Origin of the sequence: Streptomyces sediminimaris, from assembly GCF_047049295.1 — a bacterium.
Taxonomy (GTDB): domain Bacteria; phylum Actinomycetota; class Actinomycetes; order Streptomycetales; family Streptomycetaceae; genus Streptomyces; species Streptomyces sediminimaris.
Genome location: NZ_JBJWOT010000001.1, coordinates 7,823,850 through 7,936,806, shown reverse-complemented (window position 1 = coordinate 7,936,806; position 112,957 = coordinate 7,823,850). Strand labels below are relative to the sequence as shown.

At 72.1% G+C, this 112,957-nt stretch carries 101 protein-coding genes and 3 pseudogenes (2 of these 104 only partly in view); 48 read left to right on the top strand and 56 right to left on the bottom strand.

From position 1 onward, the window contains the following. The 4 genes from ACJ9NR_RS36360 to ACJ9NR_RS36345 form a co-directional block, all read right to left on the bottom strand. Window positions 1-30, bottom strand: partial view of a BN159_2729 family protein gene (locus ACJ9NR_RS36360; protein ID WP_412492554.1) — the 5' portion only. The gene continues 816 nt to the left of window position 1, outside the view; only the first 30 of its 846 coding nucleotides appear in the window; it begins with the start codon at window positions 28-30; the stop codon falls past the left edge of the window. 439 nt (window positions 31-469) lie between these two features. After that, complete coding sequence (locus ACJ9NR_RS36355) at window positions 470-1,618, bottom strand: BN159_2729 family protein (protein ID WP_412492553.1); 1,149 nt, start codon at window positions 1,616-1,618, stop codon at window positions 470-472. Then, window positions 1,615-2,160 carry an RNA polymerase sigma factor gene (locus tag ACJ9NR_RS36350; RefSeq protein WP_412492963.1) on the bottom strand — a complete coding sequence of 182 codons (546 nt, stop codon included), beginning with the start codon at window positions 2,158-2,160 and terminating at the stop codon, window positions 1,615-1,617. The genes ACJ9NR_RS36355 and ACJ9NR_RS36350 overlap by 4 nt, the downstream gene beginning before the upstream one ends. 273 nt (window positions 2,161-2,433) lie before the next feature. Next, the gene (locus ACJ9NR_RS36345) at window positions 2,434-2,829 is read right to left on the bottom strand and encodes a hypothetical protein (RefSeq protein ID WP_412492552.1); all 396 of its coding nucleotides are present in this window, start codon (window positions 2,827-2,829) and stop codon (window positions 2,434-2,436) included. 350 nt (window positions 2,830-3,179) lie between these two features. Between ACJ9NR_RS36345 and ACJ9NR_RS36340 the strand changes: the two genes are divergently transcribed. Together ACJ9NR_RS36340 and ACJ9NR_RS36335 are read left to right on the top strand one after the other, a co-directional pair. Then, a complete protein-coding gene (locus tag ACJ9NR_RS36340; protein ID WP_412492551.1) occupies window positions 3,180-4,370 on the top strand; it encodes a hypothetical protein in 1,191 nt (396 codons plus the stop codon). Further along, entirely contained in the window at window positions 4,357-4,698 is a 342-nt protein-coding gene (locus ACJ9NR_RS36335) for a hypothetical protein (RefSeq protein ID WP_412492550.1), read from the top strand. Before ACJ9NR_RS36340 ends, ACJ9NR_RS36335 begins: the two co-directional genes overlap by 14 nt. A 70-nt stretch (window positions 4,699-4,768) precedes the next feature. On the opposite strand, the gene ACJ9NR_RS36330 is transcribed toward ACJ9NR_RS36335, so the two are convergent. Next, window positions 4,769-4,999, bottom strand: a complete 231-nt coding sequence (locus tag ACJ9NR_RS36330; protein ID WP_412492549.1) for a hypothetical protein — start codon at window positions 4,997-4,999, stop codon at window positions 4,769-4,771. Window positions 5,000-5,541: 542 nt separating this feature from the next. Here ACJ9NR_RS36330 and ACJ9NR_RS36325 point away from each other — a divergent pair. The 7 genes from ACJ9NR_RS36325 (at window position 5,542) to ACJ9NR_RS36295 (ending at window position 11,551) form a co-directional block, all read left to right on the top strand. Then, window positions 5,542-5,667, top strand: a complete 126-nt coding sequence (locus ACJ9NR_RS36325) for a hypothetical protein (protein ID WP_412492548.1) — start codon at window positions 5,542-5,544, stop codon at window positions 5,665-5,667. A 619-nt stretch (window positions 5,668-6,286) separates the two neighbouring features. Further along, window positions 6,287-7,489: a hypothetical protein gene (locus ACJ9NR_RS36320; protein WP_412492547.1), complete on the top strand. Its 1,203-nt coding sequence runs from the start codon at window positions 6,287-6,289 to the stop codon at window positions 7,487-7,489. A gap of 1 nt (window position 7,490) precedes the next feature. Next, on the top strand, window positions 7,491-8,060 hold the full coding sequence (locus ACJ9NR_RS36315) for a hemerythrin domain-containing protein (protein WP_412492546.1): 570 nt from the start codon (window positions 7,491-7,493) through the stop codon (window positions 8,058-8,060). A 275-nt stretch (window positions 8,061-8,335) separates the two neighbouring features. Further along, window positions 8,336-9,760 carry a glutamate decarboxylase gene (gene gad / locus ACJ9NR_RS36310; protein ID WP_412492545.1) on the top strand — a complete coding sequence of 475 codons (1,425 nt, stop codon included), beginning with the start codon at window positions 8,336-8,338 and terminating at the stop codon, window positions 9,758-9,760. A gap of 68 nt (window positions 9,761-9,828) precedes the next feature. Next, window positions 9,829-10,698, top strand: a complete 870-nt coding sequence (locus tag ACJ9NR_RS36305; protein ID WP_412492544.1) for a class II glutamine amidotransferase — start codon at window positions 9,829-9,831, stop codon at window positions 10,696-10,698. A 206-nt stretch (window positions 10,699-10,904) separates the two neighbouring features. After that, entirely contained in the window at window positions 10,905-11,099 is a 195-nt protein-coding gene (locus ACJ9NR_RS36300) for a DUF2795 domain-containing protein (protein WP_412492543.1), read from the top strand. 101 nt (window positions 11,100-11,200) lie between these two features. Beyond that, entirely contained in the window at window positions 11,201-11,551 is a 351-nt protein-coding gene (locus tag ACJ9NR_RS36295) for a hypothetical protein (protein WP_412492962.1), read from the top strand. A gap of 122 nt (window positions 11,552-11,673) precedes the next feature. Here the strand turns inward: ACJ9NR_RS36295 and ACJ9NR_RS36290 are convergent, their stop codons facing one another. Beyond that, window positions 11,674-12,633 (bottom strand): polysaccharide pyruvyl transferase family protein, encoded by a 960-nt coding sequence (locus tag ACJ9NR_RS36290; RefSeq protein ID WP_412492542.1) that lies wholly within the window; start codon window positions 12,631-12,633, stop codon window positions 11,674-11,676. A gap of 238 nt (window positions 12,634-12,871) precedes the next feature. Then, window positions 12,872-13,873: an SDR family oxidoreductase gene (locus ACJ9NR_RS36285; protein ID WP_412492541.1), complete on the bottom strand. Its 1,002-nt coding sequence runs from the start codon at window positions 13,871-13,873 to the stop codon at window positions 12,872-12,874. A 211-nt stretch (window positions 13,874-14,084) separates the two neighbouring features. Here ACJ9NR_RS36285 and ACJ9NR_RS36280 point away from each other — a divergent pair, with 211 nt between their 5' ends. Continuing rightward, window positions 14,085-15,953 carry a glycoside hydrolase family 15 protein gene (locus ACJ9NR_RS36280; RefSeq protein WP_412492540.1) on the top strand — a complete coding sequence of 623 codons (1,869 nt, stop codon included), beginning with the start codon at window positions 14,085-14,087 and terminating at the stop codon, window positions 15,951-15,953. A gap of 51 nt (window positions 15,954-16,004) precedes the next feature. Here the strand turns inward: ACJ9NR_RS36280 and ACJ9NR_RS36275 are convergent, their stop codons facing one another. From ACJ9NR_RS36275 to ACJ9NR_RS36265, 3 genes are all read right to left on the bottom strand, one after another. Further along, window positions 16,005-16,541, bottom strand: a complete 537-nt coding sequence (locus ACJ9NR_RS36275; RefSeq protein ID WP_412492539.1) for a DUF4142 domain-containing protein — start codon at window positions 16,539-16,541, stop codon at window positions 16,005-16,007. A gap of 194 nt (window positions 16,542-16,735) precedes the next feature. Further along, window positions 16,736-18,130: a sugar porter family MFS transporter gene (locus ACJ9NR_RS36270; RefSeq protein ID WP_412492538.1), complete on the bottom strand. Its 1,395-nt coding sequence runs from the start codon at window positions 18,128-18,130 to the stop codon at window positions 16,736-16,738. A gap of 181 nt (window positions 18,131-18,311) precedes the next feature. Then, window positions 18,312-18,764 carry a YbhB/YbcL family Raf kinase inhibitor-like protein gene (locus ACJ9NR_RS36265; protein WP_412492537.1) on the bottom strand — a complete coding sequence of 151 codons (453 nt, stop codon included), beginning with the start codon at window positions 18,762-18,764 and terminating at the stop codon, window positions 18,312-18,314. A gap of 53 nt (window positions 18,765-18,817) precedes the next feature. Between ACJ9NR_RS36265 and ACJ9NR_RS36260 the strand changes: the two genes are divergently transcribed. After that, window positions 18,818-19,078: a hypothetical protein gene (locus tag ACJ9NR_RS36260; protein WP_412492536.1), complete on the top strand. Its 261-nt coding sequence runs from the start codon at window positions 18,818-18,820 to the stop codon at window positions 19,076-19,078. Between the two features lie 322 nt (window positions 19,079-19,400). Here the strand turns inward: ACJ9NR_RS36260 and ACJ9NR_RS36255 are convergent, their stop codons facing one another. Then, on the bottom strand, window positions 19,401-21,062 hold the full coding sequence (locus tag ACJ9NR_RS36255; protein WP_412492535.1) for a hypothetical protein: 1,662 nt from the start codon (window positions 21,060-21,062) through the stop codon (window positions 19,401-19,403). A 562-nt stretch (window positions 21,063-21,624) separates the two neighbouring features. On the opposite strand from ACJ9NR_RS36255, the gene ACJ9NR_RS36250 reads away from it, so the two are divergent. The 6 genes from ACJ9NR_RS36250 (at window position 21,625) to ACJ9NR_RS36225 (ending at window position 28,316) form a co-directional block, all read left to right on the top strand. After that, window positions 21,625-22,854, top strand: a complete 1,230-nt coding sequence (locus ACJ9NR_RS36250) for a cytochrome P450 family protein (RefSeq protein WP_412492534.1) — start codon at window positions 21,625-21,627, stop codon at window positions 22,852-22,854. Between the two features lie 237 nt (window positions 22,855-23,091). After that, window positions 23,092-24,486 carry an APC family permease gene (locus tag ACJ9NR_RS36245; protein ID WP_412492533.1) on the top strand — a complete coding sequence of 465 codons (1,395 nt, stop codon included), beginning with the start codon at window positions 23,092-23,094 and terminating at the stop codon, window positions 24,484-24,486. Window positions 24,487-24,703: 217 nt separating this feature from the next. Continuing rightward, window positions 24,704-25,084, top strand: coding sequence for an NUDIX domain-containing protein (locus ACJ9NR_RS36240; protein WP_412492532.1), 381 nt, complete (start codon window positions 24,704-24,706; stop codon window positions 25,082-25,084). A 55-nt stretch (window positions 25,085-25,139) separates the two neighbouring features. Next, the gene (locus tag ACJ9NR_RS36235) at window positions 25,140-25,298 is read left to right on the top strand and encodes a hypothetical protein (protein ID WP_412492531.1); all 159 of its coding nucleotides are present in this window, start codon (window positions 25,140-25,142) and stop codon (window positions 25,296-25,298) included. Between the two features lie 62 nt (window positions 25,299-25,360). Beyond that, entirely contained in the window at window positions 25,361-25,861 is a 501-nt protein-coding gene (locus tag ACJ9NR_RS36230; protein ID WP_412492530.1) for a GNAT family N-acetyltransferase, read from the top strand. A 277-nt stretch (window positions 25,862-26,138) separates the two neighbouring features. After that, entirely contained in the window at window positions 26,139-28,316 is a 2,178-nt protein-coding gene (locus tag ACJ9NR_RS36225; RefSeq protein ID WP_412492529.1) for a SpoIIE family protein phosphatase, read from the top strand. Window positions 28,317-28,375: 59 nt separating this feature from the next. Here the strand turns inward: ACJ9NR_RS36225 and ACJ9NR_RS36220 are convergent, their stop codons facing one another. Beyond that, window positions 28,376-29,560 carry a beta-ketoacyl-[acyl-carrier-protein] synthase family protein gene (locus ACJ9NR_RS36220; protein ID WP_412492528.1) on the bottom strand — a complete coding sequence of 395 codons (1,185 nt, stop codon included), beginning with the start codon at window positions 29,558-29,560 and terminating at the stop codon, window positions 28,376-28,378. Window positions 29,561-29,820: 260 nt separating this feature from the next. Between ACJ9NR_RS36220 and ACJ9NR_RS36215 the strand changes: the two genes are divergently transcribed. Beyond that, a complete protein-coding gene (locus tag ACJ9NR_RS36215) occupies window positions 29,821-30,123 on the top strand; it encodes a hypothetical protein (RefSeq protein ID WP_412492527.1) in 303 nt (100 codons plus the stop codon). A gap of 124 nt (window positions 30,124-30,247) precedes the next feature. Here the strand turns inward: ACJ9NR_RS36215 and ACJ9NR_RS36210 are convergent, their stop codons facing one another. From ACJ9NR_RS36210 to ACJ9NR_RS36200, 3 genes are all read right to left on the bottom strand, one after another. After that, on the bottom strand, window positions 30,248-31,288 hold the full coding sequence (locus tag ACJ9NR_RS36210; RefSeq protein WP_412492526.1) for a LacI family DNA-binding transcriptional regulator: 1,041 nt from the start codon (window positions 31,286-31,288) through the stop codon (window positions 30,248-30,250). Between the two features lie 72 nt (window positions 31,289-31,360). Beyond that, window positions 31,361-33,115, bottom strand: a complete 1,755-nt coding sequence (locus tag ACJ9NR_RS36205) for a discoidin domain-containing protein (protein WP_412492525.1) — start codon at window positions 33,113-33,115, stop codon at window positions 31,361-31,363. Between the two features lie 12 nt (window positions 33,116-33,127). Beyond that, window positions 33,128-34,222, bottom strand: coding sequence for a DUF1996 domain-containing protein (locus tag ACJ9NR_RS36200; protein WP_412492524.1), 1,095 nt, complete (start codon window positions 34,220-34,222; stop codon window positions 33,128-33,130). Between the two features lie 364 nt (window positions 34,223-34,586). On the opposite strand from ACJ9NR_RS36200, the gene ACJ9NR_RS36195 reads away from it, so the two are divergent. After that, window positions 34,587-37,127 carry a pectate lyase-like domain-containing protein gene (locus ACJ9NR_RS36195; protein WP_412492523.1) on the top strand — a complete coding sequence of 847 codons (2,541 nt, stop codon included), beginning with the start codon at window positions 34,587-34,589 and terminating at the stop codon, window positions 37,125-37,127. A gap of 123 nt (window positions 37,128-37,250) precedes the next feature. On the opposite strand, the gene ACJ9NR_RS36190 is transcribed toward ACJ9NR_RS36195, so the two are convergent. Continuing rightward, window positions 37,251-38,204, bottom strand: coding sequence for a hypothetical protein (locus ACJ9NR_RS36190; RefSeq protein ID WP_412492522.1), 954 nt, complete (start codon window positions 38,202-38,204; stop codon window positions 37,251-37,253). A 118-nt stretch (window positions 38,205-38,322) separates the two neighbouring features. Here ACJ9NR_RS36190 and ACJ9NR_RS36185 point away from each other — a divergent pair, with 118 nt between their 5' ends. Next, a complete protein-coding gene (locus tag ACJ9NR_RS36185) occupies window positions 38,323-38,907 on the top strand; it encodes an ABC transporter substrate-binding protein (protein WP_412492521.1) in 585 nt (194 codons plus the stop codon). Between the two features lie 49 nt (window positions 38,908-38,956). Here ACJ9NR_RS36185 and ACJ9NR_RS36180 read toward each other — a convergent pair whose 3' ends face one another. Together ACJ9NR_RS36180 and ACJ9NR_RS36175 are read right to left on the bottom strand one after the other, a co-directional pair. Then, window positions 38,957-40,846 carry an arabinofuranosidase catalytic domain-containing protein gene (locus tag ACJ9NR_RS36180; RefSeq protein ID WP_412492520.1) on the bottom strand — a complete coding sequence of 630 codons (1,890 nt, stop codon included), beginning with the start codon at window positions 40,844-40,846 and terminating at the stop codon, window positions 38,957-38,959. 168 nt (window positions 40,847-41,014) lie between these two features. After that, window positions 41,015-41,665 (bottom strand): TetR/AcrR family transcriptional regulator, encoded by a 651-nt coding sequence (locus tag ACJ9NR_RS36175; RefSeq protein ID WP_412492519.1) that lies wholly within the window; start codon window positions 41,663-41,665, stop codon window positions 41,015-41,017. Between the two features lie 94 nt (window positions 41,666-41,759). Between ACJ9NR_RS36175 and ACJ9NR_RS36170 the strand changes: the two genes are divergently transcribed. Beyond that, entirely contained in the window at window positions 41,760-42,500 is a 741-nt protein-coding gene (locus tag ACJ9NR_RS36170) for an SDR family oxidoreductase (RefSeq protein WP_412492518.1), read from the top strand. A gap of 74 nt (window positions 42,501-42,574) precedes the next feature. Here ACJ9NR_RS36170 and ACJ9NR_RS36165 read toward each other — a convergent pair whose 3' ends face one another. The 11 genes from ACJ9NR_RS36165 to ACJ9NR_RS36115 all read right to left on the bottom strand — a co-directional run bounded on the left by ACJ9NR_RS36165 (window position 42,575) and on the right by ACJ9NR_RS36115 (window position 50,096). Further along, complete coding sequence (locus ACJ9NR_RS36165) at window positions 42,575-42,898, bottom strand: WhiB family transcriptional regulator (protein WP_412492517.1); 324 nt, start codon at window positions 42,896-42,898, stop codon at window positions 42,575-42,577. Between the two features lie 202 nt (window positions 42,899-43,100). Then, the gene (locus ACJ9NR_RS36160) at window positions 43,101-43,271 is read right to left on the bottom strand and encodes a hypothetical protein (RefSeq protein ID WP_412492516.1); all 171 of its coding nucleotides are present in this window, start codon (window positions 43,269-43,271) and stop codon (window positions 43,101-43,103) included. 483 nt (window positions 43,272-43,754) lie between these two features. Beyond that, window positions 43,755-44,045 (bottom strand): SHOCT domain-containing protein, encoded by a 291-nt coding sequence (locus tag ACJ9NR_RS36155; RefSeq protein WP_412492515.1) that lies wholly within the window; start codon window positions 44,043-44,045, stop codon window positions 43,755-43,757. A 61-nt stretch (window positions 44,046-44,106) separates the two neighbouring features. Further along, complete coding sequence (locus ACJ9NR_RS36150) at window positions 44,107-44,577, bottom strand: DUF6325 family protein (RefSeq protein ID WP_412492514.1); 471 nt, start codon at window positions 44,575-44,577, stop codon at window positions 44,107-44,109. A gap of 79 nt (window positions 44,578-44,656) precedes the next feature. Further along, on the bottom strand, window positions 44,657-44,992 hold the full coding sequence (locus ACJ9NR_RS36145) for a carboxymuconolactone decarboxylase family protein (RefSeq protein ID WP_412492513.1): 336 nt from the start codon (window positions 44,990-44,992) through the stop codon (window positions 44,657-44,659). A gap of 168 nt (window positions 44,993-45,160) precedes the next feature. Further along, window positions 45,161-45,376, bottom strand: a complete 216-nt coding sequence (locus tag ACJ9NR_RS36140) for a PLD nuclease N-terminal domain-containing protein (protein WP_412492512.1) — start codon at window positions 45,374-45,376, stop codon at window positions 45,161-45,163. A 24-nt stretch (window positions 45,377-45,400) separates the two neighbouring features. Further along, entirely contained in the window at window positions 45,401-46,027 is a 627-nt protein-coding gene (locus tag ACJ9NR_RS36135) for a DUF3887 domain-containing protein (protein WP_412492511.1), read from the bottom strand. Between the two features lie 112 nt (window positions 46,028-46,139). Further along, window positions 46,140-46,787: a dihydrofolate reductase family protein gene (locus ACJ9NR_RS36130; protein WP_412492510.1), complete on the bottom strand. Its 648-nt coding sequence runs from the start codon at window positions 46,785-46,787 to the stop codon at window positions 46,140-46,142. Between the two features lie 258 nt (window positions 46,788-47,045). Further along, on the bottom strand, window positions 47,046-48,278 hold the full coding sequence (locus ACJ9NR_RS36125; RefSeq protein WP_412492509.1) for an MFS transporter: 1,233 nt from the start codon (window positions 48,276-48,278) through the stop codon (window positions 47,046-47,048). 211 nt (window positions 48,279-48,489) lie between these two features. Continuing rightward, complete coding sequence (locus tag ACJ9NR_RS36120; RefSeq protein ID WP_412492508.1) at window positions 48,490-49,479, bottom strand: aldo/keto reductase; 990 nt, start codon at window positions 49,477-49,479, stop codon at window positions 48,490-48,492. 218 nt (window positions 49,480-49,697) lie between these two features. Continuing rightward, complete coding sequence (locus tag ACJ9NR_RS36115; RefSeq protein ID WP_412492961.1) at window positions 49,698-50,096, bottom strand: hypothetical protein; 399 nt, start codon at window positions 50,094-50,096, stop codon at window positions 49,698-49,700. A 183-nt stretch (window positions 50,097-50,279) separates the two neighbouring features. On the opposite strand from ACJ9NR_RS36115, the gene ACJ9NR_RS36110 reads away from it, so the two are divergent. Next, a complete protein-coding gene (locus tag ACJ9NR_RS36110) occupies window positions 50,280-51,524 on the top strand; it encodes a cytochrome P450 family protein (protein ID WP_412492507.1) in 1,245 nt (414 codons plus the stop codon). On the opposite strand, the gene ACJ9NR_RS36105 is transcribed toward ACJ9NR_RS36110, so the two are convergent. The 5 genes from ACJ9NR_RS36105 to ACJ9NR_RS36085 are packed head-to-tail and all read right to left on the bottom strand — an operon-like array spanning window position 51,525 to window position 55,674. Continuing rightward, window positions 51,525-52,880: a cytochrome P450 gene (locus ACJ9NR_RS36105; protein WP_412492506.1), complete on the bottom strand. Its 1,356-nt coding sequence runs from the start codon at window positions 52,878-52,880 to the stop codon at window positions 51,525-51,527. It lies immediately after the preceding gene. Further along, a complete protein-coding gene (locus ACJ9NR_RS36100; RefSeq protein ID WP_412492505.1) occupies window positions 52,877-53,515 on the bottom strand; it encodes a GTP-binding protein in 639 nt (212 codons plus the stop codon). Before ACJ9NR_RS36100 ends, ACJ9NR_RS36105 begins: the two co-directional genes overlap by 4 nt. Further along, window positions 53,493-53,849, bottom strand: a complete 357-nt coding sequence (locus tag ACJ9NR_RS36095; RefSeq protein WP_412492504.1) for a DUF742 domain-containing protein — start codon at window positions 53,847-53,849, stop codon at window positions 53,493-53,495. The genes ACJ9NR_RS36100 and ACJ9NR_RS36095 overlap by 23 nt, the downstream gene beginning before the upstream one ends. Next, on the bottom strand, window positions 53,846-54,259 hold the full coding sequence (locus ACJ9NR_RS36090) for a roadblock/LC7 domain-containing protein (protein WP_412492503.1): 414 nt from the start codon (window positions 54,257-54,259) through the stop codon (window positions 53,846-53,848). Before ACJ9NR_RS36090 ends, ACJ9NR_RS36095 begins: the two co-directional genes overlap by 4 nt. After that, window positions 54,256-55,674: an ATP-binding protein gene (locus ACJ9NR_RS36085; protein WP_412492502.1), complete on the bottom strand. Its 1,419-nt coding sequence runs from the start codon at window positions 55,672-55,674 to the stop codon at window positions 54,256-54,258. Before ACJ9NR_RS36085 ends, ACJ9NR_RS36090 begins: the two co-directional genes overlap by 4 nt. A gap of 277 nt (window positions 55,675-55,951) precedes the next feature. Here ACJ9NR_RS36085 and ACJ9NR_RS36080 point away from each other — a divergent pair, with 277 nt between their 5' ends. Beyond that, window positions 55,952-56,908 carry an AraC family transcriptional regulator gene (locus ACJ9NR_RS36080; RefSeq protein WP_412492501.1) on the top strand — a complete coding sequence of 319 codons (957 nt, stop codon included), beginning with the start codon at window positions 55,952-55,954 and terminating at the stop codon, window positions 56,906-56,908. Between the two features lie 396 nt (window positions 56,909-57,304). Here the strand turns inward: ACJ9NR_RS36080 and ACJ9NR_RS36075 are convergent, their stop codons facing one another. Then, a complete protein-coding gene (locus ACJ9NR_RS36075) occupies window positions 57,305-58,333 on the bottom strand; it encodes an Lrp/AsnC family transcriptional regulator (RefSeq protein WP_412492500.1) in 1,029 nt (342 codons plus the stop codon). Window positions 58,334-58,553: 220 nt separating this feature from the next. Between ACJ9NR_RS36075 and ACJ9NR_RS36070 the strand changes: the two genes are divergently transcribed. Beyond that, entirely contained in the window at window positions 58,554-59,270 is a 717-nt protein-coding gene (locus ACJ9NR_RS36070; protein ID WP_412492499.1) for an SDR family NAD(P)-dependent oxidoreductase, read from the top strand. Between the two features lie 243 nt (window positions 59,271-59,513). Next, a complete protein-coding gene (locus ACJ9NR_RS36065) occupies window positions 59,514-60,662 on the top strand; it encodes a S1C family serine protease (RefSeq protein WP_412492498.1) in 1,149 nt (382 codons plus the stop codon). 92 nt (window positions 60,663-60,754) lie between these two features. Here ACJ9NR_RS36065 and ACJ9NR_RS36060 read toward each other — a convergent pair whose 3' ends face one another. Further along, window positions 60,755-61,021, bottom strand: a complete 267-nt coding sequence (locus tag ACJ9NR_RS36060) for a YrhK family protein (protein ID WP_412492497.1) — start codon at window positions 61,019-61,021, stop codon at window positions 60,755-60,757. Between the two features lie 276 nt (window positions 61,022-61,297). On the opposite strand from ACJ9NR_RS36060, the gene ACJ9NR_RS36055 reads away from it, so the two are divergent. Then, complete coding sequence (locus ACJ9NR_RS36055; RefSeq protein WP_412492960.1) at window positions 61,298-61,702, top strand: SPW repeat protein; 405 nt, start codon at window positions 61,298-61,300, stop codon at window positions 61,700-61,702. A gap of 407 nt (window positions 61,703-62,109) precedes the next feature. Here ACJ9NR_RS36055 and ACJ9NR_RS36050 read toward each other — a convergent pair whose 3' ends face one another. Together ACJ9NR_RS36050 and ACJ9NR_RS36045 are read right to left on the bottom strand one after the other, a co-directional pair. After that, window positions 62,110-63,621, bottom strand: coding sequence for an MFS transporter (locus tag ACJ9NR_RS36050; protein WP_412492496.1), 1,512 nt, complete (start codon window positions 63,619-63,621; stop codon window positions 62,110-62,112). 40 nt (window positions 63,622-63,661) lie between these two features. Then, window positions 63,662-65,170, bottom strand: coding sequence for an MFS transporter (locus ACJ9NR_RS36045; protein WP_412492495.1), 1,509 nt, complete (start codon window positions 65,168-65,170; stop codon window positions 63,662-63,664). Between the two features lie 539 nt (window positions 65,171-65,709). Here ACJ9NR_RS36045 and ACJ9NR_RS36040 point away from each other — a divergent pair. Continuing rightward, window positions 65,710-67,044, top strand: coding sequence for an alpha/beta fold hydrolase (locus tag ACJ9NR_RS36040; protein WP_412492494.1), 1,335 nt, complete (start codon window positions 65,710-65,712; stop codon window positions 67,042-67,044). 59 nt (window positions 67,045-67,103) lie between these two features. Here the strand turns inward: ACJ9NR_RS36040 and ACJ9NR_RS36035 are convergent, their stop codons facing one another. Beyond that, window positions 67,104-67,349 carry a DUF5133 domain-containing protein gene (locus ACJ9NR_RS36035; protein WP_412492493.1) on the bottom strand — a complete coding sequence of 82 codons (246 nt, stop codon included), beginning with the start codon at window positions 67,347-67,349 and terminating at the stop codon, window positions 67,104-67,106. Window positions 67,350-67,694: 345 nt separating this feature from the next. Between ACJ9NR_RS36035 and ACJ9NR_RS36030 the strand changes: the two genes are divergently transcribed. Further along, a complete protein-coding gene (locus ACJ9NR_RS36030; protein WP_412492492.1) occupies window positions 67,695-68,048 on the top strand; it encodes a VOC family protein in 354 nt (117 codons plus the stop codon). Between the two features lie 67 nt (window positions 68,049-68,115). On the opposite strand, the gene ACJ9NR_RS36025 is transcribed toward ACJ9NR_RS36030, so the two are convergent. From ACJ9NR_RS36025 to ACJ9NR_RS36015, 3 genes are all read right to left on the bottom strand, one after another. After that, a complete protein-coding gene (locus ACJ9NR_RS36025; protein ID WP_412492491.1) occupies window positions 68,116-69,099 on the bottom strand; it encodes a L,D-transpeptidase in 984 nt (327 codons plus the stop codon). A gap of 137 nt (window positions 69,100-69,236) precedes the next feature. After that, window positions 69,237-69,479, bottom strand: a complete 243-nt coding sequence (locus ACJ9NR_RS36020; RefSeq protein ID WP_412492490.1) for a hypothetical protein — start codon at window positions 69,477-69,479, stop codon at window positions 69,237-69,239. A 126-nt stretch (window positions 69,480-69,605) separates the two neighbouring features. Beyond that, window positions 69,606-70,343, bottom strand: coding sequence for a TetR/AcrR family transcriptional regulator (locus ACJ9NR_RS36015; protein WP_412492489.1), 738 nt, complete (start codon window positions 70,341-70,343; stop codon window positions 69,606-69,608). Between the two features lie 95 nt (window positions 70,344-70,438). Between ACJ9NR_RS36015 and ACJ9NR_RS36010 the strand changes: the two genes are divergently transcribed. Further along, on the top strand, window positions 70,439-71,884 hold the full coding sequence (locus tag ACJ9NR_RS36010) for an MFS transporter (RefSeq protein ID WP_412492488.1): 1,446 nt from the start codon (window positions 70,439-70,441) through the stop codon (window positions 71,882-71,884). Between the two features lie 214 nt (window positions 71,885-72,098). Then, entirely contained in the window at window positions 72,099-72,797 is a 699-nt protein-coding gene (locus ACJ9NR_RS36005; RefSeq protein WP_412492487.1) for an NAD(P)-dependent oxidoreductase, read from the top strand. Window positions 72,798-72,878: 81 nt separating this feature from the next. Here ACJ9NR_RS36005 and ACJ9NR_RS36000 read toward each other — a convergent pair whose 3' ends face one another. From ACJ9NR_RS36000 to ACJ9NR_RS35985, 4 genes are all read right to left on the bottom strand, one after another. Beyond that, window positions 72,879-73,532 carry a fasciclin domain-containing protein gene (locus ACJ9NR_RS36000; RefSeq protein WP_412492486.1) on the bottom strand — a complete coding sequence of 218 codons (654 nt, stop codon included), beginning with the start codon at window positions 73,530-73,532 and terminating at the stop codon, window positions 72,879-72,881. Between the two features lie 62 nt (window positions 73,533-73,594). Beyond that, window positions 73,595-75,187 (bottom strand): molybdopterin-dependent oxidoreductase, encoded by a 1,593-nt coding sequence (locus ACJ9NR_RS35995; protein WP_412492485.1) that lies wholly within the window; start codon window positions 75,185-75,187, stop codon window positions 73,595-73,597. 179 nt (window positions 75,188-75,366) lie between these two features. Next, window positions 75,367-76,119, bottom strand: a complete 753-nt coding sequence (locus tag ACJ9NR_RS35990; RefSeq protein WP_412492484.1) for an anti-sigma factor — start codon at window positions 76,117-76,119, stop codon at window positions 75,367-75,369. Continuing rightward, the gene (locus ACJ9NR_RS35985; protein WP_412492483.1) at window positions 76,116-76,700 is read right to left on the bottom strand and encodes a sigma-70 family RNA polymerase sigma factor; all 585 of its coding nucleotides are present in this window, start codon (window positions 76,698-76,700) and stop codon (window positions 76,116-76,118) included. Before ACJ9NR_RS35985 ends, ACJ9NR_RS35990 begins: the two co-directional genes overlap by 4 nt. A gap of 438 nt (window positions 76,701-77,138) precedes the next feature. Between ACJ9NR_RS35985 and ACJ9NR_RS35980 the strand changes: the two are divergent. Both ACJ9NR_RS35980 and ACJ9NR_RS35975 read left to right on the top strand, forming a co-directional pair. Next, window positions 77,139-77,503, top strand: a pseudogene (locus ACJ9NR_RS35980) (PhzF family phenazine biosynthesis protein); the annotation flags it as partial. Further along, window positions 77,500-77,631, top strand: coding sequence for a hypothetical protein (locus tag ACJ9NR_RS35975; RefSeq protein WP_412492482.1), 132 nt, complete (start codon window positions 77,500-77,502; stop codon window positions 77,629-77,631). The pseudogene ACJ9NR_RS35980 and the gene ACJ9NR_RS35975, both read left to right, overlap by 4 nt. A gap of 20 nt (window positions 77,632-77,651) precedes the next feature. Here ACJ9NR_RS35975 and ACJ9NR_RS35970 read toward each other — a convergent pair whose 3' ends face one another. After that, complete coding sequence (locus ACJ9NR_RS35970) at window positions 77,652-77,867, bottom strand: hypothetical protein (RefSeq protein ID WP_412492959.1); 216 nt, start codon at window positions 77,865-77,867, stop codon at window positions 77,652-77,654. Window positions 77,868-78,096: 229 nt separating this feature from the next. Between ACJ9NR_RS35970 and ACJ9NR_RS35965 the strand changes: the two genes are divergently transcribed. Both ACJ9NR_RS35965 and ACJ9NR_RS35960 read left to right on the top strand, forming a co-directional pair. Continuing rightward, window positions 78,097-78,543 carry an SRPBCC family protein gene (locus ACJ9NR_RS35965; RefSeq protein WP_412492481.1) on the top strand — a complete coding sequence of 149 codons (447 nt, stop codon included), beginning with the start codon at window positions 78,097-78,099 and terminating at the stop codon, window positions 78,541-78,543. A 263-nt stretch (window positions 78,544-78,806) separates the two neighbouring features. Continuing rightward, on the top strand, window positions 78,807-80,264 hold the full coding sequence (locus ACJ9NR_RS35960) for an MFS transporter (RefSeq protein ID WP_412492958.1): 1,458 nt from the start codon (window positions 78,807-78,809) through the stop codon (window positions 80,262-80,264). Window positions 80,265-80,771: 507 nt separating this feature from the next. Here ACJ9NR_RS35960 and ACJ9NR_RS35955 read toward each other — a convergent pair. Further along, window positions 80,772-83,414, bottom strand: a complete 2,643-nt coding sequence (locus ACJ9NR_RS35955; protein WP_412492480.1) for an alpha-L-rhamnosidase-related protein — start codon at window positions 83,412-83,414, stop codon at window positions 80,772-80,774. A 240-nt stretch (window positions 83,415-83,654) separates the two neighbouring features. Then, window positions 83,655-85,220 carry a cellulose binding domain-containing protein gene (locus ACJ9NR_RS35950; RefSeq protein ID WP_412492479.1) on the bottom strand — a complete coding sequence of 522 codons (1,566 nt, stop codon included), beginning with the start codon at window positions 85,218-85,220 and terminating at the stop codon, window positions 83,655-83,657. A 736-nt stretch (window positions 85,221-85,956) separates the two neighbouring features. Between ACJ9NR_RS35950 and ACJ9NR_RS35945 the strand changes: the two genes are divergently transcribed. From ACJ9NR_RS35945 to ACJ9NR_RS35935, 3 genes are all read left to right on the top strand, one after another. Beyond that, window positions 85,957-86,871 carry a LysR family transcriptional regulator gene (locus ACJ9NR_RS35945; RefSeq protein ID WP_412492478.1) on the top strand — a complete coding sequence of 305 codons (915 nt, stop codon included), beginning with the start codon at window positions 85,957-85,959 and terminating at the stop codon, window positions 86,869-86,871. Window positions 86,872-87,581: 710 nt separating this feature from the next. Next, complete coding sequence (locus tag ACJ9NR_RS35940) at window positions 87,582-89,942, top strand: arylsulfatase (protein ID WP_412492477.1); 2,361 nt, start codon at window positions 87,582-87,584, stop codon at window positions 89,940-89,942. Then, window positions 89,939-90,832 carry a formylglycine-generating enzyme family protein gene (locus ACJ9NR_RS35935; protein ID WP_491074828.1) on the top strand — a complete coding sequence of 298 codons (894 nt, stop codon included), beginning with the start codon at window positions 89,939-89,941 and terminating at the stop codon, window positions 90,830-90,832. The genes ACJ9NR_RS35940 and ACJ9NR_RS35935 overlap by 4 nt, the downstream gene beginning before the upstream one ends. A 34-nt stretch (window positions 90,833-90,866) precedes the next feature. Here the strand turns inward: ACJ9NR_RS35935 and ACJ9NR_RS35930 are convergent, their stop codons facing one another. Further along, a complete protein-coding gene (locus ACJ9NR_RS35930) occupies window positions 90,867-91,841 on the bottom strand; it encodes an ABC transporter substrate-binding protein (RefSeq protein ID WP_412492476.1) in 975 nt (324 codons plus the stop codon). Between the two features lie 281 nt (window positions 91,842-92,122). Between ACJ9NR_RS35930 and ACJ9NR_RS35925 the strand changes: the two genes are divergently transcribed. After that, window positions 92,123-92,632, top strand: a complete 510-nt coding sequence (locus ACJ9NR_RS35925; RefSeq protein ID WP_412492475.1) for a hypothetical protein — start codon at window positions 92,123-92,125, stop codon at window positions 92,630-92,632. 5 nt (window positions 92,633-92,637) lie between these two features. On the opposite strand, the gene ACJ9NR_RS35920 is transcribed toward ACJ9NR_RS35925, so the two are convergent. After that, the gene (locus ACJ9NR_RS35920; protein WP_412492474.1) at window positions 92,638-93,573 is read right to left on the bottom strand and encodes a LysR family transcriptional regulator; all 936 of its coding nucleotides are present in this window, start codon (window positions 93,571-93,573) and stop codon (window positions 92,638-92,640) included. A gap of 93 nt (window positions 93,574-93,666) precedes the next feature. Here ACJ9NR_RS35920 and mdlC point away from each other — a divergent pair, with 93 nt between their 5' ends. The 5 genes and pseudogenes from mdlC (at window position 93,667) to ACJ9NR_RS35895 (ending at window position 99,034) form a co-directional block, all read left to right on the top strand. After that, entirely contained in the window at window positions 93,667-95,247 is a 1,581-nt protein-coding gene (gene mdlC, locus ACJ9NR_RS35915) for a benzoylformate decarboxylase (protein WP_412492473.1), read from the top strand. An 80-nt stretch (window positions 95,248-95,327) separates the two neighbouring features. After that, window positions 95,328-96,125 (top strand): annotated as a pseudogene (locus ACJ9NR_RS35910) (aldehyde dehydrogenase family protein); the annotation flags it as partial. 322 nt (window positions 96,126-96,447) lie between these two features. Further along, window positions 96,448-97,299: a DMT family transporter gene (locus tag ACJ9NR_RS35905; RefSeq protein WP_412492472.1), complete on the top strand. Its 852-nt coding sequence runs from the start codon at window positions 96,448-96,450 to the stop codon at window positions 97,297-97,299. Between the two features lie 130 nt (window positions 97,300-97,429). Then, on the top strand, window positions 97,430-97,990 hold the full coding sequence (locus tag ACJ9NR_RS35900) for a Dps family protein (protein ID WP_412492471.1): 561 nt from the start codon (window positions 97,430-97,432) through the stop codon (window positions 97,988-97,990). A gap of 147 nt (window positions 97,991-98,137) precedes the next feature. Beyond that, the gene (locus ACJ9NR_RS35895) at window positions 98,138-99,034 is read left to right on the top strand and encodes an oxygenase MpaB family protein (RefSeq protein WP_412492470.1); all 897 of its coding nucleotides are present in this window, start codon (window positions 98,138-98,140) and stop codon (window positions 99,032-99,034) included. Between the two features lie 341 nt (window positions 99,035-99,375). Here the strand turns inward: ACJ9NR_RS35895 and ACJ9NR_RS35890 are convergent, their stop codons facing one another. Continuing rightward, window positions 99,376-99,819 carry an ATP-binding protein gene (locus tag ACJ9NR_RS35890; RefSeq protein WP_412492469.1) on the bottom strand — a complete coding sequence of 148 codons (444 nt, stop codon included), beginning with the start codon at window positions 99,817-99,819 and terminating at the stop codon, window positions 99,376-99,378. A 269-nt stretch (window positions 99,820-100,088) separates the two neighbouring features. Here ACJ9NR_RS35890 and ACJ9NR_RS35885 point away from each other — a divergent pair, with 269 nt between their 5' ends. The 5 genes and pseudogenes from ACJ9NR_RS35885 to ACJ9NR_RS35865 all read left to right on the top strand — a co-directional run. Further along, complete coding sequence (locus tag ACJ9NR_RS35885; RefSeq protein ID WP_412492468.1) at window positions 100,089-100,412, top strand: STAS domain-containing protein; 324 nt, start codon at window positions 100,089-100,091, stop codon at window positions 100,410-100,412. A 271-nt stretch (window positions 100,413-100,683) separates the two neighbouring features. Next, a complete protein-coding gene (locus ACJ9NR_RS35880; RefSeq protein WP_412492467.1) occupies window positions 100,684-104,949 on the top strand; it encodes a HAMP domain-containing protein in 4,266 nt (1,421 codons plus the stop codon). Between the two features lie 75 nt (window positions 104,950-105,024). Next, a complete protein-coding gene (locus tag ACJ9NR_RS35875) occupies window positions 105,025-107,469 on the top strand; it encodes a SpoIIE family protein phosphatase (RefSeq protein WP_412492466.1) in 2,445 nt (814 codons plus the stop codon). Between the two features lie 96 nt (window positions 107,470-107,565). Beyond that, window positions 107,566-109,281 carry a SpoIIE family protein phosphatase gene (locus ACJ9NR_RS35870; RefSeq protein ID WP_412492465.1) on the top strand — a complete coding sequence of 572 codons (1,716 nt, stop codon included), beginning with the start codon at window positions 107,566-107,568 and terminating at the stop codon, window positions 109,279-109,281. A gap of 46 nt (window positions 109,282-109,327) precedes the next feature. Further along, a pseudogene (locus ACJ9NR_RS35865) lies at window positions 109,328-109,600 on the top strand (MBL fold metallo-hydrolase); the annotation flags it as partial. 155 nt (window positions 109,601-109,755) lie between these two features. Here the strand turns inward: ACJ9NR_RS35865 and ACJ9NR_RS35860 are convergent. The 4 genes from ACJ9NR_RS35860 to ACJ9NR_RS35845 form a co-directional block, all read right to left on the bottom strand. After that, window positions 109,756-110,619, bottom strand: coding sequence for an LLM class flavin-dependent oxidoreductase (locus ACJ9NR_RS35860; protein ID WP_412492464.1), 864 nt, complete (start codon window positions 110,617-110,619; stop codon window positions 109,756-109,758). A 115-nt stretch (window positions 110,620-110,734) separates the two neighbouring features. Next, window positions 110,735-111,790: an NAD(+)/NADH kinase gene (locus ACJ9NR_RS35855; protein ID WP_412492463.1), complete on the bottom strand. Its 1,056-nt coding sequence runs from the start codon at window positions 111,788-111,790 to the stop codon at window positions 110,735-110,737. 566 nt (window positions 111,791-112,356) lie between these two features. Beyond that, complete coding sequence (locus tag ACJ9NR_RS35850; RefSeq protein ID WP_412492462.1) at window positions 112,357-112,836, bottom strand: DUF1360 domain-containing protein; 480 nt, start codon at window positions 112,834-112,836, stop codon at window positions 112,357-112,359. A 107-nt stretch (window positions 112,837-112,943) separates the two neighbouring features. Next, window positions 112,944-112,957 carry the 3' portion of a glutaredoxin domain-containing protein gene (locus ACJ9NR_RS35845; protein ID WP_412492461.1) on the bottom strand. 424 nt of this gene lie beyond the right edge of the window, so only the last 14 of its 438 coding nucleotides appear in the window; its start codon lies off the right edge, out of view; the stop codon is at window positions 112,944-112,946.

Genomic DNA, 112,957 nt, shown 5'->3' with positions numbered 1-112,957 from the left:
CATGCCGCCGCTCTGATCGTTCGTCACCACGAGCCTGGACCTTTCATTTGCTTCAATCGCGGAAGAGAGGAGTGTGTCCACGATGATGGACAAAGGTAGCCGGGAGACACGCCCGATGTCCACATTCATGGACAAGCGTCCCGTGCGGTTCCGCTCGGACGCGGTACGGCGCGGGGAGCGGGAGGGCCGAGTCCCGTTCCCGCCCGGCATCACCTGCGCGCCCCTCCGGACACGCCTCCTTGTTTGCCGATCAAGGGACGGATATGCGCCGTTCACCACAACGAGGAGCGGCGCCACCTTTTGGCACGTTTCCGCGTGCCCTGTACGGCGGCGGGACGTTGCGGCCCGGCCGACCGGACACGCACATGCCTCCGCCCCCGGGTCACCGCGGACCCGGGGGCGGAGCAGACGTGTGCGCCGAGGAGGGATGGACAGGGGGAGACGACGGGCGCGGCGGGATCGACCCGCGTCACACTCCCGTTCCACTCACCGGACGCGGCGCCGCCTCGGCGACCGGCCGGCACAGCGGGCGCGGACGATCCGGCGGGGGTGGACGATCCGGCGAGGGCAATCGGTCCCCGGGCGGTCGGCCGTCCGGCTGCGGCCGGCACTCCGGCGGATGATCATCCGGCCGCGGACGGCCCTCCGGCGGACGGTCCGCCGTACGGTCATCCGGCCGCGGTCCCTCCTCCGGCCGCTCCCCGCGCGAGTCCCCTCCCGCCCGGGCGCGCACCCCAGCGAGGGACGTCACGGTGCCGCGCGGCACGGCGCGCAGCGGTCCGGCACCGCGGACGAGGACCGTCATCCGGTGTTCCCACCCGTCTGCGAGCCGACGCATCATGGGCACACCGTCCGGCGTCTGCCGCCCCTGGTACTCCCAGACCTGGCCGTCACGATCCTCCTGGAGCTGCGCGAGGTCGTACACCTGGTCCCACAGCCGGTACGACAGGCGCGCCGCCTCCTCCTTCGCGTCCAGCAGCCCGGGCACGCCCCGGCCCACCAGCCGTACCGGCGTACCGTCCGCCCATCCACGGCCGACGCACGCCTCTTCGTGCACCGCCACGGTGTCGGGCCGGACGGCGAGGGCCGTCCTGCGCACGTACCAGGCCTCCAGATCGGAGAAGCGGACGATCATGACCACCTCGTCCCCCTGGGCGGTCACCGACAGCACGTCCGCGTGCCCGCCGTGGGCGGCCGCCAGGGCGGACGCGGTGCGGCGGGCCCGGGCACAGGCGAGGTTCCAGCGCAACGTCCGTTGCGCCAGGCCGGGGTCGGGGCCGCGGTGCCGCTCGAAGGCGTCGCGGGCCACCCGCCGACGGGGCAGACCAGGCGCGCCGGTACCGGCGCCGGCCACGGTGGCACCCGCAGGCGGCCGTCCGCCGACCTCCTCGCGGGGCGCCGAGGCCGCCGCACTCGCCGGCCGGGTCCCCTGCGGGCCGGACGCCCCGCGCGCGAGGGGTGCCTGCCCGGGGTCCGGCGCGGCGCCGCCGCCGGACGTCTTCCGCTCGCCCCCGTCGGTGAGACCCCACGCACGGAGCATCCGGATGACGTGACGGGGGCGGCCGACGGGCTCGGAGGGCGCCGCGTGCCTGCGCCGTGGCGTCTGGTTGGCCTTCACGCCCGGGACACCTCCCTGTCCTCGTGCGCACGGAACGCACGGCGCAGGTCCTGGGTGGCCCGGCGCTGCAGCGCCTTGACGGCGCCCACCGAGTTCCCCGTCATCCACGCCACCTGCCGCCCCGGCATGTCGTACCAGAACCTCATGGTGATCACTTCTTGCTGGCGCGTCGTGAGGCACACGACAGCCTCACGCAGCAGCGCGTGGTCGAACTCCCGCAGAACCTCGTCCTCGACGCTCACGCACGAGCGGCCCCGCGGCTCCGGAACCGCGGACACCGGAACCTCGCTGCGGGTCCGGGCGGCTCGGTAGTGGTCCGTCACGAGGTTGCGAGCGATGGTCGTCAGCCACGCCCTCACACCACCACGTTCCCAGCGGAAGCGGCCGACGCTCGCCAGCGCCCGTACGAAGGTCTCACTCACGATGTCCTCCACGACCTGCGGGTCGCTCACGCGCCGCCACACGCAACGCTCCACGTCTCTCCTGTGCCGGGCATAGAGCAACGAGAACGCCTCCCGGTCACCCCGGCCGGCCCTGGCCACGAGCGCCACATCGCTTCCCCGGCACCCGGGCCCGGCTTCGAGTGCATACCGCACGCCCACACCCTCTCCTTGTTCGGCTTCGCCCGGCTCCGCAGGTCCTTCCGCGGCCGGGCCTCCACCTGTCCACGAACATGGACAACTTTAGGCATCTGATCGGGCACTTGTCCACTATCATGGACAACGGAAGGCCCGGACGGCGCAGGGAAGACCGTCCGGGCCCACGGGGCACGATCGCCGGGTCGCACCCCTCCTTCCGGGGGTGACGTCGTCCGTCTAGTGACCGCCGCCCGTCCCGGAGCCGGAGGCGCCACCGGCGCCTCCGGCCATGGCCCCGCCACCGAAGCCGGTGTCGATCGCGTTCAGGCTGGAACCGTCGGGACCGGCCACCGCCCGGTACAGGCGGTAGTACGGCCCCCAGGTGCCGCCGGTGCTCCCGCCGTTACCACCGCCGGCACCGCCACCGACGCCGCCGCCGACTCCGATGCCCGTGACGATCGCGCCGATCCGGGCGCCGTCGGGCCCGGCGGTCGCCTTGACGGCGCCGTAGGAGGGGCCGCCGTTGCCGCCGCCACCCGTGCCTCCGGTCGCCGCCGACGCCGTGCCGGCGGCTCCCAGGGCCAGCGGTAGCGCCATCAGTGCGGCGGCGACACCTCCGATAAGGGTTCGCATCGTTTTCTCCTTCAATTTCCGTTCCGATGTCCACGCCTTCGATGGAAGGCGGGGCCCTTCGGTGAGCCCGGACAGGTAGTTGCCAGCGAGCAGGCCGGTATGCCCGGAATCGGCAATCTTTTATTTTTCGGCACACTGCCTTCTTTCACGTCTCCGTTGCGCGCGAGGAACGTTGCACGGCGCTGAGAGTCGTCTCTGAACTGGGCCTCAGCGATTGAAGTGGGCCTCAGCGGTTTCCCTGCAGTGCACGCACCGGGAATGTTTGAACCGCCGTGATCCGGCAACCCACGGGCTCGCCACGGGAAAAAGCGAACGGAAGAAACGGGTCTCGGAATATGTCGTTCAATCCTTTGGAACACCCAGGAATTCCGCTCGACCGGCAGACGCACAGGTATATCGCCGGCGCGGCCTGCCAGGACCTCGCCGACGACCGGGACCCGTTCACCCGTTGCCGCGTCATGGCGATGAGCGCCATCGAGACGGACGCCGCTCTTTTCGACGACCGTCTCGTGCGCCGCTGCGCGGACCCGGAGACCGCCCGCGTCCTGTCGCAGCTGTACGACGTGGAGCGCCGGCAGCAGCAGACCCTCAGGGGGCTCACCCCGAAATCCGGCCCGCCGCTGGAGGCGGCCATCGCCCATGAGCAGGTCGCCGTCGACCTCACGGCCTGGGTGGCCCGCATGGAGCCCGATCCCGCGCTGCAATCAACCTTCGGGCAGGCGCTCCTGGAGGACTTCGACCACCTCTACCGGCTCGCCAACCTCTACGAGACGAGCCGACGGCAACCCACCGGGCACGGCGCGGAGGACCTCGCCGCCGCACTGCCCCGGCACCGCGCCCCCGCCCGCCGTCCGGCGCTGGACGGCATGCCCGTCTCCCGTCACAGGCCCGCAGTCGCCCTCTCCGGACTCCATACGCTCACCCTCCGGGTGCTGGAGGTGCAGATCACCCACTTCTACGTACACGTCGGCCTGCAGCACCTCAATCCGCGCCCGCGCTGGTTCGACGAGGAGCTCGGCTTCATCACGGAGGACCACCTCGTCCGGCAGGACGCGGCGCCGCACTCCGCTCGCAGCTGGCGGGAGCAGCTGGTGCTGCGCGAGTACAACGAGTGCTACCTCTACCACTGCTTCGCCGAGCAGGAGACCCAGCCGCGGCTCAGGGCCCTCTGGGAGTTCTGCCTCGGCCTGGAGCTCGGACATCTGCACGCCGCCTGCGACCTGATGCGCCGTCAGGAACGACGGGATCCGCGGGGCATCCTGCCACCGCGGCTGCCGGAACCACTGGACTTCGCGGGCAACCGGGACTACCTGCTCACCCTTCTGGACGCCGATTCCGGCTGTCCGGGTGCCGACGCCGGCCTCGTCCGCACGGTCGGCCGGCGGTTCGAGAAGATGCGGCGACAGGTCGGCGCGGGTGGTACGCCACCCGCCGCGCAGGTGGCGGCCGACGGGCACGTACTGTTCGGCTCCTCGCGTCTGTTCCAGGAGAGCGAGCGGCCCACGCCCGGGAAACGGGGTGCCCCGCGTGCCCGCACGTGACAACGAGCAGGCGGTCACTGCTGCCACCGTCGCCGAGCGCTTTCTGTGGTGGTACACGGAAGTACGCGAAGCCACCCTGGACGCGCGGCAGTTCGCCGACCAGCTGCCCGGACTCGACGCTGCCCAGCGACGCGCCGTCGCGCGGCTCTACGCGGTGGAGCGGATCGCCGTCTGCCACCGCAGTCTCGCCGAGATCGACCGGCGCCACGCGGAACTCGCCGACCAGTACATGGCGGCACACCGCCGCCTGCAGACCTGGCTCGTCGCACAACTGGTCCTGGTGGCGACGCTCGCGGGCGGCCTCTGGCTCCTCTGCACCCGCCTCTGACCCGCCTGCTCCCCCGTCGACGTCCCGCCCTTCCCGTACGGCCATCCGGTGACACCTCCGGTCCGATGTGTCACCGGATGGTCTCCGCCGTACACGACCCGGCCACTCGCCGGTGCAGCATGTGCCTGATCACCCGCACGTCCCCCACGAGCCGGGGCAGCCTCAGGCAGAGGAGGGCCAGCGTGGCCTCCTCGGTGATCTGCCCGGGGTCGAAAGCAACGCGCACTACACGACCGTCGTCCCGGTACACCAGCGGTGTACCGGGATCCAGGCGGGCCCTCTCGATGCGAATGTCGGTCACCGCGTCCCTCTCCTCCGACCGGCAAGTGCCCGTCGCGCGTGACTACAGCACGCCACGGGCTGACTGCTGCGCGCCACAGTGCCCACACGCGTATCCGTGAATCACAGGCCGCTCGACAGAAAGGAAAAGCTTTGGTGAAGATCACGCGCGTTCCTCATTTCCCGAGGTGCCGCCGGTGCCGCACGCGCGGTCGACACGCCACCCGGCGTCCGCGGGGGAACGCCTTTGCGAAAGGGCGGCCCGCGGACGGACCGCCGGAACGGGACCGCGTCGCCGGCGCGCCGAGAACGTTGCACACCCGGCGGGCATGAAAGCCACCCCGCGGGACACATCAGGTGCACCCCCGACCGAGCCGGGCCGCAGGGGCGGAGCAGGAGGTGGAGCCGGCGGCCCGGCTCGTGGGGAACACCCCCGACCGACGACCAGAGACTCGAACTGCCATGCATCAGGCACAGGAACCCCCCTCCCGCACCCACGCCGCCTGCCGACCCGCTCGGCCGCGCCCCCTCGCCTCCGTGATGGCGCGGCACTTGGAGAACGAGATGGCCACGGCCATCCTCCAGGTGCGCACGGAACTCGGCCGGCTCACCGACCTGGCCACGAAGCGTTCCGTCCTCTCCCGCAGGCGCCGCCCGGCGCCCCGGCCGGACACCCCCCGTCAGGCCTGACGGGCACGGGGCGCTGCGGGCGACGACGGCCCGCGTCCCGTGCGGCTCCGCCCGCCGGTCGGCCACCGCCGTGCGGACGACGGGACCGGCCGCGGCACAGGCCGGCGACAGGGGGCAGAACGTCCTCACCGCCTTGCGCCGTGCCGTCCCCGCGTCCCGCCACCGCAGTTCCCAGGGCGCGCCACCCGCGGCACCCGTGGCACCCGTGGCGCCCGGGTCATCACGAGGGCGAGCGACCGGACCGCCGGGCCCGGGCAGGACCTCACAGGGGTGCGACGCCGTGCGATGCGGCCACCTCCGCCCGGGCCGTCGAGCGCGAACGAGCACGTACCCGGGTCCCTCGCCCCGACACGTCGCCTCCGCCCCGAGCGGGCCGCGGTCCGCCCCCACGCGCGGCGTCCTCCCGCGGGGCCTCCGCGGCCAGGCGCGCGGGCGTCCGCACGACCCGGCCGGTCCGCGGCGCCCGCAGCGTGTACGCGGCACCGCGCAGACCGGCCGGAAACCCGCCACGGCCTGAGCCTTCCGCCCCGATTGTTCCTGATCGTCCGTTTGCCGACGGGGCGCGCGGTTACTTCGACCGTCACCTGCTCGTCGCCTTCAGCCCAAGGAGACAGACCGTATGGGTTTCAACCCTCTCGAACACCAGGGCATCCCGCTCGACCGCCAGCTGCGCAACTGGCGCGAGCTCGACGTCGAACCGGTCGATCCCGACCGCGGTGACCCGTACACCAAGTGCCGGATCATCACGATGAACGGCATCGAGGTCGAGGCCATCCTCTTCAACCACCAGTTCGCCCGCCACTGCCCCGACATGGACACCAAGCGGCAGCTGGCCGAGGTCCGCTACATCGAGGCCCAGCAGCAGAAGGCGGTCAACTGGCTGCTGCCCGGCCTCGCCTCCGTCCTGGAGACCACCATCGCCTACGAACAGGTCGCCGTGGACCTGACCGGCTGGGTCGCCCGGCACGAACCCGATCCCTACCTGAGGCAGGCCTACGAGTTCGGCGTCCTGGAGGACTTCGACCACCTCTACCGCTACGCCAACCTCTACGAGATGATCGAGCACCGCAAGGCGGAGGCGATCGTCGACGGCCTCACCGAGGTCATGCCCGGCAGGCCCACCAAGTTCCACCACCGGCATCCCGCCGACAACGTGCGCGATCCCTACGACCGTGCCACCGTGAACCCTCTGTCCAAGCTGCACGCCCTGACGATCATGTCGGCCGAGCAGCAGACCATGAACTACTACATGAACGTCGGCCCGCAGTACATGGAACCGATCGCCCGCCGGCTCTACCAGGAGGTCGGGCTGATCGAGGAGGAGCACGTCACCCACTACGAATCGCTCGTCGACCCGGGCGAGACCTGGTGGGAACAGCTCGTCAACCACGAGTACAACGAGTGCTACCTGTACCACTCCTTCATGGAGCAGGAATCCGATCCCAAGGTGAGGAACATCTGGGAACTGCACCTCAACATGGAGCTGGAGCACCTGCGCATCGCCTGCGACCTGATGCGCCGCAACGACGGCCGCGACCCGCAGGAGATCCTCGCCCCGGAACTGCCGAACGTCCTCACCTTCGAGGAGAACAAGCAGTTCCTGCGCGGCCTGCTGGACACCCAGATCGACCTGACCACGCTCGGCGCCGGATACGTCCGCGACGCGCACGAGCGTTTCGAGAGGCTCCAGGAGCACATCCACGGCGGCGAGGAGCCGCCCAGCGAGCGGGTCATGGCCCAGCACCGGGAGCTGCTCGGCGGCGAGTACCGCCACGAGACCGAGGGCCCCCACCCCGACGTCGCCTCCCGGGAGAGGGACTGACATGGCCGGCATCACCGCCTCCGACGCCGACGTGGTCGCCCTGCTCATGCGCCAGCACGGCGACATCCGCAACCTCTTCGACGAGGTCGAGAAGTCCACCGGAGACGCCCGCAGCACCGCCTTCCACCGGCTGATCCGGCTGCTCGCCGTGCACGAGACGGCGGAGGAGGAGGTCGTCCACCCCTTCACACGCCGCTCCGTACCCCACGGTGAGAAGGTCGTCGAGGAGCGTCTGCACGAGGAGAACCAGGCCAAACAGGCGCTGTCCCGCCTGGACGGCATGGACACCGACGACCCGGCGTTCCACACCGAACTCGACGCACTGCGGCTGGAGGTGATGACCCACGCCCGTTCCGAGGAGCGCTACGAGTTCACCCACATCCGCCGCCACGCCGACCCGGCACGTCTGTCCTCCATGGCCACGGCGCTGCGAGCGGCGGAGGCCATGGCCCCCACCCGCCCCCACCCCGGCACCGAGACGGCGGCGCGGAACCTCACCCTCGGGCCCCTCGCCGCCCTCATCGACCGCACCCGGGACACCGTCCGCGAGGCCATGGACAACAACGGCTGACCGGACCGCCGGACCCCCCTCAAGGCCGCGTCCCCACCGGCGGCGAGTCCGGCCGACCCGGTCATGGGCCGCGGGCCCCGGTGTGGAGGCGCGGCCGGCCGTCCAGTGCGGGGAAGGTGAGGGTCGCCCCTGATCGGCACCGTCACGTTCCCGCGGTGCGATCAGCCTGCCTCTCCCGTCCGGCTCAACGCCGGTCGCCCACCTGATTCGTGACCGGGTCCACGGGGCAGTTGCGACAAAGGTGTGCCCATCCCCCGTAGAGAGGTCGAACACGCATGACGGTGCAGCACGATGCCCGCGGCGAGAGCCGTGACCTGGAGATCAACCCGGTGTTCAGCCGCGAGCCCGTCCGGGTGCCCCGGTACGAGCTGCCGTCCGGGGAGATGGAGCCGGACACCGCCTACCAGGTGGTGCACGACGAGCTGATGCTCGACGGGAACGCCCGGCAGAACCTGGCGACGTTCGTCTCCACCTGGGCCGAGCCGCAGGTCCGGCGCCTGATGGACGAGTGCGCCGAGAAGAACATGATCGACAAGGACGAGTATCCGCAGACCGCCCAACTCGAGACCCGGTGCGTGCACATGCTCGCCCGGCTCTGGCACGCCGAGGACCCCCGGCAGGCGATGGGCTGCTCGACGACCGGTTCGAGCGAGGCGGCCATGCTGGGCGGGCTGGCGCTCAAGCGCCGCTGGCAGCACCGGCGCCGGGCCGAGGGCAAGCCCACCGACCGGCCCAACATGGTCATGGGCATCAACGTGCAGATCTGCTGGGAGAAGTTCGCCGACTACTTCGAGGTCGAGCCCCGCTACGTCCCCATGGAGGGCGATCGCTACCACCTCACGCCCGACCGGGCCGCCGAACTGTGCGACGAGAACACCATCGGTGTCGTGGCCGTGCTCGGCTCCACCTTCGACGGCAGCTACGAGCCCGTGGCCGGCATCGCCGCGGCCCTGGACGACCTGCAGTCCCGCACCGGTCTGGACATCCCCATCCACGTCGACGGCGCGTCCGGAGCGATGATCGCCCCCTTCCTCGACCCGGAACTCGAATGGGACTTCCGGCTGCCGCGGGTCGCCTCGATCAACACCTCGGGCCACAAGTACGGCCTGGTCATGCCCGGTGTCGGCTGGGCGCTGTGGCGGGACAAGGACGCCCTGCCCGAGGACCTCGTCTTCCACGTCAACTACCTCGGCGGCGACATGCCGACCTTCGCGCTCAACTTCTCCCGGCCCGGCGCCCAGGTCGTCGCCCAGTACTACAACTTCCTGCGGCTCGGCTTCGACGGCTATCAGCGCGTGCAGCAGACCTGCCGCGACGTCGCCACCCGGCTGGCCCGCGAGATCGCGAGGCTCGGCCCGTTCGAACTGGTCACCGACGGCAGCGAGCTTCCCGTCTTCGCCGTACGGGTACGGGAGGGCATCGACCACTTCAGCGTCTTCGACGTCTCCGCCGCACTGCGCGAGCGCGGCTGGCAGGTGCCCGCCTACACCTTCCCGAAGAACCGGACCGATCTCGCCGTCCTGCGCGTCGTGGTCCGCAACGGTTTCAGCCACGACCTGGCCGATCTGCTCCTCGAAGACCTGCGCCGCGTGCTGCCCCGGCTGGACAAGCAGGGGGAGCCGCACCGCGACGCGGAGGACGCCGGCGGCTTCGCCCACGGCGCGGAGACCAAGAACCCCCGCCGCCCCGGACGTGACTGACCACCGACCGCGACCCGCCGGCCGCTCGGCGAACCGCCGAACGGCCGGCCCGGCATGGAGGAGAACCCGTGTGCCGCCTGTTCGGCCTCAGCCACGCCCCGCTACGTGCGCGCGCCACCTTCTGGCTCCTCGACGCCCCCGACAGCCTCAGCAGGCAGAGCCATCGCGACCCCGACGGCACCGGCCTCGGCCACTTCACCGCCGACGGCACCCCGCACGTCGACAAGGCGCCCATCGCCGCCTACCGCGACCGCGCCTTCGCCGAGGAGGCCCGGCAGGAGGAGTCGGAGACCTTCATCGCCCACGTGCGTTTCGCCTCCACCGGCAGCCTCGACGTGCGCAACACCCATCCCTTCGAACAGGAGGGCCGGCTGTTCGCGCACAACGGGGTCGTCGAGGGCCTGGACCGGCTCGACCACCACCTCGGCGAGGACCGGTCGCTGGTGAAGGGCGACACCGACTCCGAACGCTTCTTCGCCCTCATCACCCGCGAGACGCGGCGACTTGACGGCGACGTCAGCGCGGGCATCCGCCGGGCCGCCCGCTGGATCGCCGCACACCTGCCCGTCTACGCCATGAACCTGATCCTCATCACCCCGCAGGAGATGTGGGCGCTGCGCTACCCGGACACCCACGACCTGTACGTCCTCCAGCGCCGGGCCGGCGGCCGGCACGGCACCCGGCATCTCGACCACAGCGGCAGCCACGGCCGCATGCGCGTCCACTCCTCCCACCTCGCCGATCATCCCGCCGTCGTGGTCGCGAGCGAGCGCATGGACGACAACCCCGACTGGCGCGCGATGGAGCCCGGCGAGCTGCTCCACGTCGGCCCCGACCTCCGCCTCACCCGCGAGGTCGTCCTGCCCGGCCCTCCGGCACACCGGCTGACCCTCGACGACCTGCGCCCCGACGCGGCCGCGTCCCAGCAGGCCACCTAGCCGTACTGCCCTGTCAGGTGGTGGGCCGGCGCTCCTCGCCCGGCCCGACGAGAGACAGGGGCACCCCCGTGTCCGTGCCGGATCCCGGCTGCCAGGGGGTCGTCGGACGCCGCCGGGTGATCGGGCCCCTGACGGTTCACCCGTCGGCCGGACGGGTACTCCCGGAGGTCCACGGCTCCCTGACGAACCCCGAGAAGGTGGCTTTCATGGCAAGCATCAGCCCCATCGACCTGCAGAAGGCCCTCAAGGGCGCCAATTACCCCGCCAGCCGTGACGATCTCGTCAACCTGGCGCAGGAAAACGGCGCGGAGGGAACGATCGTCGAGAAGATCTCCCATTCCGACGCGGCTGAATTCGGCGGACCCGACGACGTCCAGAAAGCCGTGTTCGACGACGAGTAGGTCTCCGAGCCGGGATGTCCCGGACGTGTCCGGCGGTTTGGCCGACGGCACGTTCCCCCGGCGAACCGGCAAAGGGGATTCGTGAAAGGACCGAAGGCATGATGCTCTCCCATGCGCTCGAGCATGGCGTCCTCGTCATCACCGTGCGCCGTGATCCCGGCATCGGAGGACGTGCCCTGCTCGCGAGGGAGATCGGCGGCCTGGTCCGTGCTCACCGGCCGAGGCCGGTCGTCGTCGTGCTGGACGAGCCGGCCACGAGCGGCCCGGCGGTGAGCGCGATCCTGCGTGTCCATCGCATCTGCAGGAGCCTCGGCGTCCTGCTGTCGGTGGCTTCGCACAGCGCCCCCACACGGCGGCTGCTGGAGGCGAAGGCGGACACCGGCGGTACCCGGCTGGTCATTCACGCTCGAACCGACACCGCGATCGCCGCGGCGTTCACCGCGGCGGCCTGACGCCGCCCCGGCGCCGACGGCACAGCCTCTCGGCGGTGCGGACCACGCGAACCGTACGACCGGGGAAGCAGCCCCGGGCCGATGAAATGGCCTCGGTCCAGCCCCGTCACACGGCTGTGGTTCTAGCGGATCCTGCCCCGCTGCGGCGGGTGGTCGGCCCGCTCGTCGCCACACGCCCACAGCGCTTCCACGAGACGGTCGGCGCCGTCCTGGACGAGGCCGTCGCGGAACTCCACGGCGATCCGCCGGGCGTCCGCCCGTCCGTCGTTCAGGCACCAGTCCCACCAGCGTTCCAGTTCCTTCCGGTCCAGCTGCTCGGCGGGCACCAGTGCGGGCCACTCGCAGGCGCGCGCCTGGGCGGTCACCTTCGCTCCGCCCTCCACGGGGTCGACGGCCAGCGCGGGAACGCCCGCGCGCAGCGCCAGGACCAAGCCGTGCAACCGGTCGGTGACGACGAGATCGAGCCGGCTGAGCAGGGACTCCAGCTGGGCGGGCGTCGCGCACAGGCGCCAGTCCCGTGTGTCGAGCCGCGTGTCGAGTTCCAGGCGGGCGCAGTCCTTGCCGAGCAGCCAGTCTCCGAGCCGCTCGGCGACCTGCTCGTGCCGCCGCTTGCGCCCGTACTCCTGCTGACCGTGCGTGAGTACGGTCCCGACCACCGGGGTCAGCTGGAGAGCGGGGGCCCTGGCCGCCAGATCCCGGCCGGGCTCGAGGCCGGCGGCGTCCCGGGCCAGCACCCGGTGGAACCCGGTCACCGCGGGGCTGTCGGGGTCGACGACCGATGTTCCCACCGCGATGCGCACGCAGTGCGGGAACCGCTCGTGCAGTTCCTCCACCTGCCGCCCGTGCACCGGACCGCACACGAAGACCACGTGGGAGTAGTCCTCGGGCCGCAGGTCCGCCAGGTGCAGGGCCCCGGGCCGGAACCCGGGGCTCCAGGCGACGTCGTGGGCGATGCCCGCACGCCCCAGCACGTCCCGGACCCGGTCCAGGGCCAGTACGTCCCCGGCGGTCACCTCTCCGTGCCGGAAGGTGAACCACCCGGTCAGCAGCAGTCTGCCGCGCGGTTCTGGGAATGCTTCCACCCGTTGTCCGTACACAGCAGCCCGGGTTCCCGGCGCGAGGGTGACCAATCAGGCCGTGGACCGATCAGACGTGGACCGATCAGGTGTGGACCGATCAGGTGTGGACGATCAGGTGTGGACGATCAGGTGTGGACGATCAGGTGTGGACCGATCGGTCGTGAAGGGGGGAGGGTCGCAGGGGTCCGCGCCGGGGCCCGGGCAGGCGCTCGCACCGCGCCCGGGCCCCGCCGTGTCCCGGTCAGCCGCGGATCGCCAGACCGCCGATCGCCGCGGCGGCCGCGGCGCCGACCCCGGTCAGGATGGCGCGGCGGTGCTGCGACATCCACAGCACCGGGTCGGATCCGTGCGCCATGTTGTCGAAGGCGCCGTGTGCGCCACGGTCGGCGTCGGCGTCGGCGGGCTTGTCGAGGTTCGGCTCGTACCGCGGGGCGTCCTTCCCGGTCTGCTGGCTCTTGACGCCGGTGCGCCCCAGGTACAGGTCGACGAGTTTGGGAGCGAACCGCTCGGCCAGGACGGTGGCGGCCGTGGAGAAGCCGACCCACATGTTCCGCCGCGGGTGCTCGGCCAGGAACACGATTCCGCGGGCGGCCAGTTCGGGCTGGAAGACGGGGGGCACCGGCATCGGGTGCTCGGGCATCTTGTTGAGGTTCCAGTCGAACTGGGGCGTGTTGAGGCCGGGCAGCTGGATCATGCAGACCTTCACGTCGCTCTTCTCGTGGATGAGCTCCGTCATGACGGACTCGGTGAAGCCCTTGATCGCGTGCTTGGCCCCGCAGTAGGCGGACTGCAGGGGAATGGACCGGTAGGCCATGGCGGAGCCCACGTTCACGACCACTCCCCGGTTCCGCGGCCGCATCCGCTCCAGGGCCGCCCGGGTCCCGTTGACCTGGCCCATGTAGGTGACATCGGTCATCCTGCGGTATTCCTGCGGTGAGGTGTCCCAGAAGAAGGACAGCGCCCCGGCGAACGCGACGTTGACCCAGACGTCGATCTCGCCGAGTTCGCGTTCGACCTGCTCGGCCGCCTGCTGCACGGCGTCGTGGAACGCCACGTCGGTGGGGATGCCGACAGCCCGGCCGCCGGCCTCCTCCACCTCGCGGACAGCCGCGTCGAGGCCCTCCCTGCCGCGGGCGAGCACCGCCACGTCATAACCCCGCGCGGCGAACTCCCGGACCGTGGCCCGTCCGACCCCCGCGGTGCCCCCGGTCACCACGGCCACCCTGCGTTCCTTCTCGGCCATCTCCACCGACTCCTCTCCGTCGCAACCGCCGCTACGTGCGCTGTCGGCTTGACGGGTACCAAGCTGTGTGGGCCAGGAAACGGGTACGGCGCGGCACGACAGGCGAGCACGGGTCCGGCGGGTCCGGCCGACCGGGTGGATCCGCACCCCGATCTCACGACGGGCGCGCGCTTCGAGACTGGCTGCGCCTTCCGGCGGGTACCGGTGAGCAGTGATTTCCCACCGCACCGATGGAACCGATGGATTCTCCCGACGCACCGACGGATTCCTGCCCCTTCGCGACTACGCCCTGATCGGCGACGCGCGTGGCACCGCGCTGGTGGCCGGCGACGGCTGTGTCGACTGGTTCGCGGCACCGGCCATGGACGCCGCCCCGCTGTGTGCGGCCCTCCTCGACCCGGGCACCGGCGGATCGATCACCCTGGCGCCCACCGTGCCGTACCGGGTCAGCCGCCGCTATCTGCCGGAGACCGTGGTGCTGGAGACGACGTACACCACGGAAGGCGGCACGGTCCGCGTCACCGACGCCCTCAACCTGGGTTCGCTGGGGCTGCTGCCGTGGACGGAGCTGGCGCGGCTGGTGACCGTGGAGGACGGGGAGGTTCCGATGGCCTGGTCCGTGCAGCCGGGCCACCGCCTCACCGCCGGCGGGCGGCCCTGGGTGCGCGGTGACGGCGGCGGACCCGTGCTCGTCGCGGGCGACCAGTACCTCACCGTGGTGGCCGACGGCGTCGGAGAGCCCTCCCCGGGCGAACGCGGAATCTGCGGCCGGGCCACCGTCCGGCAGGGCCGGCCCGCGCTGCTCGCCGTACTCGCCACGCAGGGAAAGCCGCTGCACACACCGGCCGCGGAGCAGATCCGGGACCGGGTCGAGCAGACGGCCGCGACCTGGCGGCGGTGGGCCCGGGGGATCCGGTACGAGGGGCCGTGGCGCGACAGTGTGCTGCGCAGCGCGCTGACACTGAAGGCGCTGACCTTCCAGCCCACCGGGGGGATCGCCGGAGCGGCCACCACCTCGCTTCCCGAGAGGATCGGCGGGAAGCGGAACTTCGACTACCGGTTCTCCTGGATCCGCGACAGTTCCTACGCCCTGGACGCCATGGCCCGGCTCGGCCTGTCCGAGGAACTGCACGCCGGGATGGCGTGGATGCTCGACTCAGCGGCCGGGACCGCCCCCGAACTGCACCCCTTCTACACCCTGAGAGGCGAGCCGGCGACCGCCCGGATGGAGTCGGCGCGGGGCGTGCCCGGCTACCGGCGGTCGCAGCCGGTCCACGTCGGCAACGCGGCTGCCGACCAGCTGCAGATCGGGTCCTACGGCGACCTGCTCGACGCACTGTGGCGCTACACCCTCAGCCACGGCCGGCTGGACCCGGCCACCGGCCGACTGGTGGAGACCCTGGCCGACCGGGTCTGCGACGTGTGGCGGACCCCCGACGCCGGGTTCTGGGAACTTCCGGACCGCCGGCACTACACCAATTCCAAGATCGGCTGCTGGATGGCGCTGGACCGGGCCGTAGGGCTTGCCGAAGCCGGGCAGCTGAACAGCGCCGGCGTGCCCCGCTGGCGACTGGAACGCTCGGACCTGCGCTCCTGGATCAACGAGCACTGCTGGGACCCCGCCCGGCAGTGCTACACCTTCCACGCCGGCAGCACCGACCTGGACGCCGCCACCCTGCTCGCCGCCCGCACCGGGTTCTGCCGGGGCGACGACCCCCGCCTGCACACCACCATCGACGCCGTCCGCGCCGGGCTCGGTGCCCAGGGGCCGCTGCTGTACCGCTACACCGGCCAGCGGGGACAGGAGGGCGCGTTCCTCGTCTGTTCCTTCTGGCTCGTCGAAGCCCTCACCCACGCCGGCCGCACCGACGAGGCCGTGGCGCAGATGGACGACCTCATCGGCCTGGCCAACGACGTCGGTCTCTACACCGAGCAGATCGACCCGGCCAACGCCGAACTGCTGGGCAACCTTCCCCAGGCCCTCACCCACCTCGGTGTCATCAGCGCGGCCGACACGCTCGCCGAGGCCACGGCAGAGCGGCGGGGCGGTGCCGACCGATGGTCACCGGGCCGCTCCTGAGCTCCTGAACACGTCGCGTCCCTGCGCCGCGCGCGCCGGGACGCGTACCCGTCACCGCCCGATGCGGGACTGTGTCTGCTCCGCCAGCCGCAGGTGAGCCCGCAGGACGGGCAGGTCCCGGCGTGCCTCCTCGACGATCTCCGTGTTGCCGTGGGCGGCGATCTCCTTCCTGGCAGCGGAGATGGCCTTCTTGTGGTGGCTGATCTCCGTCTTCAGGTACTCCTTGTCGAACGCCGTGCCGTGCAGCAGGGCCAGCCGGGAGAGTTCGGCACTGTCCTTCGGGTCAGGTTCTGTCGGGAGGTGGACGTCCATCAGTGCGGCGAACCTCAGCAGGTCGGACGCGGACTTGATGTGATCCGCCGCCAGCCGGGCGCCGAGTGCCTTGACCGCCGTACTGTGCGCATGGGTCTCGGCTGTCTGCGCGCCCTCGATCTCGAACAGGTCTCCCGCGGCCGTCGATGTCAGCCAGACGACGTCGTGCGGGGCCGGGGCGGAGTCCGCCCGAGCGGTCCCCGGCCACAACGCCACCGCCGCCACCGCGACTCCCGCGGCTCCTGCGGCGACGGCGGGTGCTGTCCTCCTGAGCATGAGCGCCTCCCTGGCGTGGCAATGGCCCGGGCACCGCGCAGGCCGTCCGTGCGGCGGCGCCGCCGGGCCGCTGATGTACACCTCGACCGGGTTTCCCGCACGCCCGCCGTCGAGCGAGGCGGAGAGTAAAACCTCTGTGCGGGACCGACCGGTGCCCTGCACGCGGCGTCGCACCTCGCGCCGGACGGGATCGGTCAGGCGGCCTTCGGCTCTCGCTCCGCCTCGGTGTCGGCGCCCAGTTCCTCCTGGATGTCCTCAAGGGACTTGCCCCGGGTCTCGGGAACGCGGCGGCTGAAGAAGATCCAGGCGACGACGCCCAGCGCGGTGTAGATCCAGAACACTCCGGAGCGGGAGATCCAGCCCGCCAGGGAGAGGAACGAGGCCGAGATGGCGAAGTTGGCCCCCCAGTTGACAGCCGTGCACACGCTCATGGCCGTGCCGCGCAGTGTCTGCGGGAAGATCTCGCTGATCATCAGCCAGAACACCGGCCCAAGACCGATCGCGAAGGCCGCGATGTAGAGCACCAGGGCGACCAGCGCCATCCACGGTGCGGAGTCCCGCAGCGCCGGTACGGCGAAGTACACGCCGAGCCCGGCCAGGGCGACGGTGAGCAGCGCGGTACCGGTCAGCAGCAGCGGCCTGCGGCCGACCTTGTCCAGCAGCAGCACCGCGACGACGGTGAACACGACGTTGGTGATGCCCACGCTCAGCGCCTGCGAGACGGCGCTGTCGGCCGAGAGCCCGGTCTGCTGGAGGATGGTGGGAGCGTAGTAGATGATCGTGTTCACGCCGACGAACTGCTGGAAGAAGGCAAGTCCCACCCCGACGATCAGCAGCGGGCGAGCCCGGCCGGTCAGCAGGTCGCGAGCGCGGGCCGAGCGGCTGGACTCCACGCTCCGCCGGACCGCGTCCAGTTCGCGGTCCACGTCGTCGTCGGCCGAGCCCCGGCGCAGTTTGCGCAGCACGTCGCGGGCGTCGTCGTCACGCCGTTGTTCCACCAGCCAGCGGGGTGTCTTGGGGACACTGAACATGCCGATGGCGAGGGCCGCGCCGGGTACCGCGGCCACGCCGAGCATCCACCGCCAGTTCTCGGCGAAGTCCTTGAAGAGGTAGTTGATCAGGTAGGCCACGAGGATGCCGCTGGTGGTGGCGAGCTGATTGAAGGAGGTCAGACCACCGCGGATGCGGGGCGGGCTGACCTCGGAGATGTACAGCGGGCTGACGAAGGACGCGGTGCCCACGGCCAGCCCGAGCAGGGCACGGAACCCGATGAGCATCCCGGTGTTCATGGACAGCGCGCAGCCGAGGGCCGCGACCAGGTAGACCGTACCTGAAATGATCTTGGTGTTGCGGCGGCTGATGCGGTCCGCCAGGTATCCGCTCAGCAGCGCGCCGCCCACGGCACCGAGCAGGAGGGAGGAGACGATGAACTCCTGGGCCGCGGAGCCGGCGTGGAAGTCCTTCTTGATGTAGAGCAGGGCACCGGAGATGATCCCGGTGTCGTAGCCGAAGAGGAATCCCCCGATCGCTGCGATCACCGCTGTTCTGGCGACGAGCGCGTTCGCCTTCAGCTCTTTGAGGAACTCCACTCTGGCTCCTTCGGTCGAGGCGTCGGCGCCGTCCGCCCGGGTGTGACGGGCACGCCGACTCGGCTGTGACGGGCGCGCGGATCAGGCTCCGCCGGGGAGCCAGGGAGGGAAGACAGGGGTGTATCCCGGTCCGCGGCCGGTGAAACGGGAACGGCCGGGCGCGCGGTCGCGCCGGAAGGCGTCAGCGTCGGTAGAGGCCGACGAGCGTGCCGCAGGCGATCTGCTGACGGTCCAGCACGCGGTGGGCGTCCTCAGCCGTGGCACCGTCCGGGAGGGACACGGGCGCCGGGAGGGCGTAGAGAGTGAAGACGTAGCGGTGCGCCTCGTCGCCCACCGGTGGCCGGGGGCCGCCCCAGCCTTCGTCGCCGTAGCCGTTGCGGTGCAGGTGGCTGCCCGGATGCACCGCCCCGCTCTCCAGGCCCTCGCGGCGCGGGTCGATACCCGTGACCAGCCAGTGCACGAAAGTCCCCGACGGGGCGTCCGGGTCCTCGCACAGGAGGGCCAGTTCGGCGGCCGCGTCGGGCACACCGGTCCACGTCAGGGGCGGAGAGACGTCCTCGCCGTCCTTGGCGTGACGGTGGGGGATCATGTCGTGATCGCCGAATGCCGCGCTGCGGAGTTCGATGTCAGCCATGTGTGCTGGAGTTCCTCGGAACAGATCAATGACACATATCGGTGCCTCCCGTGATGCCGGCGCCTCTCGTGCGCGATCTGGCCAAGACCGCCTCCCTCACCGACGCCGCGGCGACGGCACTGCGCCGACGTGGTGTCGCCGACCGGCTCGCGGGCCTGGCCGCACGGACCGGATGGGCCGCCTTTCACGAGGCGGCCCAAGCCTGGATCGACGACCCCGCGCAGAGCCTGGACGCCCATTTCCTGCAAGCCTTCGAGGACCTGCGCGGCCTTTCCGCGAGCGGCCTGCCCGCACCGGCACGGCCCGGAACCTGATACCGCGCCGCACGGCTCCTCGGTGCCGGTGGCCGGTGGCCGGTGGTCAGCGGTCCGGCCGTCGCCGGACGGCCCGGTCCGCCGGCGGGCGAGCGGGGGCAGTCAGCGCCGTGAAGGCGTCTCCCCGCGGCGCTCGCCCGCCCCGGGACCGCCGGCGGTGTTCCCGGCACCGGCGGGCGGCCGCCCGGATCGTCTCGCCCGGCGAGGCCGCCGGAAACGCGCCACCTCACCCGGACGGTCTCCCCCGGCCCCTGCCGGCCACGGCGGCGTGGGCCGTCGTCGCCGGCCGGGGCATGCTGCGCGAAGGGCAGCGCGGCGCCGGTCAGTTGGTGTAGCCGGTCGCCGACGGCGAGGAGGACGGTGACGGCGGCTCGGTCGTCGTCGACGGAGTGGGCGCGGCGGAACTCGGGTCGGCCGGGCCGCCGTTCGCGTCCGACGGTGAGGAACTCGGTGCCTGCGTGCCCGCCGTGGCCGAGGGGTCGGCCGCCGGGGGCGTCGAGGCGCTCTGGGTCGCGGACGGGGACGCGCCGTTGGTGGGCCCGCCGGACGCGGGCGGCGTCTGGCCGAGCCGGGTGAGCACCGCGTCCACGACCAGGCCGTTGCCGTCCGTCGTGAGCATGACGGGGTCACCGACGCCGAGGAGGCGATCGCAGCCGAGGTTGGTGAACGTCTGGTTCGCGCGCGCGGCCAGGAAGCCGAAGAGGTCGGGTGCCGTCCCCGGATCCGGCGAGGGCGCGGCCCTGAAAAGCTCCTTGTCCTTGAAGACCCGCTGGATTCCGGCTGCGTCACCGAAGAGGGTCGTGCAGAACGCCGCCCCGTTCCCGTCGCTGCCCGCACCGACCGGGGGCATGCCGACACCCGCGCGGTAGGCGTTGGTCTTGCGGACGCTGGTGCGGCCGTCGACGAGTGTCATCGGGTCGTTCTGCGGGACCAGCGCGATCGGGGCCCGCTGGCGCGCCGCGGCGGACAACTCGTCCAGCGGCAGGGCCGAGGAGGCCCGGTTGTCGCTGGACTGGTTGGGCACCATGAACGGCTTGCAGCCCAGGGCCGGGTCGATGAACTGGGTCAGCAGCAGGTTGTCGCTGCCGTTGGTCAGCTCCTTGGGCTGCGCGCCGGCCGGCGACCCGGCCCTGCCGCCGCGCCCGTGGTGACGGTGGTGACGGTAGCGGGGGGCGTCCACGCGCACGCCCTTGTGCAGGGCCGCCCTGTTCGCGGCGTTGTCCTGGGCGATACGGCCGTGCGCGTCGGCGAGATACCGGGTGACCACGTTGTCGCTTCCGTCCTGGTCCACGACGGAGAAGTCACGGGTGGTGGGACAGGGCAAGCCGTCCTTGGCCGTTCCCAGTGCGGGGATCTTCAGGTGCTTCGCGGCGGTCCGGGTCTTGGCGGCACGGAAGAAGGCGGGTGCGTTGCAGTACGCGAACTGGCCGAAGACCGATCCCGGCACACCGTTGACACACCTGCCCTGGGCCAGGCTGTCGGAGCGGCCGCTCGACTTCAGCCTGAGCTCGGCGCTGTTGAAGCCGAACCATATGGCGACGGTGGAACCCCTCGGCACTCTGGGCCGGACGGTACGGGCGGCCGGTCTCGTCCCCCTGTCGATCACCAGCGGGTCGTAGACGCTGAGGCTGCCGTCCTTGGTCAGGATGGCCGCTTCGACGAAGGCCGCCTGATCGGTATTGGCCTCGTGACAGGGCCCCTTCGCGGGGTCGGTGGCGACGAGCCTGTACGGCGTGGCCAGTCCCCGGGCGGAGAGCGGGTGCTGGGGAACCACCAACGTGCAGTTCGGGTCGGGCGTGGCCGCTTCGCCCCCGTTCGCCTGTCCGCGACCGTGATGCCGGCCGCCCGCCGCGAACACCGTTCCGGCGACGACGGCCAGGATCACCGGCCCGCCGATCACGGCGAGCGACCACTTCGACCGCTTGCGGCGGACATGATCTCCCCGTCCACCGTGCGGTGCCTGCGTCGAGTTCTTCCGGGGCACTGGTTTGCTCCTCACTGTGCTTCCCTCCCGGTGGGGCGGCCCACGTTGGGCCGGACACGCGTTGGTCAGCGCGATACTCAGCCCGCTCACCGGTCGGGTACATCCCCGCCCCACCCGGCACGGTGGGCCCACGCGCCCCACGGACCGGATTCGGCGTCCAGCGACGTTAACAGCGGGCACCTGGACACCACACAGCGCTTTGCCAACGAAATGACAAAGCGGCGCAGCGGCAAAGGAGCAACCGGCGGCGCAGGGAAACAGCTGAGCACCAAGGCTGATGTGGTCCGGCGAGAGCCGGTAGCCGACGAGCGAGCCTGAACGAGATGTGAAATTTGCTGGTGCGACGTTGAAGGGTCACGGAATGGTCAAGGCCGTGCGGAGGAGCACGGGGAGATCCGGCACCCCGCACCCCGCACGTCGGCGAGCCGACGTGGCGTCAACTGGCCCTGTTCGCAAGGTCGACGGCAGGCCAGGATGGGCGTGGCGCCCCGACACCGGACGGTGCACCGGCATCGCGGACGCCACCGCCCGGCAACCCGGCGACGAGGACAAAGGCAGGCGAATGACTCAGGCGGACACCATGCACGGCGCGCCCACCGCGCCCACTCCGATCGATCTCGCCGCCCTGGGCGAGGACTTCACCCGCGATCCGTACCCCGTCTACGCGCAGCTGCGATCCCGCGGCCCGGTGCACCGGATCCGGATGCCCGGAGGGGCCGAAGGGTGGCTGGTCGTCGGCTACGAGGCCGCGCGGGCGGCCCTGGCCGATCCCCGGCTGTCCAAGGACTGGGACAGGGCCTCGCCCGCGCTGGGCATGACCACGGTCGCCGCGGGCCGGCACATGCTCTCGTCCGACCCGCCCCACCACACCCGGCTGCGCAGGCTGGTCGCCAAGGAGTTCACCCCTCGCCGGGTGCAGGACCTGGAGCCATGGGTGCGCCGGATCACCCACCGGCTGCTGGACGCCATGCTGGCCGCCCCGGCCGGCAGGGCCGACCTGGTGGACGCGCTGTCGTTCCCGCTGCCGATGTCGGTGATCTGCGAACTCATCGGAGTGCCGGCGCTGGACCGCGAGGACTTCGCGGCGGCGTCGAACACCGCCCTGTCCTCCTCCGACCCCGCCGAGCAGCGCGAGGCGGCGGGGACGACGTCCCGCTTCATCGGCCAACTGCTGGCGGACAAGAAGCGGAGTCCGGGCGACGACCTGCTCAGCGCGCTGATCCGCGCCTCGGACGAGGAGGGCGACCGCCTCACCGCCGACGAACTGACCGGCACCGTCTGGCTGCTGATGGTGGCCGGATTCGAGACCACCGTGAACCTCATCTCGAACGGCGTGCTCGCGCTGCTGAGCCATCCGGACCAGCTGGCCGTGCTCCGGGCCGACCCGTCCCTGATGGAGAACGCCGTCGAGGAGATGCTCCGCTACGACGGCCCGGTCGAGACGCCGACGTACCGGTTCACCACCGAACCCGTCGACATCGCCGGTACCACCATCCCCGGTGGCGGGCAGCTCGTCCTGGCGGCCATCGCCGACGCCGACCGCGATCCGGCGCGCTTCCCCGAGCCGGACCGCTTCGACATCCGCAGGACCGCCCGCGGGCACGTCGCCTTCGGCCACGGCATCCACTACTGCCTGGGGGCCCCACTGGCCCGCCTGGAGGCACGCGTCGCGATCGGCGCCCTGCTCGAACGCTGCCCCGACCTCGCGCTCGACGCCCACCCGGCGGCGCTGGCCTGGCGGGGCGGCGTGCTCATCCGGGGCCCACTGCACCTGCCCGTGCGGTTCGGCTGAACCTGCCCGTGCGCTTGGGCCGGCGCCCGGTTCCCCACCCGTCGGGTTCCGGTCCGCCGGCGCCGGAGAACGGATCGGCCGCCCGTACCGGGTCACCTCACCCAGCAGCTTTGACGTTTCCTTGACGGCTTGCTGATCGTCTCCTGTCACCTTCTTGACGTACCGTTGTCGCCGGTGTGCCGGGAAGCCTGGTCGGCGAAGTTCTTTCAGCGTCTTCATTTCCGGAAAGGTCTTCGCGTGCCTGCAAGCAACCAGGTCGCCCCCACAGCGGCCGACATCGAGCTGCGCGGACGTACACCGCGCCGCTCCATCCTCTTCTTCGCGTTCGCCTTCGCGGTGATCGCGGACCCGGTGTCCTCCGTCGCGTACGCGATCGAGGCGGCGCTGCGGGCTCTGCACGGAGACCTGGCACTGCTGCTGCCCACCATGAGCCTGGTGATCGGGCTCGTCGTCGTGGTCACCGCCAACTACTGGCAGCTCGTGCGCCGTTTCCCCAAGGGCGGGGGCGCGGCCGCGGCGGCCGCACGGGCCTTCGGGCCGCGCTGGACCTTCCTTCCCATCGGCGCGCTGGTGGTGGACTTCGTGCTGACGATCGGCATCTCCATCGCCGCCGCGGCGAGCGCGGTGATCGCCCTCTTCCCGGGGCTGGCCCCGGTCCGTATCCCGCTGGCACTGGTCCTGCTGCTCGTGGTGGCCGGACTGACCTGGTTCGGGCACGGCGGACGGCTGCTGTTCGCCGTGATGACCGTGGCGTTCGTGGTGATCTCCGTCGCCGTCGTGGTCCTCGGCTTCACCGCGCCCCACGCCGCCGGGCACGCGGCGCCGACCACCGACCCGGGCCATGGCGCCGTGATCGCGGTGGTCCTCGCCTTCCCCGTGGCGATGGCGCTGGCCACCGGCGTCGAAGCGCCGTCGACGGCGATCGCCCAGCTCGGCCAGCTCGACGACACCCACCGCCGCCGCTTCGGCCGCGGCACGCTCGCGCTGCTCGTGGTCATCGTCGGCGGCCTCACGCTGGCCCTGACCGCCCTCGCCGTCCGCCTGCACATCGGCATCCCCGGCGCCGACTCGACCCAGATCGCCGACATCGCGCACGCCGCCGCCGGGCCCGGCTGGCTCTACGGCGCCTTCCAGCTGACCAGCTCGCTGCTGCTGCTCGCCGCCGCCAGCTCCTCCTTCCAGGCCGGTCCCGGCCTGCTCAAGGCCCTGTCCGGCACTCCCGAGCGGCCCGGGGTTCTGCCGCCGCTGCTCGGCCGGACCAACCGGCACCACACCCCGTACTGGTCCGTCGTGGTCTATCTGGCGGCGGCCGCCCTCATCATCGTCGCCGCGGCCGGCCAGGAGCAGGAACTGGTCCTCTTCTACGCCGTCGCCGTCTTCGTCAGCTTCCTGGTGGGCCTGCTCTCCATGACCCGCTTCGCCCGCAGCGAGGGCAAGACCGCGCTGGCCTGGGTCAACGGTCTCGCCGCGGTCGCCGTGGCCTTCACCCTCCTGGTCAACCTGCTGCGCGGCTGGCCGCTGCTGTCGATGGCGGGCACGCTCGTCATCGCCGCCGGGCTGTACGTCCGCTGGAACCGCGCGGGACGCCCCAGCGGCATCGAGGACGTCGAGGCGCAGGCAGAGGCGGCCTGACCCCTGGCGGGGCGAGGGCTGCCGACCTGGGGTTGCCGCTGGGGCCGCCGCCCGAAGGCCACCACCTGGGGCTTCTCGAGCGGGCGGTCCCCACGGGCACTGCCGACGGCCACCGAGCCACCGCGCCGCGTGAACCGGTGGACGCCGGGTAGGAAACGAGGGATTCGGGGCACGGGGCAGGCCGACCCGCGGACGAACAGGAAGGGATGGCTGGTCCATGACCGTGGAACAGGCTGCCGAAGCCGGGGTGGACGCGGTCGTCGAGTACGACGGCCGGGTGCTGCTGGTGAAGGCGCAGGGCGCCTGGAAGCTGCCCTCGGGCGATCCCGAACCCGCCGAACCGGCGCAGGCCACGGCGGCGCGCGCGGTGTACGAACTCACCGGTTACCTCGTCGACGGCACGACGCTTCTGCGACCGGCGAAGGCCGCCCCGGGGGACGCACGCCGGACCGTGGTGTGCCAGCTGCTGAGCGAAGCGCCCTCGGGCGACGCGCGGCTCTCTTCGGAGGAATTCCGCTGGGCTCCGATCGCGGAGGCCGTCGATGCCGGGATCCCGGAAACCGCACGTGTCTATCTGGAGGGCCACACTCCTGTGTAGTACCACCGCCCGGACCCGGGTTTCCGTCACAAGGACGAGCAGGAGGATGCCCACCATGCCGACCGAGAGCACCGAGAGCACCGGAAGCACCGGGAGCAGAGGAAAGACCGCCGCTTGGGCGAAGGTCCTGGCAGCGGTCGTGCTGCTGGTCCTTCTCCCCCTGGTGCTCTGGTTCCTGGTGTCCCTGTCCCACGCGCCCGGCATCCCGTGGTGACGGGTCACCGGCCCCGTGGGCGGCCCGGCAGCCGGACCGGGTGTTGCGGCTAAGGTTGGACGGTGCCCGAGCTGAAACGACTGGATGCAGGTCACGCCCCTGCGGTACTGGCCTTCGAACTGGCGAACCGCGCCTACTTCGCCGCGTCGGTCTCCGACCGCGGTGACGCGTACTTCGACCACTTCGCCGACCGCCACAGTGCCCTGCTGGCCGAGCAGGAGGCCGGCGACTGCGCCTTCTACGTGCTCGTCGACGAGGACGGCTCGGTTCTGGGGCGGTTCAATCTGTACGACATCGAGAACGGAACCGCGGACCTCGGCTACCGGGTGGCGCAGCACGTCGCAGGCCACGGGGTGGCGACGGCGACCGTCCGGGAGATGTGCCGGATCGCGCCGCGGCGGCACGGGCTGCACACGCTGAGGGCGGCCACCGCCCGTGGCAACGTCGCCTCCCAGAGGGTGCTGGCCAAGGCCGGTTTCGTGCCGGTCGGTCCGGCCGAGCCGTCCGACCTCGGCGGCAAGCCGGGCACCTGGTATCAGCGCGACCTGGCACTCCGTCCGTAGGCCGTGACCCCGCCGGCGGGCCGCCGGGACGCGGGTGGAACCACCGCCGACCACCGTCCCCGGCCGGGCGACACCCGCCGCCGGAACACCGCCGCGGGAGCCGGCGGCACCGCCGCCGAACGCACGCGTTCCGACTTTGCCATCCCTTTACCTCTACGGTGAAGGCGACGTTTGTGCTATCCAGGAGTGGTGCGGTCAGGGATCTCGGGGCTCCGTCGCACGTACTCGGGAATGGCTCTCCGGCGTGCGCCGGAGTCAGCGAACTGGGTGAGCTGCGATGGACCCCACACCCTCCTCTTCGTCCTCCTCACCGTTCGACATGGTCAGCGGCGCCCTGGCGAACTACATCCCCCGGGGCGGAGCCGCGGAGGACTCGGGCGCTGCCGCCGCACAGGGCGAGAACCGCGCCCAGGGGCCCGAGGGCGAGAACCGCCAGGGCGGCGGGCAGGAACAGATCCTCGGCGTGGTCAGTCTCGACCCGGATCTGAGGATCACCAGCAGCAATCTGGCCGCCGCTGCGTTCGCGGGGGTGAGGGCCGCGACGGGGGCCGCCTTCGCCGAGCTGCTGCCCCCCGGGGATGTACCGACGGTCACCCAGCGGTTGCGCAACGTCCTCGAGACGCGGGAGGCACACGTCGCCCGCGTCCAGCGCCTGCGGCGGGACGACGGCACGGAGCTGGTGGTCTCGATGAGCATCCTGCCGGCCGCGACACCGCAGGGAGGTCTGACGGTGTCCCTGATCGCCATGGCCAAGCGGCTGCACCTGTACGCCTCGGCGGCCGCGATCGGGACGTCGTTGGACATCGGGGAGACCGCGCAGTCGCTGGCCCAGTCCCTGCTGGCCTGGGGGGACGTGGCAGCCGTGGACCTCGATTTCGCCGTGTGGACGGGCGAGGCCGTCACCGAACAGACGCACGAGCGCATCCGGCTGCGGCGGGCGGCGCTGGTTCCGGACCGGGCCTGGCCCGCGGGCTATCTGACGTGCGGGGACAACCTCCCCCTCGAGGCGAGCCGCCTGCTGGTCGGTGCGGTCACGCGCGACGACATGCCCCGGGCCACCGTCATTCCCGACCGTGCGGCGATCGAGCGGGTGCTCGGCGATCCGCTGCTGGTGCGCGCGCTGGTACCCGGCAGCAGGCCGGCGACCGTGGCATGCGTACCGCTGGTCGTGGAGGGACCGGAGGGCGCGCCCGGCCCCATCGTGCTGGGCGTGACGGAGGTCTGGCGGCGACCGGAGCGCCCCTTCCGCGACAGCGAGCTGCTCGATCTGCAGGAACTCGTGGCCAAGACCGCCCGTCACGTGGACCTGGCCCGTCAGCATCAGCGTGAGCACGCCCAGGTCCTGGCGTTGCAGCGCCGGCTGCTGCCGCGGGCCGGCAGCGACACCATCGAGGTCGCCAGCGTCTACCTGCCCACCACCCCGGACAGTGCGGGCGTCGGCGGCGACTGGGTGAACAGTTTTCCGCTGCCGGGTGACCGCACCGCGCTGGTGGTCGGCGACGTCGTAGGACACGGCCTGGGGGCCGCGGCGGCCATGGGACAGCTGAGCATGGAGGCGCGGGCCCTGCTGTCGGCGGGGCTGGGCCCCGGGGAGGTGCTGGAGCGACTGGACGAGACGGTCACGCTCCTGGACGACACGGACGCGGGCCTGGCGGCCGGCTACAGCGCGCTGGGCTCGACGTGCTGCATCGCGGTCTACGATCCGGTCGACCACCGGGTCGTGATGTCCAACGCGGGCCATCTGCCCCCGGTCCTCGTCCGCCCCGACGGGTCCGCCACGGCCGTCACGGCACAGCTGCACCCGGGCCTGGGAGCCGAGTTCGCCGTGCGGGAGCCGTTCGACGTACAGGAGTTCGCCGCGCCACCGGGCTCGGTCCTCGCCCTGTACACCGATGGCCTCGTGGAGGATCCGGAGACCTCCATCGACGACGGCATCAGCAGGCTGACGGACGTGGTGCGTCAGGTGCATCCCTGGGACGATCTGCAGAGCACCGCACGCCGCGTGGTCGCCGAGCTGGCCCCGCAGGGTCGCCTGCGCGACGACGTGACCCTGCTGCTCGCCCGGATGACCGGCCGCCGCGGCCGGGACGCCGCGAGGTGGGAGCTGCCCGCCCGCGAAGACGCCGCCGCCCGCGCCCGCGCGCTGGTCTCTTCCGTCCTGCGGCGGTGGCACACCGGTGACCAGGCGCGGGACAGTGCGCTGCTGGTGATCAGCGAACTCGTCACCAACGCCGTCCTCTTCGGCGCCGAGCCCGTCACCGTGCGGCTGGTCAGGGCCGGAGGCCGTCTGACATGCGAGGTCGCCGACACCGGCAACGGCCGCCCGCGCCTGCGCCGCGCCGAGTTGCTCGACGACCACGGCCGTGGCCTGCACGTCATCCACAAGCTCACCACCCGCTGGGGGGTGCGGTGGACCAGTACCGGCAAGGCCGTCTGGGCGGAGCTGGAGCTATAGGGCCCCTGCGGGCGGCAAGGGCGGCGGACTCGAGCCGCCGGCGGCCGAGGCAGCGGCCGTCACAGCCACTCCCCCTCGACGGCGGTGGCCGTCAGCCCGGGAGCGGCCGCATACAGCACGGTACGGCTGCCCGTCTTCTGGCCCGCGTCGTACGCGCGCCGCAGGATGTCGAGCACGGCCGCGCCGCCGCGGTTGCCGGTGGTGTAGCTGTCCCGGCTGTGGTCCAGGAGCCCTGCCGGCCACCCGTCGGGCATCGTCTGTTCCATGTACTCCATCACCCGGGTCCCACCGGGATGGGCGAGCAGCAGATCGGGGTGCCAGGGACACTCGTCGTTCTCGTGGCGCGTGCGCAGCCAGGACCACATCGCGGTGACCGTCTCCTGCACGGCGCGCGGCCCCCGACGGTCCATCACGAAGTGCGTGCCGTCGGCCCGGGTGTCCAGCCGGTGCAGGTCCGAGGTGCCGGCGAGGGTGTGGTGCCAGGTGGCGTCCAGCCGCAGGACCGACTCCGGCCGGGGGCGGCCGGTGACCACGGCGGCGACGGCGGTGTCCGCGAACAGCAGGCGCACGATGAGGGATTCGAGGGTCTCGTCGGCGGGCTGGTAGGTGGTGCTCAGCGCCTCCGATATCACCACCAGCACCACCCGGTCGGGGTCCACGGCGACCAGGTCGGCCGCCAGCGCCAACGACCGGGTCCCGGCGATGCAGGCCCACTGGCTGGCCGGCAGCAGCAGGACGTCGCTGCGCAGCGGGAGCCGGTTGAACAGCGAGAGGTCCAGCCCCGGCAGGGCCGGTGTGGTGGAGTGACTCGTGATCAGGCAGTCGACGTCGGCGGTCTCCAGCCCCGCGATGCCGAGGGCCTCGCGGGCCGCGCGCTCGGCGTACGTCTGCACGGCGGCCCAGGCCGGAGCGGTGCGCTCCTGGATGGTCTGCGGCGCGGGGATCGCCTCCAGTGCCGCGATGGCCCGGTCCACCTCCGCGTCGCTGAACCCGCTCCGGGCCAGTGCGTCACGGGCCGGGCCGGCACCCGGTGTCCGCAGGCCGCTTCCGCTGCCGGGAGCGGCGGCTGCCTCCAATGGCAGCATCCACCCGCGGGAGGTGATCCCCGTGCTGGCGGCGATGCCGTCGATCCGCGGCAGCCACGGCGCCCGGGGGTGTCTGCTTCGCACCTCGGCCAGGATCTGGTCGGTCCGCACGGCGTGTTCGCCGTGCACCACAGCGGGAGGACACAGGTAGGCGCCCACGATACGCCCCTTTCTCCGCGGGACCTTGATGGCGTGAAGTGGCCGAAACCTGCCCACATCAGCAGACTGGGGTCAAGACGCCGCACCAGCACTGTACTTCGCACGGCAGGCCATTGGTTGAAAACTCGAGGAAGCGCCGGCGCTGGGTCCGTTCTGGGTGACGCGCCCGGCGCCTAGGATCGAAGGAACGAGGTGGCAGGTCGGTGACACGTACGGAGTGGTCAGAGAGTGGATGCCTGCCACGGCACAGGGGGATGGTCATGAGATCGAGCCTGCAGCGGACCCGTGGTCGCGGACGGCGCGTCGTCGGCGAGTACAGCCGGACACCCGAGATCCTGGTCAAGTTCGTGGTCCTGGCCGGTCTGTTGTATCTCGTGGTTCGCCTCCTCCGGTGGGGCACATGGATACCGTTCGCCGGGGCGAGCCTGTATCTGCTCTGGGAGATCGGGCGTATCGACGGTGCTCTCGGCGAACTCGCCGGCCTGCGGCAGGAGCCTGGCCGGCAGCGGCAGGAAACCGGCCACGACGAGCCTTCCAGCAAGCGACCGCAGGACGCCGGCTGACAACGGGCCCTCGACTCCTGCCCCTTGGCCCCGTGCCCCGTGCGCCCCTTGTCCCCCGTCCCTTGTTCCCTCGTCCCTTGTTTCTCGTCCTTGACGCAGTCGCGCTGCGGACCGGCCCATGCCCTCAGGCCGACTCGCGCACCACGAGTTCGGGCTCGAAGACGACCGACGTGGCGTCGGTGCGTGCGCCGTGGATGTGCTCGTCGAGGAGGCGGGCCATCTCCGCAGCCATCTCCTCGACGGGCTGGCGGACGGTGGTCAGCCGGGGGTGGCAGGTGACGGCGATGCTGGAGTCGTCGAAGCCGACGACCGCCACGTCCTCGGGCACCCGGCGGCCGCGCCCGACCAGCACCTGGCAGGCGCCCTGGGCCATGAGGTCGTTGGCCGCGAACACGCCGTCCGTGTCGGGGTGGCGGTCCAGCAGGTCCGACATGGCCGCGCTGCCGCTCTCGACGGTGAAACCGCCCTCGGCGAGAGGAACGGAGGAGTGGCCGCGGCGGGCGAGCGCGTCGTGGAACCCGGCCAGCCGCTCCCGGCTCGCCGGGACGTCCAGGGGGCCGCAGATGGTGGCCGGCCGGCGGCAGCCGCGGCCGAGCAGGTGCTCGGCGGCGAGACGTGCTCCGTCCCGGTGCGCCAGGTCGACGTAGCTGAGCGGAACGGGAGGCGAGGGGCGGGCGAAGAGCACCGCCGGGAGCCGGGCCTCGGCGAGGAGGGCGGGCAGTGGGTCGTCGGCGTGGGTGGAGACCACGAGGGCACCGTCGGCGCGTCCCTGCCGCAGGTAGGTGAGGACCTCCTCGCGGGCCCCGGCGGACTCGGCGAACATCAGCACGGGGTGCATGGAGCGGGGGCGCAGGAAGCCGACGACGCCACCGACCACGCGCCCGAAGAAGGGGTCCGCGAACACCCGCGCGGCGAAGGCGTTCTGGCCGACGTCCGAGGTGTCCCCCGCGCCGGACACCACCAGGGCGACGGTCTCGGCCCGCCGGGTCACCAGGGAACGGGCAGCCCGGTTGGGCGCGTAACCCGTCCGCTCGATGGCCCGACGGACCAGTTGCTGTATCTCCGGATCCACGTTGCGGATGCCGTTGACGACCCGGGACACGGTCGCCCGCGAGACACCGGCCTCCCGGGCGACGTCCTCCAGCGTCGGGGCCCGTCTGCGCATGCAGGCACCCTAACGGACCCGTGGATCACGCAGTAGAGCGCTCTCCGACAGCGGGGCGGCCGTCGGCACCCGTCAGGAGTAGACGCCGAACTCGTACAGCGAGTACCCCCAGCCGGTCCCCCGCGCGGTGCCGTCGACCCGCACGTACCGGCCTGTCCCGGTGACGTCGAAGTCGTCGATGCCGCCGTTGCCGCCGGTCACCGTGTGCACGGTCTGCCAGTTCCGGCCGTCGTCGGAGGTCTGGATGGTGTACGCCTTCGCGTACGAGGCCTCCCAGTACAGCTGGACGTGCCGGAAGGTGGTGCGGGTGCCGAGGTCGACCTGGAGCCACTGGGGGTCGCTCCAGTCGCTGGCCCAGCGGGTGGCCGGGTTCCCGTCCACCGCGTCGGCGGCGGTGCAGGGGCAGTCGCCGTAACTCGCCTGGAAGGACGAGGCGGTGGCCGGCCTGCCCCGGGCCAGGTCGGTGCCGGACGGCACGGGCGGGACCACCCGGATCGAGCGGGTCCCGACACCGACGTTGCCCCGGCCGTCGGTGGCCTTGACGTAGATCTTCCAGACGCCGGGGCGGTCGGGCGCGGTGACCCGCAGGCGGCCGCCGCCGAGGTCGGTGAAGGGCAGCGAGGTCAGGTTCTTGCTCTGGTCGATGTACATGCTGTTGTCGAGGACCTCGTAGGAGATCCGGTCGCCGTCGGGATCGGTGGCCTTCACCGATACGACGAGGTCGCCTCCGGCCGGCACCCTGCCCGCGTCGCCCGCCACGCCCGGGTCGGAGACGACGGGCGGGGTGTTGTCGTGCGTGGTGTCGCCGCCGTAGGCCCTCTTCACCGCGTAGTAGGACAGCCGCCTCTGGCCCGCGGGCAGGAGGTTGAACCAGATGCCGCCGAAGTCGTACTCGGTGCCGTAGTGGAACATCGTGGCGCCGAGGGCGACGCCCTTGTGGCCGGTGACGCAGTTCCAGGCGCGGGTGTAGCCGTCGGCCTTCGCCTGGTCGGAGGGTTCGAGCGGTACGCCGTCGGCGTCGTCCGGGACCTCCCACTCGCCGGGCGGTCCGGTCTCGGTGACGATGTAGGGCTTGGTGTAACCGCCCTTCTCCCAGGCGGACTTGATGTCGCAGACCGCGTTGTAGGCATTGACGGCGTACAGGTCGAGATCCGGCGCGTTCCTCTTGTAGTACGGCCAGGCCCCCACCCAGGCGTCGGTCGAGGTGACCGGGTGGTCGGGGTCCACCGCGTGGATCTTCTCGGCGATGTCGTTGACGAGGGTGGTGTAGGCGTCGCGCTGTCTCTCCAGTTCGTCGCCGCTGTAGCAGTTCTGCAGGCCGAGGACGGACTCGTTGCCGACGTCCCACATGAGCACGCCCGGGCTGTCCTTGTACGTCTGGACCCACTTGGGGAACTCGTCGAGCACCTGGTTCTTGTAGGCGGTGTCGGTCACGTAGTCGACGCAGCCTCCGCTGCCGGGGCCGCCGCCGGGCTGCAGCCAGAAACCGGCGACGACCTTGATGCCGTGGGCGGCCGCGGAGTCGAACAGGGGCTTGCTGGTGGCGTCGGTGCCCCAGGTGCGGATCGTGTTGACGCCCATGGACCGCAGGTCCGGCATGTACTTCTCGGCGTCCGCCACGCTCGGGCCCCAGGTCAGGCCCTTGATCTCGTACGGCCGCCCGTCCACCGTCAGCTGCCAGGAGCCCTGGCCTCCGGTGACCCTGACGACGCTGCCGGCGGCGTGGGCCCGGGCGGCGGGCAGTGCGGTGAGGAGGCCGGCGGCCAGGACGCCGGCGGTGAGGGGTGCCGCGGCGCGGCGGGTGCGGGTGCGGGGTCGTGGGGTCATCGCTGAGGCTCCTCAGGGGAGTTCGTAGTTCTCGTCGAGTGCCGCGCCCGCCTCCGGGTGGGTCTGGTCGTAGCCGCGCGCGTCGCACTGCAGCCCGCCGACGATGCAGTGGTCGACCAGCGCCTTGAGCGTGGGGTCGTCCCAGGCGTTGAAGAAGTCGTAGTGGAAGGTGTGGCCCGGTCCGCTGGCGAGCCGCACCTTCGACATGTCGCCGTTGACGGGGAAGGCCATCTTGAACTCGATCATCGGCAGCGCCACCGGGTGGTCGGCCGGGCAGACGTTGTCGTTCGTGCCCGGCTTGACCACCGGGTAGGCCATGTGGCTCCTGTGGTCGGGGGTGTCGAGGTACCTGCCGTCCCAGCAACTGGGCGCCTGGAAGCGGATGTTGAGCTGGACGTCGGCCCGGTCCGGGCAGGTCGCGGGGAACTCGGTGTTGAAGTAGCTGTCGCCGCACTCCCAGCCCTCGACGAAGCCGGGGTGGTGACGGAACTCGTCGGCGCTCTGCATCGGGCTGCCGACGATGAACCGCAGGCCCTTGGGGAAGGGCCGGACGCTGGTGTAGTCGGTGACGCCCGCCTTGTAGTAGATGACCTGCGGGCCCACCGGGAGGATGCGCTGGTCGCCGTTGTAGAGGGTGGGCATCCAGTAGGCGGAGAGGTCTCCGGGAGCCTTGCAGCCGGTGGCGCCGGCCTCCAGCGAGGCCGTCGTGCTGTAGGCGTCGGTCGTCGTGTTGCCCAGGAAGGTGTGGTCGTGGGACCTGCCCGGTTGCTGCGGGTAGACGATCGGGTCGTCCGTCGCGGTGCGGGTGACCGAGCAGTTGGCCTGGAACTCGTGGAAGTAGCGGTGGGGCGGGTCCTGCGTGGACGGCGTGACGCCGGTGACCGCGGGGACGACGGGGATGTACCCGTCGCCGTCCGGGTCCTCCGGAGAGGTGGTGACGGACGCCGCCGTCGCGTGCCCGGAGCGGGTGGCCGCAGGGGCCTGCGCGGCGGCGCCGTGCGGTGCGGGTACTCCGGCACCGTGGGCGACACCGCCCGCACCGACCGAGGCCAGCAGGAGTGCGCCGGTGATCAGGGTGGCTGACAGGCCTTTCGATCTCCGTGGCATGGAGACCTCCTCCTGAGCTGTGGGGGTGGGCAGGGGGTGTGCCCCGTCACCGGCACGCCACCCCGTCATGACGCCGCGTCAGCTGAGCGGACGTCAGTGCAGTCGCTGTCAGGGGGCGGTGGCGGGGCGACACATGGGAGAGCGCTCTCCCGTCGAGGAGTGTTGAGGGCATGTCATCAAGATGTCAAGGGACCCGGCAGAAGCGGACCGGGAAAGATTTCAACTTCCGAAGGCTTGCCCAAACTTGGAAGTCATCAGTTAAATCAAGACGTGAACTAAGCGCCGTGGCAGCGACCTGGCGTGTCATCCCCGCCTGCCGTCGGCGCCCTCTCGTGCCCCTTCCATCGCACCCGCAGGGACCTCCATGAGACTCAGATCCGTGGGCGTCGCGCTTGCCGCCATGGCGGCGCTGCTCGCCCTTCCCGCTCCCCGGCCGGCCACCGCGGCCGAACTCCCGCTGTCCCAGGGCAGAACGGCGACGTCCTCCTCCGACGAGAACGCCGGAACACCGGCCGCCGACGCCGTCGACGGCGATACCGGCACCCGCTGGTCGTCGGCCGCCGCCGACCCGCAGTGGCTCCAGGTCGACCTCGGCACCACGGCCACGATCTCGAAGGTCGTCCTCGACTGGGAGACCGCCTACGGCAAGGACTACAAGATCCAGGCCTCCACCGACGGCAGCACCTGGACCGACCTGACCTCCGTCACCGGCGGCGACGGCGGCACCGACAGCCTCGACGTCTCGGGGCAGGGCCGCTACGTGCGGATGTACGGCATCCACCGGGGCACCCAATGGGGCTACTCCCTCTGGGAGTTCCAGGTCTTCGGCGCCTCCGGCACCGGCACCTCCTCCTGCGACCCGGCGAACGCCGCGCAGGGCAGGCCCGCCACGGCCTCCTCCACGGAGAACGCGGGCACCCCCGCCTCCGCCGCCTTCGACGGCGACACCGGCACCCGCTGGTCCAGCCAGGCCTCCGACCCGCAGTGGGTGCGGGTCGACCTCGGCTCGGTCAGGAACCTGTGCAGGGTCGACCTGACCTGGGAGGCCGCCTACGCCAAGGAGTTCCAGATCCAGGCCTCGACCGACGGCCAGAACTGGACCACGCTGCGGAGCGTCACCGGTGCGAGCGGGGGCACCGCCTCCTACGACGTGAGCGGATCCGGCCGCTACGTCCGCATCAACGGCACGGTCCGCGCCACGGGTTACGGCTACTCCCTGTGGGAGGTGGCCGTCCACACCGGATCCGGTGGCAGCACTCCCCCGGTCCAGGGCGGCGGCGACCTCGGGCCGAACGTCATCGTCGTCGACCCCGGCACCCCCGGTCTCCAGCAGAAGTTCGACGACGTCTTCGCCAAGCAGGAGTCGGCCCAGTTCGGCACCGGCCGCTACCAGTTCCTGCTCAAGCCCGGCACCTACAACGGCATCAACGCCCAGATCGGCTTCTACACCTCGATCTCCGGACTCGGCCTCAACCCCGACGACACCCAGATCAACGGTGACGTCACCGTCGACGCGGGCTGGTTCAACGGCAACGCCACACAGAACTTCTGGCGTTCGGCGGAGAACCTCGCGATCAGGCCGTCGAACGGCACCGACCGCTGGGCCGTGGCGCAGGCGGCGCCCTTCCGCCGCATCCATGTCCAGGGCGGCCTCAACCTCGCCCCCAACGGCTACGGATGGGCCTCCGGCGGCTACATCGCCGACTCGAAGATCGACGGCACCGTCGGACCGTACTCGCAGCAGCAGTGGTACACCCGCGACAGTTCGGTCGGCGGCTGGACCAACGGCGTGTGGAACATGACGTTCACCGGAGTCCAGGGCGCTCCGGCAACCAACTTCGACTCGGGCCCGTACACCACCCTCGACACCACGCCGGTCTCCCGCGAGAAGCCGTTCCTCTACCTCGACGGCAACACCTACAAGGTCTTCGTCCCCGCCAAGCGCACCAACGCGCGCGGTGTCTCCTGGCCGGCGAACGCCGGCACCTCGCTCCCCCTGGACCAGTTCTACGTCGTCAAACCCGGCGCCACCGCGGCCACCATCAACCAGGCGCTGTCCCAGGGGCTCAACCTCCTGTTCACGCCCGGCATCTACCACCTCGACCAGACCATCGACGTCACGCGCCCCGACACCGTGGTGCTCGGACTGGGCCTGGCCACGCTCGTGCCGGACAACGGCATCGACGCCATGCACGTGGCCGACGTCGACGGCGTGCGCCTGGCCGGCTTCCTCATCGACGCGGGCTCCGTCAACTCCGACACACTGCTGCGGATCGGGCCGCCCGGTGCGAGCGCCGACCACTCCGCCGACCCGACCACCATGCAGGACGTGTTCGTCCGTATCGGCGGGGCGGGCCCCGGGCTCGCCACCAACTCCGTCGTCGTCAACAGCGACGACGTGGTCATCGACCACACCTGGCTGTGGCGGGCCGACCACGGCAGCGGCGTCGGCTGGGACACCAACCGCGCCGACTACGGCCTGCGCGTCAACGGCGACGACGTGCTGGCCACGGGGCTGTTCGTGGAGCACTTCAACAAGTACGACGTGCTGTGGAGCGGCGAACGCGGCCGCACGATCTTCTTCCAGAACGAGAAGGCCTACGACGCCCCGAACGCCGCTGCCATCACCCATGACGGCATCGTCGGGTACGCGGCCTACAAGGTCGCCGACACCGTGACCCAGCACGAGGCGTGGGGGCTCGGCAGCTACTGCAACTACACCGCCGACCCGTCGATCGTCCAGGCACACGGCTTCCAGGTCCCGGTCACCGCCGGGGTGAGGCTGCACGACGTGCTCGTGATCTCCCTGGGCGGCAAGGGCCAGTACGCCCACGTCGTCAACGACACCGGCGCACCGACATCGGGGACGGACACCGTCCCGTCGAAGCTGACGACGTTCCCGTGACGGGCCCCCGCGACCGACGGCGCGGGTGACACCGCGCACGGCCGCACCCCCGCCGGGACCGCGTGTCGCGGGTCCCGGCGGGGGCTTGCCGGATCCAGCGGCCGAGGGCCGCCGGAGCGAGCGTCAGGCGTAGTAGTGGACCGTGCCGTGCAGAGCGGGCTCACCGCCCTCGCAGTGCTGCACGAAGGTGGCGGCGAATGACTTGATGGCGCCGTCGTCACCGCGGGCCAGCCTGGTCACCGTGAGTTCCCCCGTCACGGTGTTGCAGCCGCGTCCGTTGCCGAACACGTCCAGCCCCGCCACTCCTGCGCCGTGACTGCGCCGCGCCTGGTAGGTGTGGCCGGCCGCGAACTGTTCACCGTCGGGCGGGGTGAGGATCGCGGTCCAGTACTCCCGCTTGCCGGACACGCCGTACTGGACGCCGTCGCCGTAGGGCCTGAGCGAGAAGGTGCTGGTGGCGCCCCGGTGCGTCTGGGACGCGCCCTGGCCTATGTAGTCGCCGGGGTCGCTCGTATAGGCATACGACAGGGGGTACGCGCGGTACTTGAGCTCCCCCTTGAGAGCCGGCGCGTCGGCGCTCTCGCAGCGCTGGGTGTAACCGGCGTCCAGAACCGTGATCGCTCCGGAGGCGTCGGTCTCGATCTGGTTGACCGTGAACTGTCCGTAGACCTCGTTGCAGCCGCGGCCGTCTCCGGAGACGTCGAGCCCGGGTGACCGTCCGGTCCGGAACGCGGCGCGCTCGGCGTTGCGGTAGACGCCCGGCCGCAGTTGTTCGCCGCTGGGTGCCGCGAGGTCGACGTCCCACCACTCGTCGGCGGTCCTCACTCTGAACCGCACGTACTGCGCGTCGCCACCGACGCTGATGGTCGCCGTGGACGGCTTGTACACGGCACTGCCGCCCTGGCCGATGTAGTCACCGGTCCGGCTGGTGAAGCGGTACTTGGTCACGGCCGCCGGCGCACCGGTGGCCGCCGACGCCGCTCCGGCCACGCCGACGCTGAGACCGGCCGCCACGGCAAGGCTGAGTAACGCGCCGAGCAGCGAGCGCAGTGAACCCGCGCGTCTGTGCACTGTCACATTCCCCTCCTGGATACGGGACACCCCCACTGAGTGCCCGCACCCCCGGTTATAACAGGCGCCACTGACATCGATGTCCCCCCAATCCGGTTGCCAGTTGGCGAAGATCGTGGATGCAATGTCCGTCATGGCCCATCAGGAGCGCCCGGCACGGCGGGACGAGACGTACGCGAACGGCGAAGGCCCGGCGCGGGCCGGGGCAGCGGCCGTGCGGATCGGCGTTCTCGTGCCGCTGACCCGGCCCGGCTGGGCCGAAGCGGGCCGGCACCTGCTCGCGGGAGCGGAGCTGGCCGCTCGTGAGGTCGACGACGCCGGCGGAATCGCGGGGCGACCGCTCGAGCTGGTGGTCCGGGACACCGCGGCCGATCCGCGGCGGGCCGCCGCGGCCGTGGACGAACTGGCCCGGCTGGGCGTGGCCGCCGTGGCCGGGGAGTACCACAGCGTCGTCGCCCGCGCCGCCGCCGCCCGGGCCGACGCCCTCGGACTGCCCTTCCTGTGCTCGTCGGCCGTCCTCGACACGCTCACCGACCAGCCGGCGGAACGGGTCGCGCGCCTGGCCCCGGCGCAGTCCGTCATCGGCGCGGCCTTCACGGGCTGCGCTGTGCCGCGGCACAGCGCAGCCCGTGAAGGCCGCGCCGGGTGCCGGGAGCCCTCCTGCACGCGGCCGGCGTCTCGCGTTCGGCCCGCGGCCGGCTCGCGGTGAGGAGTCAGTGCCGGGCGGCACCCTCGCACTGACTCCCCGTCAGGTCCGGCTAGCCCAGCGCGAACTTCTGCGCCGCGCTGCCGTTGCAGTCCCAGATCTGCAGCCGCGTGCCGTTGGCGGTGGCACCGCTGGGCGAGTCCAGACAACGGCCCGACTGCGGGTTCAGCAACGACCCGTCGGCCTGCTGCACCCACTTCTGACCACCCACGCCGTTGCAGTCCCACAACTCGACCTTGGTCCCGTCGGCCGTACCGTTGCCGACGATGTCCAGGCACCGTCCGAGCGTCGACAGCGAGCTGTCGGAGCGGTGGTACCAGTGCTGGTCGACCGCCCAGGACTGGCAGTCCCAGAGCTGCACGGCCGCGCCGTTGCCGCCGGTGTCGTCGGCGTCGACGTCGACGCACTTGCCGCCGGGACCGACGGCCGGGGCGCCGCCGTTGACCGCGAACTTCTGCGCCGCGCTGCCGTTGCAGTCCCAGATCTGCAGCCGCGTGCCGTTGGCGGTGGCACCGCTGGGCGAGTCCAGACAACGGCCCGACTGCGGGTTCAGCAACGACCCGTCGGCCTGCTGCACCCACTTCTGACCACCCACGCCGTTGCAGTCCCACAACTCGACCTTGGTCCCGTCGGCCGTACCGTTGCCGACGATGTCCAGGCACTTGCCGATGGTGGAGAGGGAACCGTCGGCGTTGTGCTGCCAGTGCTGGTCCTCGGCGTAGGTCTGGCAGTCCCAGAGCTGTACGGCGGTTCCGTTGCCGCCGGTGTCGTCCGCGGCGGCGTCCACGCACTTGCCGCCCGGACCCGTGATCGTGCCCTGGGGGCCGTTGGGCACGTCCGTCTCGCCGGAATAGCCGACGGAGACGACGTTCGCCTGGACGGCGTTCTCCGCGGCGTCCGTCGGGTAGCCGGCGACCATGACGCCCTCGAAGAAGGTGCCGCGGTTGCGGTTGCTGTTGTCGCCGCCGGTGCCGAGGATGATGCCGCCCTCCTGGTGCATGGGCTGGTAGCCGCCGCGGGTGGGCAGGGCGCCGTCCCACCAGGTCGACAGTCCGCCGGACTGCGCGTTGCCGCCCTTGAGGGCGTATCCGGTCTGTCCGTTGTTCTTCAGCACCGCTGTGACGTAGGCGCTGCTGTTGCCGAGGTTGGCGGTGTTGGAGCCGTTGTTCCCCTGGAACATGCCGTTCTCCATGTCGGCCTCGACCCAGGGTCCGGAGCCGGTGCACGGTGCGAAGTAGCATGTCGTCGCGATGCTCACGGCGTCCATGTGCCCGTTGCCGGTGTCGGCCGGCGTGCTCTCCGCGTTGCCGTAGTCGAAGCAGCAGTCGGAACCCACGTGCGTACCGCTGGCCACCATGTAGGCGCCCTCGGGCTGTCCGTCGACGGCGACGCCCGAGGCGGCACCGGTGTAGCGGTAGCCGACGCCCGGTGAGATCCAGATCCCGTACACCTTGTGGCCCCCGGCCGTCACCGCGATCTCACTCGCCTCCGCCCCGCGGTCCGCGCCGCCCGCGGTGCCCGCCGGTCCCGGGGTCAGGTCGTTGTGCCGCGCCGTCTGGTCGTAGACCTTCGTGATGCGGCACGTGGTGTTCTGGCAGAAGGTGTCCTGCCGGCCCGCGTCGGCGTAGCCGCCCTGGGACAGCAGGCCGATGTCCGCCGTGGCGCCGTCCGAGGCACGGGTGACCTGGTAGAGCGGGCCGTTGTAGGACGACAGCAGGGCTCGCGTGGTGCTGTGCGCGGCGACGCAGGGGGTGCCGGCGGCCGCGTAGATGTCGCACGGCAGGGAGCCCGCCGCCTGCGACGTCCCGGAAAGCCCGGTCAGGAACGCGAGGACCAGTCCGAGTGTCGTCACCGCGGCGGCCAGGCCTCTCGCCGGCCGCCGGATCAGGTGTGGGGCTCTTCGTAAAACCGCACTGCCGACGGAATGTACTGATGTATACATGACAACCCTTTCCCGGGTTTCATTTTCCTGCGCGGGGGATTGCGATTGCGCGGATGTTTATCGGTGGGAACAGCAGTCGACTGGAAAGCTACGCAATCTGTTGATACGCGTCAATCTTTGTTTCATTAGTTTGAGTGGGGCTTTTGCTCGGCAGTTCAAATGTGTTCGTTACTGTTGCCTGCCCTGACACCCTTCCGCGCCCTGACACCTTTCCGCGCCTTGACACCTTTCCGCGCCTTGACACCTTTCCGCGCCCTGACATCGTTTCGCGCCCCGGCTCCGAAGACCGTCGAGGACGACGCTCATCAGGGGCTGCGCCCTCGACCGCCATTCGTCCCGCTCCAGTCGGCCGAGGCAGGCGATGAGCAGGAGGACTCCACGGGCGTCGATGTCCGCGCGGAGGGAACCGGTCGCCTTTCCGGCGTCCAGAAGGCGGCCGAGGGCGCCCTCGACGGGGTTCTGGCTGTGGGCGACGAGGTCCTGCCAGGCCGCCGGCTCGAGCGCCGCCAGCACGCCGTACTTGATCTCGGCGTACTCGACCACCCGGCCGAGCCAGCGGCGCAGGGCTTCCAAGGGTTCGTGCTCGGCGAGCAGGGCGGAGGCGGCGGTGACGAGTTCGTCGACGTCGCGCCGGTAGACCTCGGCGAGCAGGGCTTCGCGGTTGGGAAAGTTCCGGTAGAGCGTTCCCTGGCCCACACCGGCGCGCTTGGCGATCTCGTTGAGGTGCACGTGATCGGACTCGGTGAGCGCCGCGCGGGCGGCCTCCACGATGCGGGTCCTGTTCTCCACCGCGTCCGTACGGCGTGCCGACGCGCCCATGAGTCTCTCCTGACGTTCGCCTCCGACAAGTGGACACGTGTCCGGTAAGGTGAGGACTCTACCGGACACGTGTCCACTTTACTGGGAGGCAAGTGTGCTCTCTCTTCACAGCAAGACCGTCGCCATCACCGGAGCGAGTGGCGGCATCGGCGAGGCCACGGCCCGCCTGCTGGCCGAGCGCGGCGCCGCGGTCGTCCTCGCGGCGCGCCGCGGCGAACGCGTCGAGGCCATAGCACGGGAGATCCGGCGGAAGGGCGGCCGTGCCGCCCCGTGCGTCGTCGACGTCACCAGCGCCGAGGACCTGCACCGCCTGGTCTCCACCACCGTCGACCGGTACGGCCGTATCGACGTACTGGTGAACAACGCGGGCATCGCCCCGATCAGCCCGCTGTCGGACCTCGACACCGAGGGCTGGTCGGCCATGATCGACGTCAACCTGCGCGGCATGCTCAACGGCGTCGCCGCCGCGCTGCCCGTCTTCCGCGAGCAGGGGTCGGGCCATCTGGTCAGCATCGTCTCCGTGGCCGGCCTGTCGGTCTCCCCCTCGATGGCCGTCTACGCCGCGACCAAGAACGCGGTCCGCACCGTCCACGAGGGGCTGCGCACGGAATCCACCGACGGGACGATCCGCACGACGGCCATCTCTCCGGGATACGTCCGCACCGACCTCGCCGACTCCATGGCAGACCCGCGCATCCGCCTGCGGACGCGGGAGAACATGGACGCGATGGGGATCCCTCCGGCGGCGGTCGCCCGGGCGGTGGCCTTCGCCGTCGAACAGCCCGCGGACGTCGAGATCGGTGAGATCAATGTCCGCCCCACCGTCCAGGCGTGACACCTGCCGTCACCGGCGCCCGGCCGACGGGCGGCCCCCGCCGGCGGGAGCAGCGGAGGCGGCTGCGGGGAACCTCAACTCGCCCTGAGCGCGGGCGCGGTGGCGGAGGCGGAGGCGACGTGGGTGCGCTCGTGTTCCGCGCGGGCGGATGCCAGCAGGCGTTGCCAGGAGGAGACGGTCGGGCGACGCCGCAGCAGGGCCCGGCGTTCGCGCTCGGTCATGCCTCCCCAGATCCCGTGCTCGATGCGCTGGTCGAGGGCGTAGGCGAGACACTCGGTCCGCACGCCGCAACCGCCGCACAGCGCCTTGGCGCGGTTCTGCGCGGTGCCCTCGACGAACAAGTCGTCGGGGTCGGCCGTTCGGCACAGTCCCCGCTCGCCCCAGCTGGTGTCCACCATCCGGTGATGCCGTCCTCTCCCCTGTGCTGACTGACGAATTGCCTCTTGCCGAAAGCAACAGGCATATGACATCACGCAGTTGGGGGAAACGTTCATCCTTCCCCTTCGCGCATCACACCTTCGAGTGAGCGGTGATTGCGTTCCGCACAGGAGGGCGCTAAGGGGCGCCCCCCTGTCGGTGAAAGCGCTGCCCGCGTGGTCCTCAGCGTCTGCGCCAGGACCATCCGCTGCCGATACCCGCCACGTGCAGGGCCAGCGCGGTCAGACCGAGCAGCATGACATTGGTCGAGGTGAAGGTGTCGTTGGTCGAGATGTCCGCGGCGTTGATCAGGAAGGAGACGAAGAACAGGACCGCCGAGAGGATCGCCAGCATGATGTCCGTCCGTTCGGTGAGTCGGGCGGCTGTCGTGTGCGATCCGGATGCCCGCGACCGGGCCGAACACACTGGCGACCGCACCGGAAGCCGCCGAACTGCCGCACGTCACCCCGCACCTGGACACCGTCGGAAGCGCGCGCTTCGGTCCGGCGCGTGCTGAGCCGGGCGGTGTCCCCCGCCCTCCTGCTGGTCGACGGGCGGCCGACGAACCGCGGAGCGGAACCGCCGTCGTCACGGGTGCGAGCAACGACATCGGGCCGGCGGCGGCCGAGGCACCGGTCGCGGCCGGAACGGCGGTGACCGCGGCCGGAACAGCGGCGGTCACGGCCGGAACAGCGGTGACCGCGGGATCCCGCGCCACGCGCGTGCGTCGGCGCTCGCAGCGCTGTTCAACCCACCGCGCGCGGCTCGTGGCGCCGACGCCCACCGGTGTCGGCGCCACGAGCCGCCGGGCGTGGCCCGTTCCACGCCGTCGTCGGCTCAGCCGAGCAGGCGGCGCTTCTGTTCCTCGAACTCCGCCTCGGTCAGGATCCCCTGCGCCTTCAGCTCGCCGAGCTGCTTGAGCTGGGCGATCTTGTCTCCCATCTCGTCCGAGGGCGCGGCGGCCGGAGGCGCCTGCTGGGCGGCCGGCTGTTCCTGCGCCTGCTGCTGTTGGACGGCCTCCTGCTGCGCCCACCGTCCGGCCTGACGCCGCGACACGCGGTTCGACACGGCCGTGGCGGTGCCGGCGACGACAGCGGTGCGCGCGACACCGCGAATCAGTCCGGGCATGTCCACTCATCTCCAGGGGGTGTGCGGCCCGCCGGCGCGTGCCGCGGGCCGGAGTCTCGGATCAGACGGCCGCGGATCCCGCGCCGGACGGTGCGGTCTCGATCGCCTCCAGTGACGCCAGAAGCGCCTGGACCGGAATGCGTCCGCCGGCCACCATCTGGGCGCCACCACGCCTCAGCGCCCGCGCCAGAGGAGCCGCCCACGCGTTCTCGTAGACGAGGAGCGCCGCGGAGTTGCCCGGCTGCAGCACCTCCCCCGCTTCCCTGATGTCATCGTCGCCGATGAGACCGGAAGAGGCTCCTTCGAAGACCGACAGTTCCGCCTCGTCCCCCAGCTCCTTCAGCTCCACGGCCGAGACCGAGCCGTCCTCGTCCTTGCGGACGAAGAGGAAGTCGAAGATGCGGATGATGCCGCGGTCCACCAGATCGACGAGCAGGGGCAGCCCTTCGCCCGTCATCCGATTGCCGGGGAACTCGACGACCAGGTAGTCGACGGGTCCCATTTCTTCCAAGTCGTCCAAGTCGTCACTCATGGTCACTCCTGACTTCCGGTGCGGCGCTGACGGCCGGCCCCGGACCGCGTCCGGCAGCCCGCCGGCGCCAGGTCGCGGATCAGTCGTCGTCCAGCAGACCGAAGGCCTCGGCGATCCGCCCGGCCGCCGACACGACACGCGCACTGCCGACCACCGGCGCGATGGCGACCAGGACGCCCTGCACCTTCTCCCAGGCAACGCCGCTCTCGGCGGCGGCGCCCACGTTGAGCAGGTAGCTCGCGGGCGCCGCGTCCATCGCGACCAGGGCGGCGATACGCGCGAGCAGGTACGTCTCCGTGTCCAGCCCGGACCTCTCGAAGGTGTCGAGCTGCATCTGGACGAGTGTTTCGAACACGGGTGCGTCGGCCTCGGCGAGGCTCCCGATGTTCCTTTCCGCCGTTGTTTCCAGGGCCATGTCGGCACTCCTCTCACTCCCGGCGCGCTGCCCATGCTCACGCACCCCGGGACGGGGCGGCATCACCCACGGCGGGTGGTCCGGCCGGGCAGTTCGTGCGGGAAGGCGGGGGTGACGGTTGCGCCGCCGGCAGGCAGCGGTCAGCAGGCAGCCGTCCCTCACCAGCCGTCAGCGGTCCTCGCTCCGGCCGAACCTGAGGTAGGCCATCAACCCGAAGACGTTTCCGACAGCGCAGATGAGCAGCCACACCTGGGGCGGGTACTGCCGCGTCCGCCGGTGCCGCGCGATGTCGACCATGCACAGGACGGCGGGGAGTACGGCGACCAACGGAACGATCGCGACCCAGGGAGTGGGCGGCACCGGAACGAAGGAGCCGGTCGGCATGACAGGGCCTTCCGGGACGCTGTCCTACGGGGTTTCGGGTGCGACGATGACGATTCCGGCGACCTTCTCCTCGGTGTCGAAGGCGACCCGGGCCTTCATGTCGCCGGCCTCGTAGCGCAGGGGGATGTCGACGACCGTGTGGTCGCCGATCCGGCGGACGAACGGCTCGCCCTCGCCGAAGCCCTCGAACGCCCCCACCAGGCCGGTGACGGTGGCCAGGCCGTCGCCCCGCACCTTGTCCGTGAAGGCCTCCAGCACCTGGGCGTTGAACGACTGCCTGGCTTCGTCCATGCGGCCGTCCAGGACGGCCTCGACGATCGCGATCGCGCGCGGCGCGGCGTCGGCCATGCGCACCGTCTTGTCCATGGGTTCTCCCGACCGGGGATCGATGGGCCGGCCGAACCGCTGAAACGCGGCCTGGCGGGTGACACCGAGCAGGTCCCCGATCTCCTGCCAGGTGTGACCGGCGTCCCGGCTCTGCTGCACGCAGAGTCTGAGGACCTGCTCCGCCAGCTCGTCGACGCTCCTGGCCCGCCGGACCAGGTCGAGGTAGGCAGGCGACGCCAACGGGCTGCCCAGCGCCTGCGCGAGAGCCGCAGCCTGCTCGGCGAGCCGGCTGCTCAGGGCGGTGAGAGGCGGAGGTTCGGTCATGCGTAAACGTTACCTTTACAAGCCCATCGACGTCAAGGAATCCTTTACATACGCCGCGCCTCGGTGTCCGGCCCCGGTGACCGCACGAGTCCGGGACACGCCGTCGCCCTGTTCACAGACCCGTACGGGTGAAGGTGACGTGCGTGACCCCGCTGGGCGAGGAGGCCGTCTCGACCTCGTAGCCCTGTTGCAGGTCCTCCAGTCCGTCCCAGAGGCGTACGCCCCTGCCCAGCAGGATCGGGACCACCACCACGTGCAGATGGTCGACGAGCCCGGCGGCGAGGAAGTCGCGCACGACGGTGGGGCCTCCGCCGATGCGTACGTCCTGTCCGCCCGCCGCCTCGCGGGCCGTCCGCAGCGCCTCGGCGGGCCCGGTGCCGAGGAAGTGGAACGTCGTGCCGCCCTCCATCTCCGTCGAGGGACGCGGGTGGCGGGTGAGGACGAAGACCGGTGTGTGGAACGGCGGGTTGGGCCCCCACCACCCCTTCCACGCCGGGTCCTGGTGCCATCCGGGAGGGCCGAACTTGCCGGCGCCCATGATCTCGGCACCGATGCCGGGCGCGAACTGCCGCGCGAAGGCGTCGTCGAGGCCGGCGGTCCCGCCGGGCCGGCCGGCCATGTCGTGCCAGAACCGCGTGGCGAACATCCACTCGTGCAGCCGTTGCCCGGCGTGGCCGAAGGGCGCCTCACGGCTCTGGCCCTCACCGGTGGCGAAGCCGTCGAGCGAGACGGAGAAGTTGTGGACGCGGGTGAGTGTCATGCCTGGTGACTCCTCTGCTTGTGCCGGTCTCCTTGCGCCGGTCTCCTTGAGCCGGGCCGGCCCGTGGCGGACCGGCCCGGCCGTGCGGCGGGTGGCGGTCGCCGCGGTCTCACGACGTGCCGCTCCAGCCGCTCCGACCTCACGACGTGCCGACCCCGGCCCACGACGTGCCGGCCCGGGCTCAGGACGTGTCCCGCCGATTGTCGCGGCGATCCGCGGGCGGTGCCCACAGGAGGCGGGCACCGCCGGCGCACGGCCTCAGTCCGGCGTCGGCCGCGTGGCCGCCGGCCGGCGCTTCGGTACGCGCAGCAGGCGTAGTCCGGCGAGGCTCAGGAGTGTCGTCGCGGCGGCGGCCCCGGCGCCGAGGGCGAAGCCACCGTGTGGTCCGCGCGAGTCGATCGCCCAGCCGGAGAGGGCGGCCGCGGCGGCCGAGCCCGCCGCGCCGGCCGAGCCGAGCCAGGAGAACGCCTGGGTCAGGACGGACGGGTGGACGCTCGACTCGGTGAGCACGTTGAAGAGCGTGAGAAGGGGTGGGATCGCGGCACCGGTGAGGAACACGACCATTCCGAGCCCGCACGGCGAGCCGGCCGTGAACAGCAGCAGCGTGCCGAACAGCAGCACACCGCTCGCCGCCGGCAGTTGCGCCGCGGGCGCGGCACGCCACCGGCGCAGCCCGTAGAGCCAGCCGGCCAGCAGACCGCCGCAGTTCGAGACGGCGAAGACCGGGGCCGCGGCGCCCGGCGCGCCATGGTCCACCGTGAAGGCGGCCACGGACACCTGCATGGCACCGAAGTAGACGCCGATGGCGAGATTGAGGCCCACCAGTACGAGGACCGGCCCGCGCGGCACGGAACCGTCCCCCCGCGTGCGCGCGGCGCAGTCGGTGGCCGGCGCGGGCGCGGAGTCGCGCTGCGCCGCGAGGGCCAGTCCGCCGGCCACCGACAGGGAGGCGGCCAGCGCCGTCCCGGCCATCGGGTGTCCGGCGGCGGCGAGGGCGCTGACCGTCGCCGGGCCCACCAGGTAGCCCACCGCGTTGGTGACGGACTCCAGCGCGAACGCGGTGGGCAGTTCCGCCGCCCGATCGGTACGGAGCAGGGCCGCCCAGCGTGCCGCGGACATCGCGCCGAGCTGGGGGACGCTCGCCCCGGCCGCCGCGCCGCCCAGGACCAGGAGCGCACCGGGGGCGTCCGCGGCGACCAGGTACCCGAGGACCGCCACCGCGGCGGCGTGGGCGAGCAGTGCGGGCGGCAGGACCCGGGTCTGCCCGAAGCGGTCCACGAGCCGGGCCAGTTGGGGCGCCCCGAGTGCTTCGCTCACCGCGAAGGCACCGCTGACCAGACCGGCCGCGCCGAACGCGCCGGTGCGGCCGTGCACGAGCCAGACGATGCTCAGGCCGGTCATCGCGACGCCGACGCGTCCGAGCGAGGCGGGCAGGAAGAAGGCCGCGGCGCCCGGGGTGCGCAGCAGGCGGCGGTAGTTCGCCGAGTGCACGGCGAGTCCCTTTCGCTGCCCGGCGGGGCGGCCCACCCGGGTCGTCGGTGCCCGGAGTACCGGCCCGTGGTCACCGCCTGGAACCGTCCAGTGCTGGCGCGGAGAGGGGACACGCGCCCCACGCCGACTCCGTCACCGGGCAGAAACCTTGACGTGTGGTGTGTGCCCGGGACCTACCCCGTCACGCGGGACGCCACTCCCGGCGGAGCGCTCAGCGGTTCACCGATCGCATTCCCGCCTCGTCGTAGCGCTCCCCGGCGGCCTCGGGCAGCTCCGCGTCGATGCGGGCCAGGTCGTCCCCGGTCAGCGTGATCTCGGCGGCCGCGGCGTTCTGCTCCAGGTAGGTGCGGCGCTTGGTGCCGGGGATCGGTACCAGGTCCTCGCCCTGGGCCAGTACCCAGGCGATGGCCAGCTGCGCCGGGGTCACGTCCTTCTCCGCGGCGATCTCCTTCACCTTCGCCGCGAGCCGCAGGTTCGCCTCCAGGTTGGCGTCCCTGAAACGCGGGTTCTGGCGGCGCCAGTCGCCGGCGTCCAGTTCCTCCGGTGAGGAGAACCGTCCGGCGAGGAAGCCGCGGCCGAGCGGGGAGTACGGCACGAAGCCGATGCCCAGCTCCCGGCAGGCGGGCAGCACCTCGGCCTCCACGTCCCGCGACCACAGCGAGTACTCGCTCTGCACGGCGGTGATCGGGTGGACGGCGTGCGCGCGCCGGATGGTCTGCGCGCTCGCCTCGCTCAGCCCGATGTGGCGCACCGCGCCCTCGGCGACCAGTTCGCCCAGCGCGCCGACCGTCTCCTCGATGGGCACGTTCGGGTCGACCCGGTGCTGGTAGTACAGGTCGATGTGGTCGGTTCCCAGGCGTCGCAGGGAGCCGTGCACCGAGCTGCGGACGTGCTCGGCCGAACCGTCCTGCGGGCCGACGGTGCTGACGTCGCCGGGTACGGTGCCGTCCATCCGGTAGTTGAACTTCGTCGCGAGCACGTACGCGTCGCGGTGCCCCCGGATCGCCTCGCCGACGAGCGACTCGTTGGTGAGCGGCCCGTACATCTGTGCGGTGTCGAGGAAGTCGATGCCCAGGTCGAGGGCGCGCCGGACGGTCGCGATCGCCTCCGCCCGGTCCGCGGACCCGTAGAAGGCGGACATGCCCATGCATCCGAGGCCGATGGCCGATACCTGGAGGTCCCGCAGGCTGCGCTTCCGCATGCCGTGTCCCAGCCTTTCTGCACGTTTGTTCGCCGTTCGGGCGCATCTCGTTCGCCGTTCGGGCGCATCTCGTGCGCCGCGGTCTCCCCCGACGCTACGACCTGAAGCGCGCTCCAGCGCAAGTCAGCCGCCCGGACCCGCAGCGGCAGCGGCAGCGGCAGCGGCAGCGGGGCAAGCGTCCTGCCCCGGCCGGGCTCAGGGACGACCGGGGCAGGCGTTCAGGGCGCGGGACACCTGTCGTGGGACAGCGACGCGCGCAGCGCCGAGTGCAGGGCCGGCGCGCCCGTGCACTCGCGGTCGCGGGAGGGCGGCACACTCCAGTGCAGGCCGGGGCCCGTGGTGCGGTGCGGCGGCGGGACCACCACATGGCTTCCCGGGCCGAGGACCTGGACCGAGGGGAGCCGCCAGTCGGCCGCGGAGCCCGGGAGGATCAGCCAGTACAGGATGCGGCCGTAGCCGTCCGTGATGACGGCGCCGGTCTCGTCACCGAGGTGACGCATCGCGTGCGAGCCGAGGTCGAGCGGTACGCGTACGGCGTCCCACCAGCGGCCGGCGGCCGTCAGCTGCGCCTGCGTGCGGTCCCCCCGCATCCACCGCGGGGACCAGCTGCCCGTCATCGCCCTCACCGGCCCCTCCCGTCCGACGCCCCGACCCTAGGGCCCCGGCGGGGCGGCCGACTTGCGGTCACGCGCAAGGAAGTTGCGGCGGTACGCAGTGGGCGCCGCGGGATCTCGTCCGGCGACGCTACGGCGACGTAGCTTTACCGTTCGTATCCGGATTCGAACAACTGGGAGGCTGCGATGGGACACCCCGACCCCTTAGTGATCGACCCGACCGGCCGCGACATCCACGGTGAGGCCGCGCGGGTGCGTGACCGCGGACCGGCCACGCCGGTGGAGCTCCCCGACGGCGTCGAGGCCTGGGCGGTCAGCGACCCCGACCTGCTCAGGCGCCTGCTGACCGACCCGCGCGTCTCCAAGGACCCGCGCCGCCACTGGACCCGCTGGATCAACGGCGGGATCGCCCCGGAATGGCCGCTGTTCACCTGGGTGGCGGTGCAGAACATGTTCACCGCGTACGGCGGCGAGCACAAACGCCTGCGGGCCCTGGTCTCCAAGGCGTTCACCGCGCGCCGCACCGCCGCACTGCGGCCCCGCGTCGAGGAGATCACCGGGAACCTGCTGGACCGGGTCGCACAGGCCGGCCGGGACGGGCAGGTCGTCGATCTGCGCGAGGGGTTCTGCTACCCGCTGCCGATCCAGGTGATCAGCGAACTGTTCGGCCTGCCCGAGGACCAGGGCGCCGAACTGCGCGCCGTCGTGGACAGCATCTTCCACACCTCCGCGACACCGGAGGAGGTCACCGACACCTACGCCCGCTTCTACGCCGCGCTCGCCAAACTCGTCGCCCTGAAGAGGGAGTCGCCCGGCGACGACCTGACCTCCGCCCTCATCGCGGCCCGCGAGGACGAGGACGGCGGCCGCCTGAGCGAGCAGGAACTCCTCGACACCCTGGTGCTCATGGTCAGCGCGGGCCACGAGACCACGGTCAACCTCATCGACAACGCCATCCACGCGCTGCTCACCCACCCCGACCAGCTGGCCCTCGTCCGCGAGGGCCGCGCCTCCTGGGAGGACGTGATCGAGGAGACGCTGCGTGTCGAGGCACCGGTGGCGAGCCTGCCGCTGCGGTACGCCGTGGAGGACCTGGTACTGGCGGAGTTCGGCGGCCCCGAAGGGATGGTGATCGGCAAGGGTGAGGCCATCCTGGCCGCGTACGCCGCCGCCGGGCGCCACCCCGGCAGGTACGGCGACGACGCGGACCGCTTCGACGTCACCCGCGTCGACAAGGAGCACCTGGCCTTCGGGTACGGCGTGCACTTCTGCCTGGGCGCGCCCCTGGGCCGGCTGGAGGCGCGGGTCGCGCTCCCGGCGCTCTTCGGCCGCTTCCCGGACCTGCGACTGGCCGTCGGGCAGGAGGAGCTGGAGCCGGTGGACTCCTTCATCTCCAACGGCCACCGCTCCCTCCCGGTGCTCCTGCGCTGATCACTCCCCGCGCCACCAGGTCCGCACCCGGTCCCGCCAGCCGCGGCGTTCCCGCGCCACGGCCGGGGCCGAGGAGGGCCGGGCGGGCACGGTGGCGTGTGCCACGGGCGGCTCGTCGTCCGTGGCGCGCCCGGCGGCAGCCGGCGGGAACGTCACCGGCAGCGCGGCCAGTGCCCGGTGGAACGGGCCCGGCCGCCACACCAGGTCCTCCACCGGCACGGCGAGTTCGAGGTCGGGAAGGCGGTCGAGGAGCTTCTCCACCGCCGCCGCCGCGATCAACCGGGCGGGACTCTGCGCAGGACACGTGTGCGGGCCCGCGCTCCACGCCAGGTGGGCGCGGTTTCCCGCGCGCTGGTCGCCGCTGAGCGAGGGGTCGTTGTTCGCCGCGGCGAGCGAGACCACGATCGGCCGGCCCGGGTGCAGGGCGATCCCCTCGTAGGTGACGTCGTGCACCGCGTAGTGGACGGCGTAGTTGGCCATGGGCGGATCGTTCCACAGCACCTCGTCGAGGGCGTCCTCCACCGGCAGGCTGCCGCCCGACAGGTCGCCGGCGAAACGGTCGTCGGACAGCAGCAGCCGAAGACTGTTCGCGATCAGGTTCTGCTGCGGCTCGGTGCCGGCGCCCATGAGCAGGACGAGGTTGTGCACCATCTCCTCGTCGGTGAGTCCGGCCGGGTGGGCCAGCAGCCAGGAGGTGACGTCCTGGCCGGGCTGCCTGCGCTTGAGCGCGACGAGGTCGAACAGGGTCGTGGCGAGCAGCTCGTTCGCCTTCTCCGCGTCGACGCCGTCGAAGATCCCGGACATGCCCCGCACGAGCCGCTCACCGTAGTCGGCCGGGCAGCCGAAGAGGTGGTTGAACACCAGCAGGGGCAGCACCTGCGCGTACTCGCCGAGGAGATCGGCCTTGCCCGCGGGCGCGAACCGGTCGATGAGGGCGTCGGCGCTCGTCTCGACGTATCCGCGCAGCGTGTTCGGCTCCACGCGGGCCAGACTGTCGGTGATCGCGCCGCGCAGCCGGCGGTGCTCCGCGCCGTCGGTCCACAGCGCGTTGGGCCGGTACATCATCATCGGCACCACCGGGCTGTCGGCGGGGACGGTCCCGTCGGCCAGGTCCTGCCAGCGGCGGGGGTCCTTGGAGAAGGTCTCGGTGCTGCGCAGCACGTGCAGTGCGGCGTCGTAGCCGACGGCGAGCCAGGCCCGCACACCGGGCGCCAGCTCGACCGGTGCGATCGGGCCGTAGCGGCGCAGCCGTGCGTAGACGGCGCCCGGGTCGGCGGCGAACTCGGTTCCGTACAGGGCCTCGTGGGCCGGGCAGCCCGGTGGCGGGGCGGCGGGCCGGGGTGGTTCGGAGGTCACGCGTGCTCCAGGTGGCCGGTGGGAGTCCCGCCGCTCGAGGGACGGCGGTCGGAAGGCAGGGTCAGGAGGTACTCGACGAGGGCGATCAGCGCCCGCGTGGAGGAGCCTCGGTCGCGGGCGTCGCAGCGGACGAGGGGTGTCTCGGGGAGCAGGTCGAGGGCGTCGCGGACCTCGTCCAGCTCGTGCCGGGGTGCGTCGTCGAAGTCGTTGAGGGCGACGGCGTAGGGCAGGCCGAGCTCCTCCAGGACACCCATGACCTCGAAGGACTGGTTCAGCCGACGGGTGTCGGCGAGCACCAGCGCCCCCAGCGCGCCGCGTGTCATGTCCTGCCAGAGCTGGGTGAAGCGCTGCTGGCCGGGGGTGCCGAAGAGGTAGAGCACCAGGTGGTCGTTGAGGGTGAGCCGGCCGAAGTCGAGGGCGACGGTGGTGGTCGTCTTGTCGTTCATGCCGGAGAGGTCGTCGACGAGGGCGCCGGCCTCGGTCATGACCTCCTCGGTGCGCAGCGGGCGGATCTCGGAGAGCGCGCCGACATAGGTGGTCTTGCCGACCGCGAAGTGGCCGACGATCAGCAGCTTGACCGCGGTCTGCACGCCGGGCCGCAGATAGCGGTCGTCAGAGGCGGGCGCGGAGCCCATCGAGGACCTCCTGGAGGATGGTGACGTCGGACGGCCGGGCGGCCGGGATCGGTGCGCGGGTGACGATGTGGCCGCTGTCCATCAGGTCGGCGATCAGCACCTTGGTGACGCTGACCGGCAGTGCCAGGTGGCCCGCCACCTCCGCGACGGACAGCGCTCCCGGCCGGCACAGCTCCATCAGCCCGCGCTTTTCCGGGCTCAGTCCGGTCAGCGGCAGATCGTCGGCGGCGATCAGCAGCGTGACCAGGTCCAGGGTGTTGCGCGTGGGGTGGGCGCGGCCGTCCGTGACGACGTACGACCGCACCAGCCTGTCGGGGCGGCGCCGCGGGGTCATGCCGGGCTGCCGGCGTCCTGCCGCGCGGGGCTGGTCAGCTCCTTGCCGAGCCGGTCCACCAGCTTGTGCATGCGGTACGTGACCGCCTCCATGTCCACGTCCTGGCCGGTGGAGACCGCGAGGTAGGCGCCCTCGCCGGCGGCGACGAGGAAGACGTAGCCGTGCGCGAACTCGATCAGGGTCTGCCGCCACGGGGTGTGCGGCGTGCCGCAGAACTCGGCGGTGCTGCGGCTGATCGACTGGACGCCGGACAGGCCCGCGGCGAGCCGCTCGGCGTCGTCGCGGCCGATGTCCTTGGAGTGGGCGCGGAGCATGCCGTCGGCGGAGAGCAGGATCGCGTGGCGCGCCTCCGGCACCTTCAGCACCTCGTCCAGCATCCAGCCCAACTCGTTGTTGGTGGGCCCGGTCATTCGTTGCTGTTCCCTTCGTCTTCCTGGGTGGTGTGCTGGGCGGCCCGGCCGTGGCGGGTGCCGCGTGCGAAGGCGCCCATGCGCCGGGCGTTCTCCTCCGCCGAGCGGCCGCCGACCTCCTCGGCCGCCGCGGCCGTGTGCTCGGCGGCGTCGGTGCGGGCGGATCGGCGACGGCGTCTGGGCAGTCCTCCGGGCGTGGTCGGACGGGTGCCGGTGCCGCCGTCGGCCGGGGCGCCCGCGTCGGGCACCGCTGAGGTGCCCGGTGTCGCACCGGCGGTGGATGCGGCCGATGCGGCCGGCTGCGGGGTGTCGGCCCCGGCCGTCGGGCCGGAGGCGGCCGGGTGGCCCGGAGGACGGGCGGCCGTCGCGCCGGCGTCGAGGGTGGACGGCGCCGCGGCGGGCTCGGGGGCCGGCGCCCGGTGCGTGAGCAGCGCGGACGGCAGGAACACCACGGCGCGTACGCCCCCGTACGGGGAGAGCGTGTCGGCGGAGACGGTGAAACCGTAGCGTTCGGCGAGTACGCCGATGACGGCGAAGCCGAACCGGGGCGGGTCGCCGAGCCGGGTGACGTCCACCGGGTGCCTGCCGGACAGCAGTTCGGCGGCCAGCTCGGTCGCCTGGCCGTCCATGCCGACACCGGCGTCGTCGATCACCACGCAGGCGCCGTTGTGCACCGTCTGGACGGTGACCTCGACCTTGGTGCCCGGCTGCGAGTGGCGTGCCGCGTTGTCGAGCAGTTCGGCGATGGTGAGGACGACCGGTTCGACCGCCCTGCTCTCCACGGCGATGTCGACCTCGCCGGTGATGCGGACGCGCCGGTAGTCACGGATGCGGGAGGTGGCGCCGCGTACGACCTCGACGAGTGCGGAGGTGGCGCGCTGGCGGCCCGGCCAGGAGCCGCAGAGCACGGCGATGGCCTGCGCGCGACGGCCGAACTGGGCGTTGGTGTGGTCGATCTCGAGCAGGTCGCGCAGCACGTCGGGGTGGTCGTGCCGGTCCTGCATCTCGGAGATCGACACCTGCTGCTCGTTGGCGAGCGCCTGGATGGAGCGCATGGACGCCTTCAGGGCCGCCTTCGCCGACTGGTCGGCACGCGACTGCGCGTGCTCGACGGCCTGCGAGAAGCGGTCCAGCACGGCGTCGAGGCATTTCGCGAAGTCCGTTCCGGCGAGCCGGTCCTCCAGCAGACCGGCCGCGGGAACCGGTCGGGGCGTGGTGACGTCCTCGAGGGCGGGCAGGCGGACCGAGACCAGGTGGCGCAGTTCCTCGTCCCGCATCCGCAGGCCGTCCGACAGTTCGGTGTTCCGTCGGCGCTGCAAGGCGGTGATGCCGCGCTGCCGCACCAGCAGCACGGTGACGGCACACAGGCCCAGGCCCAGGCACCACATCACCGCCTCCGATATCTGATCGGTCATGAAGTCCTCTGTGGCGGGCGTGAGTTGACGGGTCGCCGACGGTAGCGACGCACACGGCGGCGCACTTGCCCACGCGCGCAGAGAAGTTGTCACCGGACGCATCGGCACCAGGAGCCTCAGGCAGGACGCCGACTTCCCTTTGGCATATGCCAATGACCTTACGGAGGTGATGAGGGAACCGCCCGTTGCACTAAGCTGACGCCGAGTGACGCTCGGTGGCCCACGCGGGCCGCCCGACCTGCAACGACCGCCAGGACACGCCGCGATGGAGGGGACGGTGCCCGCGCGAGGTTACGTCGTGGAGGAGCAGACCACGACAGAAGTGGGTCCGCGTGAACGGGCCGACTTCTGGAGCGAGCACATCGCGTCCTACCAGTCCCGCATGGGGTACCGGTACGCGCGACTCGACAACTTCGAGGGGGAGACGGTCCGCCAGCGCACCGGCACGTATCAGCTGGTGCGGTTCCACTCGGACGAGATCGAGTACCAGCGCACGGCCCAGCAGGTGCGGCAGGACCCCGACGACGACTACCGGCTGCTGGTCGCGCTCAGCGGCCGGTTCATGCTGCGCCAGGACGAGGGACAGGCCGAACTCACGCCGGGGACCGGCGGGCTGGTCAGCTTCGGGGCACCCTTCCAGTGCGTGCAGGACCCGTCCACCCGGGCGTTCATCTTCACCATCCCCGCGCGGGAGATCGACGGCCGGCTGAACCGCACGTCCCCGCTCTCGGCCGGAGTGGACCTCACCCGCGGGCTGGGCCGGGTCGTGAGCTCCGTGCTGAACGATCTGCACGAGCAGCGGTACGCCCTGACCGACCCGCAGTTCGACGCGGTGGCGGACCGCCTGGTCGACCTGTTGTGCATGCTCGTCGTCGGCGACGACCGCCCCGACACCCCGGATCATCTCGCCGAGGTCGAGGCGATGGTCCGCCGCTATGTGCGTGACCACGCGGAGGACGCCGGCCTCACCGGCTCCTCCATGGCGCGCGCCCTCGGCTGGTCCCTGCGCCAGATCCAGCTGGCCCTGCAGCGCGCGGGCACCACGCCGCGGGACCTGATCCGCGAGGAGCGCCTGCGGCTGGTCCGCGACCGCCTCCAGTGCAACAGCTGCGCCCACATGACGATCACCGAACTCGCTTACGCCACTGGCTTCTCCTCGGCCAGCGCGCTGAGCACGGGCTTCCGCCGGCGCTTCGGCGTGAGCCCGCGCGAGATGCGCCTGGCAGCGCGCTGAGCCACGGCGCCGGACCCCACCGGGCAGGTCCGCACCACAGGTGAGCGCTCGCGTGCTGAGGACCGTCCACGTGCTGAGGGCCATCCGCGTGCTGAGCACCGCCCGGCGGATCGGGCGCCTGGCCGGCGACTCGCGGCGGTCGGACCGGGGTTCACCGGGACCCGCTGCCGCGCCGGTGACCAGCGCCCGTACCGCCGACGTCGCCGGATCCACCCGCGCACCTCCGTACCGCCGTTCCGGGATCGCACGAAGGCGATCGGCCGGTGTGACACCACGAGGAAGCTGTCCGGGGAGCGCCCGCGCCGTCGGGTTTGAGGTCAACTGCCGGTTACCGCCCTACTGTTGCCGGATGCCGACGCTGTTCGTCGTTTCGCGGTCGGCGCACGGGCACCGGACCTACCGCCTCTCTGCGGTGTCCCGCCGCAGGTCGCGCTCGCTCCGTGGCGGTTCGACGAGGCGACCACCGGACAGCAGCGTGCCGGCCTGCTTGATGTGCCGCAGCACGGGTGAGACCTCCATGCTCTGCAGGCCGGCCAGGGACCCGACCCGATCCGACGTGAACTCGAACAGCTCGTCGAGGTCCCGGCAGTGTGCGACGGCGTGGAGGTTGAAGGGCCCGGAGACGGCCGCGGCGAAGGCGATCTCGGGTTCCCGTGCGAGCGCGCGTCCGACCTCCTTCACCGCCGACGGATGCACGCGCAGCCACAGGTTCGCCCGGGCGTGATAGCCCAGCGCGGCCGCGGCGATCTCGACGTCGATGTGCACGACGCGGCGCAGAAGCAGGGTGTGCAGGCGGCGTGAGACGCGGCCCGGAGTGGAGTCCGCCGCCGCGGCGAGGTCGACCAGACTGGCGCGGCCGTCCGCGGCGAGAGCGTCGAGGATCCTCTCGTCCTCCGTGGTGAGGTGCACGGGATCGCGCGTGACGACCGGGGATTCGGTGAACGGGGGACCGTCGCTGCCGAGCATGGCTTCCTGCTCCGGGGAGAGCACACCCTCCAGGGCCGCCCAGTAGTGGCCGCGGCCTCCCATGAACTGACGGAGGACGGCGAAGGCGTTGATGTCGAGCACCGCGGCGGTGCGCGGAAGCCGTTGCCCGAGCAGGTTCTCGCGCTGCTCCCGGGTCCGTGACTGGGTCGCGCATGTGATCTCGTAGCCCGCCGCGCTCAGGGCCACCCAGTTGACGTCGTCGCGCCGGGCGAGCGCCTCGGCGATCGCCGCGACGCTGCCGGGTCGGCACCGGAGCCTCACCAGCCACCTGCTCTGTCCCAGCGCCCCCGGGTTGACGACGCCGGCGACGCGCACGACGCCGTCGGCGCGCAGGCGCCGGTACCGGCGGTTGACGGCGCTCTCGGTGAGGCCGAGGGCTGCCGCCATCGCGGCGAAGGAAGCCCGCGGAGCGATCTGCAGCGCGCGAATGATTCGCACATCCTCCGGCCCCACAACGATGGATTCGGACATCGATGTACCTGGCACAGCGGAAATCCTACAAGCGGGCCGCTTCGGCTCGCCCCCGCCGGAGCGCGGCGGACAGACTCGGCCCACACGGGGGAGCAGCACACAGCGGCGTCACCGACCGGCTCACCGCGGATCTCCGCGACGCCCCCGCACGGTGAACCGACCACGCACAGAACGGAGATGACGCTCGATGTCATCGGCTGTCACAGACCAGCACACGCCCACCGCTGTCGTCGTCGGGGCCTCGCGCGGTCTCGGCCACGGGATGGCGGCAGAACTCCTCCACCGGGGTTGGACCGTCATCGGCACGGTCCGGGACACCTCTGCCCGGACGCCCCTGCACGACCTCGCGGACCGATCCGGCGGGCGCGTCACCATCGAGCGTCTCGACGTCGACGAGCCCGGCCACCTCGCGCCCCTGCACGAGCGTCTCGCGGACCGCCGGATCGACCTGCTCTTCGTCAACGCGGGAGCGACGAACAACGAGCACACACCGATCGGAGCGGTTCCGGCAGCGGATTTCGTCGCTCTGATGATCACCAACGCCCTCGGGCCCATGCGGGTCATCGAGGCGCTGGAAGACCTGGTGTCCCCCACCGGGCTCATCGGAGCGATGTCGTCCGGGCAGGGCAGCATCACGAACAACACGACAGGGGGCCGCGAGGTCTACCGGGGCAGCAAGGCGGCCCTGAACATGTTCATGCGCAGCTTCGCGGCCCGGCAGGCAGAGACACGGCGCGCCTTCGTGCTCCTGGCACCCGGCTGGATACGGACCGCGCTCGGGGGCCCGGAGGCGCCGTTCACCCTCGAGGAGAGCGTCCCGCTGCTGGTGGACGTCCTGCTGTCCAGGCTGGGCACGCCGGGCCTGGCGTACCTGGACCGCTCGGGCGGCACCGTGCCCTGGTGAGCCCGCACGGCAGACGCGGGACAGCCCCGATGCCACCCTCGCCGCCCAGCGCTCACCGCTTGCCGCTCACCGCTTGCCGCTCACCGCTTGCCGCCACGGTCACTCGCAACCGGTCTGTGACGGCGGGCGGTTCGCCGTTCGAACGTGCCCGGCAGGCGGATGGGGGCGTGCGCGGCGCCTCGCAGGGAACCCCACTCCGGCAGGAGCTTCGTCTTCGCACTGTCGCAGTCTCGGGAGCACGCCATGATCGATACGCCTCGCCACGACCACGCCGCCCAGCACACCGCACGGGGCGCGTCCGCCACCACGCCGCACCGACTGCGCCGGGCGTTGTCCCACGGCGCGGTCGCGGGACTGGTGGGCGTGCTGGCCGTTGCCTGCAGCGGCAACTCGTCCGGTTCATCGAAGTCCGGCGGATCGTCCGGTTCGCCCAAGGCCACCGGCACGGCCTCCTCGGTGAGCAGTGAGCTGCAGAGCGACTACACACGCGTGGTGCACAACGCCCTGCCCTCGGTCGTCCAGATCACCACCTCGGAAGGGCTCGGCTCGGGGATCGTCTACGACGGCAAGGGCGACATCGTCACCAACGCCCACGTGGTCGGCCGGCACCAGAACTTCACCGTCACCCTCGCCGACCGGCAGCACCCCCTGCACGCCCGCCTGGTCGGCACCTACCGTCCGAACGATCTGGCGGTCATCCGCCTCGACACGCCGCCGTCCTCCCTGCACCCGGCTGCCTTCGCCGACAGCAAGAAGGTCAAGGTCGGCCAGATGGTGCTCGCCATGGGCAACCCGCTGGGCCTGTCCAGCAGCGTCACGCAGGGCATCGTCTCCGCCGTCGGCCGTACCGTCTCCGAGCCCGCCGCGAGCGGCTCCGCCGGCGCCACCATCCCCAACATGGTGCAGACCTCCGCCGCCATCAACCCCGGCAACAGCGGCGGCGCGCTGGTCAACCTCTCCAGTCAGGTGGTCGGCATCAACACCCTGGCCGCCGTCGACCGGGAACTCGGCGGCGGCGCGGCCCCGGGCATCGGCTTCGCCATCCCCAGCTCCACGGTCACCCGGATCGCCGACCAGCTCATCAAGAACGGCAAGGTCACCGACAGCGGCCGCGCCGCGCTCGGCATCACCGTACGGACCGTGCTCAACGCGAACTCCACCCCGGCAGGCGTCGGCATCGTCGCCGTCACCAAGGGCGGCGCCGCGGACAAGGCGGGGCTGCGCGCGGGCGACATCATCACCAAGCTGGACGACACCCGGATCGCCGACACGCAGACCCTGGCCGAGACGCTGGCCACCAAGGCACCGGGCGACAAGGTGACCATCGGCTACTCCCGTGACGGGCAGGCGCACACGACCCGGGCCACTCTCGGCACCCTGGGCAATTCCTGACCGCCCTCGGCACACGGGCGCGATCGAGGCGTACCCAGGGCCCGCCGTCGTACGTGACGAACCCCGGTCACCGCCGGGCCGGGACGAGCGGTTCACCGCCCGTCGTCGGGCACGGGTCGACGCCCGGACGCGGTGTCCGGCTGCTGCGACTTGCGCTTGTGCCGGACGAAGGCCTCACCGATGGTGCCCACGAACATGCCGAGCGAGCCGACGACGAACAGCCACAGGGCGACCCGTTCCAGGCTGGGGAACAGGAAGAACACGCTGCCGACCAGGAATGTCGTGTTGCCGATGCCCCCGATCACCAGATGGATGAAGGGGAAGTCCTGCAGCAGGTAACGCTCGAGGCGGGCTATCAAGCCGGCTCCTTTCCATACAGCACCGATGGCAACTGAAGTCACTTGTAGTGAAGGAGTGGCCGGGCAGCCGCCCGGCAAACTCGGCCCGGGCGCAGCTGTTTCGGGCGGCGGCCGGGCGGAAATCCCGTCATGCCGCGAGACCGGCCGTGGCCGAGAATCTCGCTCGACAGGACATGACAAAACGTACCGGATTTCGCGATTCCATCCCCTCGATACGGATACACGGTAGAGGTAAGCAACCACCCGAGAGAGAGGAAGAAGGTGGCCGACGTGGCCATGCAGTCGCGTATCGAGGAACATCCCGACATCCAGGCCATGCGGGCGAGGGCCGCCGAGATCTCGGTGAAGCCGTCCGCGCAGGCGGCGGAGGGCCTGACCCTGCTGACCGGCCTGTACCTGGCCATCTCCCCCTGGGTGATCGGCTTCAACGGCAACCCGCTGGCCGTGAGCAACCTGGTCACCGGTATCGCGCTCGCCGTCCTGGCCCTGGGCTTCGGTTCGGTCTTCGAGCGGACCTTCGGCATGGGCTGGGCGGCGTCCGGCATCGGTGCCTGGGCGATCATCGCTCCGTGGGTGATGCAGAACGCCTCGACGACCACGGGCACCGTCGTCAGCAACTCGATCACGGGTGCCGTCGCCGTCGTCCTTGGGCTCACCACGACGGCCATGGCACGCTCCTGACCGTCAGACCGGCCGGCTCGCGCCAAGCGGCGTGAGCCGGCCACTCCGTTTCCGGCCGTGCGGCCCCGACGTGGGCCGCACGGCCGGCGGCGTGTCGGACCACTGCTCCCGGCTCACCCAACGGCCCTGCACGGAGGATGAGTCGGGACAGCGCCTCAGGGACGGCGACCGGCACGGGAGCGGCGACGGACGCGGGAGCAGCGACGGACGCGGCCGGCGAACGCCCGCGCCGCCACGTCGTCGAGGCCGCGGGGCAAGAAGTTCTCACCGGTCGTCGTGGTCGTCGCCCACGCGCCGTCCACGCAGGCGCGTCGGAACCGGCATGCGGTTCTCCGGTTCCCGCGGGCCGGTCGCGCGCGCGACGCCGTCGTACGGGCCCCGGTCGGCACGTCGTCCCTGAGACGGCCTCAGTTCTGGCGCGAGTGCAGATGACTGTGCGAGACCTCCGGCGGGCAGGGTCCCCCGTCACCGCGGCGATCGCGCCGCCAGTCGTGGACGGCGAGGACGAGCGAGCACACGATGGGACCGAGACCCAGGCCGACGGCGGTCGCCACGGCGGCATGGTAGTCGTGGGCGCCGGAGCCCAGGACGACGTAGAAGATGCCGGGCAGGGCGGCCGTGCCCACCGATCCGCCCAGCCGCTGCCCGGTCTGCAGGGCGCCGCCGGCCGCGCCGGCCATCCGTACGGGGACCTCCCGCAGGGTCATGGTGACGTTCGGGGCGATGACACAGCCGCTGCCCAGGCCGCCGACGAAGAGGACGGGCATGGTCAGCCAGGCGGCCACATGGGTGGGCGCCAGCAGCAGGATCAGCGCGGTGCCCCCCAGGCCGAGCGTCACACCGACCAGGCCGCACACCGTCAGCAGCCTGCCGAGCCGGTCCACGAGGCGTCCCGACACGGCCGCCGCACAGGCCGATCCGATCGCGAACGGTGTCACCGCGAGCCCCGAGCGCAACGGCGAGTAGCCCAGACCGTTCTGGAAGAACAGTGCGAAGACGAGCCACACACCGCTGAAGCCGACGAAGTACAACGTGCCCAGGGCGGCACCGGCGGCGTAGCCGCGCGTGGTCGTGACCAGCCGCGGATCCAGCAGCGGCTGGCCGTCGCGGGCCGCGACGCGTCGCTCCCAGCGGACGAAGCCGAACAGGAGGGCCAGGCTCACCGGGAAGAGCCACCACAGCCGCCGTACGCCGCCCGACTCGGCCATCACCAGCGGCAGCATCAGCGCCAGCACTCCGCACCCGAGGAGGGCGACGCCGCCGAGGTCGAGCCGCTCCCGGCGGGACGGTGACGTGCTGGGCAGCAGCCGGAGGCCCAGCAGCAGGGCCACGGCGCCGACCGGGACGTTGACGTAGAAGATCCAGCGCCAGCCCTGGGGGCCGTTGGCGAGGGTGAGGACGAGGCCGCCCACGATCGGGCCCACGGCGCTGGAGATGCCCACGACCGCGCCGAACAGGCCGAAGGCGCGCCCGCGTTCGGCTCCGCGGAACATCTGCTGGATGAGGGCGGAGTTCTGCGGGGCGAGACAGCCCGCGGCGGCGCCCTGGGCGAGACGGGCTGCCACCAGGAGCGTGATGCTGGGTGCGGCGCCCGCCGCCGCGCTGCACAGCACGAAGGCCGCCAGGGCCAACAGGAAGATACGGCGCCTGCCGATCGCGTCGCCGAGGCGGCCGGCGGTGACGAGGACCAGGGCGAAGCTGAGGGCGTAGCCGGAGACCACCCACTGGATGGCGGGTGCCGACGCGTGGAGGTCGTGCTGCATCGACGGGAGCGCCACCGACACGATCGTCACGTCCAGCAGGCTCATGAACCCGGCCACGAGCGTGACCCACAGCGCCTTCCACCGCCGGGGGTCGGCTCCTTCCGCCGGCTGTGTCGGCACCGCTCCTCCTTCGCCTGCCCCCGGCCCTGGTTCCATCAGGCTTCCCCCTTTTGGTCGGGCTTGCCACGTGTGCCCGTCAGAACCTCGGCGCCGGTGCCTGGCTCTCCACCATCCGGGCGGCCTCCTCGGGAGTGGCGACGGACGGCGGCGAGCCGGCCAGCGGCCGCCGCGCCGACTCCCGCGTGCACGCCACGGCGATCGCACCGACGACGGTCGCGGCGATGACGTAGAAGGCGGGCATGAGCTCGTTGCCGGTCCCGGAGATCAGCGCGGTGATGACGAAGGGCGTGGTGCCGCCGAAGACGGAGACCGCGACGTTGTAGCCGATGGACAGGGAGCCGTAGCGCACGTGCGTCGGGAACAGCGCGGGCAGCGTCGCGGACATGGTGCCGAGCAGGCAGACCAGCGACAGTCCCAGCATCAGCATCGCGGCCGACACCGCCCACAGACTGCCCTGCCTGACCAGCAGGAAGGCCGGGAGGGACAGCAGGACGAACCCCAGCATCCCCGTCATCAGCAGGGGTTTCCGGCCGAACCTGTCGCTCCACCGGCCCACCCGGTTGATGATCAGCATGAGCACCGCCATGGTGGCGATCAGGATGAGCAGGCCGTGCGTGTCGGAGTAGCCCATCTCGTCCGACAGGTACGTCGGCATGTACGACAGGAGCATGTAGTCGGCGATGTTGTAGGCGCCGACCAGGCAGATGCACAGGATCAGGGTCGGCCAGTAGTCGCGGAAGATCTTCGCGACGTCCCCGGTGCTGGTCGTCTCGACGCCGGAGGCGGCGTCGGAAGCCCGGTGCACGGAGCCGTCCTCCAGCTTCCGGAAGGCGGGCGTCTCGTCCAGCCGGAGCCGCAGATACAGACCGATCACCCCGATGGGACCGGCCACCAGGAACGGCACCCGCCAGCCCCACTGCTCCATGCCGCCGCCGTCCAGCACCGCGGTCAGGATCGTCACCAGTCCGGCCGCGCCGACGTACCCGGCGAGCGTCCCCAGCTCGAGGAAGCTGCCGTAGAAGCCACGGCGCAGATCGGGCGCGTACTCGGCGATGAAGGTGGAGGCGCCGCCGTACTCGCCGCCGGTGGAGAAGCCCTGGATGAGCCGGAAGAAGATCAGCAGGGCCGGGGACCAGAAGCCGATGGTGGCGTACGAGGGAAGCAGGCCGATCGAGAAGGTGCCGAGCGCCATCAGGATCATCGTCAGGGCGAGGACCTGCTTGCGGCCGATCCTGTCACCCATCGGCCCGAAGACCACACCGCCGAGGGGGCGCACGAAGAACGCCACCGCGAAGGTCGCGAACGAGGACAGCAGCTGGACCGTGTCGCTCCCGGACGGGAAGAAGACATGGCCGATGGTGACCGCGAGGTAGCTGTAGATCCCGAAGTCGAACCACTCCATGGCGTTGCCGAGCGAGGCCGCCTTCACCGCCCTCTTGACGGCTGCCTCGTCGGTGACGGTGATGTCGGTGCGTCGCAGGGGCGGATTCCTGCGCCGCCGGACGGCCCTGAACAGGGACCGGTGACGCCTGACCGCCCCCGGGTCCGCCTCGGCGGCGAGGAGACCGGACTCGTTGTCCGTCATGAACACGCTCCTTTCGGCCCGGCACGGACACGCTCCTTTCGGCCCGGCCCGGCACGGCTTGCCGCGAGATCGTCTGCTCACCGAGGGCTCTCGCAAACCGGTGAGGGGCCGAAGACGATCGCGACGCCGGTCCGAGTACCCAAACCTGGCGGGCGGGACCCCTTTCATGATCCGGACGGGCGGGAGCTGACCGCAGGCGCGGGCCGAGCGGCGGTGGGCGGGCTGGGTCCGGACGGAGCCGGGCCGAGCCGAGCCGGGCTTCGGACCGAGCCGCGCGCCGGGCCACGCGGGCTGCACCCCCGGAAGCCGCTCACCGCCCGTCACATTACTGAAACGTAACCTTCCAGGTGCTACCCCCGGTAACACCTTCGCCGATACCGTCCTGACACCTCGTCTAAGAGTGGCGCGGGGCGAGGGCGCGGTGGGACGACCGTGCCCCGGCGCCGCAGGGCCCCTCCCCCACCGGCCTGCCCCCGCCAGGCCGTCAGCCGACCGAGCCGCAGGTCGAGGCTCGGCCTCCCCGACCCCGGAGGTCCGTCATGCCCGCATCAGCCCGCATACTGGCCGTCGCCGTCACGACCGCCGCATGCCTCGGCACCACCGCGCTCCCCGCGGTCGCGACGCCGACGGCGACGCACACCGACGCCGTGGTCTCCCGAGGCGTCACGATCCCGGAGTTCTACACGCCGCCCGCCGCACTGCCCGCCGCGAACGGCGCCCTCGTGCGCAGCGAACCCCTCCCCCTGGCGCTGAGCCTGCCGGGCCTCGACGGGCCGCTGCCCGGCGCCGCCACCCGCCTGATGTACAAGTCCACCGACTCGCGCGGCGAGCCCATGGCGGTCACCGGCGCCTACATCGAACCCACCGCCGCCTGGCACGGCCGCGGCGACCGGCCGCTCGTCGCCGTGGCGCCGGGCACCATGGGCCAGGGCGACCAGTGTGCCGCCTCCCTCGGCCTGGAGCACCCCCTCACCCTCAACGGCCAAACGGTGTCCATCGGTTACGAGGATCTGGCGATCTACCGTCTCCTGGCCAGAGGCATCGCCGTCGTCGTCACCGACTACGCCGGACTGGGCACGACGGACCGGCTGCACACCTACGTCAACAGAGTGGACGAGGGCCACGCGGTGCTCGACGCCGTCCGCGCCGCGCGCTCGCTCAGCGGTACGTCGATCACGTCCGCCTCGCGTGTGGGCCTGTTCGGCTACAGCCAGGGCGGCGGCGCCACCGCGGCCGCCGCCGAACTGCAGGCGGCCTACGCTCCCGACGTCACCCTCTCCGGAACCTACGCGGGCGCCCCGCCGGCCGACCTGGTCGCGGTCACCAAGGCGATCGACGGCAGCGAGCTGGCGGGCGCCCTGGGCTGGTCGGTCAACGGGTTCCTGGAGTCCGACCCCGCGCTGAAGCCGATCGCCGACGCCCACCTCAACGCGGCGGGGCGGGCAGCCCTCAAGGACCTGTCGACCATGTGTGTCGGCGACGCGCTCTTCGCCTACGGCGGCTCGCACAGCACCAGCTGGACCACGGACGGCCGCACCATCAGCGACATCATCCGGTCCGAGCCAGCCCTGACCGACTTCCTGGACCGGCAGCGCATCGGCACGCTGGCGCCCGCCTCACCGGTACGGCTGGCCACCGGCACCAGCGACAACCTCGTACCGCACGCACAGGCCCGCCAACTCGCCGTCGACTGGTGCGCCAAGGGCGCCGACGTGACGTACAAGCCCGTCACCCTGCCCGGCCTGGGCAGCGCCCTGATCAACCACTTCGCCCCGCTGCTCGCCGACCAGGGGGACGCCATCTCCTGGCTGACCGACCGCTTCGACGCCGAGCCGGCCACGTCCAACTGCTCGGCGCTGCCCGGCCTCTCCTGACCGCAGCCGCGGGCCGGCGGGCACCCGGCCCGCCGGCCCGCGGCTGCGGGAACCCGCCGCTACGCTGCCAGGGTCTCCTCCTCCTGAGCCACCCCCGCGCGGCCGGCACGATACTGCTCCATGAGCAGGTCCGCCGTGCTCAGGGCCTGCTCCACGGTGCGGGAGGCGGTCATGACGCACAGCGTGTAGGTCACGTCCTCCAGGGCACGGCTGCTGCGGCCGGTGGGACACACGTCGTGCTCGATCCGCGCCTGGGCGAACCGGGCCAGCACCGCACGCAGTTCCTTCTCCGCCGGTACCATCATGGCGATTTCCCCTCTCCCGCACAGCACAGCTCGCGCGTGGGCGTACGCCACCGCGAGAAGTCAGAATTGATCGGTGGCGTCCTCGCCACCGGGCGACGCCGAGCGGCGTCGGATACACCCCCAAGTGCCCCGCCGCGGGAGATACATACCTTCACAGGCCAAACATCCGCCGTACGGCGCAACCTCCGTCGCTCACCACGCACCGCGGCCCCAGGAGGATCGAAGCACCCGGGGCAGGCCGCGTCTGGCGGCGTGGAGGTGAACGACGTCTTCCCGGACGCGCCCCGGGCAGCCCCTCGGACGCGATCCGGCCCGTGCCCGTCGCGATCCTGGCAGGATGGCCGCATGGAACGTGTGCTCGGAATCGGTGGTTACTTCCTGCGGGCCGCCGACCCCGCGGCCCTCAGCGCCTGGTACCGCGACCGTCTGGGGCTGGACGCCGACGACAACGGCCTGTGGCGTCAGCAGACGGGACCCACGGTGTTCGCGACGTTCGAGTCCCGGACCGACTACTTCGGCTCCGACTCCCAGCGGACCATGCTCAACTTCCGGGTCCGTGACCTGGACGCGATGCTCGCGCAGCTGCGCGCCGGCGGGGCGGACGTGGCCGACGAGACGCAGGAGATGGACGGCGTCGGCCGATTCGGCTGGGTCACCGATCCGGAGGGCAACCGGATCGAGCTGTGGCAGCCGGCCTGACCGCGCCCGCCGCGACGAGGAGACCGGCGGCGGGAGGGGCCGCTGTCCCCGTCGCGGCGGCGGCAGGTCACAGCGCGCCGGTCGTCGACTCTCCGGACGCGCTGCCCGCGAGCCACTGGTCCCAGCTCAGGTCGAAGGAGGCGTAGCCGTTGTCGGCCGGGGCCTTGGCGCGGGGCGAGCCGGTGATGGTGACGGGGTCGCCCTGCTTGACCTGGCCGTAGAACCACTTGGCGTCCGACATGGACAGGTGGACGCAGCCGTGCGAGCCGCGGGCGCTGCCGCTGCCCGGGTTCGGGTCGCCGGTCGAGTAGTGCACGTACGTGCCGGACCGGGTCAGGTGCACGTCCCAGGGCAGCGTCAGGTCGTAGTAGTTCGGGCTGCCCTTGTCGCAGCTGATACCGACGCTGCAGGAGGTCATGTGGACCTTCTTCTGCTTGTCGATGACGGCCATGGTGCCGTTCCAGGTCGGGTACTGGGCGCTCCCGGCGTTGATCGAGAGGGTGCGCACGACCTGGCCGTTGCGGGTCACCTTCATGGTGTGGCCGGTCACCGAGACATCCGCGCGCACGTCGTCACCGATCTTGAAGGTGTGCGTGTAGCCGTGCACGCCGTAGCGGCCGTTGCCGTTGCCGACGTCCTTCAGTTCGGCGTCGATCTTCACCGTGGTGCCGGAGGGCCAGTACGTCTTCGGGCGCCAGTCGGCGCGCCGGTCGCCGAACCAGTGCCAGGCACCGGTCACCGGTCGGGAGGCGCTGACCTTCATGTGCTTCTCGACCGTGGCCCGCGCCTTGGGCGCCACCGGGTTCGTGAAGATCACCGATATCGGCATGGCCACGCCGACCGTGGTGCCCGACTGCGGGGTTATCGTGTCGAGCAGCATCGGCGGGCCCTTGGGCTTCGTCGGCGACGGCGAGGCACTCGCACTCGGCTTCCCCGACGCCTTTCCCTCGTCCCCGCTCGCCTTGTCACTGCCGCCGCCGCAGGCACTGGTGCCCACCAGCACCGCGACCGTGACCAGTGCGATCCCTATGCCGCCCTTGCGCCCTCGCACGCCTGCCCCACTCTCTTGCTCTCCAGTTCGGATGAACCCTGCTTACCGTCAGAGTGCGCCAATGTGGGTGGCAGTTTCCTGAAGCGCGTAAAGCATGCGTCAAAAATCGGACGATGTCCCGGTTGGACCGGGTCCGCTCAGACGCTCCCGCCGCCCGTACCGATGAGGCGGCCGACGAAGTCGATGGCGGCGCCGCCGAAGTCGACGAGGCTGTTGCCCGTCCCGCCGCCCGCCGGAGCCGTGCCGCCCGGCCCCGGGGCGCCCTCCCGGACGACGGCCGTCCGGGGAGCGGCCACGGCGGCCGGGCCGACTGCCGTGACGAGGGCGGTCCCCGCGACAACGACGGCGATCGCGGTACGGGCCAGGGGCTTGAGGTCCATGGTCATTCTCCTGGGGCGGAAAACCGGAATGGGAACCCCCTGAGGATAGGTGCCGATTTCGTCACGTTTTCGGCAACGCGCCCGTGTTTCGGCCACCCGGCCGTGCGGCCGGGTGGTGCAGGGCACTCACCGAGGGCCCGGGAGTCCGTCGATCATCAGGCCGAGCGTGAAGTCGAAGCGGTCGTGGGTCGTTCCGGCGGTGAGTTCGGCGGCGTAGCGCCTGGTCTGGGGGAAGGTGTCGGGCAGTGCGGCGAACCGGCGCAGGAGTTCCTCGCGGCTGACGACCCAGTCGCCGCCGCCGCGGCTGAGCCGCCGGTTCACCAGCGAGACCTCGAGGCTGTACGCGTTGACGTAGAGCATCAGCGAGTCGATCGCCCAGGCCGCGACCTGCGGGGCGATGCCTCCGGCGAGCAGGATGGCGAGCATTCCCTCGCTGACGCGCAGCGTGTCCAGGTTGGACGGGGCCGCGGCGAAGGCGGCCCGGGAGATGCCCGGGTAGCGCAGGTACTGGTCGCGCAGCTGGGTGCAGACGCCGATGATCTGCGTCCGCCAGGCGCCGGGGTCCGGATCGGGAAGGTCGATCTCGGCGCACAGCCGGCCGATGAGCAGTTCGTCCAGGTCCTCCTTGTTGACCACGTGGGCGTAGAGCGACGAGGGTCCCGTCTCCAGCGCGGTGGCCAGACGCCGCATGGTCAGGGCCTCGTAGCCCTCGCTCTCCACGATGCCGAACGCGGTGCCGATGATGGCGTCGACCGTGATCGGCTTCTTGCGGCCGCCGGAGGGCCCGCGCCGGCCCCCTCGTGCGTTCGGGTCCGTGCCGAGTCGGTGCCGCGCTGCGCGCCGTTCCTGCGGAGTCGGTGACATACGGCGGAGTCTAGCGGGTCTGCGAACAGTGTTCCGAGTCACTCCGAACGGTGTTCGCATTGTTCAGAACACTGATCTGCTGTAGAACAGTGTTCGTGTCTACTGACCAGCACATATCTCAAGCGCCCACCATCAGCCCGCTGCCGATGCGCACCGCGTGGCTCGTCCTGGCCGTCGTGGTCCTGGCCGACATCATGGATCTGATCGACTCCAGCGTCGCCAACCTCGCCGGCCCGTCCATCCGCGCCGACCTCGACGGGGGCCAGGTCACGGTGCAGTGGGTGCTGAGCGCCTACACCGCCGCCTTCGCACTCGGCCTGGTCACCTCGGGACGGCTCGGCGACCTGCTCGGACGCCGGCGGCTGTTCCTGCTCGGCATGACCGGCTTCACCCTGGCCTCGCTGGCCTGCGGCCTCGCCCCGGGCGTGGTCTTCCTGATCGTCGCCCGCACGCTGCAGGGCCTGTGCGGGTCGGTCATGATCCCGCAGGGCCTGGCTCTGGTGAAGGTCGTCTTTCCGCCCCAGCAGCTGCGCAAGGCGCTGACCCCGGTCGGCCCGCTGATGGGCCTGACCATGGTGGCCGGGCCCATCCTGGCCGGCTGGCTGCTCCATCTGGACCTGTTCGGCAGCGGGTGGCGCTCCATCTTCCTGATCAACGTCCCGTTCGGTGTGGTCGCCCTCCTGCTCGGCCGGCGGGTCCTGCCCCGTCACGGCGGCGAGGACCGGACCGCCCGCCTCGACCTCACCGGTGTCGCCCTGCTCACCGCGGCGTCGGCCCTGCTCATCGTCCCGCTCATCCAGGGACGCGAACTCGGCTGGCCCGCCTGGACCTACGGCATGATGGCCGCCGCGGCCGGCCTGCTCGCCCTGTTCGTCGTCTCCCAGCGTCGCAGCAGGCACCCGGTGATCACACCGACGCTGTTCCGCAAGCGCGGATTCGTCGTCGGCCTGGTCATCGTGGCCGGTTTCTACGCCTCACTCAGCGCCTTCGTCCTCGTCGTCAACCTGCTGTTGCAGCAGGGCCTGCACTGGACGCCGCTGCGCACCGGCCTGTCGCTGATCCCCTGGGCCCTCGGCACCGCCGTCGCGGTGCTGCTCGCGGGCGCCGTGCTCGCCGAGAGGCTGGGCCGCGCGAGCCTGCACCTGGGGCTGTTCCTCGCCGTCACCGGCCTGCTGGCGCTGTGGTGGTCCGTCGCCCACTGGGGGGCCGACGTCACGGTCTGGAATCTGGCACCCTCGCTGGTGCTCACCGGGTTCGGCTCCGGCCTCGTGTTCGTCCCGCTCGTCGACTTCGTCATCGGCGACGCCACCGCCGAGGAGGTCGGCAGCGGCGCGGGTCTGCTCAACGCCGTCCAGCAGTTCGCCGGCGCCGTCGGCGTCGCCGCCCTCGGTACCGTGTTCTTCGCCCGGGTCGGACACCCGTCGGCCCACTCCTACCTCAGCGCCACGGAACTGGTCCTCGGCATCGCGGCCGGCCTGAACCTGCTGACCTTCCTGCTGGTGGGACTGCTGCCCCGGCACGCCCGGCAGACGCACAGCTAGCGCCCACCGCGGGTGGGGAGGGCGAGCGCCCTGCCGGCGCGCCGGGCCGGCGCGGGACAGCCCCACCGGCGCACCCCTCGTGTGTCCCCCGTCTCCACCGGACGCCGGGTGTCACATTCAGCGCCGTAGGACTCCTCCCACATGACGACACCGTACGGACCGGCCGGACGCCGACACCGTCGTCCGCGGGAGGTCCGCAGGAGAGGGGAACGCAGTGAAGCTCGTCGTATTCGGGGCCAACGGAGCGACCGGACGCCAGGTCACCGCGCAGGCGATCGCCGCAGGACACACGGTCACCGCCGTCACACGGCGGCCCGAGGACTTCCCGCTGAGCCACCCGCGGCTGCACGTGGCCGGTGCGGACGTGCTCGACGCCGCCGCCGTCGAAAGCACCGTGGCCGGGCAGGACGCGGTGATCTCCACGCTCGGGGTCCCGTTCGCCCGGACGCCGGTCAGCGTGTACTCGGAGGGCGTCACCCACATCGCGCAGGCCATGACCGAGCACGGCGTACGGCGTCTGGTCTGCGTCACCTCGACCGTGCTCTTCGGTGTGCCGGCACCCGGTGAGACCCTCTTCTTCCGGAAAGTGCTCGAACCCCTCGTCGCGCGCACCGTCGGACGCACGGTCTACGAGGACATGCGCCGCATGGAGCGGATCGTCGGGGACACTGATCACGAGTGGACGGTCGTCCGGCCCGCCGGTCTCTTCGACACGGAGGCCGTCAGCGCCTACCAGGTCGCCACCTCGCGCCTTCCCGGCCGGTTCACCTCTCGCGCGGACCTGGCGGACGCGCTGGTGCGGGAGGCGACCGGCACCGGTCATGTGCGCGCCTTCATCGACGTCCGCACCACGGAAGGCGTTCCGGGCATCCTCGACGTCATCCGCAAGGAGGCGTTCGGCGGCAGGAAGTGACACGGGACAGCCGGCGCCGAGGCGTCCGCGCCCCTGACGCCGGGCACCGTCGGCGCGGCGCCCGGCGTCACTGACGGGATGTCAGCCGGTGGGCATGAGAACGCTGTCGATGATGTAGACGTTGGCGTTGGCGGTCCTGACGTTGCCGCAGACGACCTTGGCGGAGTCGTTGACCGTGTAGGACTCGCCCGATCCGGACGTGGTGAGCTTCGACTTCTCCAGGGTGGCGAAGGAGCCGTTCTCCAGGTCCGCCGGCGTCAGCTTCTTGCCCACCACGTGATAGGTGAGGATCTTCGTCAGCTGGGCCTTGTCGTTGAGGACCTTGTCCAGGGTCGCCTTCGGGATCTTCGCGAAGGCGTCGTTGGTCGGCGCGAACACGGTGATGTTCTGGGCGTTGTTGAGGGTGTCGACCAGGCCGGCCTTCTTGACCGCGGTGACCAGGGTGGACAGAGCCGGGTTGTTGGACGCGGCGGTGGCCACCGGGTCCTTGGCCATGCCGTCGAAGGATCCGGCGCCGCTCTTGGGCACCGACGAACAGGCCGGGCCGAACGGCTCGTCCATCGGCGACGCGCTGCTGCCCATGCCGTTGTCCGCCGCGGAGGTGGACGCCTTCGGTGAGGAGTCGGCCTTCGCGGAGTCGCTGCCGTTGCCGCTGCAGGCGCTCAACGCGAGCGGAAGCACGGCCGCGGCGGCCAGGGTGACGGCGGTACGGCGCATGCGGATACGGGGATTCATGGTGTTTCTCCTCTGGGTTGTCGCAGCGTGGGCTGCGCTGTCGGGGGTTGGGGGTCTGCCGGTCAGTCGACGGTCACGACCACGGAGTGGTGGCCGCTGGCACCGTCGGGGATGGTCCGGGTACGCCGGGCGGTCTGGACGTGGCCGTCGCGGTCGGTGGCGCGGACGGTGAGGGTGTGGCCGCCCTTGGTGGCCTGCCAGGGGAAGGACCACTGGCGCCAGGTGTCGCGGGAGTCCTCGGCCGCGAGGCGGGCCCCCTGCCAGGGGCCGTCGTCGACGCGCAGCTCGACCTTGTCGATGCCGCGGTGCTGGGCCCAGGCGACTCCGGCGACCATGACGGTGCCGGCCTTCGGGCGGGCGAAGGGCTTGGGGGTGTCGATGCGGGACTGGGTCTTGACGGGGGCCCGGCGGGCCCAGCTGCGCCTGACCCAGTAGCTGTCGTAGGCGTCGAAGGTGGTGAGTTCGATGTCCTCGATCCACTTGCAGGCGGAGACGTAGCCGTAGAGGCCGGGCACCACCATGCGGACGGGGAAGCCGTGGGTGAAGGGCAGGGGCCGGCCGTTCATGCCGAGGGCGAGGAGGGCGTCACGGCCGTCCATCACGTCCTCCACCGGGCTGCCGATGGTCATGCCGTCCACCGAACGGGCCACCAGCTGGTCGGCCGGGCCCCCCTTCGACGGTGGCTGCACACCGCAGTCGGCCAGCAGGCCGGCCAGTCGCACACCGATCCAGCGGGCGTTGCCGACGTAGGGGCCGCCGACCTCGTTCGACACGCAGGTCAGCGTGATGTCCCGCTCGATCAGCTCACGCCGCAGGAGATCGCCGAAGGAGAGGGTGAGCGGTCGGGTGACGCCCTTGCCGTGGATGCGCAGCCGCCAGGTCGTCGCGTCCACCTTGGGCACCACCAGGGCGGTGTCGACGCGGTAGAAGGACCCGTTCGGGGTGATGAAGGGGCTCACCCCCGGGATCCGCACCTGGGCGCCCTTGGGTACGGCGGGCGCGGCGGACGCGGGCGCCGGCAGGACGACCCGGTCGCGGGAGGCGACCGCGTCCTGCCCACGGGAGGCGTTCAGTGTCCGGCCCAGCGCTCCGGCGCCCGCCGACACGGCGGCAGCGGCGGTCGCGGCGATCACGAAGCCGCGGCGATCCCAGTCGGGTCCGCGGACGCCCTCCGCGCCGGGGGTTCCTGGCGCGAGACGGCCGACGAGGACGTACAGCAGGGCCGCGGCGACGACCGCACCCACCACGGAGGGCAGGGCGTCGGACGGGCCGGCCGAGTCGGGGCGGCTCGTCGCCGCGACCGCCCCGACGGCGCCGAACAGCAGAACACCCGCGGCACCGGTGCGGCGGAACCGCAGCGCGACCATTCCCAGCGCCAGTGCGAAAAGCGCCAGGACGGTGAGGATTCCGAGCTGGAGAACGAGTTTGTCGTTCGTGCCGAAATTCCGGATGGCCCAGTCCTTCACCGCGGCCGGTGTGCGATCGATCGCCGCGCCGCCGACCGCGATGACCGGACCGGCCTGCGGCCGTACCGCCGCCGACACCAGTTCGGCGACGGCCAGTGCGGCGAATCCGGCCAGGACACCGCTCAGTGCGCCCAGGAACGGCCGCGTCCGGCCGCGGCGTTGTCGTGGTTTCAGCTCGTCGTCGCTCACGTGGGGAATCCGGCCCCGAAAGACTTCCGGATTGGTCGGCCGCCCGATCGGACGAATGTTTTTCCCGGACCAATCCGAACCCGTGTCGGCTACGTATCATCGAATGTTGGGGGAATTCAGCGCAGGCCGATTTCGCACCCGATAACGCCGTCCTTCCGCGCCGGGAAGAAGTCGCGTACTCAGGTGGGGAAGCTCATCAGCGCGAGCGGGGCCGAGGTGGGCTTCTTCGAGCCGCCCGCGGGTTCGACGGTCACGCCCATGCCGGACGCGCCGTCGACGGCGCCCCGCATCAGGACGGCCTGGTCGCTGCGGCCGGGGTCCATGAGGCCCGCGGACCGCATGGTGCCGTCGTCGTCGAACCACAGCTGGTAGACCTTGCCACCGGGAGGATGTGCCATCCCGGAGACGACGAACACGGCTCTGTCCTGGCTCCTGGAGACGACGACGGTCCCGGTGGCACCGCCGCCCAGCTCGGCCGCCCGGGTCCTGGCGTCCGGGGCGGCCAGTACGGCGGCGATCTCGTCCGTCCCCTGTTCGGCCCGGCGCGCCTGGCTCAGGGCGTCCTCGGCACGCTGGTGCTGCCACACCGCCGTGCCGCCCAGCGCGGCCGCCGCCGCGAGGCATGCGGCCAGCGCCCAGCGCGACAGCACGCGCGCCCGCGGACCGGCACGGCGCGAACGGATCGGCGAAGGCCCTCCGGGCGCGTCCTGCCGGACGGTCGTGATCCGGTGCAGCACCTGATCGCGCAGCGCCGGACGCGGCGTGACGGACACGGCGAGACCGAGGCGGGCCGCGGTGGCGCAGAGTTCGGCGGTCTCCTGGGCGCACGGTTCGCAGCTCGCGAGGTGCCGCTCGAACGCGTCCCGCTCCTCGTCGGGCAGGGCGTCCAGGGCGTAGGCCCCCGTCATGCGGTGCAGGTCGGCGGTCATCATGCGGTCACCCCCAGGCAGTCGCGCAGCCGGATCAAGCCGTCGCGCAGTCGGGTCTTGACGGTGCCCAGCGGCAGCGTCAGCGCTTCCGCCACCTGGCGGTAGGTCAGTCCTCGGTAGTACGCCAGCGTGACCGCCTGGCGCTGGATCTCGGTCAGGGTGCGCAGACAGCGCCGCACCTGTTCGCGCTCCAACCGCGCCTCGATCTGTTCGCTCACCTCGTCGTACTCGGGCGTACGGTCCAGCAGCGCGGCCTTGTGGTCGCGGGCGGCCGCGGCCTCCACCGAACGCACGCGGTCCACGGCTCGGCGGTGCGCGAGGGTGAGGATCCAGTTGATGGCCGTCCCCCGGTCGGGGCGGTACCGGGGGGCGGTGCGCCACACTTCCACGAAGACCTCCTGGGCCACTTCCTCCGACTGCGCCCGGTCGCGCAGGACGGCACGGACGGCCCCCAGGACCGGACTCACCACGGCGTCGTAGACCGAGGCGAACGCGTCCTCGTCGCCCAGGGCCACCCGGCCCACCAGCTCCTGCAGGTCCGGTTCCGCCGAGGGATTCCTGCCGATGTGCACGGCTTCTTTCACGGGGTCCTCCGTGGTCGGGACATGTCCGGGCGTAATCCGAGGCCGCGAGGCCCGCGGATTGGTCCGGAGGCGAAGAAATCGCAGGTCGAACCCGGCTCGGAGGCCCGGCACCCGTGGAAGCGGGGAACTCGGCCACCGTGGCCGACCGCCCGCCCGGCCCCTGGAACCGCACCGGACATGTCGTCTGCCGGCGGCAGCCCTGTGGCGGCAGCCGATGGCTGCGGCGTGGTCGTGACCGGTCGCGGGCCTCCCCGCGCGCCTTCAGAGCGCCGAACCGTCGCCGGACCCCGCCCAGGCCGCCGGGAGCGACGAGTGCCGCACCAGTGCTTGGGCGAACGTCCGGGCGGCCGGTGCCGTCCACCGTCTGCGGTGCCGGGCCAGGCGTACCGGCACGTCGGCGAAGTGCGGTGAGCAGCTCACTCGCACCAGCCGCTGCCGGCGCCCGCGTCGCGGGCGCGACTGGCGGAACTGGCCCACGACTTCGACGGCCTCGCCGAGGTGATGCGCCGGTACGACTGGACCACCGTCCATCTGGTGTGGCGGGAGACGCCGGAGCGTTTCCACGCCCGGGACCCCTTCCCCGTCGGCGGTGTCGTGGAGGACCCGGCGACCGGGGCGGCGGCCGCGGCGTTCGGCGGATACCTCCGCACACTGGGTCTCGTGACCTCCCCGAGCAGGATCGAGATCCGCCAGGGAGAGGACATGGGCCCCCCAGCGACCTGCTGATCGACGTGGATCCGCGGGACACCCGTACACGGGTGACGGGACGGGCCGTGCCGATCGGCGATGCCGGCCGCTCGTGACGAGCCGGGCTCGGGCCCGCGGCCGCGAGGCCGTGCACGACCGCCGAGACGCGATCACCGCCGCCCTCCGGCACGACGACAGGACCGGACAGCCGATCCACCGCTCACTGATCGCCGACGGCCACTGACCGCCTGGAATCGATCGCCTCTAGTCGCTGCCGCGGTCCAGGACACGGCGGGCCGCCTCGGCCTCGGCCGCCGGCGGTGAGAGTTCGTCGAGGGTGTCGAGTGCGTCGTCCGACGCCAGTTCCTGCTCCCAGGCCGCGGCCAGGCGTTCCTGCTCCTCGTGCGGCCGGGCGCCGACGGCCTCCCGGTGCTCCGGGGCAAGGACTGCCAGGAATCGTTCGACCGCGTCCGTCGGCATATCCGTCGGCATAGGGGACTCCTTGTCGCGTCAAAGGGTGCCGCCCTGCGCCAGCATGGCAAAAGCACCCGTGGCCGGCCACCCGGCCCGGTCGGCGACGTGCCGCCGGCGCCGGGGCGCGGCTGCGCCGGCGCGGCGCGACCGGCGCCGCGCCGTTACGCTGACGGTGCTCGGCCCATCGGCTCACGCGTCGGCCGTGGCTCCCGGCGATGGCGGCACAGGAGGAATCGTGGCCGGTCGATTCGAGGCGACAGCCGAGATCAACCGCCCTGTCGAGGACGTGTTCGCCTTCCTCGCCGAGGGCACGAACGACCCCGCGTTCAGCCCCAGGGTCCAGGCGATAACGAAGACCCCGCAGGGGCCGACGGCGGTCGGCACGGTCTTCACGAGCACCGTCAGGGACGCCGGCATGAGGACCGGCCGGAGGTTCCGGATCACCGAACTGGAGGCTCCGCACCGGATCCGCTGGACGGAGATCTCCAAGAACGCCGTGACGGCGGACGAGGGCGGCTACGACCTGGAATCCACCGGTCCGGGCACGACCCGGGTGCGGATCTTCAACGTTCTCGAGGGCCACGGCATCGGAAAGCTGCTGGTGGGCCTCGCGCTGAGCGCGGCGCGCAAGGACGCGCCCGCCTTCGGACAGCGGATCAAGGCGGCGGTGGAGACTTCCTGAGGATCATGTGCGTGCCCCCGAGGGCCTGCTCGTGACGCGGACCTGGTCGCGGCGGTCCGTTCGGGTCGGCACATGCGTGAACGACGCTCTGTTGGGCAGCCGTTCTGTCACGCATCGGAAGCCCTGCTTCCGCTCGATGCGGACGACTGGAAGTGCGGTAACACGAACGATCGAGCAAGGTGGCGTGCCGAGTGACTGCGAGCCCCGAGGACCCCCGGCGAGGCCCCCGTAGCGGGGAGCGGCTGCGGAACGGCGTGGCGACCATGCCGCAGCAGGTCCGCGAGGAGCTCACCCGCAGACTCCGTCACAGCAGGCGCGCCCTGCGCAAGGAGGACGTCCAGGTCGTCGAGCCGCCGCTGCTGCGGCGCGCTGTCGGTGCCTCCGCGCTCGGCAACTGCATGGAATGGTTCGACTTCGGCGTCTACAGCTATCTCGCCGCCATCATCGGCAAGGTCTTCTTCCCCGGGGCCTCGCCCGGCGCCCAGGTCATCTCCTCCTTCGCCACGTTCGCCGCGGCGTTCGTCGTACGCCCGCTCGGCGGTCTGGTGTTCGGGCCGCTCGGTGACCGTCTGGGCCGGCAGAAGGTGCTGGCCACCACCATGATCATGATGGCGATCGGCACCTTCGCCATCGGCCTGATCCCCAGCTACTCGACCATCGGCATCGCCGCGCCGATCCTCCTGCTGCTCTCCCGCATGGTCCAGGGCTTCTCCACCGGCGGGGAGTACGGCGGCGCGACCACCTTCGTGGCCGAGTACTCCCCCGACCGCCGCCGCGGCTTCCTCTCCAGCTGGCTGGACTTCGGTACGTTCGTCGGCTACGCGCTCGGTTCGGCCCTGGTCACCGTCCTGAACGTGGCGTTGAACGACGAGCAGATGCTCGCGTGGGGCTGGCGGGTCCCCTTCCTGATCGCGGGGCCGCTGGGTGCCATCGGCCTGTACATGCGCCTGAAGCTGGAGGAGTCGCCCGCCTTCCAGCAGCAGCTCGACGAGCACGAGAAGAGCCTCGCGCAGTCCTCGGCCGGCAGCGAGTTCAAGGACATCATCAGGAACCACTGGCCCGCCCTGCTGGTCTGCATGGGACTCGTGCTGCTGTACAACGTCACCAACTACATGGTCACCGGCTACCTGCCCACGTATCAGACCGAGACCCTGAACCGCTCCAGCTCCTCCGCGGACGTGCTGGTGCTCATCGGGATGGTCTGGATCGTGCTGCTGATCACCTTCATCGGCCGTCTCAGCGACCATGTGGGCCGGCGCCCTGTCTACGCCGTGTCCGCGGCGGCGATGATCGTGCTGGCCATCCCGTCCTTCCAGCTGATCAAGATGCACGGGACCTGGCCGCCGGTCTTCGGTGTGCTGATCCTGTCGACGCTGCTGGCCTGCTTCGCCGCGCCGAGTGCCGCCACGCTGCCCGCGCTCTTCCCCACGGCCGTGCGCTACGCGGCCATGGGCATCGGCTTCAACTTCGCCGTGGCCGCCTTCGGCGGCACCACGCCCCTGGTCACGGCCGCGCTGGTCCGGGTGACCGGCGACGATCTGATGCCCGCGTACTACCTGATGCTGGCCGGCCTCATCGGGCTCGTCACGGTGAAGTTCCTGCCCGAGAGCGCGCAGGTGCCGCTGCACGGTTCGCAGCCCATGGTGGGCTCCGAGGAGGAGCAACGCGAGCTGCTGTCCACCTCCGAGGAGCTGTACCGCTCGACACGCCAGCGGGTCTGACGACGGGGAGGAAGACGGGGACGGCACGGGGAGGAGGACAAGGACGACGAGGACGCGTCACGAGCGGGCCGGGACCGGGTGCGACGCCCTCAGGGATCCTGTGACGGCCTTGTCCCGCGGCGGGCGGTCAGGCCGCGTGTCCGCGGCCCCCGGACGCCGACCGGGCCGGCCCCGGGTGGGAGCCGGAGGCCTCGGCCCCGCCCCTGATCAGCCGCAGATGCCGACGCGGGCCCGCGTGCCGAGGGGTGGACGGCGTCCCCGTCATCCAGTCCTCGACACGATCCATGAGCAGCAGAACAGCCCCCAGTACGGGCAGCACCAAGACCGCTATGACGATCACACCGAATCATCCCCTCCGTGACGTCACTCACCATCGAGTGCCCGTTTCGTCCCCGGGAAACCAGTGACGCCGGACAGGGGTGTCGTGAGAGGGGACGAGCGCGGCGCCCGGGAGCCGGTGAGCCCCGGAGCCCGCTGTGGGGCCTCCGGGGCGTCCGCCGTCGGCGCTCAGCCCTCCCGTCGGGCCGTGAGACGGTGCGCGCCCGGCGCCAGGTCGGAGATCGTGACGCGTCCGTCGACGACGCCGACCTCGTCGGCCGACACGCGACGCCCGGCCCAGACCACGCGACCGCGCGACCGTACCGTCAGACGACGGCTGTCCCCCGGCAGGGCGACCGTCGCCCGCGTCCCCCTCGGGACGTCGACGTCGAGCCGGAAGGAGCCCCCGGAGTCCCGCCAGGCCACCTGCAGCGCGCCGTGCGGGGTGGGGAGCCGGCCCTGCGCCCAGGCGACGTCGCCGGGGTGCGGACGCACCTCCCAGGTGGCGTAGCCGGGCGATGTGGGCCGGGCGCCCAGCAGTTGGTGCGTCAGCGCCGGCAGGACTCCCGTGGACCAGCCGTGCGCCATGCTGGTGTAGGCGCCCTCGTAGAGGGATCCGCCGGGACCGATGCCCTCCCAGTGGGTGACGCCGGGGTCGTGGCCGTCCATCCAGCCGTACGTGCGCCGGATCTGGTCGAGCGCGGAGCCGGCGCGCCCGGCCGTGAACCGGGCCACGATCTCGGGGTACGACGTGAAGGCGTACACGCGCTGCGAGGCGTCGGCGAAAAGGGTGTCGTTGTCCATGAACGCGTTGCCGTACGGGCGTCGGGTCGTCGCGTCGAGATGGGCGAGGACCGATCGCGCGCGGCCGGCGTCCGCGACGCCCGCGGTGACGGCGAGGGAGTTGCCGTCCTGCGCGTGCCGCACCGGTCCGGTGGCCGAGTCGAGATAGGCCCCCGCCGCGTCGTCCCACAGATGCGTGTTGATCGCTTCCGTGACCGCGTCGGCCCGTCGCGTCCAGCGCGTCGCGTCCCCTTCGTGCCCCAGCAGACCGGCGAGCCGCGCGGCGTCCCTGAGGGCCTGGACGTACAGCGCGTTGTAGTAGGTGATCCGCCCGGTGCGGCCCAGGAAGGCGTAATCGCCGTATCCGCCGGTGTTGTTGAGGCCCTTGCTGAGCAGACCGGCCTCGTCCGTGACGCTCGGGTACCAGGTGTCCAGCACCTTCACCAGGTTCGGGTAGTAGCGCCCCGCGTAGGCCCGGTCGCCGGTGTAGAGCACGTAGTCCCAGCTGCAGGTGACCCACCACAGCGGATAGTCGAACAGCGGGAGCCCGTAGGAGGAGATGGAGGCCGGTGGGATCCAGCCGTCCGCGCGCTGGTGGTCCGCGAGGTCGGCCAGTACGTTGCGGGCGGCGGCCGCCGTGTCGTCGTGGGTGAGGTACAACGTCCTCGCCGACACAGCCAGATCGCCGACGTAGGGGTCGCGGTCGCGCTTGGCGCCGTCGTGCAGGACGAGCCTGCCTTCCAGCGAGGCGGTCCAGGCGTTCCGCGGGTCCACGTCGTCCTGGCGGAACGTGTCGGTGACGAGTTCGTTGGTGTACGCGGCGCCGTACCAGTAACGGTTGAGCGCGTCGTCGGAGCACAGGAACCAGCCGCGGTAGGTGCCGGGCGCGCCCAGGTGGGCGGTGAAGTCCAGGCTGACGGAGTCGATCTCGACCGTTCCCCAGGGCTGGGCCGCCGGGGCGTCGGAGTCCAGGGCGTCGAGGGTGACGCGCAGGTAGCGGAAGCCGTGCAGGCCGTCGGCGTAGACCTTGCCGTCCGCCTGGAAGCCCTTGTGGTCGGTCCAGTCGGCCCCCTGGGGCGGGACCGCGAACTGGTCGGTTCCCCGGCCCGCGCCGCCGGACTGGTCGGAGCGTGTGAAGTCGGAGCGCTCGGTGAGGAACTGGCGGGTCTCGGAGAACGCCAGGCGCACGCCGGGCGAGTCGGCGGAGGCCGAGGTGAAGCGGATGCGCGGATACCCTACGACGACCTTGCCGAAGTCGACCGTGACGCTGGGCGGCGTCACCGGTTCCACGGGCTCGGGCCACACTTCGTTGATCCGGGTGAAGGCCCCGTGCGGGGTGTCCTGCACGGCGGTCACGGTGATGCGGACCTTGCCGGCCGACACGGGAGACGCGAAGGGCACCGCCCGCTGGATGACATCGTTGTCAGACACCGTGGCGGCGGTCTTCCAGGCGTTGTCCGTCCACACGTCGACGGTGAAGGCGGTCGGCACCCCGTCGCTGTTGGAGATCACCGTGATCCCGGACATCCGCCGGGCCTCGGGCAGGGAGACGGTCAGGACGTCCGGGAACGCGGCGAGCGTGTCGTCGTTCCAGAAGGTGTCGGGGTCGCCGTCGATGGCGTTGGCGGCGTCATAGGTGCGCGGGCGCCCGTCGTTGCCGTTGTTGCCGGCGTGCGTCGTGGACGCCTCTGCCGTGGTGCCCTCCGGCCAGCGGGGTGCGGGGGCCGGCTGCGGGCGGTGCAGCACCGTTCTGGCGCCGCCCGGCCTCAGCAGCGCCTTCGGGCGGCGTACGTCGCCGGCCGAGGCGAGCACCCGCTCGGGGCGCACCGTGCGGGACGCGGGGCCCTGGACGTAGCGCTGCCAGCCGGTGCCGGGGCGCGGCGGTTCGGACGGCGCGGCCGTCGCGGCGCCGGCACCCGGGGCCGCGACGGCCGGGGCCGGGCCGGCGGGCCCGACGGTCAGGGCGACCGCGCCGGCACCGGCCGCGAGGACCGTGCGGCGGCGGGGGGCGGGCTGGGCGGCGCTCTGCGATGTACGGCTCGATGTCATGGCATCCTGCTCCCTCAGAGGCGATTTGAATCGTTTCAATACGCTGGGGCAGGGCGACGTTATCCCAACACCCGGACCGCGTACAGACACCGTGCGCACCCTGGCACCCGCCGCTCCCCCGCCCGCCTCCGACCGCCCGGCCGGACGGACGGCGACGTGTCGTGCCGCCTCCCACCGCCCGGAGCCGTCGCGCGGACGGCCCCGCACACGTCCGCCGAGGGGTGTGTGCGGGGCGGAGTCTCAGCCGGTGTAACCCGCGAAGATCTTCGCGAACTCGTAGGGCGATTGCGGGATGTTGGTGCACTTGTACAGCGCGCCCGTGCAGGCGTTGCGGTCCCGCGTGGCCTCCCAGAACGCGAGCTCCCCCAGATGCTCCCCCTGGGCGAAGGAGACCAACTGGCGGGCGTCGGACTGGTCGTAGAGGTGACCGTCGTCGTTCTGGCCGAGCATGGGCGTCACCCCGACCATCCCCCAGACCTGGGCATCGGTCCTGCCCGGGTAGAGCGACTTCAGCTGGGCGAAGGTGCTCCGGGCGGCCTGGACGGCCGCGTCGCCGTAGTCGACGTCACGGTAGTAGTCCATGGCCATCACGTTCACCACGTCCACGTCCACGCCCGCGTCGCGCGCCGACCGCACCACGTTCAGGCCGTCCGAGGTCAGCCCCTCCGGCAGCACCGGCAGCGTCAGCGAGATCCGCAGCCCCGGATGGGCCTGCTGCAGGCGCGCGAGGGCCTGGGAGCGGCGGGCGACGGAGGCCGGGTCGGCGGTGGCCGCGCCCTCGATGTCGAAGTCGGCGTACGTCAGGCCGTAGGCGTTCACGACCGCGTCGTACTCGGCGTAGAGCGCGTCCACCGAACCGCAGGCCTGCGCCAGTTCGATACCGCTGGCGCCGCCGAAGGAGACCTTGACGTCTCCCCCGGCCGCCCGCACGGCGTCGATCTGGTCCTTGGCCCAACCGTCGCGCGGGTCATAGGCGTTGAACCACATCGCCTTGCAGCCGGAGGCGGTGATGAAGGCCATCGTGTAGTTCTTCACCCCGCTCGCGGAGGACATGTCGGGCATGCTGGGCGTCGGCCACGCCCCCATGTCGACGTACGGCGCGGTGGCCAGGCCGCCGCTGTCCGGGCGGCCGTCGCCGGAGGTCGTGCCCGCGGCGGCCGCGGAGTACGCGGAGACGTTGCCCGCGGCGTCGCGGGCGCGCACGCGGAACGAGTAACTCGTGGCGGCCTGCAGCCCGTCGGCCGTGTACGAGGTGCCCGTGACGGTGACGGGCGTGCCTCCGTCGCGTGAGACCTCGTAGCCGGCGACGGAGCCGGAGTCGTCGGTCGACGCGTTCCAGCGCACGGTCAGGGAGGAGCTGGTGGCCGCGCCGACGGTCACTCCGGCCGGGGTGCTGGGCGGCGTGCTGTCGGTACTCGAACCTCCCATACAGGAAGCCCCGTCGAGCTTGCAGCCGGTGGGTGTGCCGGTGCCGCTCGACACCCATCCGAAGGTGGCGGACGCGCCCGGCGCCAAGGTGCCGTTGTAGTCACGGTTGGCGAAGGTGTAGTGGTTGCCGCTCCGGGTGAGCAGCGCGTCCCAGTACGAGCCGACGGTGGTTCCGGACGGGAGGTCGAACTCGACCCTCCAGGCCGACAGGGTGCCGCTGCCGCCGTTGGTGACGGTGTACGCGCCCTGGTACCCACCGTCCCATGTCGACGTCCGGGCGAAGGCCGCGCTCGGCGCGCCCGCGGCGGATGCGGGCGGGGCCAGGACCAGCAGAAGCAGCCCGGCGAACAGGGTGAGAAGTGCGGACGGTCTTCGCATGTGCTGCCTCCACTGGGGGGTGGGCGCCGGGGTGGCGCGTGAAGCGGCAGAGTTGGTCCATACCAATGCTCTGGCATGTACATATCGAGCGACGGACGGGTCGTCAAGCATCGCGGACCCACCCGGGTCCGGGCGCCGGGCACCGGTACGGGCGGCGACCGGGACCGGCCGGGCATCGGCCTCCGCCCGGGCGTGGTGGCGCGGTCTTCACGGGCGGATGCCGTCGGCGCGGTTTTTTCGCCGACGGAGGGGATCGGCGGAGTCCTCGCGGGTGGAGACCGTCGGCGCCGTCTCCACGGGCGGAGGCGATCGGCACCGTCTACGCGCGCGAAGGCCGTCGGCGCGGTCTTCACGGGCGGAGGGGATCGGCGAACTCCTCGCGGGCGGAGACCGTCGGCGCCGTCTCCACGGGCGGAGGCCGTCGGCAGCGTCTACGCGGGCGAAGGCCGTCGGCGCGGCCGTCCTGGGCAGGGAAGGAGCACGGTCTCCACGGGCGGGCGAACCGGCACCGTCTCCGCAGGCGGGCGCGTCGGCCCAGGCGTCGTGACGTCGGTCGCCGCAGCCCTCGTGACATCGGCCGCCGAAGCCCTCGTGAGGCACTGGCGGCGACGGCCCGGGCCCGGGCGGGGCGAGCGGGCGGGGTCTGGAGGACGTGGCGTACTGGAGGCGCGCGGGCCCCGTCCCGGTGGGCGGCCGAGGATGGCGGGGCACCTCCCGGGAGAGATAGAACCTCTCTATGGAACGCCGCCAGGTCGAATACTTCCTCGCCGTAGCCGCGCACCGCAGCTTCACGAGCGCCGCCCACAGCCTGCATGTGGCGCAGCCGTCGTTGTCGCACGCGATCCGTCTGCTCGAACGGGAGCTGGGCACCGCCCTCTTCCACCGGCTGGGACGCGGCGTCGCGCTGACGTCGGCGGGCGAGGCGTTCGTGGAGCCCGCCCGGCAGGTCATGCGCGACCTGGAGACGGCCCGGTCGGTGGTGCGCACCATCGCCGGGCTGGAGGGCGGCAGGCTGGACGTCGTCGCGCCGACGACGCTGGCGGCCGATCCCCTGGCGGAGCTGGCCGGGGACTTCCGCGGGCGGCATCCGGGGATCGACATCGTGATCGTGGAACCGCCGGACACCCCGGCCGTCGCGGACATGGTGCGCACCGGCGAGTGCGAGCTGGGGCTGACCGACGTCAGGACCCGCGGCAAGGCCGTCGATTCCCTGGAGCTGTGCCGGCAGGAGGTCCTGGCGGTGGTGCCGCGCTCCGAGCGCTTCCCGCAGACCGGGCCCGTGGCGCTCAGCGAGGTGGCCGCACTGGACCTGGTGGCGACCGCGCCGGGCACCGCGACCCGGGCCCTGATGGACGAGGCACTCCGCTCGGAGGGCCGGAGCCCGCGCATCGCCGTGGACACCGTGCACCAGGCGGCCGTCGTCCCGCTGGTGCTGGCCGGCGCCGGCGCGACGCTCCTGCCGCGCTCGCTGGCCGAGGACGCCGCCAGACGCGGGGCGGTGGCGCTCACGACCCGTCCGCGGCTGATCCGGCCGGTCTGGCTCCTGTGGCGGGGCGGGCCCCTGTCACCCGCCGCGCAGGCGTTCATCGACGTGGCCCGCGAGATGTCCGCGCGGCAGGCGGCAGCGGTACCGGCGCAGGCCGAGCGATAGAGACCTTCTATCGCTGCCATGGAGGGACCGGCAAGGTGCCGGCTCTGGTGGGGGCAGCCGCCGGCAACCGTTCAGCGCAGCGGCACCGATGGCGCCGGCCAGGCGGCGCTCCCGGCTGCGGGCCGCGGTCAGCCCGCGGTGCGGTGCGGTGCGGTGGGGCACGCTTCGGAAGCGGCGCGGGTGCGACGACGAAAAGGAGACAACGAAAAGGAGGCGACGAAAAGGAACGGCACCGGCCACCGCGCGAATCACCCGCTGCTCATGAAAGGCGGTTCCCCCGCGGTTTCCCGGCCCCGGTTTCCCCGCCTCGGCTTACCCTCCTCACTTTCCCGGCCGGTCAGGATGGACGGTGCTGAGGAAATTCCCATTCGTCCTCGTCCGGGTCGCGAGACGGCCGGGGCCCGCGGGCGGACGTCGTGCGTGACGGCGGCGGGAGAAGGCTCCGCCACCGGCCTGGCAGGGCGGTGACCTGTCGCGGGACACCCACGGGACACATAGACGTCTTCTACCGCCGGTATCGATTATGCGTTCAGGCCGTCTCCCGCCACCTCGTTGACCGCGGTCGGCCGGAATGTCATTTTTGGCTCACCACAGGCTTCGACCGCAATGCAGGCGTCCGCTTCCGCCGCACCGGCAAAGGGGAGCGAAGAGCGTCGGGAATGCGCGTGCGCAGGTGCCGTCGGAAGTCCGATGTGCAGAGGAGGAAACACATGACCGAGTTCGACGCCGGACGGCACATACTTCCGCGGCCGGACACCCACCGGCCGCTGACCACCGCGATGGACGTCCACGACCAGGAGGTCCCCTTCACGCCGATCGGTCCGGTGCCACCGCCCGAGAACGCTCCGAACGTGGTGATCGTGCTCGTGGACGACCTCGGATTCGGTACCTCCAGCGCGTTCGGCGGGCCCTGCGAGATGCCGGCGGCGGAGCGGCTGGCCGGCAACGGGCTGCGCTACACCCGCTTCCACGTGACAGCCTTGTGCTCGCCGACCCGGCAGGCCCTGCTGACCGGCCGCAACCACCACTCGGTCGGCATGGGCGGCACCACCGAGATGACCACGGCGGCCCCCGGCTACAACGGCTTCCGGCCGCGCAGCGCCGCCACCATGGCCCAGATCCTGCAGGGCAACGGCTACAGCACGGCCGCCTTCGGCAAGTGGCACCAGACCCCGCCGAGGGAGATCAGCGCGGTCGGGCCGTTCGACCGCTGGCCCACCGGGGAGGGGTTCGACACCTTCTACGGGTTCATGGGCGCCGAGATGAACCACTGGTACCCGCTGCTCTACCAGGGCACCACTCCCGTCGAGCCGGAGCGCCGGCCCGAGGACGGCTACCACCTCTCCGAGGACCTCGTGGACCACGCCATCGACTGGGTGCGCACCCAGCGGACGCTGACGCCGGACCGGCCGTTCTTCACCTACCTCGCGCTGGGCGCCGCGCACGCGCCGCTGCACGTGGGCCGTGAATGGCAGGAGAAGTACCGCGGACGCTTCGACCACGGCTGGGACCGCCAGCGGGAGCTGACCCTCGAACGGCAGAAGGAGCTCGGCGTCGTGCCCCCGCACACGGAACTCGCGCCCTGGGCGGAGGGCGTCCCGCACTGGGACGAACTCAGCGACAACCAGCGCCGGTTGTCGGCCCGCTTCATGGAGACGTTCGCCGGATTCACCGAGCACGCCGACGTCCAGGTCGACCGGTTCCTCGACGCGCTCCAGGAGCTCGGCGAACTGGACGACACCATCGTCCTGTACATCCTGGGCGACAACGGCGCCTCCGGCGAGGGCGGCATCGAAGGCACCGTCGTCGAGCACCGGCTGGGCCACGGCGTCGTGGACGACCCGGACGAGATGATCGGCCACATCGACGAGATCGGGGGCCCGCTCAGCTATCCGATCGCTCCCGCGGGCTGGGCGCTCGCGCTGAACACGCCCTACCAGTGGACCAAGCAGGTCGCCTCGCACTTCGGCGGCACCCGCGACGGCATGATCCTGCACTGGCCGCGGGGGGTCGCCGAACGGGGCGGGCTGCGCCACCAGTTCTCCCACGTGATCGACGTCCTGCCGACGATCCTGGACTGCGCGGGCATCCCGGCGCCGTTCAGTGTGGACGGGGTGCCGCAGCAGCCCATCGAGGGCGCGAGCATGCGGCGGACGCTCGACGACGCCCTGGCCCCGGAACATCGCCGCACCCAGTACTTCGAGATGTGCGGCAACCGGGGCATCTACCACGACGGCTGGATGGCGGTCACCCGGCACGGCATCCCCTGGGAGATGGTGCCGGACAAGGACCGGAGGTTCGCCGACGACGTGTGGGAGCTGTACGACCTGTCCCGGGACTGGAGCCAGGCCCGCGACCTGGCCGCCGCACATCCCGGGAAACTGCGGGCGTTGCAGGACCTGTTCCTGATCGAGGCGGCCAAGTACCAGGTGTTCCCGCTGGACGACCGGGTCACCGAGCGGGAGAACCCGGCCCTGGCCGGCCGCATCGACCTGCTGGGCGACCGCACCTCGGTCACCTACCGCGCGGGGATGCGGCGCTTCACGGAGGAGACCACGCCCAACGTCAAGAACCGCTCCCACAGCGTCACCGCCCACGTGGACCTGCCGGCGGCGCCGGCCGAGGGTGTGATCATCGCGCAGGGCGGCCGGTTCGGCGGCTGGAGCCTGTACTTCACCGAGGGCAGGCCCGCCTACGCCTACAACTACTTCGGCATGACCGTGTACACCGTGCGCGGCGGCCGGTCCCCGGCACCGGGACGGCACGAGGTCCGGCTCGAGTTCGACTACGACGGTGGCGGGCTCGGCAAGGGCGGGACCGCCACCCTCCTGGTGGACGGCGAGAAGCACGGCAGCGGACGGATCGAGCGGACCATCCCGTACTACTTCTCCTTCGACGAGACGCTCGACGTCGGGGTGGACCTGAGCACTCCGGTGACCGACGACTACCCGGCCCTCGACAACGAGTTCACCGGGACCCTGCACACCGTGCGCATCGATCTGGCCGCCGCGGCCGCCGACCCCGCCGAGTTCGACGGCGGGCTGCACCGACGCGTCATGGGGGCCCAGTGAACTGCTGCACGCCGTCGGGCGGTTCGGGCGGCGGCCGGGCGGCCGCCCGGCCGTCCCCGCCGCCCGCCGCGCACCGGGCGGGGCCGGAGGGGATGGTGGCCGTCCCCGCCGGTGAGTTCCTCATGGGCAGCCAGGACGCGCTCGCCTATCCGGCGGACGGGGAGGGCCCGGTGCGCGCGGTGTACGTCGACTCCTTCTGGATCGACGCCCGCGCGGTGACCGCCGCGCAGTTCGCGCGCTTCGCCGCCGACACCGGGTACCGCACCTCCGCCGAGCGGATCGGCTGGTCGTTCGTCTTCGCGGGACGGCTGCCGGACGACTTCCCGCCGACCCGGGCGGTGGCGGCCGCGCCCTGGTGGCGGCAGGTGGAGGGCGCCGACTGGCGCCGTCCCGACGGACCCCACTCCACCTGGGAGGACCGGCCGGACCATCCGGTCGTCCACGTCGACTGGGACGACGCGCGCGCCTACTGCGCGTGGGCGGGCAAACGACTGCCCACCGAGGCGGAATGGGAACGCGCCGCCCGAGGCGGACTGGAGGGCAGGGTGTTCCCCTGGGGCGACGAGTTCGAACCGGACGGCCGCCCCCGGATGAACGTGTGGCAGGGCGACTTCCCCCACCGCCGTCCCACGGCCGACGGCTGGTACGGCACCTGTCCGGTCGACGCCTACGAGCCCAACGGCTTCGGCCTGTACAACACCACCGGCAACGTCTGGGAGTGGTGCGCCGGGCCCTTCTCCCCCGGCGACGACCGGCGCGTCGCCAAGGGCGGCTCCTACCTGTGTCACGCGTCCTACTGCCGCCGCTACCGGGTCGCCGCGCGGCAGGGACTCTTCCCGGACTCGGCGACCGGCAACGTCGGGTTCCGGTGCGCCCTGGACCCGGCCTGAGCCCCGGCCCGCGCACGGCACGACGAGCCCGGCCTCACCCGCCGAGCCAGGCCTTGACCTTGGCGGGGTTGGCCTCGACCCACTTCTTCGCCGCCGCCCGCGGTGTCATCTTGTCCACGGCGATGTACGTGGCCACGGTGTTCTGGTCGGCGTTGGTCCACCTGAAGTTCTTCACCAGGTCGTAGGCCGGGCTGCCGGACTTCGCGAACCGGGTGCTGACGATCTTGTCGAGGTCGAACACCGGGTAGTCGCAGGCGACCTTCGCCGGATCGGAGTCGCAACCCGGCGTGTGCTTGGGCAGGTTGACGTGTACCAGCGGTACCTCCGAGAAGAACCACTGCGGCTGGTAGAAGTAGCCGATCATCCACTTCTTGTTCTTCTCGGCGTCCCGGAAGCCCTGGATGAGGGCGGTCTCGCTGCCCGCGTAGACCACCTTGAAGTTCAACTTCAGGTTCTTCGCCAGAGCCGCGTCGTTGGTCTGGTAGGAGGGGTCTCCGTCGAGGAGCTGGCCCTTGCCGCCCGATTCGGAGGTCTTGAAGTTCGACGCGTACTTGTTGAGGTTCTTCCAGTTCACGATGTCCGGGTACTTCTTGGCGATCCACGGCGGGACATACCAGCCGATGATTCCCTTGTTGCCGGTCGCGCCGAGATCGACGGCGATTTTCTGCTGGTCGATGTACTTCTTCTTCAGATCGTCGTGACCCCAGTTCTCCAGTATCGCGTCGACCTCGCCCGTCTCGAACCCCTGCCAGCCGATCTCGGCCTTCAGGTCCTTCTTGACGACCTTGCAGCCGAGCTTGTGCCCGGCGACGTAGCCGACGACCGCAGCGTCCGCCGCGTAGCCCACCCACGGGTTGACCGCGACGCTGAACGTGCCGCATCCGCCCGAACCGCCGCCCGCCGCGGCGGACCGGTCGCCGACCTTCGCCCCGCCGCAGGCGGCCAGGGCCAGACCGAGTACGGCCGTCCCCGCCACACCGGGACGCCATTGCCTTGCTCGCGTTGCCATGTTCCTGCTCCTTGCGCGCGGGGCGTCATACGTCGTTGCCCGTGATGAAGTCGATCCGGAAACAGCCGGCGGCCGGGGCCGGGAATTTCTCCGCTGCGGTACCCGGCGGGGAAGTGTGACACGCTATTTCGTGGGCACTCCTGAACCCCCTGTCCGCGGTGCAGTAAAAGTGTCAGCCGTGCCGACGCCGGTCAACCTGGCCCCTTGGCTCCACCCGAACCGGTTTTCAATGAAGGCAATAGAAGCTTTCTATGTGTGCCGGAGCGGCCACGGGAGCAAAGATGAGTTCTTCAATTCTTCGCGTCTATCTGAACGATCACCTGGCCGGTGCGACGGCCGGTGCGGAACTCGCGCGGCGTATGGTCCAGGAGCACGGTGACTCGGCGTTCGGCGGCGAACTGCGCGACCTGGCGGCACAGATCGCCCGGGACCGGCAGGACATGGTGCGGCTGATGGCCCGGCTCGGCGTCCGCCCACGGCGGTACAAGGTGTACGGGGCATGGCTGGGCGAGAAGCTCGGCCGGGTCAAGCCCAACGGCCGTCTGCTGCGCTCCTCCCCCCTTTCGGTGCTGGTCGAGCTCGAAGCCCTGCGCCTGGGCGTGACCGGCAGGGCGTTGCTGTGGCGCGCCCTGCTCCGCGGCGCGCCCCGCGACCCGGACCCCGGCCCGCCCGGGTTGGAGGAGTTGCTGCAGCGGGCGGAGCGGCAGCTGCGGACGCTGGATTCGCTGCACGCCAGGGCCGCGTCGGAGCGGCTCTCCCCCGCCGGGCCGCGCCCGGCGCGAGCGCGCTGAGCCGGTCACGGCCCGGCGCTCGGCGGCAGCTGCGCCGGACTGACCAGCTCGCCCAGCACCTCGGCCATGAAGTGGACCAGCCAGCGCTGCGAGGGACTGCGTGACGCCTCGTGGCGGGCGTAGAGCGCGACTTCGATCGGTTCGGTCTCGAAGGGCAGCCGCACCAGACGGAGGCGATGGGAGGCGGTGAACACCTCCCCGACGTACTCGGGGACGATCGCGATGAGGTCGGTCCGCTCCAGCAGGTAGGGCAGCATCGAGAACCGCGTCGCCTCGACGGCCACCCGGTCCAGCAGGCCGTACGTGGCGAGCAGCGAGCGAGGCGCGACGTGGCCGCTGGGTCCGTACACCGTCGCGTGGTGTTCGGCCGCGAGCTCCGGCAGGGTGACGGACGTGCCGCGGACACGCGGGTGGTCGGCGGCGACCATGCCGACGTAGCGCTCGTGGAAGAGCGGGACGCGCACGGTCCGGTGCGAGGTGAGGACCGGGGTCGCGACGAAGGCGTCGAGCTCGCCGCGGCGCAGCTGGCCCTCGGCGGCGTCGACGTCCAGCGGGCGGACGGTGAAGGAGACGCGGGGCGCGCGTTCGCGGGCCGCCGCCGCGAGACGGGGCAGCAGGGTCGCCTCGCCCAGGTCGGACAGGGCGACGGTGAAGCGGCCGGGCATGGTCCGCGGGTCGAAGCGGTCGCCCTGCCGGGTCGCCGCGTCGATGTCCGCGAGGGCCCGCTGCAGCGGTTCGTAGAGGCGCTGGGCGCCCGCTGTCGGGGTCAGGCCCCGGCCGGTGCGGCGGAAGAGCTCGTCGTCGAAGTGGCGGCGCAGCTTGCCCAGGCTGTAGCTCACGGTCGGCTGGGTGACGTGCAGGGTCTCGGCGGTGGCCGTGACGCTGCCGGTCTCGTAGAGCAGCACGAAGACACGGGCGAGGTTGAGATCGAAGCTGCTCACATCGATGAACTCTATATCGCGGGGCGGCAACATTTATTGGTCGGCATGTCGCGGGGTGCCTAGCGTGTCCCGCATCACTGGAAAGGACCGCCTGTGTCATCCGTGCGTCGTATCTGCCACGAGTTCCTGCACCGGCAGGGGCTGACCACCGTCTTCGGCAATCCGGGCTCCAACGAGCTGCCGTTCCTCGCCGACCTGCCCGAGGGGTTCCGGTACGTGCTGGGGCTGCACGAGGGCGCCGTGGTGGGGATGGCCGACGGCTACGCGCAGGCCACGGGCCGCCCGGTGCTCGTCAACCTGCACGCCGCCTCCGGCTCCGGCAACGCGATGGGCGCCCTCACCAACGCCGTGGCCGCGCGCACGCCCCTGGTGATCGTGGCCGGCCAGCAGGTGCGGCCGGCCGTCGGTCCGGAGGCCAACCTCTCCAACGTCGACGCGCCGTCCCTGATGAAGCCGCTCGTCGGCTGGGCCGCCGAACCGGCGTGCGCCCAGGACGTGCCCCGCGCGCTCGCCCAGGCCGTCTTCGAGGCGCGGCTGCAGGGCCGGCCGACCTACCTCTCCGTCCCCTACGACGACTGGGCCGTCGACGCGGGCGAGAACGCGGCGGCCGTGCTGGACCGGCGGGTGGACCGCGCCGGGGTGCCCGGCGCGGAGCAGGGGCGTCTGCTGGCCGAGGCGGTCGCCGGGGCGCGGCGGCCCGCGCTCGTGCTCGGCGGCGACATCGACGCGGCGGGGCTCTTCGACGACGCGGTGCGGCTGGCGGAGCGGCTGGGCGGCCCGGTGTGGGCGGCGCCGTCGCAGTTCCGGCTGCCCTTCCCCAACCGCCACCCGCAGTTCCGGGGCGTGCTGCCGGCCGGGATCGAACCCGTCAGCCGCGCCTTCGAGGGCCACGACCTCGTGCTGGTGCTCGGCGCGCCGGTCTTCCGCTACCACGAGTACCTCCCCGGGCGGTACCTCCCCGAGGGCACCCGGCTGATCCAGGTGACGCAGGACGCCTCCGCCGCCGCGCGTGCGCCGATGGGCGAGGCGCTCGTCGCCGATCCCGCCGCGGTGATCGAGCTGCTGGTGAAGGCGCTCGGCGCGCCCGGGGAACCCGTGGGCGAACACCGGCCCGTCCCGGCGCCGCTCACCGCCCCGGGCCCGCGCCCGCATCCCGAGGAGGTGTTCGCGGCCCTGCGGGACGAACTGCCCGGCGACACGGCGTACGTGGTGGAGTCGACCTCCACGACCTCCTCCTGGTGGCGGCAGATGGACCTGCGCCACCCGGGCTCCTACTACTTCCCCGCGGCCGGCGGCCTCGGCTTCGGCCTGCCCGCCACCGTCGGGGTGGCCATGGCCCAGCCCGGCCGGCCGGTCGTCGGCGTCATCGGGGACGGCTCGGCCAACTACGGCATCACCGCGCTGTGGACGGCCGCACGGCACCGCCTGCCCCTGACCGTGGTACTGCTGCGCAACGGCACGTACGGGGCGCTGCGCTGGTTCGGCGACCTCCTCGGCGTGCCGGACGCGCCCGGGATGGACATCCCAGGCCTGGACTTCACCCGCATCGCCGAGGGCTACGGGGTCTCGGCCCGGCACGTCCACGACACCGCGGAGTTGCGGGCCGTTCTGGCCGAACACCCGGACGGCCCCCGGCTGGTCCAGGTCGACACCGCGCTCACCACGCCGTCCTGACGCCACCGCACCACCGCACCACCGCACCACCCTCCTCGCAGGACTCACCACCCCTCGGGTGACGGAAGGGAAATCGATGAAAGCCGGACCCGCGCACCGCGGTCGGCGGCGTCGTCATCGCCCGCGTCTTCGAGGAGGCCGGACTGCCCTCCGGGCTGCCGCACCTGCTTCCGGGCGACGGCTCGGTGGGCCAGGCGGTCGTGGAGGCGCCCGAGGTGCGGGTGATCTCCTTCACCGGGTCCACGCCGGTCGGGCGGGCGATCGGAGAGCGGGCGGGCCGCCTGCTGAAGCGGGCCCACCTCGAACTCGGCGGCAACAACGCGCTCGTGGTGCTGCCGGGAGCGGACGTGCGCAGGGCGGCCTCGGCCGGCGCGTCCGGCTCGTACCTGCACCAGGGGCGGATCTGCATGACGACCGGCCGCCACATCGTGCACGAGTCGCTGGTCGAGGAGTACGGCGCCGCGCTCGCCGCGAAGGCCCGGTCGCTGCCCGTCGGCGATCCCGCGCGGGAGGACGTGGCGCTCGGCCCGATCATCGACCGGCGGCAGCTGGAGCGGGTGCACGGCATCGTCACCGACAGCGTCGCCGCGGGCGGCACGGACCCGTGGCGCCCGGCACAGGTCCTCGTCTACGCCTACGTCACCGACTACTACCCGGCCGCCGTCCGCGGCACGGCCCTCGGCTCCGCCTCCGGCATCGGCCGTATCGGCTCCATCGTCGGCCCGTCCGTCACCGGCGCGCTCGTCGCCGCGGGCATCGGCCACCCCTGGGGTTTCTACTTCTTCGCCGCGGTGGCGGTCGCGGGCTTCCTCGCCGTCCTCACGCTGCCCGCACGGCCGGCCGGGGCACCCGCGGTGGCCGCCGAGCCTGCCGCCTGACACCGGGCAGGGGGTCGGCCTCCGCTGCGGGATCCGATCCGCCGGGCAGCCGGGACGATCCGCCGGACCGGCTGCCCGGCGGCGAAACGCGGGCCCGGCCCCGGTCCGTGCCCGGGGCCGGGCACGCGGCATGTCGTGCCCGGCCGGTGGCCTTCCCGTGCGGGCACCGCCACAGCACGCCGGAACCGGCGCGACGGCGCTGCCCGCACGGTCCGTGCACCGCCCGTATGCCGGAGCACCGGCCGCTGCGTAGGCTGAGGGCTGCCGAGTGCCTGATCCGGAGAACGGCTGCCGCACTGTCCCCTCCCCTGCGAGGCGCCGCATGATCGAGTTGGCCGCGCTCTTCGCCGTCGCGGGCGCGGCGAGCAACGCCGTGGGGACCGCCTTCCAGCGCAAGGCGGCCTCCACCGCCGACAGCAGCGGGCTGCGTCTGCTGGCGGAACTGGCCCGCCGGCCCGTCTGGGTGATCGGCATGACGGGGGTGATCTGTTCCGCGCTCTTCCAGAGCCTGGCGCTGGTCAACGGCCCCCTCGCCCTCGTACAGCCGCTGTTCATCCTGGAACTGCCCTTCGCCCTGTTCGTCGCGTCCCGGCTGATGCGCCGCCGGCTGCCGGGCCCGGGCTGGTGGGGAGTCGTCGGCGTGGTGGCCGGACTGGCTCTGGGCCTGGCCTGCGCCGCCCCGCACGGAGCCGGCGACCAGGCCCCGATGACGCACTGGATCCCGGTGCTCGTGCTCTGCCTGGGCGCGATGGCGGCGGCCGTCGCGCTGGCCCGCCCCGGTCGCCCGGCAACACTCCGGGCCGCTCTCCTCGCCGCCGCGGCCGCGATCGGCAACGCCCTGACGGCCGCCCTGCTCAAGTCCGCCACGGGCACGTTCGCCGATCACGGCTTCACCGCCTTCCTCACCTCCTGGCAGACGTACGGCTTCGCACTGGCCGGGCTGGCCGGGCTGCTCCTGCTGGAGAACGCCCTCCAGGCGGGCCCGCTGATCGCGTCCCAGCCCGCGCTGACCATCGGCGACGCGACGGTGAGCCTGACGCTGGGCATCATCCTGTTCGACGAGAAGATCCGCTCGGGCTGGTGGCTGGTGCCCGTGCTGCTGGGCGCCCTGCTGATCGTCGCGGGCGTGGTGCTGCTGAGCCGGGCGGTGCAGGTCATCGGGCCCGTCCGGTGACGCCCCCGCGGACCGGCCGGTCCGCCCCCGCGGCGCCCGCGCCCGCGGTGTGGCCCTGAATTGCCATGTCTGCGGACGCGCAGGTGGGGCACCAGAACTCCTACCTCACCCCCACGAAGAAGGAGTTGCAGTGACGACGACTGACCTCACCCCGAAGTACACGGTGCCGGGCATCGAGCGCGAGGCGGCCGGTCGGCTCATCGACGTCCTCCGCGTACGGCTGCACGCCCTCAACGACCTCCACCTCACGCTCAAGCACGTGCACTGGAACGTCGTGGGGCCCCACTTCATCGCCGTGCACCAGATGATCGACCCGCAGGTCGACCGGGTGCGCGACATGGCCGACGACGTGGCCGAACGCGTGGCGGCCCTGGGCGGTGTCGCCCAGGGCACGCCCGGCGCCCTGGTGCGGGAACGGACCTGGGACGACTACTCCATCGGCCGCGAGGACGCCATCGCGCACCTCGGCGCCCTGGACGTCGTCTACACCGGCCTCATCGAGGACATGCGCGCGGCGATCAAGATCGTGGGGGAGATCGACCCGGCGACGGAGGACCTGCTCATCGGACAGCTGCGGGACCTGGAGCAGTTCCAGTGGTTCGTCCGGGCCCACCTCGAGAACGCCGGCGGCACGCTGACCACGGCCAGGGCGGACTCGGAGGAGGGCGCCGCGGAGGCCGCCAAGGCCTGAGCCGTACAGTCTGAACGGTACGGGTCGACCCGTACCGAGAGACCCGGGCTCCCGATCCGGGTCGGATCGCGGCGGCCGGTGAGCGGGACCGCGGGCGCGAGGCCCGCGGACCCCGCTCGGCCGACCGGGCAGAAGGGACCGGCGCCGATGAGAGTCGTCCAATGGGGCACATCCGGTCTGGCCGGACTGCGAGGGCAGTTGGGCAGGGGCCTGTTCACGCGCGTCGCCGGTCCGGACGGCCCGCGCAACCGCGCCCGTATCCACGGCACACCGGGCCCGCGCTGGTTCGGACCGGAGCGCCCCGTCCGCCGGGTGCACGGGGACGCCTCGATGTTCATCGGCGGGCTCTCGGCGCTGCTGCTGCAGTCCCTGCACCCGCTCGCCATGGCGGCCGTGGCGGCCCACTCCGGCTACCGCGGCGACCCCTGGGGACGGCTGCAGCGCACCAGCACCTTCCTGGCCACGACCACCTACGGGACGGCCGAGCACGCGCGGCAGGCGTGCGAGGAGGTCCGGTCGGTCCACGAGCGCGTCCGCGGCTTCACCCCCGAAGGCGACGCCTACCACGCCGCCGACCCCCATCTGCTGGGCTGGGTCCACGCGGCCGAGGTCGACAGCTTCCTGCGGGCGCACCAGCGCTACGGAACACATCCGCTCTCCGACGACGGCTGCGACGGCTACGTCGCCGACACCGCCCGCACGGCGACCGCGCTGGGCGTGCTCGATCCGCCCCGCGACCGCGCGGAACTCGCCGCCCTGCTCGACTCCTACCGCCCGGAACTGCGCGCCACCGCCCAGGCGCGCGAGGCGGCCCGCTTCCTGCTGCTGAACCCTCCCGTCCCGCTCGCCGCCCGCCTCCCCTACGGAGTCCTGGCCGCCAACGCGGTCTCCCTGCTGCCCTCCTGGGCCGCCCGGGAGCTGGGTCTGCCCCGGCTGCCGCTGGTCGACGCCTGGTGCGTCAGGCCCCTGGGAAGCGCCGTCACGTCCGCGGTCCGCTGGGCGATGGCGCCGTCGCGCCCCGCGCCGGACTCGCCGGCCGGCTGAGCCCCGGCGCGCGCTCACGGACGGCCGGGGTCCACGTCGCCGGCCTGCCCCTCTCCGCCGGCCGCGTCGGCCTCGTCGTCGCGTTCTCCCCCGCCTGGAGGGTGTGGTGCGGGGCGGCCAGCCCCAGCGGAGTTCTCTCGGCGGCTCGTCGTGGTGGCCCTCGGCCCGCGACGGTGTGTCCTCGCTCGTCCGGGGGCCTCCGCGGAATCGTCCCAGGGCCTCCGCGGAATCGTCCGGTCGTTCACGGCGCGGTGGTCGTCCGCCGGGTGCCCGTCGCGTGCACCGCCGAACGGCGCGGAGCGTCCGGCGGTCGGCCCCCCGCGTGTGAGGAAGGCCCGGTGTCAGTCGCCGAAGGAGCCCAGCGGATCGCCGGGATCGCCGGTCAGGGCGAGCCGGACGGTCAGGCGCTTGCCCACGGCCTCCCGCCGTGCCTCGAAACTCCGCACCACCGCCATGACGATCTCCAGACCGTGCTGCCCCACCCGCTCCCTGTCGGCGGCGCGGGCGAACGGCAGCGTCGGATCGGAGTCCCACACCTCGATCTCCACCGCCCCGTCGGCGATGCGCAGGCGCAGCAGCACCGGTCCGGGCGCGTATTTGAGCGCGTTGGTGACCAGTTCGCTGACGACCAGCTGTGCCAGGTCCATGGCGCGGGCCGACACCGGCAGCCCGTTGTCGGCCCTGGCCCGGTGCAGGAAGTCCAGCGTCCGGTCACGCGCGCCCGCGATGCAGCCGTCGGCTCCGTCCAGAGCGATGGACACGTCGGCAGGTGCGGTATCCGGCATGCGGGAACTCTCCTCGGGCGGAACTGGCGCTGTGCCGGTCGTCTGCATTACCCCGTTCATGGCGGCGCGATTACCCCGCAATGTGCGCGTTACTCCTGTTCCCCGGTACACAGGATCGCCCGTTCGTGCATCGCACTCGGGATCCCGGGGCAATTGTTGGCAGCAGAGGGGCGACCGTCGCCCACCAGTGACGTGACGCAGCCGGACCGAGTGCGCAGAGGACGCGAGTGGCAGACAACCGGGAAACAGTGGGGCGCGGGCAGTTGTCCGTGGTCAGCACCGATATCGACGGCATCACCGTGCTCGGCCTCGACGGAGAGGTCGACTACCAGAGCGTGGGCGCCCTGACCCGGGCCATGCCTGTGGCGGATCCCACTGAGCCGCACCGGGTCGTCGTGGACATGAGCCGGGTGACGTTCATGGATTCCAGCGGTGTCAACGCACTGATCGCCGCCCATCAGGCCATGCGTGGCGCGCGCGGGTGGCTGCGCCTGGCGGGGGTGCGGGGCGCCGTTCTGCGTACCGTGCAACTGGTGGGACTCGACAGCCTCGTCAGCTGCCACGCCACTGTCGAGGAGGCGCTCACGGAGTGACGGGGGCGGCGACGGCACCCCGCGGCCGAACCATGCCGAGTACCCCTGGCCCGCCTGCCCATGCCGCCTTCACGACTCCGTTTCCCCGCCGCGTCGCAACCCTCACGGCAGGCTTTGGTCGCCGGACACAACTGGGTTAATCTGCGATCGATTTCTCATCCGGCATCTCCACCGACCGTGGGATTGCCGCTGGTGAGCGGGGCTTTTACGGCTCCGTCTCGGTTCCGAGTCCCCCGGGCGGGGGCTCTTGGGGAGCGGAACGAGGGTGCGCATGGCCGGCAGTTCGACGGACGTCCGGGGGCAGACCCCCGGCGAGCAGGAGCTGCGGCAGCTGCTGGCCGGGCTGACGGCGGTACGGGACGGTGATTTCGGGACCCGGCTGCCGTCCGACGGAGACGGGTTGCTCGGCGACATCGCCACGGTCTTCAACGGCATGGTCGACCAGTTGTCCGTGTTCACGTCGGAAGTGACGCGGGTGGCCCGGGAGGTGGGCACCGAGGGCACGCTGGGCGGCCAGGCGCAGGTGCCCGGCGTCTCCGGCACCTGGGCGGATCTGACCGACTCGGTCAACGCCATGGCGGGCAACCTGACCACGCAGGTCCGTGACATCGCGCAGGTGGCGACGGCGGTTGCCAGGGGCGACCTGTCGCAGAAGATCGACGTGCCCGCGCGGGGCGAGATCCTTCAGCTGAAGGAGACCGTCAACACCATGGTCGACCAGCTGTCGTCGTTCGCCGCCGAGGTCACGCGCGTCGCCCGCGAGGTCGGCAGCGAGGGACGGCTCGGCGGGCAGGCGCGGGTGCCCGGTGTGGGCGGTGTCTGGCGCGACCTCACGGATTCGGTCAACTTCATGGCCGGAAATCTCACCGCGCAGGTCCGCAACGTCGCCCAGGTGACCACCGCGGTCGCGCAGGGCGACCTCTCCCAGAAGATCACTGTCGACGCCCGCGGCGAGATCCTGGAACTCAAGAACACCATCAACACCATGGTCGACCAGCTCTCCGCCTTCGCCGACGAGGTCACCCGCGTGGCCCGCGAGGTCGGCACCGAGGGACGGCTCGGCGGCCAGGCCGACGTCAAGGGTGTGAAGGGCACCTGGCGCGACCTCACGGACTCCGTGAACTTCATGGGCGGCAACCTCACCGCGCAGGTCCGCAACGTCGCCCAGGTGGCCACCGCGGTCGCGCAGGGCGACCTCTCCCAGAAGATCACCGTCGACGCCCGCGGCGAGATCCTGGAACTCAAGAACACCATCAACACCATGGTCGACCAGCTCTCCGCCTTCGCCGACGAGGTCACCCGCGTGGCCCGCGAGGTCGGCACGGAGGGCAACCTCGGCGGCCAGGCGACCGTGCGGGGCGTGTCGGGGACCTGGAAGGACCTGACCGACAACGTCAACGTGATGGCGTCCAACCTGACCGGGCAGGTCCGCTCGATCGCCCAGGTCGCCACGGCCGTCGCCCGCGGCGACCTCTCGCAGAGGATCACCGTCGAGGCCAAGGGCGAGGTCGCCGCCCTCGCCGATGTGATCAACACGATGGTCGACACGCTGTCCGCGTTCGCCGACGAGGTCACCCGCGTCGCCCGCGAGGTCGGCACCGAGGGACGGCTCGGCGGCCAGGCGCAGGTGCCGAACGTGGCCGGCACCTGGAAGGACCTGACGGACAACGTCAACTCGATGGCCAACAACCTCACCGGGCAGGTCCGCAACATCGCCCTGGTGACCACCGCGGTCGCGGGCGGCGATCTGTCGAAGAAGATCGACGTCGACGCCCGCGGCGAGATCCTTCAGCTGAAGACCACCATCAACACGATGGTCGACCAGCTGTCGTCGTTCGCCGCCGAGGTCACCCGCGTCGCCCGCGAGGTCGGCAGCGAGGGACGGCTCGGCGGCCAGGCCGAGGTGGAGGGCGTCGAGGGCACCTGGAAACGGCTGACGGAGAACGTCAACGAACTGGCCGGCAACCTCACCCGGCAGGTCCGCGCGATCGCCGAGGTGGCCAGCGCCGTCGCCGAGGGCGACCTGACCCGCTCGATCACCGTGGAGGCGTCCGGTGAGGTCGCCGAGCTCAAGGACAACATCAACTCGATGGTGGAGTCCCTGCGCGAGACCACCCGGGCCAACCAGGAGCAGGACTGGCTCAAGACCAACCTCGCCCGCATCTCCGGCCTGATGCAGGGCCACCGGGACCTGCCCGTCGTCGCCGAGCTGATCATGGACGAGCTCACACCCCTGGTCTCGGCCCAGTACGGCGCCTTCTACCTCGCCGAGGACACCGGGCGCGGACCCGAACTGCGGCTGGTGGGCTCGTACGGCGGTCCCGAGGACGCCGACCGGCCCGCCCGCATCCGCGTCGGCCACTCCCTGGTCGGCCAGGCGGCGCGCAACCGCCGTCCCGTCACCGTCGAGGAGCTGCCGGAGGGGTACGTCACCATCTCCTCCGGCCTCGGGCGGGCGGTGCCCCGCGCCCTGGTGGTGCTGCCCATCGTCGTGGAGGAACAGGTCCTCGGTGTCATCGAGCTCGCCTCGCTGACCCGGTTCACCCAGATCCACCAGGACTTCCTCGCGCAGTTGATGCCGACCATCGGCGTCAACCTCAACACCATCGTCGCCAACGTCCGCACCGACGAGCTGCTGGGCGAGTCGCAGCGCCTGACCGCGGAACTCCAGGCCCGGTCCGAGGAGTTGCAGGTCCAGCAGGACGAACTGCAGCGCTCCAACGCCGAGCTGGAGGAGAAGGCCTCGCTGCTGGCCTCGCAGAACCGCGACATCGAGGCCAAGAACCTCCAGATCGAGCAGGCGAGGCAGGAACTGGAGACCCGCGCACAGCAGCTGGCGCTGGCCTCCAAGTACAAGTCGGAGTTCCTGGCCAACATGAGCCACGAACTGCGCACCCCGCTCAACAGCCTGCTGATCCTGGCCCAGTTGCTGGCCCAGAACCCCTCGCGCAACCTCACCCCGAAGCAGGTCGAGTACGCCGGCATCATCCACTCGGCGGGCTCGGACCTGCTCCAGCTGATCAACGACATCCTCGACCTGTCGAAGGTCGAGGCCGGCAAGATGGACGTCGCCCCCGAGCGGGTCCCGCTGGGCCGGCTCCTGGAGTACGCCGAGGCGACGTTCCGGCCGATGACGACGCAGAAGAGCCTGGACTTCACCGTGGCCACCGCGCCCGGCACCCCCGCCGACCTGCTCACCGACGACTCCCGGCTGCGCCAGATCCTGCGCAACCTGCTGTCGAACGCGGTGAAGTTCACCGAGCAGGGCGGTGTGGAGCTGCGGATCGAGCCCGCCGCCGACCGTGAGGTGCCGCCGGGTGTGCACCGCGGTGGCCCGGTGGTGGCGTTCCGGGTCAAGGACACCGGCATCGGCATCCCCCGGCAGCAACTGGAGTCGATCTTCGGGGCGTTCCAGCAGGCGGACGGCACGACCAGCCGCAAGTACGGCGGCACCGGGCTCGGCCTGTCCATCACCCGGGAGATCGCGCAGCTGCTCGGCGGCGCCGTCACCGTCGACAGCAGCCCCGGCCAGGGCAGCACCTTCACGCTCTATCTGCCCGTCGCACGCGAGGACTACGAGGACCTGCTGGACGCGAGCGGTCAAGCGGCACAGCCGCCGCACGCCGTGATCGCCTCCGAGGCGGCGCGGCCGCCGAGGGCGCTCGCCGGGCCCGCGCCCGAGCGCCGCAGGCGCCGTCTGCTGGTCATCGAGGAGCGGCCGCGCGGTCTGCTCAGCCTCGTCGCCGAGCGTGCCGTCGCCGACCTCGCGCAGGGCCACGACGATCCGCACGGGGTGATCGACATCATCACCGCCGTCGGGGCCCAGGAGGCGGCGAGCACGCTGGCGGCCGAACCCTGCCACTGCGTCGTCCTCGAACTCGGTACGCCCGACGACGGGGGCGCGGACTTCCTCGCGGCCCTGCACGGCGACTCCGCCCTGGCCGGCGTGCCCGTCCTCGTGCACACCGGGCACCGCGTGGACCTGGCCCAGGAGCAGGCGTTGCGCTCCCGCGCGGGCGACCGGCCGCTGGACTTCCTCTCCAGCCTGGACGAACTGCGCGAGCGCATCACCCTGCACCTGTCCGCCGAGCAGCCCGGTGACGCGCTGACGCTGGTGCGCGCCGAGGAGCCGCAGCCGCCCGCGCAGCCCGTGGACGACTCCTTCCGCGGCCGGAAGGTCCTCGTGGTCGACGACGACGCCCGCAATCTCTTCGCCCTCAGCGGGGTGCTGGAACTGCACGGCTTCCAGGTCCTGCACGCGGACAACGGCCGCAGGGGCATCGAGATGCTGCTCGGGCACCCGGACGTCTGCCTGGTCCTGATGGACGTGATGATGCCGGAGATGGACGGCTACGCCGCCACGGAGGAGATCCGCTCCATGCCCCGCTACGCGCGGCTGCCCATCATCGCGGTGACCGCGAAGGCGATGCCGGGCGACCAGGAGAAGAGCCTGGCGTCCGGGGCGGACGACTACATCACCAAGCCGGTCGACACCGGCGATCTCATCGCCCGCGTCCGGCACTGGCTGCCCGCGTGACCGGGCGCCGTACCGCGCGCCCACCCGCCGACCTCGTGACGTCCCCGGACGTACCAGCCAAGGAACTGGCAGACCGTGAGTGATCTCCGTCAACCGCCCGACCCGCAAGCGGCCACGGCCACCGCGGGTGCGCAGCCCGCGCCCCCCTGCGGCGGGCCGGACGGCCCCGGGCAGCAGTCCCCCGTCGGCAGGCTCGCGGCGACCGTGGAGCGGCTGCGCCGCGAGGTGCAGGCGGCGCAGGCCGAGGCGGACGGGCGCGCCCTGATCGAGCTGGCCAAGGGCATCCTCGTGGAGCGGCTGGGGTGCGGGCCCGCGCAGGCCGCGCGGCAGCTCGCCGAACTCACCGAGCAGGCCGGGGTGACGCCGCTGGAGTTCGCGGTCGAGGTCATCAACCAGGCCGCCCGCGACCGGCTCTCGGAGGTGACCGCCGCCTTCCTCGCGGCCACCGCGGCGCCGGCCGGCTCCGCCGACTCCCCGGACGGCCGCGCCTCCGCCGTACGCCTGCGGGCCGCCGAGAGCGGTGCGCTGGCGGCCCACGACGCCCAGGCCGCGGCCGACTCGCTGCTGGAGCACGCCCTGACCCCGCTCGGCGCGGAGGCGGTCGCCATCTGGGCCCTGGGGGCCGACGGCTCGCTCACCCTGGCGGGCAGCGCCGGGTTCTCCGCCGCCGAGGCCGGACGCTGGCGGCACGTGCCGCCGGGTGTGACCACCGTGGCGCGGCGCGGGCTCGCCGAGCGCGCGGGCCAGTGGATCAGGAGCCTGTCCGGCACCGGCCTGCCCTCCATCGGCCAGCACCACCACCCCGACGGCGGCCGGGTCGCCGTACCGGCCGGGGCCGGCGGGCGGATCCACGGCGTGCTGGAGATCGCCTGGCCCACGCCGCTGGACACCCCTCCCCCGCCGATCGTCCGCCAGGTCGAGGCCCTGGCGGAGCTGTGTGCGCACACCCTGGAGACGTGCGCCCCGCACCGGCCGGGCGGGAACTCCGGTCCGGGCCTCCTGCCGGACGTCGCCGAGCTGATGGACCTGGCCGACGGGCTGCACGACCCGGCCCTGGTGCTCGTGCCGCACCTGGACGCCGGCGGGGAGCTCGTCGACTTCCGCATCGTGCACGCCAACAGCCGCTTCCTGGACCCGGCGGGCCGGCCGCGGAGCGTCGTCAACGGCGCCCTGCTGCTGGAGGCGTACCCGCTGGCCGCCGGGCAGAGCGAGCTGCTGGAGCAGGCGGAGCGCGTCTACGCCACCGGTGAGCCCTACCGGGCCCGCCGGATGCGCCTGACCGCCCTGGTGGAGGACGTTCCGCTGGCGGCGGTGGCCGACATCAACATCAGCCGGCACGGCAGCGGCATCCTGCTCATCTGGCGCATCGAGGACGAGACGGCCCGGCTGGCGAGCCTGCTGCAGCACGCCCAGCGGCTGGGCCGTATCGGCGGCTTCGAGGAGAACCTCCTCACCGGCGAGATCACCTGGAACGGGCAGCTCTACCACCTCTACGGCAAGCCCGCCGCCGGCGGCCCGGTACCGCTGGAGGAGCTGGCCTCCCACGCGCACCCCGACGACGCGGTCGCCATCGGCCGGTTCCTGCGCACCCTGCTGCACCACCGGCGCCCCACGTCGGCCGCCTTCCGCCTCCAGCGCCCGGACGGCGTCACCCGCCACATACGTGTCGTGGCCGAACCGGTCCTCGACTCCGACGGCCAGCTGAACGCCGTACGCGGCGCCTACCAGGACATCTCCGCCCACCACTGGACCGAGGTGGCCCTCGCCGCCACCCGCGACCAGCTCGCCCACACCGAGCAGGAGTCCAACGAGCGCAACCGCCTCGCCCTGCAGCTCCAGCACGCGATCATGCCCCCGGCGCAGACGCCGCTGGCCGTGCCCGGGCTGCGGGTGGCCGTGCGCTACCGGCCCGCGGAGACCCAGCATCTGGTCGGCGGCGACTGGTACGACGCGGTGGTGCTGCCGTCCCGGCTGGTCCTGCTGTGCGTGGGCGACGTGGCCGGACACGGCATCGAGGCGGCCACCAGCATGGTCGTCCTGCGCAACGCACTGCGCGGGCTGGCCGTGACCGGCGCCGGGCCGGGGCAGCTGCTGGCCTGGCTGAACATGGTGGCCCACCATCTGACCGGCGCCCTCACCGCGACCGCTGTCTGCGGCCTGTACGACCCCGACCGCCGCACCCTGCGGTGGGCGCGGGCCGGCCATCTGCCGCCCGTGCTGGTGCGCGGCGCCGAGGCGGCCCCGCTGCCGCTGGTCGGGGGGATGCTGCTGGGCGCGGTCCCGGAGGCCACGTACGAGGAGCACGAGGTCCAGCTCGCCGTCGGCGACACGCTGCTGATGTACACGGACGGTCTGATCGAGCGCCGTGACCGGTCCGTGCAGGAGTCCCTGGCCCAGCTGCTGACGGCCGCCCGCGCGGTCCAGCCGTCCCTGGACCAGCAGCTGGACCGGCTGCTGGTGCACAGCAGGTCCGACACCGACGACGACACCTGCATCGTGGGCATCCGGGTGGCTCCGTGACGTGCGGTCCGCCCCCGAAGGGGCACACGTGAAGCGCGCGCGGACGCGCGCGGCGGGCTCGGGCCGCGGCACCATGATGGTCGAGGAGGCGAGAAGATGACCGGGCGGAAGGAACCGCAGACCCTGCCCGAGCGCCCTGTGCGGCCGGCCTCAGCCGACCTCGTCCGGGTGCTGGACGCCATCGGGACCGGGGCCTATGTCGTGGACGAGGAGGGCTGCATCGTCGCCGTCAACGGCCCCGCCGTGGACCTGCTGGGCCTTTCCGCCGACCACATGGTCGGTCGTGACGCGCACGACCTGCTGCACCGCGGGGCGCACGGCCGGCCACTGCCGAGGACCCAGTGCGGCATGCGGCAGGCGTTCCACGCCGGGCGCGCCGCCCAGTCCGAGGAGGACTACTTCGCGCGGGCGGACGGCTCCCTGCTGCGCATCTCCTGGCTGATCGCGCCGTACGCCCACGAAGGCGACAACTGCACGCTCGTGCTCTTCCATCCTCCCGACCCAGGGCCGGAGAGCGAACCGCCGCCGGAGCCGCAGGCCTCCCTCACCGAGCTCGAAAGGCTGGCCCTGCTGGCCGAGACCACCACGCAGCTGACCTCGACGCTCGACGTCGAGGAGACACTGCGCCGGCTGGTGGGCCTGGTGGTGCCCCGGCTGGCGGACTGGGCGATCGTCGACCTGATCACCGACCGCGACGAGGTGTGGCGCTCCGCCGTGGTCCACGCCGAGGGCGGGACCCTGGTGCACCGCGAGGACCTGCAGGGCCCGATGCCGCCGGTCCTGCAGCAGTCGCAGATGCCGCTGTCCAGGGCGCTGCGCGGCGTGGCCTCCACGCTGGCCGGACCGCAGACCTACGAGCGGACGCCGGATTCGGGCATCGCGGTGGAGCAGCGCCACCTGTTCGGCGCGACCGGCATGCACTCCGCGGCCATCGCGCCCATCCGCAGCACCCGCGAGGTCCTGGGCGCGCTGACCGCGGGCCGCTCCGACAACCCGACGCCGTTCGCGCCCGCCGACCTGCCGCTGATCGAGGACATCGCGCGCCGCGCCGGCCTGGCCCTGGACAACGCCCGCCTCTACCAGCGCCAGCGCAAGGTCGCCGAGACCATGCAGAACCATCTGCTGCCCCAGCTGCCCGGCGTTCCGGACCTGCAGATGACCGCACGCTACCTGCCCGCGCCGCACGCCTCCCAGGTCGGCGGCGACTGGTACGACGCCTTCCCGCTGTCCGACGGATCGACCGCCCTGGCCATCGGTGACGTCGTCGGCCACGACCTGGAGGCCGCCGCCGGGATGGCGCAGGTGCGCAACATGCTGCGCGCCTACGCCTGGTCCCAGAACGAACCGCCCAGCCGGATCGTCAAACGCCTCGACGAGGCGATCCAGCACATCACGGACGTCTCCATGGCCACGATGATCTTCGCCCGGGTCGAGGCCGCCGACGACGGCCGGTGGCATCTGACCTGGACCAACGCCGGCCACCCGCCGCCGTTGCTGATCGGCGAGGACGGCGTGGCCCACTACCTCACCGACGGCCACGGTCTCCTCCTCGGCACCGAAAGCGGCCGGGACCGGCCCGATGCCACGGCCAGCCTCCCGCCCGGTGCCACGCTCGTGCTGTACACGGACGGCCTGATCGAGGATCCCGGCCACACCCTCGACGTGGGCCTCGACCGGCTGCGCCGGCACGCCGCCGCCCTGGTCCACCGTCCCCTCGCCGCGTTCACCGACCAGCTTCTGCGCCGGGTCCGGCCCGAACGCAACGACGACGACGTGGCCCTGCTGGCCCTGCGCACGCCCGCGGCGGGCTGACCGTGGCCCGCCCGAAGGAGTACGCCGTCGCCGCATCCGGGCAGTGGACTTCCCGCACCGCGGGCAGCACGCCCACCTCGGGTACGGGCTGGTCAGCCGCCGCCTGACCGAACCGGCCCTGAGTCCCGGGGACCTCCCCCGCCTGGACGGCATCGTCGTGTCGCACCTGCACGGCGACCACTGGGACCGCCGGGCCCGCAGGCACCTGGACCACACGGTGCCGGTGCGCCCCACGCCCCACGCCGCACGCCGGCTGAGGACGCTGCACGGCTTCTTCCGCACGGCGGGCCTGCGCACCTGGCAGAGTCGCACGCTCCGCCACAGCGGGCGCGCGTCACCGCCGCGGCGGGGGCCGCGGTGCAGGCACCCTGAACGGTCGGCACAGCGACTCCCGTAGCGGATCGGTGCGTTCGTCCGTTCATCGGTGCACCGGCTCCCGCGGCCGGAGGGGACCGGTCCGGCCGCGGGAGCCGGTCAGGCGATCGCCTCGGCGAGCAGTTCGATCTGCTCGAGCCCCGAACCGGTGGGGACCAGGATGAGCTCGTCGCAGCCGCTCGCCTCGAACGCGGCGACGTAGGACCTGACCATGTCCGGGGTCACCGCCGCGCTCCCGGCGATCTGGCCGGCGACGTCGCCGAGGAAGCCGTAGTAGTCCAGGAGGTAGCCGTCGGCCTGCGCGCGGGCGTCGGGGCCGAGGCCGAAGTAGGCCAGGGACAGCTTGCGGGGCGCGCCCGAGCGGCCGGCGTCCCGCCAGGCGGCGTCCACACCGGCCGCGGCCTGGGTGAACATCTCCGGTGAGCCGCCGCCCATGATCCAGCCGTCGCCCAGCTCGGCCACCCGCTTGAAACTGGCCTCGCTCCCGCCGCCCAGGATCAGCTCCGGGCCGCCCTCACGCACGGGCGCGGGCCCGATCCGCCCGGCGACACCGCGCTCCTCCCCGGCCCAGACACGCTTCATCTCGCGAAGCTGTTCCTCGAAACGGCGCCCTCGGCCCTTGGTGGACAGCCCGCTGGCGGTGAAGTCGTCCTCGCGCCCGCCGAGTCCCAGGCCCAGCACGAAGCGCCCACCGGAGATGCGTTCCAGGGAGGCCGCCTGCTTGGCCAGCAGGGCGGCGTTGGCGTGCAGCGGCGCGAGGAGCACGCTCGTGGTCAGACGGATCCTGCTGGTGACGGCGGCGGCCGCGGCGAGGGCGATCAGTTCCTCGTAGCCCTGGTACACCAGCCGGCCGATCGTGCCGAGGGTGCTGAATCCCGCCTCCTCCGCCTGCCGGGCCCAGTCCAGGAGCCTTTCCGGTTCGGTACCGGGAACCGTGTTGGGAAGGCCGATTCCGATGTCCATCCGTTCCTCCGGTCGTAGGCGACTCGCTCTGAGCCCATCATGCGCACAGACACCGCGCCGCCGGCCGGATTGACGGAGGCGGACGCGATACGTGACCTTCGGTCGCGCTTGCCGGTCAGGGCGGTGGCGGCGCGTCGAGCGGGCGGATGCCGTCCGGAGCGGGTCCGGTGGGCATGAACAGGGGCGGCGCCCCGCCGTCCGCGGCCGTGGCGGGGGCGTCGGTCAGCCGCATCCGCTCGCGCAGCCGCCCGTAGAAGTCGGCGGGGTTGAGCCTGACCAGGCGCAGCGGCTCGGGCGCCGCGGTCACCTCGATCCAGTCCCCGGGGTCGAGGACGCCGCGCGGCTGCCCGTCGACGCTCACCGCGGCGCGCCCCGAGTGCGGCAGCACCCGCAGGGTGACCGGCTCGTCCGCGTTGGCGACCACCGTGCGGTTGAACGCCATGTGCGGCGCGACAGGCGTGAAGATCACCGCCCGCATACGGGGCGACAGCACCGGTCCGCCGGCGGCGAAGCTGTAGGCGGTCGAACCCGTCGGGGTGGCGATGACGACGCCGTCCGCCGAGTACGCGGCCAGCAGCCGCCCGGCGATGTAGACGCCCAGGCCGACCTGGTGGTCCCGGGCCAGCTTCTCCACCACGACGTCGTTGAGGGCGGTGACGTCCAGCGCGATGCCCCGGTCGTCGGCCGCCGCGGGCTCGGGCCGCGGTGCGGGTGGCGGGAGCGCGGGACCGTGGCCGTAGCAGAGGAACCGCTCCATGTCGGTGGGGATCTCCAGCAGCTTCGACGCCCGCACCGTGAGGGTCATCCGCTCCTCGCACTCGGACCGCCCGGCGTGCACGGCGTCCAGCGCCCGCTCGACCTCGGTGACGGCGGTCTCGGTCAGGAAGCCGACCTTGCCGAGGTCGACGCCGAGCACCTTGATGTTCTTCTTCGCCGCGATGCGCGCGCCGCGCAGGAAGGTGCCGTCCCCGCCGAGGGTCACGACGAGGTCGGGGCCGCCGGCCGCGCGCACTTCGTCCCGGCCGCTGCGCCGGCTGCCCTGGCCCTGCCACACGTCGATGTCGGTGCAGCCGATGCCGTGCCGCGCGCACCACTGCCGCACGGTCCGGCCTCCCGCCACCGCCTCGGGGCGGCCACCGTGCACGACGAGTCCCAAGCGGCTGATCGGCATGTCGTCTCCCACACTGCCGTCGGGTCCGGGGCCTGTACGCCATCGTCACAGCTTCGGCGGACGGCCGCCACGGTGCCGGGCCGGCCACACGGTGCGCACCGTTGTGCCCGTCGGCGCCCGGGGTTTTCACAGCTTCTGACCGCGAACGGGTGCGTGCGGCACGATCCCAGGGAAGACATAACAGCGGCCGCCGCCTGAAGTCGGCGATGACGACGGCCGCTGTGCGCGTGGGCTCGCGCCGTCCCCTGGCGCGAGGACCCCGCGCGGGAATGTCCTTGCGGCTGCGGGGCCGACGGGAGTCCACCCCAGCACGCATCAGCCGCGAGGACGCAGGCCGGGGCCCGCTGACGGCTCACGTGCGGGACGAGGTGGGCTCCGGCCGTCCGAGACGCGCGCCGGGCTGCCGGGCGCCTGGGGCCCGGGAGGAGCGGACTGCCTGTTTCCGCCGGCGTGGAGCGGCCCGGCCGTCCGGCGGCAGTCCGCCCCTCGGCCCGCGGCGACGGCGAGCCGACCGCTCCCGTCACCTCCCGCGCGGCCGCCCCGTTCACGGGCGGCGGCCCGCCGGGTCACTCCTCGGCCGTCTGCTGCGTCCACGTCCACGCGTACTGCAGCCAGTCCGCCAGGGTGACCGCGCCGAGCCCCGCACAGACCATCCGGGTGGCCCGGGGCGCGGCGACGTAGGCGCACCCCAGGGCGCCGGCCGCCCAGACGGAGACGCAGAACGGGCAGGACACCAGGTCGCCGACGGCTCGGCGGACGCCCCGCCCGCGTGGCTCGTCCATGACCTCCGGGCCCTCGCCCTCGCCCTGCCGGCGGGCGAACGGCGCCCGCACGAAACTGGTGATCTTGTCGTTGGCCAGCAGCCGGGACGCCTTGTACGTGGCGGTGCCCAGCAGGGCGACGTCCCAGGGGGGCACCTGATCGGGCAGCCTCACCCCGCGTCGGCGGGCCATCGCGGCGAACCCCGCGACGCCTGCCGTGAAGGCGGTGGCGAGGGCGGCGTACCCCGCGAGGGGATCCTCCCCGTCGTCGTACTGCGCGGTCATCGAGCCTCCCTGGAACACCGGGACCCTTCCGTCGGGCGGACCCCGGGTTCCCCGGGCGGCGCCGCTGACACGCGGGCAGGGGGCCGCGAGCCGGCCCTACGGGCCGGTCACGCGGAGCGGG

Coding starts and splice junctions, on each gene's coding strand:
- ACJ9NR_RS36000 (WP_412492486.1), bottom strand. CDS start 73,532: ATGAATCCCCGTATCCGCATGCGCCGTACCGCCGTCACCCTGGCCGCC.
- ACJ9NR_RS36090 (WP_412492503.1), bottom strand. CDS start 54,259: ATGACCGGGCCCACCAACAACGAGTTGGGCTGGATGCTGGACGAGGTG.
- ACJ9NR_RS36085 (WP_412492502.1), bottom strand. CDS start 55,674: ATGACCGATCAGATATCGGAGGCGGTGATGTGGTGCCTGGGCCTGGGC.
- ACJ9NR_RS35870 (WP_412492465.1), top strand. CDS start 107,566: ATGACCGGGCGGAAGGAACCGCAGACCCTGCCCGAGCGCCCTGTGCGG.
- ACJ9NR_RS35925 (WP_412492475.1), top strand. CDS start 92,123: ATGAGTTCTTCAATTCTTCGCGTCTATCTGAACGATCACCTGGCCGGT.
- ACJ9NR_RS35940 (WP_412492477.1), top strand. CDS start 87,582: ATGACCGAGTTCGACGCCGGACGGCACATACTTCCGCGGCCGGACACC.
- ACJ9NR_RS36030 (WP_412492492.1), top strand. CDS start 67,695: ATGGAACGTGTGCTCGGAATCGGTGGTTACTTCCTGCGGGCCGCCGAC.
- ACJ9NR_RS36160 (WP_412492516.1), bottom strand. CDS start 43,271: ATGCTGGCGATCCTCTCGGCGGTCCTGTTCTTCGTCTCCTTCCTGATC.
- ACJ9NR_RS36225 (WP_412492529.1), top strand. CDS start 26,139: ATGGACCCCACACCCTCCTCTTCGTCCTCCTCACCGTTCGACATGGTC.
- ACJ9NR_RS36265 (WP_412492537.1), bottom strand. CDS start 18,764: ATGGCTGACATCGAACTCCGCAGCGCGGCATTCGGCGATCACGACATG.
- ACJ9NR_RS36285 (WP_412492541.1), bottom strand. CDS start 13,873: ATGGCCGAGAAGGAACGCAGGGTGGCCGTGGTGACCGGGGGCACCGCG.
- ACJ9NR_RS35880 (WP_412492467.1), top strand. CDS start 100,684: ATGGCCGGCAGTTCGACGGACGTCCGGGGGCAGACCCCCGGCGAGCAG.
- ACJ9NR_RS36240 (WP_412492532.1), top strand. CDS start 24,704: ATGACCGTGGAACAGGCTGCCGAAGCCGGGGTGGACGCGGTCGTCGAG.
- ACJ9NR_RS35930 (WP_412492476.1), bottom strand. CDS start 91,841: ATGGCAACGCGAGCAAGGCAATGGCGTCCCGGTGTGGCGGGGACGGCC.
- ACJ9NR_RS36050 (WP_412492496.1), bottom strand. CDS start 63,621: ATGGAACCAGGGCCGGGGGCAGGCGAAGGAGGAGCGGTGCCGACACAG.
- ACJ9NR_RS36275 (WP_412492539.1), bottom strand. CDS start 16,541: ATGCTCAGGAGGACAGCACCCGCCGTCGCCGCAGGAGCCGCGGGAGTC.
- ACJ9NR_RS35945 (WP_412492478.1), top strand. CDS start 85,957: ATGGAACGCCGCCAGGTCGAATACTTCCTCGCCGTAGCCGCGCACCGC.
- ACJ9NR_RS36110 (WP_412492507.1), top strand. CDS start 50,280: ATGGGACACCCCGACCCCTTAGTGATCGACCCGACCGGCCGCGACATC.
- ACJ9NR_RS36195 (WP_412492523.1), top strand. CDS start 34,587: ATGAGACTCAGATCCGTGGGCGTCGCGCTTGCCGCCATGGCGGCGCTG.
- ACJ9NR_RS36140 (WP_412492512.1), bottom strand. CDS start 45,376: ATGCCGACCGGCTCCTTCGTTCCGGTGCCGCCCACTCCCTGGGTCGCG.
- ACJ9NR_RS35895 (WP_412492470.1), top strand. CDS start 98,138: ATGAGAGTCGTCCAATGGGGCACATCCGGTCTGGCCGGACTGCGAGGG.
- ACJ9NR_RS35860 (WP_412492464.1), bottom strand. CDS start 110,619: ATGGACATCGGAATCGGCCTTCCCAACACGGTTCCCGGTACCGAACCG.
- ACJ9NR_RS35850 (WP_412492462.1), bottom strand. CDS start 112,836: ATGACCGCGCAGTACGACGACGGGGAGGATCCCCTCGCGGGGTACGCC.
- ACJ9NR_RS36215 (WP_412492527.1), top strand. CDS start 29,821: ATGAGATCGAGCCTGCAGCGGACCCGTGGTCGCGGACGGCGCGTCGTC.
- ACJ9NR_RS36100 (WP_412492505.1), bottom strand. CDS start 53,515: ATGGGCTCCGCGCCCGCCTCTGACGACCGCTATCTGCGGCCCGGCGTG.
- ACJ9NR_RS36180 (WP_412492520.1), bottom strand. CDS start 40,846: ATGTATACATCAGTACATTCCGTCGGCAGTGCGGTTTTACGAAGAGCC.
- ACJ9NR_RS36185 (WP_412492521.1), top strand. CDS start 38,323: ATGTCCGTCATGGCCCATCAGGAGCGCCCGGCACGGCGGGACGAGACG.
- ACJ9NR_RS36300 (WP_412492543.1), top strand. CDS start 10,905: ATGGCAAGCATCAGCCCCATCGACCTGCAGAAGGCCCTCAAGGGCGCC.
- ACJ9NR_RS36070 (WP_412492499.1), top strand. CDS start 58,554: ATGTCATCGGCTGTCACAGACCAGCACACGCCCACCGCTGTCGTCGTC.
- ACJ9NR_RS36320 (WP_412492547.1), top strand. CDS start 6,287: ATGGGTTTCAACCCTCTCGAACACCAGGGCATCCCGCTCGACCGCCAG.
- ACJ9NR_RS36040 (WP_412492494.1), top strand. CDS start 65,710: ATGCCCGCATCAGCCCGCATACTGGCCGTCGCCGTCACGACCGCCGCA.
- ACJ9NR_RS36135 (WP_412492511.1), bottom strand. CDS start 46,027: ATGACCGAACCTCCGCCTCTCACCGCCCTGAGCAGCCGGCTCGCCGAG.
- ACJ9NR_RS36155 (WP_412492515.1), bottom strand. CDS start 44,045: ATGCCCGGACTGATTCGCGGTGTCGCGCGCACCGCTGTCGTCGCCGGC.
- ACJ9NR_RS36055 (WP_412492960.1), top strand. CDS start 61,298: ATGCAGTCGCGTATCGAGGAACATCCCGACATCCAGGCCATGCGGGCG.
- ACJ9NR_RS36130 (WP_412492510.1), bottom strand. CDS start 46,787: ATGACACTCACCCGCGTCCACAACTTCTCCGTCTCGCTCGACGGCTTC.
- ACJ9NR_RS36115 (WP_412492961.1), bottom strand. CDS start 50,096: ATGACGGGCAGCTGGTCCCCGCGGTGGATGCGGGGGGACCGCACGCAG.
- ACJ9NR_RS36205 (WP_412492525.1), bottom strand. CDS start 33,115: ATGACCCCACGACCCCGCACCCGCACCCGCCGCGCCGCGGCACCCCTC.
- ACJ9NR_RS36015 (WP_412492489.1), bottom strand. CDS start 70,343: ATGTCACCGACTCCGCAGGAACGGCGCGCAGCGCGGCACCGACTCGGC.
- ACJ9NR_RS36295 (WP_412492962.1), top strand. CDS start 11,201: ATGCTCTCCCATGCGCTCGAGCATGGCGTCCTCGTCATCACCGTGCGC.
- ACJ9NR_RS36325 (WP_412492548.1), top strand. CDS start 5,542: ATGGCCACGGCCATCCTCCAGGTGCGCACGGAACTCGGCCGGCTCACC.
- ACJ9NR_RS36345 (WP_412492552.1), bottom strand. CDS start 2,829: ATGCGAACCCTTATCGGAGGTGTCGCCGCCGCACTGATGGCGCTACCG.
- ACJ9NR_RS36045 (WP_412492495.1), bottom strand. CDS start 65,170: ATGACGGACAACGAGTCCGGTCTCCTCGCCGCCGAGGCGGACCCGGGG.
- ACJ9NR_RS36315 (WP_412492546.1), top strand. CDS start 7,491: ATGGCCGGCATCACCGCCTCCGACGCCGACGTGGTCGCCCTGCTCATG.
- ACJ9NR_RS36035 (WP_412492493.1), bottom strand. CDS start 67,349: ATGATGGTACCGGCGGAGAAGGAACTGCGTGCGGTGCTGGCCCGGTTC.
- ACJ9NR_RS36210 (WP_412492526.1), bottom strand. CDS start 31,288: ATGCGCAGACGGGCCCCGACGCTGGAGGACGTCGCCCGGGAGGCCGGT.
- ACJ9NR_RS36095 (WP_412492504.1), bottom strand. CDS start 53,849: ATGACCCCGCGGCGCCGCCCCGACAGGCTGGTGCGGTCGTACGTCGTC.
- ACJ9NR_RS36145 (WP_412492513.1), bottom strand. CDS start 44,992: ATGGCCCTGGAAACAACGGCGGAAAGGAACATCGGGAGCCTCGCCGAG.
- ACJ9NR_RS35855 (WP_412492463.1), bottom strand. CDS start 111,790: ATGCCGATCAGCCGCTTGGGACTCGTCGTGCACGGTGGCCGCCCCGAG.
- ACJ9NR_RS35950 (WP_412492479.1), bottom strand. CDS start 85,220: ATGCGAAGACCGTCCGCACTTCTCACCCTGTTCGCCGGGCTGCTTCTG.
- ACJ9NR_RS36235 (WP_412492531.1), top strand. CDS start 25,140: ATGCCGACCGAGAGCACCGAGAGCACCGGAAGCACCGGGAGCAGAGGA.
- ACJ9NR_RS36150 (WP_412492514.1), bottom strand. CDS start 44,577: ATGAGTGACGACTTGGACGACTTGGAAGAAATGGGACCCGTCGACTAC.
- ACJ9NR_RS36165 (WP_412492517.1), bottom strand. CDS start 42,898: ATGGTGGACACCAGCTGGGGCGAGCGGGGACTGTGCCGAACGGCCGAC.
- ACJ9NR_RS36065 (WP_412492498.1), top strand. CDS start 59,514: ATGATCGATACGCCTCGCCACGACCACGCCGCCCAGCACACCGCACGG.
- ACJ9NR_RS36200 (WP_412492524.1), bottom strand. CDS start 34,222: ATGCCACGGAGATCGAAAGGCCTGTCAGCCACCCTGATCACCGGCGCA.
- ACJ9NR_RS35960 (WP_412492958.1), top strand. CDS start 78,807: ATGCCGCAGCAGGTCCGCGAGGAGCTCACCCGCAGACTCCGTCACAGC.
- ACJ9NR_RS36175 (WP_412492519.1), bottom strand. CDS start 41,665: ATGGGCGCGTCGGCACGCCGTACGGACGCGGTGGAGAACAGGACCCGC.
- ACJ9NR_RS35970 (WP_412492959.1), bottom strand. CDS start 77,867: ATGCCGACGGACGCGGTCGAACGATTCCTGGCAGTCCTTGCCCCGGAG.
- ACJ9NR_RS36120 (WP_412492508.1), bottom strand. CDS start 49,479: ATGCGGAAGCGCAGCCTGCGGGACCTCCAGGTATCGGCCATCGGCCTC.
- ACJ9NR_RS35905 (WP_412492472.1), top strand. CDS start 96,448: ATGATCGAGTTGGCCGCGCTCTTCGCCGTCGCGGGCGCGGCGAGCAAC.
- ACJ9NR_RS35955 (WP_412492480.1), bottom strand. CDS start 83,414: ATGACATCGAGCCGTACATCGCAGAGCGCCGCCCAGCCCGCCCCCCGC.
- ACJ9NR_RS35990 (WP_412492484.1), bottom strand. CDS start 76,119: ATGATGACCGCCGACCTGCACCGCATGACGGGGGCCTACGCCCTGGAC.
- ACJ9NR_RS36020 (WP_412492490.1), bottom strand. CDS start 69,479: ATGGACCTCAAGCCCCTGGCCCGTACCGCGATCGCCGTCGTTGTCGCG.
- gad (WP_412492545.1), top strand. CDS start 8,336: ATGACGGTGCAGCACGATGCCCGCGGCGAGAGCCGTGACCTGGAGATC.
- ACJ9NR_RS36250 (WP_412492534.1), top strand. CDS start 21,625: ATGACTCAGGCGGACACCATGCACGGCGCGCCCACCGCGCCCACTCCG.
- ACJ9NR_RS36260 (WP_412492536.1), top strand. CDS start 18,818: ATGCCGGCGCCTCTCGTGCGCGATCTGGCCAAGACCGCCTCCCTCACC.
- ACJ9NR_RS35890 (WP_412492469.1), bottom strand. CDS start 99,819: ATGCCGGATACCGCACCTGCCGACGTGTCCATCGCTCTGGACGGAGCC.